Origin of the sequence: Clostridium sp. D46t1_190503_E9 (genome assembly GCF_015555225.1) — a bacterium.
In the GTDB taxonomy this organism is placed as follows: domain Bacteria; phylum Bacillota; class Clostridia; order Clostridiales; family Clostridiaceae; genus Clostridium.
Window position 1 is genome coordinate 1 of sequence record NZ_JADNKB010000001.1, and the last position, 115343, is coordinate 115343.

The 115343-nt window shown below is 26.7% G+C and carries 102 protein-coding genes, 1 pseudogene, 2 riboswitches and 1 other annotated feature (1 of these 106 running past the window's edge); of the genes and pseudogenes, 45 read left to right on the top strand and 58 right to left on the bottom strand.

Going from position 1 to position 115343, the window contains the following annotated elements:
• Positions 1-55 precede the first annotated feature (55 nt).
• Together I2E83_RS00005 and I2E83_RS00010 are read right to left on the bottom strand one after the other, a co-directional pair.
• Complete coding sequence (locus I2E83_RS00005; protein WP_195428087.1) at positions 56-652, bottom strand: Arm DNA-binding domain-containing protein; 597 nt, start codon at positions 650-652, stop codon at positions 56-58.
• 1 nt (position 653) lies between these two features.
• On the bottom strand, positions 654-866 hold the full coding sequence (locus tag I2E83_RS00010) for a helix-turn-helix domain-containing protein (protein WP_195428089.1): 213 nt from the start codon (positions 864-866) through the stop codon (positions 654-656).
• Positions 867-1393: 527 nt separating this feature from the next.
• Between I2E83_RS00010 and I2E83_RS00015 the strand changes: the two genes are divergently transcribed.
• From I2E83_RS00015 to I2E83_RS00030, 4 genes are all read left to right on the top strand, one after another.
• Positions 1394-3787 (top strand): DEAD/DEAH box helicase family protein, encoded by a 2394-nt coding sequence (locus I2E83_RS00015; RefSeq protein WP_195428091.1) that lies wholly within the window; start codon positions 1394-1396, stop codon positions 3785-3787.
• 24 nt (positions 3788-3811) lie between these two features.
• A complete protein-coding gene (locus I2E83_RS00020) occupies positions 3812-5251 on the top strand; it encodes a class I SAM-dependent DNA methyltransferase (protein ID WP_195428093.1) in 1440 nt (479 codons plus the stop codon).
• 1 nt (position 5252) lies between these two features.
• The gene (locus tag I2E83_RS00025) at positions 5253-6890 is read left to right on the top strand and encodes a restriction endonuclease subunit S (protein WP_195428096.1); all 1638 of its coding nucleotides are present in this window, start codon (positions 5253-5255) and stop codon (positions 6888-6890) included.
• 96 nt (positions 6891-6986) lie between these two features.
• Positions 6987-7832 (top strand): hypothetical protein, encoded by an 846-nt coding sequence (locus tag I2E83_RS00030; protein ID WP_195428098.1) that lies wholly within the window; start codon positions 6987-6989, stop codon positions 7830-7832.
• A gap of 77 nt (positions 7833-7909) precedes the next feature.
• Here the strand turns inward: I2E83_RS00030 and I2E83_RS00035 are convergent, their stop codons facing one another.
• The 3 genes from I2E83_RS00035 to I2E83_RS00045 all read right to left on the bottom strand — a co-directional run bounded on the left by I2E83_RS00035 (position 7910) and on the right by I2E83_RS00045 (position 10376).
• Positions 7910-8980 carry a hypothetical protein gene (locus tag I2E83_RS00035; protein ID WP_195428099.1) on the bottom strand — a complete coding sequence of 357 codons (1071 nt, stop codon included), beginning with the start codon at positions 8978-8980 and terminating at the stop codon, positions 7910-7912.
• 122 nt (positions 8981-9102) lie between these two features.
• Positions 9103-9834 (bottom strand): hypothetical protein, encoded by a 732-nt coding sequence (locus I2E83_RS00040; protein ID WP_195428102.1) that lies wholly within the window; start codon positions 9832-9834, stop codon positions 9103-9105.
• A gap of 86 nt (positions 9835-9920) precedes the next feature.
• Positions 9921-10376, bottom strand: a complete 456-nt coding sequence (locus tag I2E83_RS00045) for a hypothetical protein (RefSeq protein ID WP_195428103.1) — start codon at positions 10374-10376, stop codon at positions 9921-9923.
• Positions 10377-10756: 380 nt separating this feature from the next.
• Between I2E83_RS00045 and I2E83_RS00050 the strand changes: the two genes are divergently transcribed.
• Together I2E83_RS00050 and I2E83_RS00055 are read left to right on the top strand one after the other, a co-directional pair.
• The gene (locus tag I2E83_RS00050) at positions 10757-11947 is read left to right on the top strand and encodes a DUF262 domain-containing protein (protein WP_195428105.1); all 1191 of its coding nucleotides are present in this window, start codon (positions 10757-10759) and stop codon (positions 11945-11947) included.
• Positions 11948-11953: 6 nt separating this feature from the next.
• Complete coding sequence (locus I2E83_RS00055) at positions 11954-13030, top strand: MAE_28990/MAE_18760 family HEPN-like nuclease (protein WP_195428107.1); 1077 nt, start codon at positions 11954-11956, stop codon at positions 13028-13030.
• A gap of 336 nt (positions 13031-13366) precedes the next feature.
• Here the strand turns inward: I2E83_RS00055 and I2E83_RS00060 are convergent, their stop codons facing one another.
• Complete coding sequence (locus tag I2E83_RS00060; protein WP_195428109.1) at positions 13367-14110, bottom strand: phage antirepressor KilAC domain-containing protein; 744 nt, start codon at positions 14108-14110, stop codon at positions 13367-13369.
• A 315-nt stretch (positions 14111-14425) separates the two neighbouring features.
• Between I2E83_RS00060 and I2E83_RS00065 the strand changes: the two genes are divergently transcribed.
• The 6 genes from I2E83_RS00065 to I2E83_RS00090 all read left to right on the top strand — a co-directional run bounded on the left by I2E83_RS00065 (position 14426) and on the right by I2E83_RS00090 (position 22126).
• Complete coding sequence (locus I2E83_RS00065; RefSeq protein ID WP_195263178.1) at positions 14426-14617, top strand: hypothetical protein; 192 nt, start codon at positions 14426-14428, stop codon at positions 14615-14617.
• A gap of 266 nt (positions 14618-14883) precedes the next feature.
• Complete coding sequence (locus I2E83_RS00070; RefSeq protein WP_195428111.1) at positions 14884-15672, top strand: CsxC family protein; 789 nt, start codon at positions 14884-14886, stop codon at positions 15670-15672.
• 350 nt (positions 15673-16022) lie between these two features.
• Positions 16023-17429 (top strand): CsxC family protein, encoded by a 1407-nt coding sequence (locus I2E83_RS00075; RefSeq protein WP_195428112.1) that lies wholly within the window; start codon positions 16023-16025, stop codon positions 17427-17429.
• Between the two features lie 303 nt (positions 17430-17732).
• A complete protein-coding gene (locus I2E83_RS00080) occupies positions 17733-18209 on the top strand; it encodes a flavodoxin (RefSeq protein WP_195428113.1) in 477 nt (158 codons plus the stop codon).
• 377 nt (positions 18210-18586) lie between these two features.
• On the top strand, positions 18587-20008 hold the full coding sequence (locus I2E83_RS00085; protein ID WP_195263172.1) for a hypothetical protein: 1422 nt from the start codon (positions 18587-18589) through the stop codon (positions 20006-20008).
• 477 nt (positions 20009-20485) lie between these two features.
• Positions 20486-22126, top strand: coding sequence for a peptide ABC transporter substrate-binding protein (locus I2E83_RS00090; RefSeq protein WP_195428114.1), 1641 nt, complete (start codon positions 20486-20488; stop codon positions 22124-22126).
• Positions 22127-22321: 195 nt separating this feature from the next.
• On the opposite strand, the gene I2E83_RS00095 is transcribed toward I2E83_RS00090, so the two are convergent.
• The 4 genes from I2E83_RS00095 to I2E83_RS00110 form a co-directional block, all read right to left on the bottom strand.
• Entirely contained in the window at positions 22322-22684 is a 363-nt protein-coding gene (locus I2E83_RS00095; RefSeq protein ID WP_195428115.1) for a DUF2085 domain-containing protein, read from the bottom strand.
• A gap of 22 nt (positions 22685-22706) precedes the next feature.
• Positions 22707-23000 carry a zinc ribbon domain-containing protein gene (locus I2E83_RS00100; protein ID WP_195263169.1) on the bottom strand — a complete coding sequence of 98 codons (294 nt, stop codon included), beginning with the start codon at positions 22998-23000 and terminating at the stop codon, positions 22707-22709.
• A 277-nt stretch (positions 23001-23277) separates the two neighbouring features.
• Positions 23278-23598 carry a hypothetical protein gene (locus tag I2E83_RS00105; RefSeq protein ID WP_195263168.1) on the bottom strand — a complete coding sequence of 107 codons (321 nt, stop codon included), beginning with the start codon at positions 23596-23598 and terminating at the stop codon, positions 23278-23280.
• Positions 23599-23647: 49 nt separating this feature from the next.
• A complete protein-coding gene (locus tag I2E83_RS00110; RefSeq protein ID WP_243241990.1) occupies positions 23648-23971 on the bottom strand; it encodes a hypothetical protein in 324 nt (107 codons plus the stop codon).
• A 167-nt stretch (positions 23972-24138) separates the two neighbouring features.
• On the opposite strand from I2E83_RS00110, the gene I2E83_RS00115 reads away from it, so the two are divergent.
• From I2E83_RS00115 to I2E83_RS00140, 6 genes are all read left to right on the top strand, one after another.
• Positions 24139-24303 (top strand): hypothetical protein, encoded by a 165-nt coding sequence (locus I2E83_RS00115; RefSeq protein WP_195263167.1) that lies wholly within the window; start codon positions 24139-24141, stop codon positions 24301-24303.
• Between the two features lie 151 nt (positions 24304-24454).
• Positions 24455-24570, top strand: a riboswitch (FMN riboswitch).
• 216 nt (positions 24571-24786) lie between these two features.
• On the top strand, positions 24787-25875 hold the full coding sequence (gene ribD, locus I2E83_RS00120) for a bifunctional diaminohydroxyphosphoribosylaminopyrimidine deaminase/5-amino-6-(5-phosphoribosylamino)uracil reductase RibD (RefSeq protein ID WP_195428116.1): 1089 nt from the start codon (positions 24787-24789) through the stop codon (positions 25873-25875).
• Between the two features lie 4 nt (positions 25876-25879).
• Positions 25880-26545: a riboflavin synthase gene (locus I2E83_RS00125; protein WP_195263165.1), complete on the top strand. Its 666-nt coding sequence runs from the start codon at positions 25880-25882 to the stop codon at positions 26543-26545.
• A 12-nt stretch (positions 26546-26557) separates the two neighbouring features.
• Positions 26558-27754 (top strand): bifunctional 3,4-dihydroxy-2-butanone-4-phosphate synthase/GTP cyclohydrolase II, encoded by a 1197-nt coding sequence (locus I2E83_RS00130; RefSeq protein ID WP_195428117.1) that lies wholly within the window; start codon positions 26558-26560, stop codon positions 27752-27754.
• Between the two features lie 20 nt (positions 27755-27774).
• Positions 27775-28236, top strand: a complete 462-nt coding sequence (gene ribE, locus I2E83_RS00135; RefSeq protein WP_195428118.1) for a 6,7-dimethyl-8-ribityllumazine synthase — start codon at positions 27775-27777, stop codon at positions 28234-28236.
• Positions 28237-28325: 89 nt separating this feature from the next.
• Positions 28326-28700, top strand: coding sequence for a hypothetical protein (locus I2E83_RS00140; protein WP_195428120.1), 375 nt, complete (start codon positions 28326-28328; stop codon positions 28698-28700).
• Between the two features lie 93 nt (positions 28701-28793).
• Here the strand turns inward: I2E83_RS00140 and I2E83_RS00145 are convergent, their stop codons facing one another.
• Both I2E83_RS00145 and I2E83_RS00150 read right to left on the bottom strand, forming a co-directional pair.
• On the bottom strand, positions 28794-29579 hold the full coding sequence (locus I2E83_RS00145; RefSeq protein ID WP_195428121.1) for a hypothetical protein: 786 nt from the start codon (positions 29577-29579) through the stop codon (positions 28794-28796).
• Between the two features lie 234 nt (positions 29580-29813).
• Positions 29814-29900: riboswitch (cyclic di-GMP riboswitch) on the bottom strand.
• Between the two features lie 208 nt (positions 29901-30108).
• The gene (locus tag I2E83_RS00150) at positions 30109-30582 is read right to left on the bottom strand and encodes a MarR family winged helix-turn-helix transcriptional regulator (RefSeq protein WP_195263160.1); all 474 of its coding nucleotides are present in this window, start codon (positions 30580-30582) and stop codon (positions 30109-30111) included.
• A gap of 437 nt (positions 30583-31019) precedes the next feature.
• On the opposite strand from I2E83_RS00150, the gene I2E83_RS00155 reads away from it, so the two are divergent.
• From I2E83_RS00155 to I2E83_RS00205, 11 genes are all read left to right on the top strand, one after another.
• Positions 31020-31532, top strand: coding sequence for an AmiS/UreI family transporter (locus I2E83_RS00155; RefSeq protein ID WP_195263159.1), 513 nt, complete (start codon positions 31020-31022; stop codon positions 31530-31532).
• Positions 31533-31607: 75 nt separating this feature from the next.
• Positions 31608-31910, top strand: a complete 303-nt coding sequence (locus I2E83_RS00160) for an urease subunit gamma (protein WP_195263158.1) — start codon at positions 31608-31610, stop codon at positions 31908-31910.
• A gap of 17 nt (positions 31911-31927) precedes the next feature.
• A complete protein-coding gene (locus I2E83_RS00165; protein ID WP_195263157.1) occupies positions 31928-32236 on the top strand; it encodes an urease subunit beta in 309 nt (102 codons plus the stop codon).
• A gap of 15 nt (positions 32237-32251) precedes the next feature.
• Complete coding sequence (ureC, locus tag I2E83_RS00170) at positions 32252-33970, top strand: urease subunit alpha (protein WP_195263156.1); 1719 nt, start codon at positions 32252-32254, stop codon at positions 33968-33970.
• An 84-nt stretch (positions 33971-34054) separates the two neighbouring features.
• Entirely contained in the window at positions 34055-34510 is a 456-nt protein-coding gene (locus tag I2E83_RS00175) for an urease accessory protein UreE (RefSeq protein ID WP_195263155.1), read from the top strand.
• A complete protein-coding gene (locus I2E83_RS00180) occupies positions 34485-35195 on the top strand; it encodes an urease accessory protein UreF (RefSeq protein ID WP_195428123.1) in 711 nt (236 codons plus the stop codon). Before I2E83_RS00175 ends, I2E83_RS00180 begins: the two co-directional genes overlap by 26 nt.
• Before the next feature lie 82 nt (positions 35196-35277).
• Positions 35278-35889, top strand: a complete 612-nt coding sequence (ureG, locus tag I2E83_RS00185; RefSeq protein ID WP_195263153.1) for an urease accessory protein UreG — start codon at positions 35278-35280, stop codon at positions 35887-35889.
• A 2-nt stretch (positions 35890-35891) separates the two neighbouring features.
• The gene (locus I2E83_RS00190; protein ID WP_195428125.1) at positions 35892-36719 is read left to right on the top strand and encodes an urease accessory protein UreD; all 828 of its coding nucleotides are present in this window, start codon (positions 35892-35894) and stop codon (positions 36717-36719) included.
• Positions 36720-36781: 62 nt separating this feature from the next.
• Complete coding sequence (gene cbiM / locus I2E83_RS00195; RefSeq protein WP_195428127.1) at positions 36782-37756, top strand: cobalt transporter CbiM; 975 nt, start codon at positions 36782-36784, stop codon at positions 37754-37756.
• A gap of 59 nt (positions 37757-37815) precedes the next feature.
• Positions 37816-38610 carry an energy-coupling factor transporter transmembrane component T gene (locus I2E83_RS00200; protein WP_195428129.1) on the top strand — a complete coding sequence of 265 codons (795 nt, stop codon included), beginning with the start codon at positions 37816-37818 and terminating at the stop codon, positions 38608-38610.
• A gap of 20 nt (positions 38611-38630) precedes the next feature.
• Complete coding sequence (locus I2E83_RS00205) at positions 38631-39356, top strand: ABC transporter ATP-binding protein (protein WP_195428131.1); 726 nt, start codon at positions 38631-38633, stop codon at positions 39354-39356.
• 165 nt (positions 39357-39521) lie between these two features.
• Here I2E83_RS00205 and I2E83_RS00210 read toward each other — a convergent pair whose 3' ends face one another.
• Together I2E83_RS00210 and I2E83_RS00215 are read right to left on the bottom strand one after the other, a co-directional pair.
• A complete protein-coding gene (locus I2E83_RS00210) occupies positions 39522-41711 on the bottom strand; it encodes a C1 family peptidase (protein ID WP_195428134.1) in 2190 nt (729 codons plus the stop codon).
• Positions 41712-42230: 519 nt separating this feature from the next.
• Positions 42231-42425 carry a YvrJ family protein gene (locus I2E83_RS00215; protein ID WP_195263147.1) on the bottom strand — a complete coding sequence of 65 codons (195 nt, stop codon included), beginning with the start codon at positions 42423-42425 and terminating at the stop codon, positions 42231-42233.
• Positions 42426-42613: 188 nt separating this feature from the next.
• Between I2E83_RS00215 and I2E83_RS00220 the strand changes: the two genes are divergently transcribed.
• A complete protein-coding gene (locus I2E83_RS00220) occupies positions 42614-45196 on the top strand; it encodes a binary toxin-like calcium binding domain-containing protein (RefSeq protein ID WP_195428136.1) in 2583 nt (860 codons plus the stop codon).
• A gap of 34 nt (positions 45197-45230) precedes the next feature.
• Positions 45231-45782 carry a sigma-70 family RNA polymerase sigma factor gene (locus tag I2E83_RS00225; protein ID WP_195428138.1) on the top strand — a complete coding sequence of 184 codons (552 nt, stop codon included), beginning with the start codon at positions 45231-45233 and terminating at the stop codon, positions 45780-45782.
• 329 nt (positions 45783-46111) lie between these two features.
• On the opposite strand, the gene I2E83_RS00230 is transcribed toward I2E83_RS00225, so the two are convergent.
• Positions 46112-47368, bottom strand: a complete 1257-nt coding sequence (locus I2E83_RS00230) for a helix-turn-helix domain-containing protein (RefSeq protein ID WP_195428139.1) — start codon at positions 47366-47368, stop codon at positions 46112-46114.
• A 191-nt stretch (positions 47369-47559) separates the two neighbouring features.
• Between I2E83_RS00230 and I2E83_RS00235 the strand changes: the two genes are divergently transcribed.
• The 8 genes from I2E83_RS00235 to I2E83_RS00270 all read left to right on the top strand — a co-directional run bounded on the left by I2E83_RS00235 (position 47560) and on the right by I2E83_RS00270 (position 58401).
• Positions 47560-48297, top strand: coding sequence for an SDR family oxidoreductase (locus I2E83_RS00235; protein ID WP_195428141.1), 738 nt, complete (start codon positions 47560-47562; stop codon positions 48295-48297).
• Positions 48298-48603: 306 nt separating this feature from the next.
• The gene (gene fliB, locus I2E83_RS00240) at positions 48604-49761 is read left to right on the top strand and encodes a flagellin lysine-N-methylase (protein ID WP_195428143.1); all 1158 of its coding nucleotides are present in this window, start codon (positions 48604-48606) and stop codon (positions 49759-49761) included.
• 217 nt (positions 49762-49978) lie between these two features.
• On the top strand, positions 49979-50557 hold the full coding sequence (locus I2E83_RS00245) for a hypothetical protein (RefSeq protein WP_195428145.1): 579 nt from the start codon (positions 49979-49981) through the stop codon (positions 50555-50557).
• A gap of 187 nt (positions 50558-50744) precedes the next feature.
• Entirely contained in the window at positions 50745-53552 is a 2808-nt protein-coding gene (gene mutS, locus I2E83_RS00250; RefSeq protein WP_195428148.1) for a DNA mismatch repair protein MutS, read from the top strand.
• Between the two features lie 46 nt (positions 53553-53598).
• The gene (mutL, locus tag I2E83_RS00255; RefSeq protein ID WP_195428150.1) at positions 53599-55641 is read left to right on the top strand and encodes a DNA mismatch repair endonuclease MutL; all 2043 of its coding nucleotides are present in this window, start codon (positions 53599-53601) and stop codon (positions 55639-55641) included.
• Positions 55642-55652: 11 nt separating this feature from the next.
• A complete protein-coding gene (gene miaA / locus I2E83_RS00260) occupies positions 55653-56579 on the top strand; it encodes a tRNA (adenosine(37)-N6)-dimethylallyltransferase MiaA (RefSeq protein WP_195428151.1) in 927 nt (308 codons plus the stop codon).
• 39 nt (positions 56580-56618) lie between these two features.
• Positions 56619-56855, top strand: a complete 237-nt coding sequence (gene hfq / locus I2E83_RS00265) for an RNA chaperone Hfq (RefSeq protein ID WP_008678807.1) — start codon at positions 56619-56621, stop codon at positions 56853-56855.
• A 265-nt stretch (positions 56856-57120) separates the two neighbouring features.
• On the top strand, positions 57121-58401 hold the full coding sequence (locus I2E83_RS00270) for a methionine gamma-lyase family protein (RefSeq protein ID WP_195428329.1): 1281 nt from the start codon (positions 57121-57123) through the stop codon (positions 58399-58401).
• Positions 58402-58459: 58 nt separating this feature from the next.
• Here I2E83_RS00270 and I2E83_RS00275 read toward each other — a convergent pair whose 3' ends face one another.
• Entirely contained in the window at positions 58460-59224 is a 765-nt protein-coding gene (locus I2E83_RS00275) for a metalloprotease family protein (protein ID WP_195428153.1), read from the bottom strand.
• Between the two features lie 65 nt (positions 59225-59289).
• Positions 59290-59895, bottom strand: a complete 606-nt coding sequence (gene lexA / locus I2E83_RS00280) for a transcriptional repressor LexA (RefSeq protein ID WP_195263135.1) — start codon at positions 59893-59895, stop codon at positions 59290-59292.
• 268 nt (positions 59896-60163) lie between these two features.
• Here lexA and I2E83_RS00285 point away from each other — a divergent pair, with 268 nt between their 5' ends.
• On the top strand, positions 60164-60547 hold the full coding sequence (locus I2E83_RS00285) for a hypothetical protein (RefSeq protein ID WP_195263134.1): 384 nt from the start codon (positions 60164-60166) through the stop codon (positions 60545-60547).
• 70 nt (positions 60548-60617) lie between these two features.
• Here I2E83_RS00285 and I2E83_RS00290 read toward each other — a convergent pair whose 3' ends face one another.
• The 10 genes from I2E83_RS00290 to I2E83_RS00335 all read right to left on the bottom strand — a co-directional run bounded on the left by I2E83_RS00290 (position 60618) and on the right by I2E83_RS00335 (position 73283).
• Positions 60618-61613 (bottom strand): tyrosine recombinase XerC, encoded by a 996-nt coding sequence (locus I2E83_RS00290; RefSeq protein ID WP_195428330.1) that lies wholly within the window; start codon positions 61611-61613, stop codon positions 60618-60620.
• Between the two features lie 956 nt (positions 61614-62569).
• On the bottom strand, positions 62570-64021 hold the full coding sequence (locus tag I2E83_RS00295) for a DUF2828 family protein (protein ID WP_195428155.1): 1452 nt from the start codon (positions 64019-64021) through the stop codon (positions 62570-62572).
• Between the two features lie 259 nt (positions 64022-64280).
• On the bottom strand, positions 64281-64466 hold the full coding sequence (locus I2E83_RS00300; protein ID WP_195263132.1) for a hypothetical protein: 186 nt from the start codon (positions 64464-64466) through the stop codon (positions 64281-64283).
• Positions 64467-64603: 137 nt separating this feature from the next.
• A complete protein-coding gene (locus I2E83_RS00305) occupies positions 64604-65212 on the bottom strand; it encodes an acetate uptake transporter (RefSeq protein ID WP_195263131.1) in 609 nt (202 codons plus the stop codon).
• Positions 65213-65299: 87 nt separating this feature from the next.
• Positions 65300-66424, bottom strand: coding sequence for a DHHW family protein (locus tag I2E83_RS00310; protein WP_195428156.1), 1125 nt, complete (start codon positions 66422-66424; stop codon positions 65300-65302).
• A gap of 12 nt (positions 66425-66436) precedes the next feature.
• The gene (locus I2E83_RS00315) at positions 66437-67807 is read right to left on the bottom strand and encodes an MBOAT family protein (RefSeq protein ID WP_195428158.1); all 1371 of its coding nucleotides are present in this window, start codon (positions 67805-67807) and stop codon (positions 66437-66439) included.
• Positions 67808-67869: 62 nt separating this feature from the next.
• Entirely contained in the window at positions 67870-68340 is a 471-nt protein-coding gene (locus tag I2E83_RS00320; RefSeq protein WP_195428160.1) for a DUF4358 domain-containing protein, read from the bottom strand.
• A gap of 92 nt (positions 68341-68432) precedes the next feature.
• The gene (locus I2E83_RS00325; protein ID WP_195428161.1) at positions 68433-70340 is read right to left on the bottom strand and encodes an ABC-F family ATP-binding cassette domain-containing protein; all 1908 of its coding nucleotides are present in this window, start codon (positions 70338-70340) and stop codon (positions 68433-68435) included.
• 91 nt (positions 70341-70431) lie between these two features.
• Positions 70432-70932, bottom strand: a complete 501-nt coding sequence (locus I2E83_RS00330; RefSeq protein WP_195263126.1) for a QueT transporter family protein — start codon at positions 70930-70932, stop codon at positions 70432-70434.
• A 284-nt stretch (positions 70933-71216) separates the two neighbouring features.
• Positions 71217-73283, bottom strand: a complete 2067-nt coding sequence (locus I2E83_RS00335) for a hypothetical protein (protein ID WP_195428162.1) — start codon at positions 73281-73283, stop codon at positions 71217-71219.
• Positions 73284-73448: 165 nt separating this feature from the next.
• On the opposite strand from I2E83_RS00335, the gene I2E83_RS00340 reads away from it, so the two are divergent.
• A complete protein-coding gene (locus tag I2E83_RS00340) occupies positions 73449-74429 on the top strand; it encodes an alpha/beta hydrolase (RefSeq protein WP_195428163.1) in 981 nt (326 codons plus the stop codon).
• Between the two features lie 141 nt (positions 74430-74570).
• On the opposite strand, the gene pyrE is transcribed toward I2E83_RS00340, so the two are convergent.
• The 11 genes from pyrE to miaB form a co-directional block, all read right to left on the bottom strand.
• Positions 74571-75254, bottom strand: coding sequence for an orotate phosphoribosyltransferase (gene pyrE / locus I2E83_RS00345; RefSeq protein WP_195428164.1), 684 nt, complete (start codon positions 75252-75254; stop codon positions 74571-74573).
• Positions 75255-75543: 289 nt separating this feature from the next.
• Positions 75544-75978 (bottom strand): hypothetical protein, encoded by a 435-nt coding sequence (locus I2E83_RS00350; RefSeq protein WP_195428165.1) that lies wholly within the window; start codon positions 75976-75978, stop codon positions 75544-75546.
• Positions 75979-76053: 75 nt separating this feature from the next.
• Entirely contained in the window at positions 76054-77028 is a 975-nt protein-coding gene (asnA, locus tag I2E83_RS00355; protein ID WP_195428166.1) for an aspartate--ammonia ligase, read from the bottom strand.
• Positions 77029-77052: 24 nt separating this feature from the next.
• A complete protein-coding gene (locus I2E83_RS00360; protein ID WP_195428167.1) occupies positions 77053-78528 on the bottom strand; it encodes a glutamate synthase subunit beta in 1476 nt (491 codons plus the stop codon).
• Positions 78528-83069 (bottom strand): glutamate synthase large subunit, encoded by a 4542-nt coding sequence (gene gltB, locus I2E83_RS00365; RefSeq protein ID WP_195428168.1) that lies wholly within the window; start codon positions 83067-83069, stop codon positions 78528-78530. Before gltB ends, I2E83_RS00360 begins: the two co-directional genes overlap by 1 nt.
• Before the next feature lie 96 nt (positions 83070-83165).
• Positions 83166-83717 (bottom strand): ANTAR domain-containing protein, encoded by a 552-nt coding sequence (locus I2E83_RS00370; RefSeq protein WP_195428170.1) that lies wholly within the window; start codon positions 83715-83717, stop codon positions 83166-83168.
• A 25-nt stretch (positions 83718-83742) separates the two neighbouring features.
• Positions 83743-85074, bottom strand: coding sequence for a type I glutamate--ammonia ligase (gene glnA / locus I2E83_RS00375; protein WP_195428173.1), 1332 nt, complete (start codon positions 85072-85074; stop codon positions 83743-83745).
• Positions 85075-85293: 219 nt separating this feature from the next.
• Positions 85294-86460 carry an aminotransferase class I/II-fold pyridoxal phosphate-dependent enzyme gene (locus I2E83_RS00380; protein ID WP_195263116.1) on the bottom strand — a complete coding sequence of 389 codons (1167 nt, stop codon included), beginning with the start codon at positions 86458-86460 and terminating at the stop codon, positions 85294-85296.
• Positions 86457-86939 (bottom strand): Lrp/AsnC family transcriptional regulator, encoded by a 483-nt coding sequence (locus I2E83_RS00385; protein WP_195263115.1) that lies wholly within the window; start codon positions 86937-86939, stop codon positions 86457-86459. Before I2E83_RS00385 ends, I2E83_RS00380 begins: the two co-directional genes overlap by 4 nt.
• Positions 86940-86982: 43 nt before the next feature.
• Positions 86983-87239, bottom strand: a binding site (T-box leader).
• Positions 87240-87319: 80 nt separating this feature from the next.
• Entirely contained in the window at positions 87320-88165 is an 846-nt protein-coding gene (locus I2E83_RS00390; protein WP_195428175.1) for a TerC/Alx family metal homeostasis membrane protein, read from the bottom strand.
• 123 nt (positions 88166-88288) lie between these two features.
• A complete protein-coding gene (miaB, locus tag I2E83_RS00395) occupies positions 88289-89623 on the bottom strand; it encodes a tRNA (N6-isopentenyl adenosine(37)-C2)-methylthiotransferase MiaB (protein WP_195428177.1) in 1335 nt (444 codons plus the stop codon).
• Positions 89624-89848: 225 nt separating this feature from the next.
• Between miaB and I2E83_RS00400 the strand changes: the two genes are divergently transcribed.
• Complete coding sequence (locus tag I2E83_RS00400) at positions 89849-90568, top strand: ferritin-like domain-containing protein (RefSeq protein WP_195428179.1); 720 nt, start codon at positions 89849-89851, stop codon at positions 90566-90568.
• A 92-nt stretch (positions 90569-90660) separates the two neighbouring features.
• Here the strand turns inward: I2E83_RS00400 and I2E83_RS00405 are convergent, their stop codons facing one another.
• From I2E83_RS00405 to I2E83_RS00455, 11 genes are all read right to left on the bottom strand, one after another.
• Positions 90661-91572, bottom strand: coding sequence for a GNAT family N-acetyltransferase (locus I2E83_RS00405; protein ID WP_195263111.1), 912 nt, complete (start codon positions 91570-91572; stop codon positions 90661-90663).
• Between the two features lie 129 nt (positions 91573-91701).
• Positions 91702-93609 carry a bifunctional 4-hydroxy-3-methylbut-2-enyl diphosphate reductase/30S ribosomal protein S1 gene (locus I2E83_RS00410; protein WP_195428182.1) on the bottom strand — a complete coding sequence of 636 codons (1908 nt, stop codon included), beginning with the start codon at positions 93607-93609 and terminating at the stop codon, positions 91702-91704.
• A 78-nt stretch (positions 93610-93687) separates the two neighbouring features.
• Positions 93688-94341 carry a (d)CMP kinase gene (gene cmk / locus I2E83_RS00415; protein WP_195428184.1) on the bottom strand — a complete coding sequence of 218 codons (654 nt, stop codon included), beginning with the start codon at positions 94339-94341 and terminating at the stop codon, positions 93688-93690.
• A gap of 78 nt (positions 94342-94419) precedes the next feature.
• Positions 94420-95640, bottom strand: a complete 1221-nt coding sequence (locus tag I2E83_RS00420; protein ID WP_195428185.1) for an NAD(P)/FAD-dependent oxidoreductase — start codon at positions 95638-95640, stop codon at positions 94420-94422.
• A gap of 125 nt (positions 95641-95765) precedes the next feature.
• Positions 95766-96662, bottom strand: a complete 897-nt coding sequence (locus I2E83_RS00425) for a MurR/RpiR family transcriptional regulator (protein WP_195263107.1) — start codon at positions 96660-96662, stop codon at positions 95766-95768.
• A gap of 149 nt (positions 96663-96811) precedes the next feature.
• Positions 96812-97354 (bottom strand): class I SAM-dependent methyltransferase, encoded by a 543-nt coding sequence (locus I2E83_RS00430; RefSeq protein ID WP_195428187.1) that lies wholly within the window; start codon positions 97352-97354, stop codon positions 96812-96814.
• Positions 97355-97362: 8 nt separating this feature from the next.
• Positions 97363-98091, bottom strand: a complete 729-nt coding sequence (locus tag I2E83_RS00435; protein ID WP_195428189.1) for a pseudouridine synthase — start codon at positions 98089-98091, stop codon at positions 97363-97365.
• 128 nt (positions 98092-98219) lie between these two features.
• Positions 98220-98651 (bottom strand): MarR family transcriptional regulator, encoded by a 432-nt coding sequence (locus I2E83_RS00440; RefSeq protein ID WP_195263104.1) that lies wholly within the window; start codon positions 98649-98651, stop codon positions 98220-98222.
• Between the two features lie 105 nt (positions 98652-98756).
• The gene (locus I2E83_RS00445) at positions 98757-99230 is read right to left on the bottom strand and encodes a glutathione peroxidase (RefSeq protein ID WP_195263103.1); all 474 of its coding nucleotides are present in this window, start codon (positions 99228-99230) and stop codon (positions 98757-98759) included.
• A 17-nt stretch (positions 99231-99247) separates the two neighbouring features.
• Entirely contained in the window at positions 99248-99793 is a 546-nt protein-coding gene (locus tag I2E83_RS00450; RefSeq protein ID WP_195263102.1) for a glutathione peroxidase, read from the bottom strand.
• A 223-nt stretch (positions 99794-100016) separates the two neighbouring features.
• Positions 100017-100361, bottom strand: a complete 345-nt coding sequence (locus I2E83_RS00455) for a helix-turn-helix domain-containing protein (RefSeq protein ID WP_195263101.1) — start codon at positions 100359-100361, stop codon at positions 100017-100019.
• Between the two features lie 146 nt (positions 100362-100507).
• On the opposite strand from I2E83_RS00455, the gene I2E83_RS00460 reads away from it, so the two are divergent.
• On the top strand, positions 100508-101164 hold the full coding sequence (locus I2E83_RS00460; RefSeq protein ID WP_195263100.1) for an NAD(P)H-dependent oxidoreductase: 657 nt from the start codon (positions 100508-100510) through the stop codon (positions 101162-101164).
• An 80-nt stretch (positions 101165-101244) separates the two neighbouring features.
• Here I2E83_RS00460 and I2E83_RS00465 read toward each other — a convergent pair whose 3' ends face one another.
• The 3 genes from I2E83_RS00465 to I2E83_RS00475 form a co-directional block, all read right to left on the bottom strand.
• On the bottom strand, positions 101245-103584 hold the full coding sequence (locus I2E83_RS00465; protein ID WP_195428191.1) for a glycoside hydrolase family 31 protein: 2340 nt from the start codon (positions 103582-103584) through the stop codon (positions 101245-101247).
• A gap of 866 nt (positions 103585-104450) precedes the next feature.
• Positions 104451-104804, bottom strand: coding sequence for a PqqD family protein (locus I2E83_RS00470; RefSeq protein WP_195263098.1), 354 nt, complete (start codon positions 104802-104804; stop codon positions 104451-104453).
• 17 nt (positions 104805-104821) lie between these two features.
• Positions 104822-106780, bottom strand: coding sequence for an oligopeptide transporter, OPT family (locus tag I2E83_RS00475; RefSeq protein ID WP_195428193.1), 1959 nt, complete (start codon positions 106778-106780; stop codon positions 104822-104824).
• A gap of 339 nt (positions 106781-107119) precedes the next feature.
• Here I2E83_RS00475 and I2E83_RS00480 point away from each other — a divergent pair, with 339 nt between their 5' ends.
• Positions 107120-108940: an LTA synthase family protein gene (locus I2E83_RS00480; protein ID WP_195428194.1), complete on the top strand. Its 1821-nt coding sequence runs from the start codon at positions 107120-107122 to the stop codon at positions 108938-108940.
• A 51-nt stretch (positions 108941-108991) separates the two neighbouring features.
• Here the strand turns inward: I2E83_RS00480 and I2E83_RS00485 are convergent, their stop codons facing one another.
• Complete coding sequence (locus I2E83_RS00485; protein ID WP_195263095.1) at positions 108992-109150, bottom strand: hypothetical protein; 159 nt, start codon at positions 109148-109150, stop codon at positions 108992-108994.
• A gap of 1098 nt (positions 109151-110248) precedes the next feature.
• Positions 110249-110664 (bottom strand): annotated as a pseudogene (locus I2E83_RS00490) (NAD-dependent malic enzyme); the annotation flags it as partial.
• 252 nt (positions 110665-110916) lie between these two features.
• Here I2E83_RS00490 and I2E83_RS00495 point away from each other — a divergent pair.
• Positions 110917-111303 (top strand): VOC family protein, encoded by a 387-nt coding sequence (locus I2E83_RS00495; protein WP_195263199.1) that lies wholly within the window; start codon positions 110917-110919, stop codon positions 111301-111303.
• A gap of 538 nt (positions 111304-111841) precedes the next feature.
• On the opposite strand, the gene I2E83_RS00500 is transcribed toward I2E83_RS00495, so the two are convergent.
• From I2E83_RS00500 to I2E83_RS00515, 4 genes are all read right to left on the bottom strand, one after another.
• Complete coding sequence (locus tag I2E83_RS00500; RefSeq protein WP_195263094.1) at positions 111842-112357, bottom strand: hypothetical protein; 516 nt, start codon at positions 112355-112357, stop codon at positions 111842-111844.
• Between the two features lie 166 nt (positions 112358-112523).
• The gene (locus I2E83_RS00505; protein WP_195428195.1) at positions 112524-112871 is read right to left on the bottom strand and encodes a hypothetical protein; all 348 of its coding nucleotides are present in this window, start codon (positions 112869-112871) and stop codon (positions 112524-112526) included.
• Between the two features lie 331 nt (positions 112872-113202).
• Positions 113203-114708 carry a carboxypeptidase M32 gene (locus tag I2E83_RS00510; RefSeq protein ID WP_195428196.1) on the bottom strand — a complete coding sequence of 502 codons (1506 nt, stop codon included), beginning with the start codon at positions 114706-114708 and terminating at the stop codon, positions 113203-113205.
• 184 nt (positions 114709-114892) lie between these two features.
• Positions 114893-115343, bottom strand: the 3' portion of a protein-coding gene (locus I2E83_RS00515) for a spore coat protein (protein WP_195428197.1). 107 nt of this gene lie beyond the right edge of the window; 451 of the gene's 558 nt are visible here — the last part of the coding sequence; the start codon falls outside the window, past its right edge — the gene reads right to left on this strand; the stop codon is at positions 114893-114895.

The following is a 115343-nucleotide window of genomic DNA, read 5'->3' on the forward strand; positions in this document are numbered from 1 at the left end:
ATTTATTTAATTATATAAAAAATACCTATAGCCATAAACCCTTTTATTTAAGTGTCTAGTCTATAGGTATCAGTTTAGAATTTATAACCCTTTGAATATCTTCTAATTCTATTAGTTCTGGATTAAATTCATTTTTTTGAGGAATATTGTCCACCTTTGTTGCAGGATTACTTAACATATAATCTTTTCTTACAGCACTATTTAATATATTTACTATAAGTCTATGAAGATGTTTAATTGTAGTATTACTTATAATACCTTCGTTCTCTTTATAATTATAAAATTGCTCTATAACCCTTGGACTTAAATCTTTTAGTTTTTTTGCTCCTAAAAGAGGTATTATGTGTTTATCAAGTAAAAATGAATAATGTTCTATAGTTGTAGGAGAAAGATTTTTCTTATTATTTAGCCATTCGCTAGAATATTGTTTAAAAGTTAAATTATCTCCATCACGGAAAATCCCAGTAGCAACTTCACCTTTAATTTTGTCTAAATATGTTTGAGCCTCTCTCTTAGTCCTAAATCCACCTTTACGACATTGTTTTCTTTTACCAGTTAGAGTGTCTGTTACATACCAAAAGATATACCAACTTCCTCCTTGAACCTTCTGATAGGGATTGCCTTTTCCTAGTTCCTTCTTTTTCTTTTCCATTTTATATACATCCTTTCATAAGTGAATTTTCTAACCAAAGTTCAAAATCTGTCTTGGGGATTTTAATTAGTTTTTTACCTAATCTAAATTTAGGGAAATCTTCACCTGCAACAATGTTGTATGCAGTAGATCTACTTACATCTAATATTCTTTGTATATCTTTAACGTTATAAAACTTTGATATTTCCATATTTTTTTCTAATCCTTCCTTCATATAAATCATCCTCCTATGTTTTAATAATTTTTGTTGTAAAGTTTCAAATTTTTTATTAAAAAGTATGTTATATAATAACCAATAACCTTTATCTAAACATGTATCTTATTAATTATGATGTTGTAAAAGTAATTGGCATTAACATGATTTTTAATATAATATTTATCTATAACATCAAAAGTTTAAAATCAGCCATGAACATTAAAAAAAATTACAATAATTTATTTACTAATGATGCTTTTAATCAAACATCATATTAAAATAATTATGTTGTAAAAAAGTAATAGTAATTAATAACACAGGTTATTAAAAAATTACCATAAAATAAAAAACTAAATGGAATTTATTTATGTATATAGACTAATAACACAATTGATTTAAAATCAGACAAAATAAGTTAGAAGATTATATTATTTTTAATTGCGAAGAGTTTGAGGGAAATATGTAAAAATAACAAATAATACTAAAAAACAAGTGAATTATATGTTAAAATAGGGTTGGATAGAAGATGGTAGAGGGGGATTACGTTGAATAAGAAAAGCCTAAGTGAAGCAAGCATTATTTCAAAATATATTATGCCTGCTATAGAAAATGCAGGATGGGATAAACAAAAGCAAATAGCACAAGAGATAAGTTTTACAGATGGACGAATAATTGTTAGAAAAAAGGTTGTAACAAGAGGAAAAAGAAAAAGGGCAGACATAATCCTTTACTATAAAAATAATTTACCACTAGCCATAATTGAGGCTAAGGATAATAAACATACACTTGATGCAGGTATGCAGCAGGGATTAAATTATGGTGAAATTTTGGACATCCCATTTGTATATTCAAGTAATGGTGATGGCTTTATAGAGCATGACAGAACTAAAACAAATGGGACTATTGAAAGAGAATTGACTTTAGATGAGTTTCCAACTCCAGAAGAGTTGTGGAATAGATATAAAGACTATAAGGGAATAACAGAAGAAGTTGAAGATGTAGTAACTCATAGTTATTACTATGACCAAGATTGTTTTCCACCAAGGTATTATCAAAGAATTGCAATTAATAGAACTGTGGAGGCTATAGCAAAAGGACAAGATAGAGTATTACTTGTAATGGCGACAGGAACAGGGAAAACCTATACAGCCTTTCAAATAGTTTATAAGTTATTTAAGTCAGGGATGAAAAAGAGGATACTTTATTTAGCAGATAGAAATATATTAGTTGATCAAACTATAATTGGAGATTTTAAACCTCTTCAGGACAATATTAATAAGATAAAAAATAGAACTGCTGATAAGTCTAGGGAAATTCAATTCGCACTATATCAAAGTCTAACTGGTGAAACAGAAGAAAAGAAATTATATAAAAAATATAGTAAGGATTATTTTGATTTAATTATCATAGATGAGTGCCATAGAGGTTCAGCAAAGGATGATTCAGCATGGAGGGAGATTTTAGATCATTTTGATTCTGCTACAAAAGTAGGGTTAACTGCTACACCAAAAGAAACTAAAGATGTTTCTAATATAGATTACTTTGGGGATGCTTTATTTACTTATTCTTTAAAGCAAGGAATTGATGATGGATTCTTAGCACCTTATAAAGTAGTAAGAGTTGGATTAGATAGAGATTTAGAAGGTTATAGACCTGAAAAAGGTAAGAGAGATAAATATGGTGAAGAATTAGAGGATAGAATATATAATAAGAAGGATTTTGATAGAAATCTTGTATTAGAAAAGAGAACAGAAATAGTTGCTAAATATGTAAGTGATTATTTAAAGAAGAATAATAAGAGAATGGCTAAAACAATATTCTTCTGTACAGATATTGACCATGCAGATAGAATGAAAAGAGCACTTATTAATGAAAATAGTGATTTATATTCACAAAACTCCAAGTACGTAATGAAAATTACAGGGGATGATGAAGATGGTAAAGATGAATTAGAAAACTTTATCACTCCAAGTGAAAAATATCCTACATTAGTAACAACATCAAAGTTATTAACAACAGGAGTAGATTGTAAAACTTGTGAGTTCATAGTTATAGATTCAGAAATTAATTCTATGATTGAGTTTAAGCAAATCTTAGGAAGAGGAACAAGAATAAGAGAAGATTATGGAAAGATGTATTTTACTCTTATAGACTTTAGAGATGTTTCAAGGTTATTTGCAGATAAGGACTTTGATGGAGATCCTGTAAGAATAAAAGAGGTTTCAACAGAGGAAGTTCCAGATGAAAATGATGAAGTAATAGATGATACTCTATTAGATGAAGGAAATGAGGGAACAACATATGATGAACCAGGCGATGATAATCCAAGTGGTTCAGATTTTATTAACGATCCTTTTGAAGGTGGAGAAGGAAGAAAAAAGTATTATGTTAATGATGTAGCAGTAAGAGTTATTAATGATAGAGTTCAATATTATGGTGCTGATGGTAAGTTAATAACTGAATCATTAATAGATTATACTAAAAAGAATATAAAGAAGGAATTTTCAACTTTAGATGAGTTTTTAAGAAAATGGACTGAAACTGAAAAGAAAGAAGAATTAAGAAAACACTTTGAAGAGGAAGGTATTTTCTTAGAGGACTTATTAGAAGAAGTAGGAAAAGATATGGATGTTTTTGATTTAGTATGCCATGTTGCTTTTGATATGCCAGTATTAACAAGAAAAGAAAGAGCAAATAATGTTAAAAAGAGAAATTACTTTGGTAAGTATAATGAAAAGGCAAGAATAGTATTAGAAAAACTTCTTGATAAATATTCAAATGAAGGTATAGAAAACATTGAAGATATTAAGGTTTTAAAACTACCAGACTTTAAGGAAATTGGAACTCAACTTGAAATAGTAAAAAAGGTTTTTGGTGGAAAGAAAGAATATGAAAAGGCAGTTAAGGAATTAGTTAAAGAACTATATACTATTGCATAAACTAGAAAGAAGGAGACTAAAGATATGTCAGTTACAGGAGTAATAAAAGGTGTTCAAGATATTATGCGTCAAGACGCAGGGGTAGATGGAGATGCACAAAGAATATCACAATTAGTATGGATGATATTTTTAAAGGTATTTGATGCAAAGGAAGAGGAATGGGAATTAGAGTATGATGACTATGAACCAATAATTCCAGAGGATTTAAGGTGGAGTGCTTGGGCTGCTGATGACGAAGGAATGACAGGAGATGAACTTTTAGATTTTGTGAATAACAGACTATTTAAAGAACTAAAGGAATTAGAACTAGATGAAAATTCAGACCCAAAGAGTTTCTTAGTTAAGGCTATATTTGAAGATTCATATAACTACATGAAATCTGGTGCATTAATAAGACAGGTCATAAATAAATTAAATGAAATAGACTTTACAGCAAGTGAAGATAGGCATTTATTTAATGATATTTATGAAAATATATTAAAAGACTTACAAAGTGCAGGAAATTCAGGAGAATTCTATACTCCAAGACCTGTAACACAATTTATAATAGAAATGCTAAATCCACAATTAGGTGAAAAGGTAGCAGATTTTGCTTGTGGTACTGCTGGGTTCTTAACTTGTGCTATTGAGCATATGAAAAAGCAACAAAGTAAGGTTGAAGATTTAAAGGTGTTAGGAGAATCAATAATAGGGGTAGAAAAGAAACCACTACCACATCTATTAGCAACAACTAACTTAATTCTTCATGATATAGATGTGCCACAAATAAAGCATGATAACTCTCTTATGAAGAATGTAAGGGATTTAAAACCAACAGAAATGATAGATGTAATCGCAATGAATCCTCCTTTTGGTGGAATTGAAGAGGATACAGTATTAACGAACTTCCCAAGTCAATTCCAAACAAAAGAAACTGCTGATCTATTTATGACATTAATAATGTATAGATTAAGTGAAAATGGAAGAGCAGGGGTAGTTTTACCTGATGGATTCCTTTTTGGTGAAGGGGTTAAAACAAAAATAAAAGAAAAACTATTAAGTGAATTTAACCTTCATACAATAGTTAGAATGCCAAATGGTGTATTCGCTCCATATACAGGAATTAATACAAATCTTCTATTCTTTGAAAAAGGAAAAGCAACAGAGGAAGTTTGGTATTTTGAACATCCACTACCAGAAGGATATAAAAACTATACAAAAACTAAACCAATAAGAAGTGAAGAGTTTGAACTAGAAAAATCATGGTGGACTAATAGAGAAGAAAATGAAAATGCTTGGAAGGTATCTATTGAAGAAATAAAAAATAGAAATTATAATTTAGATTTCAAGAATCCAAATAAAGAAGAAGAGGACTTAGGAGATCCGGTTGCACTACTTGAAAAGTATAATAATGCTAAAGCAGAAGTAGATGAAATACAAAATCAACTTATAGAAGAATTAAAAAAGATTTTAGGTGGTAATTAATATGGATATGATGTTAGAGCAATTTAAAACCATCTTTGATAGACCAGAAAAGGTTAAGAAGTTAAGAGAAACCATACTTGATTTAGCGGTAAGAGGAAAATTAGTGGAGCAAGATCCTAATGATGAACCAACAAGTGTTTTACTGGATAGGATTAAAGAAGAAAAGGAAAGATTAATTAAAGAAAAGAAAATAAAAAAAGAAAAGTCTTTAGCAGAAATTAGTGAAGATGAAATTGAATATTTTATTCCTAAAAGTTGGAGATGGTGCAAACTTCCTAATGTATATTCTGTATATGGAAATTCTTCTTCTAAAATTAAGACTAACGAATTAGAAGAAAATGGTAAAATTCCGGTTGTTTCGCAAGGTAAAGAGTTAATAGTTGGTTATTCAAATCAAGTTGATAAAGTTGTAAAGTTAGAAGGAAATAGTGTTGTAATATTTGGTGATCACACAAAAGAAGTAAAATTAGTTGATTTTGATTTTATATGTGGTGCTGATGGTGTAAAAGTATTACTACCTATATGCTGTAATATCAAATATTTTTATTGGTTCTTAAAAAATGTAAAAATAGATAGTAGAGATTATGGGAGGAATTTTAAAAAGTTAAATGAAAAATTAATTCCTATTCCACCATTAGAAGAGCAAAAACGTATAGTAGAAAAAGTTGATTCATTAATGGTTTTTTGTGATAAATTAGAAAAAGCATTAGAGAAAAAAGTTCATTATGGAGAATTAGCCGCTAAATCTGTATTTAATGCTGTAGGCAATGTTTCTACTGTTGAAGAGTTAGAAGAAACATTAAGGTTTATATTATTAAATTTTAAAGATTTATCTTTAGGAGATAATGCAGTTAAGGAATTAAAAAATTGCATTATTCAATTGGCAGTACAAGGAAAATTAGTACCACAAGATTCAAATGATGAACCAGCAGAGGTTCTTTTGGAGAAGATAAGAGAAGAAAAAGAAAGATTAATTAAAGAAAAGAAGATAAAGAAAGAAAAGCCTTTAGCAGAAATAAGTGATAATCCTTACATCATTCCAAGTAGGTGGAGTTTAGTGAGGTTAGGAACTCTAGCAAAGGGAATTGAATATGGAACTTCTACAAAGGCGGATTTAGATCAAAGTAAAGTACCTGTTTTAAGGATGAATAATATAATTGATGGGAAGATAGACTACAAGAATTTAAAGTATGTTGATTCAGATATTAAAGATTTACCAAGATTGTATTTGAATAATAAAGATTTGCTTTTTAATAGAACTAATAGTTATGAGTTAGTTGGTAAAACAGCAGTATTCAAAGGATTAGATAATTCAATGACATTTGCATCATATTTGATAAGAATAGAATTATTTAATGAGATGGTAAATGCTGAATATATTAATATTGTAATGAACTCAAATTTATATAGGATTAGCCAGATTGAACCTGAAATAACTCAACAAAATGGGCAAGCAAATTTTAATGGAACAAAATTAAAATCAACCATAATACCATTGCCACCAATAGAAGAACAAAAACGTATAGTAGAAAAAGTTGATTCATTAATGATATTGTGTGATGAATTAGAAAAGAAAATTCAAAAACAAAAGGATTACAGTAATAGATTAATGGAATCTATTCTTAAAAGTTCACTTTAGCATAGAGCGTAGCTCTATGCTTTTTCTATATTAAAATTAATGGCAGACAAGTATATATACCTTACGTTAACATTAAAATGTAAGGAGGACTGGTTTATGTTAGATACAATAGAAATTAATGAGTTATTTGATCAATTAATAACCTTTGCTGATGAATTAATAGAAGAAAAGTTTCTTGCTGATATTTTAGTAAATGATCTAAATACAGAAGATTTTAATAGAAACTTTGATAAATTTATATTTACTAAAAGTACAAGTATTTTAAAATCTATTTCATTGCTATTAAAAAATAATGATTTTGATGGAAGTTTAATATTAACAAGAACGCTATTAGAAAGTTATGAAATAGGAAAGGCTTATAGAAGAGATACTAATATTAGTAAACAATTATACTACAATTCTCTGAAATGGAGATTTGAGCATTTATACATAGAAAATAATAAGATTAGATGGAATAAGAGTAAAAGTAAAGACTGTAGGAGTTTAAGTAGATTAAAAGAAGTAAATGAAGGGGATGAGTATTTAAGTATACTTTATAGTTATTTAAGTGCCCATGTTCATGTGGATCTGATTACGCAATGGGATTATGTTGATAGAGATGGTTTTTATAGTACAAATTGTTATGTAGATAATAATTTAGTTATTTCAATAGCATTATATGTATACTTGAAGTTATTTAATATGATTATTGTTTGGGGAAAATATTATTATGCTGGAGATAATTATATAGATATAGGTAAAAAATTATATTTTAAAGGATTATTAGTTGTAAAAAAAGTATTAGATATTCTTATTAATGAATATGAAAATATTGAAAAGTTATGTTATGATGGGATTCAGAATTATATAGAGACATTAACATTTGCATTGAAAGTAATGAAAAATAAAACAAACAGAGAAATTAGAAAACACAAAAAGAGTATAGTTAAAGCAACTTTTTAAAAGTAGCAAGTAAAAATACTCTAAATAGGGTTATTAAATTTTAAACTTAGAAGGAAGAAGAGGATGTTATTAGAGAATCAACTATCATCATAGAAAGCAATACTCATATAAGATTGATAGATATAGTAATTTTCTAAAATAATATTATAATTATTGGTTATTATAAATTCTTCTAATAATAATAGTAGCAGTCTTAAATATTTTAAAGTTAGTGTTTGTGATAATGAGTTAGTATATTCAGTAGTGAATAATTGGAAGTTATTAAAATCTATATATTTATCTATAGAACCATTAATAGTATTTATGTTTAGGTTATGAGTTTTAAGAATTTTTTTATATTGATAAATTGTGGCAGAGGAAATAGGCTCCTTTAAAGTTTTATTTAAAAAAGCCTTAATATTAGTGGCAAGTAATGAGGTTATTTTCTTAGATTTATTTAAGGTATCTAATGTGTTATTTAAAGCAGCAGTTGTTTGGGGGTTAATAGTTAATCCTAAACTACTAAGTTTTTCACTATAAAGATTATTCAATAATATTGGATTGTCTAGAATACTATCTACTGTTTTGATATCTTTAAATTTTCTATAAAGATATGGATTTTTAAACTGAAATTCTACTCTTAAGATATTATCATTAATATAAATATTGTTATTTTTAGCCTCTACATTTTTATCGTAAATGTTGTAGCAAATGCTTTTATTGTTGGCGTGTACACTAGTCTTATAATCGGTTTTATTTGCTCTTGAATATTTAAGAGATTTAAAGTATTCAATGTAAACAGACTTATCTTTGGCAGATGAACATATATAGTTTGATGCTAAATCTAGCCTTGTGATATTCCAATCTTTAAAGTTTTTAATGGGAAAGCCTTTAAATAGAAATCTAAGTGTTAAATTCATTTTTTTGTAAAAGAGTGATAAGTCATTGAAGTTAAAAATAACATGATTATTGTTATACATAAATTTTGTTATAGATGTAGTAACTTGCAAAAATCCTCTAGAAATAGAGTAGATAATATTAAGATTATCTATTTTAGCGTGATAGAAAAGCCCTAAAGACTTATTAGTGCATACTCTACCAAAATATGGATTATTATTAAAATAATCATTTGTGATATAAATATTAGTCATTGCCTTAAGTGTATCCATGTATAAAACCTCCTTTCTTTTTTGAATTTGAAACAATATAACCAGTTGAAAGAAGGTTTTCAAATTTTTAGATAACTTTTTAAATAAAAAATGCACCAGCTGACGCTGATGCAATTTTTTATTTAAAGTTTATTATTTTTGTATCTAAATGCAAAATCTAAATATTCAAATTCATCTCTATATTCCTTTATAATTTCATCATTGCTATTTAATCCAATCTCAATTATCCTTTTAATACTATTCTTAAATTTACTTTCTAGATGTACATATAATTCATTTATAAGCCTTAATCTATAGTGATAAGTAGCATCTGAAAGAAAATGATTAAAGAATCCTGTAATTAAATTATTTATATTTAATGTTTTCAAATATTCTAATTCTTCTCTATATTTTTCAATATATTTTGCAGCAACATGATTAATTTCTAATGCTTTTAAGTTAGAATAATAGTTCATAGCAACTAATTTGTTATTGTAAAAAGTATCTTTGTCATTAATTTTACAAACATCGTGTAAGTTACAATCAGTAACAGCATCAAATAATTGATCAGTATTATGATAAACCATTTTATTTATTAGAAATGCTAATAGTTTCTTTTTGATACTGGCATCTAAATTAGAAAAATGTTCATAGAACTCTTCCTTATAAAGTTTAGAGCAATGTATAAAGACAGGGTAAGATTCCATTGTGAAAATAACATCTTTCACCTCTAAAAAGTTTTCTTTAACTTCTAGTAGTTGTTCTAAATCAAATGCAATATCATCTAGATCTCTAGTGTTTGTTGATGGATACCCAACATTATTTTCGTAATCTAGGTAGTTTTTGTACTCCATTAATACCTTTTTAATATTCAATTTAAACTCCTCCTTAAATAAATTTCTAGCATTATAAAAACTCTTATAACTAAAAATCAAATAAAAAACTCCAAAAGTTGGAGTTTTTAAAGAAATTTTTTATATTCTTCTAATGCTTTAATGACTAAATCCTTTAAGGTGCAATTATTGTCTATTGCAGCATGTTGATAAGTTCTTTTAAGGGATAAAGGTATGTTAAGGTTTAAAGATTCTTCGGATGTAGGATAAGTATCTTTTTTAGGAGTAGAAGGTCTAACTTGACCTTTACATTTATTACAAGCACTTGCAAAACCAGATTTTTGGCTATGCAAATGAATTTCTTCTTCCTTATGGATATCAGTAAATTCATTATCAGTTGACTTCAAAACATCATAAAATGTTAAACATTTACTACATTGTTTCTCTATCACGTTATTTGTAGTGTTAAAGCGATATCTACTTCTAGCATTATTAATATAAGTAGGTATAGTAATCTTCTTATCATTAACTACAATTTTGTTATCCCCTTTATTGAAATATATATAGTTTTCTTCAATTCTCATAATCATCATTCCTTTCGATCTGTATGTAGGTAAATGTAGTTAGCAACATGGGTTGTAATTGATATTTACCTTTAATGCAATATAAATAATAATTGATGCAAAATCAAATTATTATTTGGAATTTCTATAAAGGTTAATATAAAAGTGGGTTCAGATAATAAAGTCGTTTCAGTAATCACTTTCCTTATAGAGGGGCATTACCTTAAAGATACCCAGTAGAATACTTAAATTATACTTGAAACCATTTTGTATTGATAATAAACCACTTAATAAGATTTAATTGCATTAGAAAGTGTATAATCTTCTATAAAAGAAGATTTTAGATTAATGTTTAATATGATTGGTTAATATTGTATAATTGATTATTAGGAGGGGATTAAATGGATTTAAAGTTATTTGATGGAGAAGTTTATGAGAATAGGGAAGAAGAAATAGAGGAATTAAGGAAGTATAATGATGAAGAAATCAATATGAAATACATATCAGGAGATATAAGGATAGTAACTGAACAAGCAAGATATCCATTATCAACAATTTTAGAAATGATAACAGAGGAAAATAGTAAGTATAAACTTAATCCTGATTATCAAAGAAGAAGAAGATGGGATGATACTAAGAAGTCTAGATTAATAGAATCAATTATAATTAATGTACCTATACCTCCTATTTTCTTATATGAGTATGAATTTGCTAAATTTGAAGTAATGGATGGATTACAAAGGTTAACAACTATTTGCGATTTTTATAGTGATAAGTTTAAGTTAGAAGGTTTAGAACAATGGTCAGAATTAAATGGAAAAACATATAGTGAATTGCCAACAAAAATTAGAGAAGGAATCGATAGAAGGTATTTATCATCTATCATTTTATTATATGAAACAGGTAATAATAATGAACAAAAAGCAAACTTCTTGAAAAAATTAGTATTTGAAAGACTAAATAGTGGTGGAGTTAAATTAAGTTATCAAGAGTCGAGAAATGCTTTGTATAATGGACCATTTAATGAATTGTGTATTAAGTTATCAAGAAATAAATATTTTTGTATAATGTGGAATATTCCAACTGATGAAGAAGATAGTAAATTAACAGATAATGATATGTTTAAGTGTATGGATGATGTTGAGTTGGTATTAAGATTCTTTGCACTAAGATTACTTGAAACAAGAAATGATGTAAACTCATGGAAAAATTATTTTGATAGTATTCTTAGGGAAGGAAATAAATTAAATAGTGAAATTTTAACTAAGTACAATATACTTTTTAATGATACCATGAAACTAATATATGATGTTTTGGGAGAAAATGCTTTTTATTTATTTAGGTTAAGAAACGGTAAATGGTATTGGCTAGAGAGACCTACTAAAGTAGTGTATGATCCAATTGTAAGGGTGTTTAGTCAACTCATTGATAAGAAGGATATTTTAATGCAAAAGAAAGTAGAAATACAGAGTAAGATAGAAAAATTTTATATGGATAACTATGATGATTTTGAAGGTAGGAATAATAATAAAGTAAATATTATTAAAAGAACAAATTTAATATATGATTTTATTAGTGAATTCTTAGAGTAATATATTATGAAAGTTGTATATAGAGAATATTTAAATAAGATAAAAAATATAGAAGCATATATAAAATTTCTAGAAGAAGAGAAGAAAATTAGAAATATGTTAGTCCACAACAAAAATGAAATATGTTGTTCAGGAGAAAGTTGTTCATTAAAAATGCATCATATTGAGAAGAATACAAGAATTGATTCTAGAATATTTAACTTTAATTCTATAATTATTGGATTATATGGAGCATATGAGAATTATATTGAAAATATTATAGTTACCTATTTGATTGAGTTAAATAAATTAATCACTAATTATAATGAACTACCAAATATAATAATAAAAAGTAATTTAAATTTATCTTCTGAATTATTATTAGAAACTAAAAAAGCAAAATATAGTGATATAGATATTGAAGACTTGATAATAAATTTAAGCGGTTGCATTAAGAATGAATCAAACTATAAATTGAATTATAAAGCATTTACAAAACATGATACTAATCTAAGGTGCGATGCATTAAATCAGATGTTTAGTAGAATTGATATAAATGGTATTTGTAAAAGTATTATAAATTCTAAAGTGTTCAAAGAATATTATGCTGAGGAAAAAATGATTGGAATAGAAGAAGTTGCTTCAATTGTAAGTAGAAGGTCAGATAAAGAAAATCTAAATACATTAGAGATGCTAATTGAATATAGAAATAAGGTAGCACATGGGTCAGTTGATGAAACAATTGAGTTAAATGAACTTGAAAATACTTATGTGAAGTTTATGAATGTTATAGGAAAGTCTATATATGAAATTTTAAATGAGTCAATATTAAAGTATATGGTTAAGGTTAATGGAGTGAAGATACAAAGAATTTATCACGCAAGTGGAAATATTCTATGCTTCAATTCCCAGAATGAAGAAGTAGTTAAAGGTAAAAGTATAGTAGTAAAAAGAAGTGACAATAGTTTTAAACGGTGTAAAATAAAGTCAATAGAAATAGATCATAAAGAAATTGATTGTGTAGATAGTTCAAAGTCTGAAGATATTGGAGTTTCTTTAGATGAAAAAGTGAAGTCAAGTTATGAGTATTATTTTGTTGATTAAATTTATATAGACTCATCAAAAGGCTCATCAACGAGTCATCACTAAATAAATTTATTGGACGAAATAGACTAAAACAACAAAACTAAATGGACGAAATAACACTAAAAATACCCTTTGGACATAATGGACAAGGGGTATTTTCTTATATTTTTATCTCGAAAACAAGTTAATTATTAAAAATTCAAATAAAATATTTGAATTTCTATAAGTTAATTTAATAACACATAATAAATAAAATGAATCTTTATAAAATTACCTGATATCAATATAATACTATATTTAAAGATTAAATAAAAAGTTGTATCAGATTATTCATTCAATCTGATACAACTTCCTCTATTTCTCAATCAAAGGAACAATCCCAAGCTTGTCCTTCAACAATTCATATATAAAAACTCGTCCTTTTTCAGTCCAGTGGGTCACTATTATATATTTCCCCTCAGAGATATTTAATGTTTTAGAACTTGTATATCCCTGTGGTGCGTATTCTTGATATAAAACCCATTTATCTGAAATTTTGTATTGTACTCTTAATGAATTAAGTATCTTATTCATTTGAATTCCAGACATTCCATAGTCCTTTGCAATAATTGTTATAGGTATTAATAATTTACTATTTAGAACTTTATCGTGATAATTTACCTTTTCTTTAGATTCTTCAAGTTCGAACATTAATTGTTCTCTTTCTTCTTTTAATTCAGTAAGTATCCCTTTAATACTTGTTGAATCCTTTAGTCCCTCTTCTATTACTTTATCTGTAGCATACATTCCTTTAGATCTTATGGTTGGAAGAACTTCATCAAAAACCCAACTTTCAAATTTTTTAGCATAAGGTAATTTAGAATGAATGATAAGTCTAAATAAATCATTTTCTGGTATAAAAATGGCTTCTTGAACTCCTCCTGAAGTTTTTACTTTATGTTTAAATGCATATTTCGTATGTCTCTTTAGTGCTGCTCGTGGATTTGAATAGCCAAGTATTAAAGCACATTGAACAGCCTGAAAATAATCCTTCTCATCAATTTCTAGTAGTCTTATTTCTCCAAAGACATCATTTTTAAATATTTCTAATTTCTCCATTTTATCAAACCTCTCTTTATATAAAATTTATTTTTTTAGGGGAGTCGCGTTACGCGACGTCCTTTAGAAGTATTGTTTTATAGATTAATAGATATGTAGATAAAATTTTATCTACTTATTAAATATGCAGAAGTTAGAAAATTTTAGAGAAACTTATAAATTTATTTTTTCACTATGTATTATCTCATCAAATCAATTTGTAAGTTATCACAATAAACATATAGTAACTTATTATACATAACGCAGTATAATAAATTAGCAGTCATAAAAATGTACCTATGTTTAATACACCCTATATTTATATGTAGGGTTTTTATGAATTCATTATCAAGAATTCAGTTTAAAGATGATTTGAATTATAAATGTACAAGATATGCTAAAAATGATATAAATTCAATAATAATATCTAATGATACTATAGCCGAAACATCTTATATTATTTCTTCTATTAATGCAAATAGCATAAAAAGTAAGATATTAGAATTTACTTATTTATTTTATAGGTAAAAATAACCTTCTTAATGTCAGTGGCAGCATAAATATAATAGGAGTATTTGTTGCTATATCTCAATTAGTAAAAACTGTCTTTATAATAATTTTACGAATAATATGGTGAAAGAATTAGAAAATCAGAAATTAGGAAAGGTCTTATTTGCTCATTATATAGATATTTTAAAATTAGAAATACGCACCAAAATGTGCATTTTATATATTATATAATATAAGGTTTAACTAACGATATTAACGAGATATAAAATGGAGGAAGTGTTATTATGAATGATAACAAAATAAATACAAATGAAATTGCACCTGAAAATACAGCTGTAGTACAGCACTGTGCGGAAGTTAAAACTCTACAACAATCTTTAACTGAACAAGTTCCTGTAACTCCTGCTGTTATTGCACCAGGACCAGTAGTTGTTAAGGTTCCAGTTGTAATAGCTGAAACTAATATAACAATACCAGTTGAAGCTACTATTAAATTAGATCATCCAGCAATAGAAATTAAGAGAATTAGAAAGAATGTATTTTTAAATCAATCTAGAGTTATTCCATTTTCTCAAGATGGTCTTTTTGGTACTGGAATATTATTTATAGCTGGTTTTATAAGAAAGAATATCGAATATGCAACTAAAACTTGTAATAGACCAGGATCTACTAGTATTTGTGGCGATATAAGACATTGTACAGTTGAAGTACCTTTTAACTTTACAACAAGGATTACTTTCCGTAGACCACCAATATTTATTACAAATTTTGCTCCACTAGAAGTAGAGTTCTTCACAGATAAGAATAAGAGTTGCGATAATTGTGCAGATCCAGTTATTGGACGTAATGTTTGTGATCAAAGCTTTTTCAATGTAGAATTCTTTAATGAGAAACCATTTACTGAATTAGTAAGAGCAGATATTGCTGAAGTTGATATTCACACAGATCCATATAAGGACTGCGATATCCCTACAGAACAACTTTTCACTAAGCTTACAGAAAAAGTTGTAGTTAATCTAACATTGAAAGTATTACAAAATCAACAAGTAAATGTTACAGCATTAGGACTATAAAAACTATATATCTATAAAGTAAATTAAGAAATTAATCTTATAAAATTTAATTTATTCAAGATAAAAGTCATATTTATTAAGCATATTCCTGACAATACTTAATATAAGTTTTGTCAGGAATTTTTTTAGTTATAAGAGGATTATATTAAGAGTAATTAATTTAATTAATTTATTAAAAGAAGAAAAGCTTTTGTTTATTTATGTACAATAAATTAGAAATTTGTATATTATACATTAGATATCTAATTAATTAATTTAAACTGCACATTTTTTTCAAAACAAAGCATTACAAAACAACAATTAAGGATAATTGCATTGTAATTATTAATTTCTTAAGTGGAGGAGATATTATGGAAAGGAGATACTATTCAAGGCAAAATTATAATCAACTTAAGATAAGACAATATGAAGAATATATTAAAAAACTGAATAAGTATTATTTATATATGAAAAGGAATTATGAGGATTATATAAAAAAGCAAAATCAGCAATATATTAATACAAAAAAGTACTATGAAGAATATATTAAAATGCAGAAAAAACAGTATTTATATATGCAAAATAATTATGAAGAATATATTAAAAAGCAAAATAGCTATTATTTATATAATAAAAAATATGATGAAGAAAATTATAAAATAAATAATGATATTGTTGATACTACACAAAATGAATTTTTTGACTTTTTTAAAACTCTTAACATAGAAGATAATAATATAAATGATGATAGAATAAAAAGAAGTATCTCCGAAATTTCAGAAGTTAATAATAAAGAGATTAATTTAGAATATAAAGATGATGATTTATCTACGAATGAGTACTTAGATAATAAAAGTAATAATATTAATACTAATATTACAGATTCACCTAAGGGAAAATTATTAGAAGAAATTTATGATGAATTATGTGAAGAAAATGATAAAAAATTCATAGAAGAAGGTTATAAAGTAAAAGAAGGTTATAAAGAAGACGATAAAAAATACTCAAATGAAAGTTATGAAAAGTTATTAAAAGTGGATGATAAAAAACTTATAAATGAAAACTATAATAATGTTGTAAAAAATGAGATATCTAAAAAAAATAACATTCAACCAGAACCTTTATATGCTAATTTACCTGTCCTATTAGCAGAAACAAATATAACAATTTCCGTAGAAGATACTATTTCATTAGATGAAGAAGTTAGTGAAATTAAGCGAATTAAAATGAATGTACTTTTAACTAAATCCAACCTTATTCCATTTCAATCAAATACTCACGATACTAATTCTGGAGTATTATTTGTTACAGGTTTTATAAGAAATAACATTGAATATCTAGCTAAAACTTCTAATGAAGAGAAGGCAGAGGGTAGGGTAGAAAATAGCTATGGAAATATAAAATACTGTATAGTTGAAGTACCTTTTAATTTTACTACTAGAATTACTTACATTAGGAAACCAATTTTTACTGAAAAAGCTAATATAAATGATTTTGAATTTTTTAATAATCACCCTAAAGAAGGTGATGTTTACGAAAATTCAATTATTAAATATGATACCTATGAACAAAGTATTGGATTTACAGAAGTATTTAATGAAAAACCTTTTGCTGAACTAATAAAAGCAACATTTATTGATGTTAATATTAATAAAAAACAAAGTTTAGTTAATGATGCTAAAGAAGAGCAAGAGTTTACTAAAATTGAAGAAAGAATAATTGTAAATTTAGTTCTAAGAGTGTTACAAAAACAGCAGTTAAAAGTAGGAGCAGAATAGTATGCATTTTAAAGATATTTATCAAGAAATCTCAAGTTTCCGTGATTATACCTATATAAATTCCATTTTAAGTAGCAAAATTATAAATGAAACAACAAATTCATCTTATGAGTCATATATAAATTACTTAAAAATTATTGAGCCTAGGAAATAGGCTCTTTCTTTTTGTATTCAATACATCTTTCTGTTATGATTTTTATATAGTAACCATAAAAATCATGTGGTATAATATGGATTAATTATATATATTTTTGTTTTATATAAGCAGTTAAGAAGAAATTTTATCGAAAGGATGTAATATAAATGAATAATACACTAATTGTTTATTATTCTCTTTTTAAAAATACTGAGAATTTAGCATTGGAAATAGCAATTCAAACAAATGGAACATTAAGAGAATTGATTCCTGATAAGAATTATTCCTTTAATTATAATACTGCTTCTAAGGAAGTAAGAAATCAAATTTCTCGAGGATTTTGTCCTAACCTAATATCAGGAAATGAGTCTGTAGATGATTATCAAACAATATTTATAGGTACACCTAACTGGTTTAAAACATTAGCTCCACCAGTTATGAGTTTTCTTAAACTACATAATTTTGAAGGTAAAACAGTAATTCCTTTTTGCACTCATGGAGGCGGTGGATTTGGGCAGATTGAAAAAGATATAGCTAAAGAGTGCTCAAAGTCCATACTTCTGCCTGGTATTGCTGTAAACGGCACAGCAACATCAGAAGAGGTCTCAAATTGGCTTAGGACAATTGGATGCAACCTTAAATAAAATTCTACGTATTTTTGTACAAGTTCTTTATTTTTACACAAAACTAATGACCGGTCCCCTCAACCATTATTTCTATCTTAACACAGTACTTACTTTCATCTTTAGTTGAAAGCTCATTTAATTGGTATTCCTCATAAGCATCACTACAAATACGTAAATTATTTTCTTTTATATAATCATATAATTTTTTATAAAAATCATCAGATTCTCCATAAGCACATCTTCCATAAAAAATGGTACACTAGCTAAAAAATTAATTATTTAATATAAAAAGTAGTTTAATATAGAAAGATGTATTTTTTTGACTCTTACTCTGTAACTAAGCAAGCTTAATTATCATAATTTATACTATAGTAATTAATAGAGTGGAGAAATACATGATAAACGTAACTCTAACACCACTACACTACATTTATCTTCTTTTTATAGTAGTTATTATAGTTGCTATGGTAAAAAAGAAAGATATATCTCTAATTTGTATATTAGGTATATTCATTTTAGGGCTTATGGGGACAGATTCACTTTATAAAGCAGCTATGGGTATATTTAATAGTTTTGTTTATGCTACAAAAGAGCTAATGCCGACGATATTTATCATTTCTGTTATAACGGCTATGAGTAGTATTTTAATTGATTCTGGTATAAATGATGAAATGGTTTCCCCATTTAAAGGAGTAATTAAAAATTACTGGATTGCTTATTGGGTCATTGGTATAGTCATGATGATTTTATCTTGGTTCTTTTGGCCATCACCAGCAGTGGCACTTGTAGGTGCTTTATTTTTACCACTTGCTAAGAAAGCAGGACTTCCAGCTATAGGAGTAGCAATGGCTATGAATTTATTTGGACATGGTATTGCTTTATCAAGTGATTATATTATTCAAGCAGCACCAAAGCTTACTGCAGATGCAGCTGGTATCCCTATATCAAGTGTTATGTCAGCTAGTGTTCCTCTTACAATAACAATGGGTGTTGTAACAACTGTTGCTGGATTCTATTTTCTTAGAAAAGATATTAAATCTGGAGCAACAACACTAGAATATAAGGTTGAGGATGAAGTAAGCAATAAAGAAGGAAATAAAGAGAGCAATAAGGAAAGTACAAAGCTGATATCATCTAAGAAATTAAGAAGAGCTTTAGCTTTGTTAATTGTAGTGTTATTTGCTTTAGATATAGTTATAATGATTAAGGCAAACCTTCAAGGAAATGATGCAACAGCTCTTATTGGTGGTACTGCAGTATTTATATTATGCTTAATTTCTGTAATATCATATAGAAAACAATCACTTGAAAAAGTAACAAATGATTTGGTAAAGGGTTTGCAATTTGGTTTTAAAATATTTGGTGTTGTAATACCTGTTGCTGCATTTTTCTATTTAGGCGATTCAGCCTTTAATGAAATTTTTGGTAAGATACTTCCTGAAGCATCACATGGAATAGTAAATGATTTAGGCCTTGCCCTTGCTAATATAGTACCTATAAATTCTGTTGTTTCAGCAAGTACACTTTCAATCGTAGGTGCAATAACAGGGTTAGATGGTTCTGGTTTTTCAGGGATATCTTTAGTTGGGTCAGTTTCACAAATATTCTCAACTGCACTAGGTGGAGGAATAGCAACCCTTACAGCTTTAGGACAATTAACAGGAATATGGGTTGGTGGAGGAACTTTAGTTCCTTGGGCAGTAATACCAGTAGCTGCAATATGTGGAGTAGATCCTTTTGAACTTACTAAAAAAAATTTCAAACCTGTTATAATTGGACTGGTTGTTACTACTTTGGTAGCTATATTCTTAATTTAGATTAAGGCAAATCATGATATTGTAATTAAATAAACTACAATATCATGGTTTTCTTTTTATATGTAAATTTCTAAAGAATATTGGATTAAGAATTATGAAATTGTGTTCATGGGGTATTTTTAATATGTTTTAAATTTAAAAAGGTGATTAATTTTAGCTTATAATTATAAAAAAATATAATGAAATACAGAAAAAAATTGAAATTAAGCATAATTGATAATTTGTATACTGAAATAAGCTTTTTATTAATAAATTAATTATAAAAACTACTTACAATTTAAAAATTTTATATAAATTATTATTTTTTTTGAAAAATACATATTGACATTTTATGTATTAAAGAGTATTATTTGTATAAATAAGAAGAATAAATAAACATTAAATTGTATTTAAATTCTTTTATTTTTAGAAAAGAAATCATTGGGGTTTAATTTATTATTAAATTAAGAAAATAAATATTAAGGGGGATTCAATTTTATGAAGGCAAAGAAATTAAGAAGAATTTGTGCAGTAGCACTAACTTTTGCTCTTGGAATGTCTGTATTTGCAGGATGCCAAAGCAAACAAGAGGATTCAAGAAAATTAATTTATAATTTAGGAGAGGATCCAGAAACGCTTGACCCTACATTAAACACTTCATCAGGAGCAGGTTCAGTAATAGATAATGCTTTTGAAGGTTTAATGAAACTTGATGAAAATGAAAAAGCAGTTCCTGGAGTTGCTGAAAGCTATGAAGTTTCAGACGACAATTTAGTTTATACTTTTAAATTAAGAAAGGATGCTAAATGGTCAGATGGGGAGCCAGTAACAGCAAAGGATTTCGAATATTCTTGGATAAGAGCTATATCTAAGGAAACAGCAGCAGAATACAATTATCAATTATTTTATATAAAGAATGCACAAAAATTTAATGAAGGTACAGCATCTAGAGAAGACGTTGGAATTGAAGTTGTAGACGAGCATACTTTAAAAGTGACTTTAGAAGCACCAACAGCTTACTTCTTAGAACTTACTTCATTTACAACTTATATGCCATTAAGAGAAGATATAGTTAGTAGTGATTCAGAAGGTTGGGCACTAGATCCAGAAACTTATGTTTCAAATGGACCTTTCAAATTGACTCAATGGGATATGAAAGATCAATTAATATTTGAAAAGAATGAAAACTACTGGAATAAAAATTCAATAAAACTTCCAGGAGTAGTTTATAAATTAGTTACTGATCAAAATACTGCTTATGCTTCATTGAAATCTGGAGAATTTGATATGGTTGATATAGTTCCACCAGCAGAAATTGAAAGTGGTCAAGCAGAAGGATTAGTTACAATTCATCCAAACCTTGGAAATTACATGTTGGTATTTAATGTTGGTAAACAATCAACTTTAACTGAAGATGTTAAAAAGGTTTTAAGTAATGCAAAAGTAAGAAAAGCTTTATCTATTGCAATTGATAGAGAAGGTATAGTTAATGAAGTTACAAAGGCAAAACAAACTACGGCATATGCTTTTGTTCCTGAAGGAATCTTAAATGCTAAAGGAGAAGAATTTGCTGATAGAAAGTACTATGATGCAACAAAACCTAATATAGAAGAAGCTAAAAAATTACTAGCTGAAGCTGGATATCCAAATGGAGAAGGAATGCCAACTTTAGAATTTATGTATAATTCAGAAGGATCTCACAATTTAGTAGCACAAGTAATTCAACAAGACTGGGCTAAGATTGGAGTAAATGTAGAGTTAGCAAACCAAGAGTGGAAAGTATTCTTAAATACTAGACAACAAGGTGGATATCAAATTGCAAGACATGGTTGGCTTGGAGATTATGTTGATCCTATGACATTCTTAGATTTATGGGTAACAGGTGGAGGAAACAACGATGCTGGTTATTCAAATCCTAAGTATGATGAATTAGTTAATGCTGCTAAGGTTGAAGCTGATGCAGATAAAAGATGGGATATGATGAAACAAGCAGAAGATATTTTAATGGAGGATATGCCAATAATTCCACTTTACTTCTATAATAAAACAACTGGGGCTAAACCTGAAGTTAAGGGAGTTAGAGTTTCAATGCTTGGACATGTGTACTTTGATAAGGCATATATAGAGGAATCCAAGTAAAATAATAATTAAAACTAACTATTATTAAACTCAATGATAAGTAATTAAAAAAGTTGTATAAGATTAAGTATTAACATTTAATCTTATGCAACTTTTATTTTATCATTAATCATTTAATCTTTTAATAATACTTATGAATCTTATGTATTTTAAATAATTTAAAATATAAAAGAATAGGTAATCTTTTATTATTTTCTAAATGTTTCTTCCAAAATTATAACCACATTTCCATGTAAAAATTATTGATATTATAAATATATTACTTAAAGCATAGCCAAAAAGTAATCCTGTTAAAACTCTTTTTAAATTGTTACTTTCGTAATGAGTCAATAATTGTATAAAGCCATCTAAAAGCATTGGAATCATTAAAATTAGATTTAAAAGTATATTTGGATGATAAAAAGAAAATAGAACTGGCGAACAAATCATGCCAATTAGCTCGCCAGTACATCTAGCACATATAGGAAATTTTTTATTCTTAAAATAAAAAGATCTATCATCTCTACAATGACATCCAAATATAATTGGTAACCATTTAGAGAAAAATTTTTTAATCATTTATTAATAACCATGAAAATTATTAGTAACCATATGGAGCTGAAGCAGCACCTATGATAAAAATTAATAAGTATAATAATATATAAATAGCAACTGAAACTAAAGCACCTATACCAGCAGCTTTAGATGTTTTAGGTTTAGTATCTTTCCAAACTAAAAATAAAATTAAACCTACAATCGGAATACAGCATCCTAATAATCCCCATCCAAATCCACCATTATCTACAACAGTAGGTGTAGGATTTGTTGCCACACCACAATGTATACATACTGCTGCATTATCATCTATTTCCTTTCCACAATTCTTACAGAACATTACTTTTCCCCCTTTTATAATTTTATGTAGTTATAAGCATTTGATTAATATAAATTAGTGATATTGCAAAATTATCACTTGCTTTATAAAGATGATTGCATTTAACAATACATTCTATGCTTAAAATTAAAATAAAATCACTTGAAATGTGTATATTTATTGTGGTTTTATTAGATTTTATTAGATGGTGGAGAATTAGGTTGTGAAATTGCAATTTGATATTGAGAATTAAACGTTTTATTAAAAATCATTTTAACCTTATATACCTAAATTGAATTTAAGATAAAGCTATAGAACCGTCACCAACTACAATTATTTTGTAGCTAGGATCTAGCTGAGGATATAATTTAACCTTAGGTGAACTAGGAATTAGTTTTATTGATTGAACTATAGTATCAGCTTCATCATAAATAATGATATAAGTAATACCTTTCTCTGATACATTTTGAGCATAATTTATCTCATTTAATGGAATCCCAAGGTCATTTGCATTATAAACACCTTCGGTAAGTGTCTTAGAAGGTGCTTGATATACAGCATAAACAGTATTAAAAGATAATGATAAACTAATTAATATCATAAAAATAAATTTTTTCATAAATTAAACCGCCTTTCAGGTAATTTTACATTATTTAAAGTTAAAATTTTTAAGATAAAAATGCTGATCCTTCACCAATTAATATTATCTTATAATTAGGCTTAAGCTTATGTAATTCATATTTAGCAGAATTAGGTTCTATTTTTAGTGCTTGTATTACTGATTGATTTTCATCCACTAATAGAAAATAAATACTTTTATCACTAGAGATGTTTTGTATAGATGATAAATCTCCACCTAAGACTTTAATAATGTTCTCCACTTTATAAACACCTTGATTAAAAATATTAGTTTGTATTTGAGGCTCAGCTTTAACAATGTTAAAGTTTAAGCATAAAAATATTAAAAGAGTATAAATAAATTTTTTCATCATAATAACCACCTTTCATGGTTAGTTTGGCTATAGAATAATTTAAATATACAAATCACAGTCTATTGTTATAAAATTATATAATTATAGTAATATAATAAGGTAATATCAGTTTAATATTGTTTGAAAATAAAATAAATAATGTAAGATTTATTGGTAGGGTGATAAAAATGAAAGAATGTAAGTATTGCAAAAATAAATTAATTGAAAGCTCATTTGAAAATAAAATAGGAATTTTTTGTAGTGAAGATCATTTTATAAGGTATTTAAATAGTTTAAGTGATGAAGAGTACATAAATTTACAAAATAAGTTTTGTGTTTGTAGTGATGACTAGTGAAATATCGAGGCTAAGTACTTTTAAAGCTAATTTAATAGCAACATTATATAAGGTAATGGGGTATAATTTCACATTGAAGTTGAAATTTCTAGAAAATTTACCCTTGACAAATAATAGAATTGATAATAAAATAACAATATAAAATTTAATAAATCTTCAGGGCAGGGTGAAATTCCCTACCGGCGGTAAAGCCCGCGAGCTATTTTAGCATGATTCGGTGAAACTCCGAAGCCGACAGTACAGTCTGGATGGAAGAAGATAATACATTTAAGTGATTTTTATTTATAATTACTTTTATTTGTTATATTGTTAATTTAGCTCTGAAATATCTTTATATTTCAGAGCTTTTTTAATACTATCTTTGATATAAAAATAACAAGTTTTTATTTATATAATTATTTTTATTATTGTATTTTAATGCTCTGAGTTCTAAGTTACTCAGAGCATTTTTGTTTTATAAATAAAAATGGGGGTTAAAAGATGGATAAAAAATATATGCAATTAGCTATTGACTTAGCTAAGAATGGAAAAGGTAAAGTCAATCCTAATCCATTAGTAGGAGCAGTTATTGTAAAGAATGGAAAAGTAATTGGACAAGGATATCATAAAAAGTATGGCGGAAATCATGCTGAAATAGAAGCAATTAACAATTCGACTGAAAGTGTTGAAGGTGCAACTATATATGTAACATTAGAGCCTTGCTATCATTATGGTAAAACTCCACCTTGTGTAGATAAATTAATTTCTTCTAAAATTTCTAGAGTTGTAATAGGTAGTTTAGATCCAAATCCATTAGTTTCTGGAAAGAGCATTGATAAACTAAAACAAGTTGGAATTGAAGTTAATGTTGGAGTATTAGAAGAAGAATGTTTTAGATTGAATGAAGTTTTTATGAAGTATATAAAAACTAAAAAGCCTTATGTTGTTTTAAAATCTGCTGTTTCTTTAGACGGCAAGATAGCAACTAAAACTGGTGAATCTAAGTGGATTACTGGAGAAATTTCAAGATTAAAAGTACATGAATTAAGAAATGAGTTAAGTGCAATTATGGTAGGAATAAATACAGTGCTTCAAGATGATCCAAGTTTAACTTGTAACATTAATAATGGAAGAAATCCTATAAGAATTATAGTTGATAGTAATCTTAGAATTCCATTAGATTCAAAAATATTAAAAAACTCACATAATTATAAAACAATAATAGCAACTACTAAAGATGCAGATTTAAAAAAGAAAAAATTAATAGAAGAACTTGGTGCAGAAGTTTTAATTATAAAATCATTAAATAATAAGGTTGATTTAAATGATTTAATGATAAAACTAGGTGAACTAAAAATAGATGGCATTCTTTTAGAAGGTGGCGGGGAATTAAATTTTTCTGCTTTAAAAGCTGAAATAGTAGATAAAGTAATGATATTTATTGCTCCTAGAATAATAGGTGGTAGAAATTCTAAAACCTCTATTGAGGGGGAAGGAATAAACTTATTGAGTGAATCTTATAAAATCTATAATTTAAAAACTGAAAATTTAGGGGAAGATATATTATTAACTGGATATATAAAGAGGTGATAATTTGTTTACAGGTATAGTTGAGGAAGTTGGAATTATAAAGGAAATTAAAAAAGGACTTAAGTATTGCAAGATAAAGGTACAAGCTAAGAAGGTATTGGAAAATACAAATATAGGAGATAGTATTTCTGTAAATGGTGTTTGTTTAACGGTAATTAGTATGACTACTACTGAGTTTACAGCTGATATTGTCTTAGAATCATTAAAAAGAAGTAATTTAGGAAGTCTTAAAATAGGATCAAAAATTAATTTAGAAAGAGCATTAAGTGCAAATAGTAGATTTGGAGGACATATTGTAAGTGGACATATAGATTGTATAGGTCAAATAACATCTATAGCTAAAGATGAAATGGCTATACTCATAACAATTAAGCCCTCATCGTCTGTTATTAAATATATAGTTGAAAAAGGCTCAATTGCCATCGATGGAATAAGCTTAACGGTAGCATATGTAGATGATGAAAAGTTTTTACTTTCTATAATACCTCATACAAGTAGCGAAACTACTTTAGCTTATAAAAAAGTTGGAGACTTTGTAAATATTGAATGCGACATAGTAGGTAAATATATCGAAAGCTTTATGAAGTTTAATGAAAAAGTTAATGAGAAAGTGATTAAAAAAGAATATAAAATAAATGAAAGTTTCTTAAAGGAAAATGGCTTTATGTAGGAGGGAATTTCAATGTATAAATTTAATTCAATAGAAGAAGCAATTAATGAAATCAAAGAAGGTAAAATGATTATTGTAATTGATGATGAAGGAAGAGAAAATGAGGGCGACCTATTAATGGCAGCAGAAAAGGTTACAGGTGAAGCTATAAACTTTATGGCTACCTATGGAAAAGGCTTAATATGTATGCCAATAAAGAAAGAAACAGCAGATAAGTTAAATATAGGAAGCATGGTAAGTGTAAATACAGATAATCATGAAACAGCCTTCACAGTATCTGTAGATCATATAGACACTACAACTGGTATTTCTGCCTATGAAAGATCTTTAACAATTAAAAAGCTATTAGATGAAAATAGTACACCTATTGATTTTAGAAGACCAGGTCATATGTTTCCGTTAATAGCTAAAGAAAATGGTGTCTTAGAAAGAAGAGGACATACTGAAGCAGCTGTTGATTTAGCAAAATTAGCAGGTTTGAAAGAAGCAGGAGTGATTTGTGAAATCATTAAAGAAGATGGAACCATGGCAAGGACAAATGATTTATTTAAATTTGCTAAGGAACATAATTTAAAGATTATAACTATAGATGATTTAGTTAGCTATAGGCAAAAGGAGGAATTGTTAATTCAAACAGAAGAAGAAATTGAAATGCCAACTAAATATGGAAATTTTAAAATGTATGGATTTACTGAAAAAGTGTCTGGCAAAGAACATGTTGCTTTAGTCCTTGGAGATATTGAAAATGCTGATTCAGTATTAGTTAGAGTACATTCAGAATGTTTAACAGGTGATATATTTGGATCAAAAAGATGCGATTGTGGTGAACAATTAGATTTTGCACTAAAAGCTATAAGAGAAGAAGGTACTGGAATTTTATTATATATGAGACAAGAAGGAAGAGGCATTGGGTTAATAAATAAACTTAAAGCCTATAAACTTCAAGAAGAAGGATATGATACTGTAGAAGCTAATTTAAAACTTGGTTTTCAACCTGATTTAAGAAATTATGATATAGCAGCTTCTATATTAAAATCTTTAAAAGTTTCTAATGTGAAACTTATGACTAATAATCCTGAAAAAGTCAAAGGATTAGAAGGTTATGGAATAAGTGTTTCAGAAAGAGTTCCAGTCATAATTAAAGCTAATAATGTGAATGATTTTTATTTAAAAACTAAAAAGGAAAAAATGAATCACATTTTATATTAATAAATTTTGGAGGTATAAAAATGAAAGTATTTGAAGGGAATTTAGTAGGAAAAGATTTAAAAGTTGGAATAGTAGCAGGAAGATTTAATGATTTTATTGTTTCTAAGTTAGTTGATGGAGCATTAGATGGATTAAAAAGACATGGAGTTAATGAAGAAGATATAGAATTATCTTTAGTACCAGGTGCATTTGAAATACCATTTATAGCAAAGAAAATGGCAAAAAGCAAAAAATATGATGCTATTATATGTTTAGGAGCAGTTATAAAAGGATCAACACCTCATTTTGACTATGTATGTGCTGAAGCTTCAAAAGGAATTGCATCAGTTTCTTTAGATAGTGAAATGCCAGTTATTTTTGGAATTTTAACTACAGACTCAATTGAACAAGCTATTGAAAGAGCAGGAACTAAAGCAGGAAACAAAGGTTACGATGCAGCAGTAACAGCTATTGAAATGGCAAATTTATTAAGAGAAATATAGTATATTAATAAAGGGCAATCTATTGAAAATTATCCTCAATAACATTAAAATTATATTAAGTTAATTTTAATAATTTTGAGGAGGATATTTTGGATAGAAAGTTAATAGAAAAGATAATCGGGAAGAAGAATTATGTTGATTTAAATGATGAAATATATATGCTAAGAGAAATTACAAGTATTATGAGACAAAATATTCAAAATAACTTATCTTTTGCAGATGAGTTTATAAGTGAAATAAATACTAAGGCTTCAAGGGCTAAAGTAATAATAGATGATATAGTAAAAAGTCTAGAAAATGATTCATTTATTGTAGGATATACTAATAGTAAAAATTATTTACTAAAGTATTTGAAGGATTTTAATATTAATCTAGAAGGAATTATAAAAAATACTAATGCTTTTAATTATGATGAATTAATTAAATATACTAATAGTCTTATAGATCTTATATTACTTTTCTAAAAATATTTATTTAATGACTTATTAGCTAAATGAATTAAATATATTTAAATGAGAAAAACACTAGGTTAATTCCTAGTGTTTTTCTTATTTTATTTATCTTACGATAGGAATTTTTACTATTAGTGGTACTGGTGAAAGAACAGCATTTCTTTCTTGCTCTAATCTAAATGTAAACTCAGTAGCAGATTCAGGTATATCATTTAAAGCCTTTATAAAGAAAGAAGCATTTGTTAGATTTATGTCACAGAATGTATATGCCATTACAGGAATATTAGCAGTTTGCATTAAGCTTATACGTACATTATTACCTATACAATCTGTATTAAATACTGCTCCTCCAATAGCTGTAAGAGGTAATTCAAAACCATTTTTTAATTCGCTTACTGTTACACTTTTTTTACTTGTAATAACTTTTGGTGTAGTAGATGTATTCATATCATAATTTACTGGAATCTTAATTGATGCATCAGTATCTGAAGTTAACACTGAAGAGCTGATTGTAATTTCCCAGTTGTCTAAATATTCGATACCAGCATTAGGTTCAAAGACACCAAGTTCAATCGATTTGCCATCATTACCAAGAAGAAGAGTAGTTTTTACATCATAATTTTGAGTAATAGCTTTTAGAATTTTATTAGGGTCGTTAGTATTAAACTTTGCACCCTCAAGAGTGAGTTTAACCCATTGCTCTCCACCGTCATTTTTTATAAAATTTGTGTAATCAACTGATGCTTGATCTGATTTAAGCGTAACCTTTGATGATATTTGTTGCTCTAAGGAATTTAGATTTTGCGGTAGTGTAGCTGCAAACACTGTTGATGAGTTCACAGCTAGAACTCCTGCAACTAGTAGAGATGTGATGATTTTGTTTTTTTTCATTTTTATTTCCTCCATTTATTTATTGATTTTTAACAGAGAAATGACTAAAAATACAAGTACACCATAATTTAGGTATTGCTTAAGAATTTTTGTCACCTTAATTAAAAATATTTTAAATATTTTATTATAGAGGCTTTTATACAGTAAAACAAAATAGAATATCATTGATATAAAAAAATACCCTCAAAGAGGGTATGTCTATCTTATCAATGACAACAAAAAGTTTACTAACTCTTTGGCAACTGGCAAGTATAGTCTTATAAGACCTTAACCCCTATAGCTTTGCGTCCTTAGATTTCCCTAAGTTTGCCTATTAAATTTTGTATCTGTATTTTTAATATCCAATCCTTCTGTTATTTACATAATATAGCAATTTCAAAATAAATACAAGAATAAAATGAATAGTTAACAAATAGTTAACAAATAGTTAACTGTTTTTAACATTTTTAAATAAAATCAAATTATCAAATTCAAGAAAATAATTAAAGCCATATGTATTGCATATACATATGGCTTTAATTATTTGATATTAGCTTTCACTATTAATTTTATCGCTAACTTTATTAAGCAACTTTTTTAATACAAGAATTTCTTCTTCTTCTAAATCATCCTTAAAAACAGTTTCAAAATGAGGAATTAAATCTTTTAAAATAGTAAAAGTAAATTTTTCCAATTCAATAAGCATCATATCAATCAAAGATTTACCTTTAGGGCTTAGGCTTACTAACCTAACTCTACTATCTGTCTTTGATTTCTCAACAATAATAATATTTTTATTTTCTAAACCTTTAACAATATAATTTGTAGTACTAAGTGGAAAATTAAAAGAAGCAGTAATATCTCCCATATTACATTGACCATATTTATATAAATAATATAATACTAATTTTTCCTCTCTTTTAAGATTTAGATACTTATCCTCAACATTAATGGGAGAATTAAATATACTTTTATATTGTCGCTTTTCATCAAAATATAAATCAAATAAACCTTCTATAAACATAAAATTAGCCTTTCACTTAATAAATTTAATCTTTTATATAATAAATTTAACCAATGATATTATAACATTTATTATGTTTTTTTTAAAGAACATAGTTGCAAATAAAAAATATTTCAATATTTGAAATATTTTTTATTTCAAATATTGAAATATTATTTTTTATTTGATATTATATTTACACACCGGTTAAATGTTAAAAAGTATATATATATGAATTTAAAGTAATATAAAACAATATAAGGTAATAGGCATTGATTTCAAATCCTTTCACTTTATTTTATCAAGTATTGAAAGCTATAACTTATTGTATGGTATTAGATCTAAGGTGTTAGATAAATAAATTGAGATTTAGCCGGTGTAGTTGTTAAAGAAAAAAGAAACTAAATTTAAATTAACTAGTTTCAAATAACTTAAAATTTTAATAGGAGTGATGTTAAATGTTGGGAGTGATTTTATTATATGTAGGGATAGTTTTAATAAATAATGGTGTAGCAAGACTATTTAACATAAAGGATAAATCAGTTGCCATTATGAATATTTTTGTAGGATGCCTATCATTGATATGTAATATTATAATTCTTGTTCAGGGGCAATTTGCTGGGAAAATGATAAATTTCTATTTAGCAGGAACAGGACTATTATTTGCTTTTACATATCTTTATGCAGCATTTAATACAATTTTCAAATTAGATACAAAACTTTATGGATGGTATAGCTTATTTGTAGCTATAAATTCTATACCAGCTGGGATTTTATGTTTTATTCAATTTGGTGGAGACTGGAAAATGGGAGTTATTTGGCTATTATGGGGTATATTATGGCTAACTGCTTTTATAGAATGTGGACTTGAAAAAACCTTAGGAAAATTTGTTGGGTATTTAAGTATCTTTGAAGGCATATTTACTGCTTGGATTCCAGGATTATTAATGCTTATCGGTCTATGGAATTAACCTTTACCAAGAGGTCATGATTCTGTTATATATGATTTATTTTAATACATTAAATATTTTAAAGGAGAGATGTATATGTATTTGACAACAAAGGAAAGAGAAAAACTTCTGATTTTTCTTGCAGCAGAGGTAGCAAGAAAAAGAAAAGATAGGGGATTAAAATTAAATCATCCTGAATGTATTGCTTATATAACAAATTCAATATTAGAAGGCGCTCGTGATGGAAAGAGCGTTGATGAATTAATGTCTTATGGAAGAACATTACTTAAGAGAGAAGATGTTATGGATGGAGTATCTGAAATGATAGATATGATTCAAGTCGAAGCTACATTTCTAGATGGAACCAAGTTAGTAACAATTCATAATCCAATTCAATAATAAAGTGGAGGTTAGTTATGATACCAGGAGAATATATATTAGCAAAAGATTCTATAAAATGTAATTCAAAATATGAGCCAATAGAAATAGTTGTAATAAATAAAGGTGATAGAGCAATCCAAGTAGGATCTCATTTTCATTTTTATGAAGTAAATACAAAATTAGAATTTGATAGAGAAAAGGCTTATGGCAAGAGATTAGATATTCCATCAGGAACTGGAGTTCGATTTGAGCCTGGAGATAGAAAAAAAGTTAAATTAATAGATTTTGGTGGAGAAAGAAAAGTATTTGGTTTTGATAATAAAGTTGATGGATATTTAGAATAAAGGAGGCACTAACAAATGAGTTTTAAAATGAGTAGAAAACAATATTCAGATATGTTTGGACCTACAGTTGGAGATAGTATAAGACTTGGTGATACAAACTTATTTGCAAAAATAGAAAAAGACATGACTGTGTATGGAGAAGAAAGTAAATTTGGTGGAGGAAAAACACTTAGAGATGGTATGGGTGTTAGTGCCACTGAGACAAGAAAAGGTAATAAATCAGTGGTAGATACAATAATAACCAGTGTTATAATTATTGACTATACTGGTGTCTACAAAGCCGATATAGGAATAAGAGATGGAAAAATAGTTGCTATAGGTAAAGGTGGAAATCCTGCAATAATGGATTCAGTAGATTTTATTGTTGGAGCAAGTACAGAAGCTATATCAGGTGAAGGTCTTATAGTTACAGCAGGAGCTATTGATACACATATACATATGATTACACCTGGAATAGTCGAAGCAGGATTAGATAATGGTGTAACTACAATTATTGGTGGCGGAACAGGACCAGCAGATGGAACTAACTCAGCTACTACAACACCTGGCTCTTGGCATATTCACAAAATGTTAAAAGCAGCAGAACAATACCCTATTAACATAGGATTATTAGCTAAAGGTATGGGAGCAACAGAAGAAGTTATTGGAGAACAAATTGAAGCAGGAGCTATGGGAATAAAAATACATGAAGATTGGGGTGCAACCGGCTCAGGTATAGACTATACATTAAGAGCAGCTGATAAATACGATGTACAGGTTGCTATTCACACAGATACATTAAATGAAAGTGGATTTGTAGAATATACAATTAATAGATTTGATGGTAGGACAATACATACATTCCATACAGAGGGCGCAGGAGGTGGACATGCTCCTGATATTATAAAGGCAGCAGGTCTAAATAATGTATTACCATCATCAACAAGTCCAACAATTCCATATACTAAAAACACTATTACAGAACATTTAGACATGTTAATGGTTTGTCATCATTTAGATCCAAAAATACCAGAAGATGTAGCATTTGCAGATTCAAGAATAAGAAAACAATCAATTGCAGCAGAAGATGTACTTCAAGATATGGGTGTCATAAGTATAATGAGTTCTGATTGTATGGCTATGGGAAGAATCGGAGAAGTTGTTATGAAAACATGGCAATTAGCTGATAAGATGAAAATTCAGCGTGGCCTATTTGATGGAGATTCAGAATATTCCGATAATAATAGAATTAAGAGGTATATTGCTAAATATACAATAAACCCTGCAATTACTGTTGGAATATCAAATTATATTGGATCAATTGAAGTTGGAAAATATGCTGATTTAGTATTCTGGGAACCAAAGATGTTTGGAGCTAAACCAAAAATGATTATGAAAAGTGGAATGCTTAGTTATGGGGTGATGGGAGATGCAAGTGCAAGTATAATTACTCCAGAACCAAGAATGTTAAGACATTTTTGGGGTGCTGCAGGAAGCGCTAAGAGTGACATCAATATGACATTTGTATCAAAATATGCATATGAAAATGGAATCAAAGAGGAACTTAAGCTAGAAAAGAATGTATTACCAGTGGGCGGAGTTAGAAAATTAACTAAGAAAGATTTAATTTTTAATACAGAGACTCCAGAAATCGATGTAGATCCACAAACATATGACGTTACAATTAATGGAGAAGTTATCAGTTGCGAGCCATCTACAGAATTACCATTAACACAAAGATATTTCTTATATTAATTTATTTTATTATTCTTCTCTCTTAATGTTTAACTAAAGAGAGAAGAACTTTATTAATTAAAGATAGCAAAGGTGGGAGAGAATATGATTTTTGAAAATATACTTGGAAATATAAATGATTTAGAAAATATAGATGATTTTCATCTGGAAGTTATATATTTAGATAGCGATGATTTGGTTAAGAAAATAATAAGAGTTAGATCGGATCACAATAAAGAATACGGAATAGCCTTAAAAAATACAAATGAACAACTAGAAGATGGATCTATTTTATTTAAAGAAAATAATAATATCATTGTTATAAAAACAAATAATGAAGATGCAATTATTATACAACCGAAAGATATAAATGAAATGGGAGAAATTGCGCATTTACTTGGAAATACACATATACCTATAGATATTAAAAATGGAGAGATAATTCTTAAGTACGATCATGTTATTGAAAAAATTATTAAGTACAAAAATATTAAATATTCTATTGAGAGTATTAAACTAGGAAAGGCTTTAAGACATGTCGACTATTCCCATCACCACTAATTTTAATGAGATACTTAAGGTATTACAGGTATGTGATTCTGCATTTCCAGTTGGGTCATTTAATCATTCCTATGGAATGGAAACTTATTTGAGAAACTCTGTAATAAGCAATACAGAGTCCTTTAAAAAATGGCTCGATACATTTTTACTTAATCAATTTGTATATGGAGAAGGTCTATCAGTTAGATTAACTTATAAATATTTAAAAGAAAACAATATAGAGAATATATGGAATTTGGATACAAGTATTACAGTTCAAAATGTAGCTAAAGAAAGCAGAAATGGAGGAAAGCTTGTTGCATATAGAATGAGTGATCTTATATTAGATATTTATGAGATAAATTTATTAAAAGAATATAAACAAAGAATTACGGATAAGAAGTCATACGGAAATCCAGCAATAGTTTTTGCTATTGTAATGAATGAATTTGGTATTTCTGTAAGTGATGCTATTGTTTACTATGGATACAGCATTATTGTTACATTAATACAAAATGCTGTGAGAACTATACCTTTAGGACAAAAAGATGGCCAACTCTTACTGAATAAATCATTTGATATATTGGAAGAAGTTTGTAAAAAAATATTGACTCTAGATGAAGATGATATAGGTGCAAATATTCCAGGACTTGAAATATCACAAATTAATCATGAAAACTTATCATTCAGATTATTTATGTCTTAAGTTATAGTATTAATTTAATTAAAATCTTTTAAAAGGAATATAAAATATAGAAATAAATAGTTTAATTTTGGAGGGAGAAATTATGAAACCAGTTGTAATTGGAGTTGGAGGACCTGTTGGAGCCGGAAAAACTTTATTAATAGAAAGATTAACAAGATTGATGAATGATGATTATAATTTAGCAGTAATAACAAATGATATTTATACAAAAGAAGATGCTAAATTTATGGTTAAAAATTCTGTATTAGATGAAGAAAGGATAATTGGAGTTGAAACTGGCGGATGTCCGCATACTGCTATAAGAGAAGATGCATCAATGAACTTTTCAGCTTTAGATAATCTTAAAAATAAATTTACTGATTTAGATATAATATTTTTAGAAAGTGGCGGAGATAATTTAGCAGCTACTTTTAGCCCAGATTTAGTGAATTTCTCAATATACATAATAGATGTTGCACAGGGGGAAAAAATACCAAGAAAAGCTGGACAAGGAATGATAAAGAGTGATTTATTTATAATAAACAAAATAGACTTAGCTCCTTATGTTGGTGCAAATTTAGAGATAATGAGAGAAGATACATTGGCATTTAGAAATGAAAATACGTTTATTTTTACAAATTTAAAAACGGACTTAGGTGTAAGAGATGTTATGTATTGGATAAAAGCAAATTGTTTATTAGAAGGAATTGAATAGTTATGAATGATTTAGATGGTGAAATAAAAGTAATACTTGAAAAAAAGGATGGAAAAACAATAATTAACGATATATTTCATAAAGGTGTGCTAAAAGTATCTCCTACTATTTATTTGGATAAAGAAAAGATACCTTGTTATTTTTTTATGCATATGGGAGGTGGTTATATAGAAGGTGAATCATGTAGTAATTATATAGAGCTAAAAAAAGGAAGTAGATGTGTAATTACAACTCAAGCACCTACTATTATATACCAAAGCCGAAATGAAAAAATTTGCAAGCAATATTCAATGATAAATTTAGAAGAAGATAGTGTATTAGAATATATACTAGATAATACAATTCTTTTTAAAGATGCTAGATATGAACAAAATACTGAAATACATCTACATAAAAGTTCTTCGCTTATATATGCAGATGGAATTACAGCAGGATGGTCTCCTGATAATAAAAAGTTTCAATATTACATTGCTCATATGAAAAGTAAAATATATATGGATGGTAATCTTATATTTTTAGATAATTTATTATTAGAGCCTAAAAACCAAGACCTTGAAGGGCTTGGTTTTTTAGAGGGATATTCTAATTATGGTACAGCTACTGTTATAGATAGAAGAATAGACGATATTTTCGTTGAAAACTTGAGGGAATACATAGAATCATTTAACTTAGATATAAAGTTTGGTATATCAATGCTAGAGGTAAATGGATTTGTTATAAGAATCATAGGCAATCTTACACAAGATATACAAAAAGCATTATATATATGTATAAATCATGTTCGAAAAAAATTATTTAATTCTTGTGATTTGAATTTACGTAAGTATTAATTGCAAAAAGAAATTAATTAATATTTAATACGTTTTACAAAATGAAAAATGGAGGTGGTATTATGCATATACCAGAAAATTATTTAAGCCCAGGGACTTGTACTGTTATGGGAGCTGCTATGATACCAATATGGAAATATTCTATTAGCAAAGTAAAGAGTACAATAGATAAAAAGAAAATGCCTATTTTAGGAGTTTGTGCGGCATTTTCATTTTTAATTATGATGTTTAATATTCCAGCACCTGGAGGAACAAGTGCTCATGCAGTTGGCTCTGTATTAATAGCAATAATTTTAGGACCAGCATCAGCTACGATAGCTGTTAGTGTAGCCTTATTAATACAATCTTTATTTTTTGGTGATGGTGGAATACTTGCCTACGGGGCAAATGCATTTAATATGGCATTTATTATGCCTATTGTAGGGTATTATAGCTATTCATTTTTAAAATCAAAATTTAAAAGTACTAGAGGAGAGTACTTAGCCGTGTTTATTTCAGGTTATTTAGGACTAAATTTAGCAGCTTTATGTGCAGCAATAGAATTTGGAATACAGCCCTTACTATTTAAAAATCATTTAGGACAACCACTGTATTGTCCATATCCTTTAAGCGTATCTGTTCCAGCTATGGTATTTATACATCTTTTGATTGGATTACTTGAAGGAGCTGTTACTGTTGGAGTATATGCTTATATAAAAAAAATATCACCATCAATAATTAGCAATAAAGGGAAAGAAAATATCAATTCACTATTGAAATCTTCTATTATTGCTATAACTGTAATGATAATTTTAACACCACTCGGATTAATAACATCAAATACAGCCTGGGGAGAATGGGGAACTGATGAAATAAAAACATTAGTTGGATATATCCCTAGCGGAATGGAGTCAGGTTTTTCCTATAATGCTTTTGCAAGTGACTATGGATTTAGTGGATTAAGACCTATTACAGGATATATACTATCTGCAATAATAGGAATTACAGCAATAATAATAATATTTAAAGTTATAGGAAGTCTTAAGAAAGAAGTATAATTGATAATACTAAAATCATACAAGTACTAATAAAAAAGAGGTGATTTGATATATTAAATATGGAACAAAGAGATTGGTTATTAAAAAAAGATAATTATGAGCCAGTTGAAGATAATGAGAATTTTTTAGATAAGACTATAGTTGGAATTATGACAATGCTTTCTAAAATTAAAAGAGAAAACCCCATAGATGGTTTTATATATAGAATAAATCCAATTGTACAGCTAATATCTATGATAGTGCTAATTTTATTTTTAGCACTATCTAATGATATATTTTTTGTATACTGCATTCTAGCGTATTCATTAATGTATATATGTATTTTAGATGGATATGTAATAAAAAAAATATTATCGATAAGTATAATACCTCCAATATTTACTTTAATAATATTATTACCATCTATTGTCTTTATGGGCAATTATCAAGCTAGTATGTTATTAGTTTTAAAAATTTTCATAAATGTTTTGCTCATTAATATATTCTCATATACAACAAAGTGGAGTAATATAACTAAATCACTTAAAGTACTTTTTATTCCAGATATAGTTATATTAATATTTGATATAACTATAAAATATATATATGTGTTAGGAAATCTCTCGCTTAAAATGTTATATGCATTAAAACTAAAAACTATTGGAAAAAGTCTTGAAAAAAGAAATTCCTTATTAAGAATTATAGGGAATTTATTTTTAAAATCAAAAACAATGGGAGATCAATTATATTTAGCTATGGAATGCAGAGGCTTTACTGGAGAATATATAGTATATTCAAAATTTAAATTTACATTAGCAGATGCAATATATACATTTATTACTATAATTATGATAGTAATATTTTTTGTAGTATAAGAAAAAAAGGATGAGGTCTTATGATAAAGTTAGAGAATATACAATTTTCATATAAAGATAAAATAGTTCTTGAAAATATAAATATCAAGATAAAAGAAGGAGAATCAGTAGCAATAATTGGTCCTAATGGATGTGGAAAATCCACATTATTAAAACTTCTTAATGGGCTTTTAATTCCTAAAGAAGGTAAATATATATTTTGTGGTGATGAAATTACAAATAAAAAATTAAATAATAATATATTTTCAAAAAAATTTCATAAAAAAATTGGCTTTGTTTTTCAAGATTATAATACTCAACTATTTTGCCAAACTGTATATGACGATGTTGCTTTTGGTCCTAGACAAATGGGATTAACCGAAGATGAAATAAGAAATAGAGTAAATGATTGCTTAGAATTGTTAGGAATAAAACACATTGCAGATAGAGTGCCTTATAACTTAAGTGGAGGAGAGAAAAAGAAAGTCGTAATTGCTAGTGTACTTTCGTTAAATCCAGAAGTTCTAGTTCTAGATGAGCCATTAAATGAGATAGACCCTAGAGGAAAGAAATTTTTAAAAGAATTATTAATAAAGCTTAATGAAATTGGAAAAACAATAATATGTTCTACACATGAATTTGAATATATTAATGGAGTGTTTAAAAGAGGCATAGTATTTTCAGAGGATCACTCTATAATTAGAGATGATGATTTTGAAAAAATACTTGAGGATAAAGAATTCTTAGAGAAAAATAATATTATCTAACCATACTTTATCAAAATTTGTATTAATAGTTTAATTCATTTTTATTATTCTAAAAAGTAGGAATTATTGAATAAGATTAGAAAAAGGTAAGTATTGTATTGAACAATACTTACCTTTTTCATAATGAATAATATTCGCTTCTATTAACTAAATCAATAGAAGTATCTAATATACTGTAACAGTTACTTTTTTAGATGGAACTGCTGTATTTTCATCTTCAACTTCAGCCCAAAAAGTATGAACACCTTCTATTATTGAATAAAGTTCAAAAGATTCATTTGCCTCATAAGGATTTCTAAACGTAAGTGGAGTAGTCGCAATCTTTTGTCCATCCATATATAAATTTAAGGTTTTTGCATTATTTAAAGGTGGAATCGTTATTTCAATACCTAATTGACCATTTTTAACCTCTTCAGATGATACTTTAATTGTCGGTGGTATTATATTATCTACTAATATATCAATTTTTTTAGATTCTAAGGTTTCTCCATTATCATCCTCAAGAACTGCAAAATATGTATAAGATCCTTCTTCTCTATTATCTATATTAAAACTAATATTTTGTAATTCTGAATTTGATACTAAGTTCCTTGTTTCTAATAGAACATTATTTTCAAATAATTTTAATTTAGTGGCAGAATTATCGCTAGGCACTGAAACATTAATATTAAAATTGCCATCATTACTTAACAATTCATCTGTTGATATATCTGGGGCTCTTAAATACAAATCTGATGAAGTATTAACTTGTCTTAAATCAAACATTTTTGAGTCACCATCAATTAAAACCTCTTCTTGAATTAAATCAGAAGATAACTTATTTCCGTCAACATCTACCAAGTTAAGTGATTTTATTATGGCTGATTTACCATCTTTTAAATTATCTTTAACTTGCAAGTAAACCTTATCAGCATCAGATAAACTAATATTAAATTTTTCCTCCAGATGCGATAAATCTATTGCAAAAGTAATTTCTGAACCTTTATTAACACCATCTAAAGGAAAATCACCACCACTATAAGATAATAGTGGACTGTATGATGTTGCTTTTCTTTCACCATCTTTTTCATATACTAAGCTTACTTCCAATTGCTTTCTGCTATCATGTTGCATAGTAAATTGCGCTAATACTGGTGGGTCCTCTTCTTTAAGTACTGTTACATATTCAGCTTCGTTATTTAAGAATGCACCATTTCTTGAGGTGCTATTTGTAAAATTCAGGACTGTGGATTTTTCATTTAATGCATCATAAGCCATCCAAACAAATCCATTATTTGCATAATTAGCTCCATGAGAATTAGCAATTTTAAAGGCACCTTTTTCACCATTATCAACTATCCCATTGCTATTAATATCAACCCATATATCATCATTATATCCTACAATAGTCATTTCATGTGCACCTTGGTTATTAACCTGGTAAATTGCTTTCTGATTTACATAACTATCATCTGCTGTTGTTGAAGGATCGTCAGAAACTTCTTTTGTATTAGCATTTGAAAACCAAGTATAAAAGTTCAAGATATATCCATTTAATAATAACCTCTTTGCATCATCTAAATCTTTATCTTTATTTGATGTAATAAAAGCATTAGGTTTATTGTTTTTATTAAAGCTAACCCTTAATATGTCATTGACTTGATATTTAGATGCTTGTCTCCAAATCTCTTCATCTTTAGCCCATTCCCTATAGTTCTTAGGATCTCTACCTGAACCTATATAAGGAAAATCAGCTAAAGTAGCACATCCATGGGTTTTAAAAACATTATAATTTTGATAAGCAAATGCTCCTATATCTTGTCCATCATTAACAAAATTATAAGACCATTTTGGTGAAAATATTTTGGAGTTTATATTATTTCCATTCTCATCTTTTACACTCCAATCGTTTGCAAGTGCGGTCATATAAGTCATAGTATAGTATGCTGTTGCAAAGGATGCACAGCTTGATAAACCACCTTGATTTCCTATGTTAGGAAAATACTTAGTTTGACTATTATCAATACTTGATGGAAGCACTATATTATTTGAAGTTTCTTCTTGCGAAATAATAGAAGGATCACCATCATCAATTATTTCTTCTCCTATTTTTGGAGGAGATATATTCTCAAGAATCTCCTCTGAATTAAGATCTTTAATCCTTTCTAATGCAATACTATTTAAGTTAACTTTTTCAGTCAAGTTAGAAATTTTTAATTGTTCGGCTCTATCCTTATCTGTAAAAACTGGTAACCACATTGTTTCTTCTGAAGGCTTATCTGTTTCAAATGCATGCACCAAAGTTCCTTGATTTAATAAGGATACTAAAATTGTTACTAACGATAAAGCTGTTATTCTTTTTTTAAATTTACACAAATTAACCCCTCCTATTTATTATAATTATGTTAACAATTAACATAATACCATTATTTTTACAATATTTCAATATTTGAAATAAATTTAATGTAATTTTATTTCGAATGTTGAAATATTATATAAAATTAGTGATAATTTTAATATATAGTATGCATGTGTAAATGTTAGCTAGTTGCCAAAGAGTACATTATACTTTTTTAATACTTCTTCTGGTAAAGAAAGAAAAAGGGGGAGGGGTATGAATAATAGAAAATAGCAAATAAACCCGCTATTTATGCAATCTACGAAAATCTGGAAGATAATCATGAAGTTAGAATACTTTATCTATTTAATATAAGTTAAATTAATAAAATAACAAATTCAAAGTTAAATTAGAAACATACACATAGGAATATTTAGTATAGGAATCTTTCTAAAAAAATTATTATTTAATTATTTTTTAACTGGTATACTTTATGAGAGAAAGAAAACGCACCCATATTTTAAAAATGGGTGCTTTTTTTACTCGTAAATTTAATTTTAATTTGAAATGTTTTCTTCAGTGCTTTTTATATTTTCTTCTACATGGATTTTATCATTAATAAGATCATTCAAAGATAAAATTGTGTTAGATAATGTAGTTAATTGTTTTTCTACTCTTAATAATAAATAAAAAGTAACTACTATTGGAAATCCTATGTTTTTAATTAAATTAGAAATATTATCAATATCCATATGCATGTCCTCCTTTCTTTTTTTAAAATTATAGAGTTCAAATATAAAATATTAGAAATATCAATATTTTTTCACAATTTTAGCATCATAAAAAAATATTTCAAAATTTGAAGAAAAATGAAATTATATAATATTTTATTTATGTAACGTTACTAATAAAAATTAAAAAATAAGGAAGGTGTTTAATTATGAATGAAAATTTGAAAGGACTTACAGGATACTATTTTAAAGATAGCCAATTTAGTGACTTATCAATAATAGCCCCTACAATAGGATCTACATTATTATTCTCAAAAGATTCTCTTAAAGGAATGAAATGTTTAGAAAATGAAATACAATCAATAAGATGGATTGGTTTTATTAAAGCAAATCAAACAGGAAAATATGTAATATCATCAGATAACAAAAATTGCATGATCGAAATAAACGGTAATATGTTAGATAGTACTTCAAGCATTAACTTAACCACTGGAAAGTTTTACAGAATTAGAATAGAACAATTACTTGATACTCCTATAATTCTAAAAGATTACCTTGGAATAAAATTATATTGGAAGATAGATGATAATGATAAAACTTTAATACCTTTAACTAATATGTTTGAGCCAGAATATTCAGATATGAGTGATGAATACAGATTTATTCCTAATGACAATATGTTTAATAGTAGTAGTATTCTGAGTAGAGCTTCTGCAGCTATTATAGATTCTGATAATGATGGGATACCAGATTCTCAAGAAATTAATGGCTATACAGCTAAAGACAAAATTATTGTTGATTGGGATGAAAGCTATAGTGAATTAGGGTTAAAAAAATATGTATCTAATCCATATAAAGCAAGAACCGCAAATGATCCATATACTGATAAGGAAAAGGTGCTTGGTAATATAGATCCATCAGTTAATCTTATAGCTAGGGATCCATTAATAGCTGCATATCCTATTATTAGAGTCACAATGGAGGATTTACTCGTAACAAAAAATTCTACTATTACTAGTGGTTCAGGTGGTAGTATGTCAAAAGCCGTTACTACAGGTTATACGCAATCTGATACTGCTGGAACACAGATTTCAGGTGAAATTGGATATCAAGGATTTCCTACTTTTAAAATATCTGCTTCTGCAAATTATTCTCATACATGGCAAACAAATAACTCAGTTGCAGATACAACTGGTACAAGCTTCACAAATGGATTAAGTATAAATTCTGGCCAAGCTGCTTATATAAATCCAAATGTTAGATATTATAATACTGGAACAGCCCCTATATATAATCTTAGCCCAAATATAACACTAACTTTAGATGGAAAAGCTATTGCATCTTTTAAGGCACAAGAAAATCAAATTGGTGGATACCTTAATCCAGATCAAAGCTATCCTGCTAAAAACCTACCACCATTATCATTTAATACTATAAATCCAACAGGTACTCAATTAATTGCTATTAACTATGATCAATTACAGGAAATAGATAGGGGAACTAGTATAGATATATCAGTACCACAATTTACTGGTAATTTTGCTAAATATGATTCAGATGGAAATATAGTAACTTCAAATAATAGTTGGACTCCTTATTTAGGACAAATGGAATCTTCTACAGCTACAATGATACTTGAAACAAAATATGCTACAAAAGAAGTTAAAATTGCTGCACGTAACTCTAAAGATAGCACAGATAATACACCTGAGATTACTGTATTAGAAGCTTTACAAAAAGCGTTTAATATACAATTAAAAGGAGAAGATTTCTACTTTGAAGGAATAACTCTTCCTGCTGGTGCTAAAATATCTGTATTTATGGATGATTACACTAAGAATGAACTAGATGAACAATTAAAAACTATGCAAATAAAGAATTTCTTATATTGTAAAATAAGGCCTAGAATGAATCTTACAATAACTGCTAAAGAAGCATCATCATTAATAGCAGAAAATAAAACTTACAGAATTTTATCTTATTTAGATAATAGAAAATGTATGAAAGTAGATACAACTAATGGTGTTAATAAGGTAGTTATAAATGAATTAACTAATGAGTCTAATGAAAAATGGACAGTAAAATTTAATCCGTCAACTAACTTATATACAATAAATAATCTTGCTACTAATGCTCCTTTATGTTTCGATTCTGCCTCTGGAGATAACATTCTTAGGAGTAAAAATATAAATAGTATTAATGATAAGTCTTGGAGCTTAGAAGATGCTGGCTACAATTCATATTATTTTAAGATTAAATCTAATTTATCAAAAGTAGCAGATTTAACAAATGAAAATACAACAAATAACACACCAATAATGCTTTTTGATAAAAATGGCGGAAGAAATCAAAAATGGGTATTCCAAGAATGGTCACACATGAAAATTAAGGAATGTATCGATGTAACACAAAATTATACTTCTAGTAAAATATCAGATATAAAAGGTATAGTACGCACAGATAATCATGGGAATATACCAAGCTACGTAGTTGGTGATTTTTCTTTTAAAGTTAAAAATGTTGATTCAAGAAAGTATACTGTAAAGCTATTATCACAAACTTTAGCAGTTCCTCCTTACTATATCAAATGTGTTGCAACCTTAGGATCTGTTTCAAAAACAGCAAAGCAAAGTGCAGGAGGATATTGGAACACTAATGTATTTGAATTTGATTTTCCTGTAAATGAAAATGTAAATGAAGATTTACTTATAAATATAACTTCATATATAAATTCTGATTATGTTACTGACCCATATTTTATATATATGTATTCCGTATATGTAGAAGACTAAAAATAAAAAATCTATATATTAGGAGGCGATTGCTTTGAGTAACTATAAAAAAAACATGCTTGAATTAGAAGAAAATGTAATTAGAGCAAAAAATGGGGATATGGATGCAAAAAAATATATAATTGATTTTTTTGAGCCCTTTATAAAAGGTAACTCAAATAAAATATTCATAAAAAATATGGATAAAAATGATATTGAGCAAAGTTTAGAGTTATATTTACTTATTGCAATAGATAAGTATCACGGAAAAAATACATTCTTTTGGTATGCAATTAAAACTATGCAAAATAATATATTTTGTGATTTAAGGAAAAGTAAAAAAGAATTTAACTGTATAGATATAGAAAAAATAAATATTAATGATACTCAAAATATTGATGATAATATAATAAATAAAGAAGACAAAGAAGAGCTAATGAATGGATTAAAAAAGTTGGATGATAGTGAATTTGATTTATTATATAAAATATATTTTGAGAATTATGGATATGATGTTTTATGTAATGAGTATAAAAAATCATATAAAGCATTAACTTCAAAAAAGAATAGAGCAATAAAGAAATTAAAATTATTAGTTTCTTTATAGTATAGTAAATTTTATTAAAGTTATGAGGTCCTAGAGTTAACTAGGATCTCATTCTTATATTGCAATGAAGTCTTATAATTACTTATAATACAAAACATTAGAAATTAAATATTAATAAAGTGCTCTAATTAACAATCTATAACCCTTTATTAATATAACAAATAGAACTATTAATTAGCTGCAATTATCACATCTTTAATAGCTTCTATTGCAATTAATCTTGGTAAAAAAACAATTTTCTGCAGTTACTTTAAATAATGTCCTCAAATCTTATATTTTCTTGATTCCCAGTAATCATATTTTTAATATTTATAGTCTTATTTGTCTCTTTAATCTGAATAATATAACGTTTTATATTCCTTAGGTGTTATTCCAACAAATTTTTTAAATGTCTTTGAAAAATGACTTTGGTCAATAAAGCCTAAAGGTGAATAAATATCTACGAGAGATTTTTTACCAGATATAATTAACTTTTTAGATTCTTCAATTCTTTCTTTTTGCATGTAATCACTAATAGATACTCCAACTTCTTTTTTAAATAAATGTGAGAGATAACATGGATTCATAGATGTATAGTCTGCTAATTGAGTAAGTGATATTTTCTCATATAAATGTTCAAAAATATACTTCTGACATTTAAGTATAGCAGAAGAGTAGTTATACATTTTAACTTTGTTTAAATGCTCTGTATAATCTAAAATCATTTTTAAAAATAAATCATTTATATCTTTTATAGTATTAGTATCTTCCACAGCTTCAAAATAAAAATCTGCGAGGGTTAATGATACTTCCCAAACAAGTCCACTTTCTATAGCTGCACGAGATACTATTGATGTATAACTAATAAAAATATTCTTTAGATTTCTTAAAGGGTTTTTAGAGTTTATTCCCATATCACCGTCAAATGTATTGTCTCTAAAAAACTTTATTACTTCTTCTAAATTTCCTTCGGTTATATATTTTAATAATTCTTTTTCAAATTCTTTAGAATGGTGCAATCTACTATTTCTTCTTTTCTTTGAGCTAGAAATATAAAAAGCTTTGCTATCCTTTAAGCTAATATCAATAAGCATTTCATCTACATTTACTACATTAGTCAAATTTAATTTATCATGATAAATAGAATGATAAAGAAGTAATCCTGCATCTATAAAGCTATTAAAATCCATTATAACAATATTATTATAGTAATTAATTAAGCTTTCTCTGTATTTCATTAAGATATCAAACTTTTTCATAATAGAATTAATGGATTTTTTATCAATTTCAGAAGGAATAGTTGGTCCCATTAAAAGAGTTCCACTAATATTATCACTAGTATTTACTTTAATAATAAAATAATTTTCATAATACATTGTTGATTTAATGTTTATAGGAGTATTTTCATCGTTAATAGTTAAAAAATCACTTAAGAATTGCTTATTATTGTTATATAAAGGGTTAGTGCTATATTTATAAGAATATTTAAATAGAATTGCATCATTTGAATTAAAAAAGAATATTGGTATTTTTAACATTCCAAAAGTTTTTTTACAGACATATTTAATATCATCTAAAGACAAAAAACTATTTTTATTAGAAAACACTTACACCACTCCTAAAAGAAGAATAATCAAGATTTAATAACGTAAATATTATATCATACATAATATTCACAAAGTAAAATAATTTTGATATATTATGTAAAACTGATACAAAATTCCAATAATAATACAATAATAAATTTATAAAAGTATTTAATATTAAAGTATCATCAAATGAAAGGAATGATTAATTTATGGGGAAAAAAGTTGCTCTTATAACAGGCTCATCAAGGGGAATAGGTGCAGCATGTGCTAAGGAATTTGCAGCAGCAGGATATAATGTTATTATTCACTGTAATAGCAATGTAGAACGTGCTAAAGAGGTTGCTGATGCTTGCATAGCATTGGGATCTGAAGTTTTAATATGTCAAGCAGATGTATCTAAATATGATGAATGTGAAAGAATGGTTCAAGAGTCAATAAGTAAATTTGGATTTATTGATGTACTTGTTAACAATGCAGGAATTGAATTTAATGGTTCAATTATGGATACTTCAATAGAAAAATTTGACCAAGTTATGAAAACTAATGCGTATGGACCTTTTTATATGTCAAAATTAGTAGTTCCATATATGATAGAAGAAAAATCAGGTAGTCTTATTTTTATATCCTCTACAAGTGCTTCAATCGGTGCAATGGGAAGTTCAGCATATGCTTCTTCAAAATCAGCTCTTCTTGGATTAACAAAGACTCTTGCAAGAGATCTAGCTCCTATAGGTATTAATGTAAATGCTATTTCTCCTGGAGCTATAGAAACAGATATGGTATCAGTTCTTCCAGAGGAATTAAAGAATTGGATAAAGAGTAGTGTATATGCAGCAAGACTTGGAAAGCCAGAAGAAATTGGTGCAACAGCTGTATTTTTAGCATCAGAAAAAGCAAATTATTTAACTGGACAAAATATAACAGTTGATGGTATTTTCCGCACATGATTGTAGTATAATTAACAAACTATATATTCTTTAAAGTTAAATCAAGAACATATTAAGGAATAAGATTATATTAACTAGTTTTAATTAAAATGATAAAAGTCTTTAAATTGCTTATTTAAGTAATTTAAAGACTTTTTTTATATACATTAACAAATAATTTTAAATCCATTGATATATCCTTAAAGAATTTACAAACTTATTAAAGATAAATTCTATTCATAAAATATTAAAGCTTGAAGTCATTATTAATGAGTATTAAAATTAGTTTGTTATAGAAATATAAATACATATGATGTGAGGTTAAAAATGAAAATACGAAAGCCAGATTACTTTGATAAATTTGAATGTATAGCTTCTGAATGTGAAGATACTTGTTGTGCTGGATGGGGAATAGTTATAGATGAAGAAAGTCATAAAAAGTATTTGTCTGTGGATGGTACATTTGGAGATGAATTAAGAAGCAAGATAATTAATGAAGATGAAGAAAATGTTTTTGTCTTAAATGGAGATAGATGTTCTTTTTTAAACGAAAATAATTTATGTGATATATATAATAATTTAGGAGCAGAAAGTCTTTGTTATACATGTAAGCAATATCCTCGTTACTTAGAGGAGTTTGGAAATACTCGTGAAATTGGTATATCCTTATCATGTCCTGAAGCTGCAAGAATAATACTAAGAAAATCTAATAAGGTAGAATTTGAATTAAGTGAAATTGATGAAGAAATCACTAGCTACAATGATATTAATCCAATGCTATATATTAATCTTATGCAATGTAGAAAAATAGTTTTTGATATCATGCAAAATAGAGAAATAGATTTAAAAATAAGATGTGCTTTAGTTCTTATTTTTATTAATGAAGTACAAGAAAAAATAGATTCTAATGATATTCAATCAATTAAGTCAGTTAAAGACAAGTATTTAGATAAGAGTTTTATTGAATCAACTATTAATGATATTAAAGAATATAAGGGAAAAACAACTGAAAAATATCTTAATATAAAAGAAGTTATAAAAGTATTTAGAGATTTAAAACATATTAAGCCTAATGATATTTTAGGTTTAGAAGATGCTTTAAGATATTTTTGGCAAAGTAAAGAAGATAAAGATATTTATCTAGATATCAACGAAAAGTTTAATGAATACTACAAAGAAAAAAACTATGAATTTGAACAAATTTTAGTTTACTTTGTATTTAGATACTTTATGAAGGCTGTTTTTGACTATGATGCTTTAGCTAAGGTAAAAATAGCATTAATAAGCTATATAATGATAAAAGAACTATGTGTAGTTAGATATTTAGAAAATAAAGAATTTACAAATGCAGATATGGTAGACATAGCTCATACATATTCTAAAGATGTAGAACACTTAGAAGAAAATATTGAAACCTTAGAAGAATTATTTGAAACTAATGATGTATTTAGCATTGAAGAATTATTAGTTATTCTATTAAACTAAGAAAAATATATGAAAATATTCTATATTATTAAAAAGAATAATAATTCTATCTGTTTTTAATTTATAATATTATTTTTCTTTTTATTTTTATCTCTTATATAAAGAATTATACTGATATTAAATTTATTATAATTTTACAGATAATATATTAATTAATTTAATTGCTTTATCTTGGAAATATAGTAAAATATAGATGAGTTAAATAGGGAGTAAATATATGAAACTATTAAAAAAAATATCAATAATAATGATCTTAGTACTATCAGTTACTGCTATTTATGGTTGTAAAAGCAAAGAACCATCTCCATCAGATACAGTAAAAACTTATTTTGATGAAATTAAGGGTTCTGATGAAGCAATGATTTCTACATTATTAAGTACTGTTAAAGAAAATAATACTAATTCTTCTAAAAAGATGGTTACTGAAATACAAAAACTTACTTATACTATAAATTCAGAAGCTATTGAAGGTGAAGATAATGCAACAGTTAATGTTACAGTTAATGGACCAGATATTGCTGCCGTAATTGCAAAAGGAATCCAAGAGGTGTTTACAAGTGCTTTATCACAAGCTTTCTCTGGTACAGAAATGACTGAAGAAGAACAAAATAAATTATATGATGATATTCTTATAAAAGCTTTAGATGAAGTTACATTTACAGATAGAACTGGAGATATAACTTTAGAAAAATCAGAAAATGGTTGGAAAGTTACTGACGAAAATGAAGTTACTAAATTAATCATGAATATAGATCCAACTACATTTGATCCAACCAATATTGAAACTGAAAACTAGAAATTAAATTATAATAAGCTCTTTAGATCATTATATATAAAATGACCTTATCAATTTAAAATTTGATAGGGTCATTTTCCTTTTTAAGTTATTACTTTTTATTGTAGCAACTTTATAGTATAATAGTCATAAAACCTTATGTTTACAAGGTTTGTACTTAAATTTAGGGATGTGAGGTAATAAAAATATGTTAACTCCAATGATGAGACAATATTTTGAAATAAAAGAAAATTATAAGGATTGTATCTTATTTTTTAGATTAGGTGACTTTTATGAAATGTTCTTTGAAGATGCTAAAATAGCTTCTAGAGAATTAGAACTTGTTTTAACAGGAAGAGATTGTGGTCTTGAAGAAAGAGCTCCTATGTGTGGAATCCCATTTCATGCAGCTTCATCTTATATAGCAAGACTTGTTAATAAAGGTTATAAAGTAGCAATTGGGGAACAAGTTGAAGATGTTTCTGTTGCTAAAGGTATAGTTAAGAGAGATGTTATTAAAGTTATAACTCCTGGTACATATATAGAAAATACTGAAGATAGCGAATATAAAAATACATATTTAATGTGTATAGTTGAAGATAATGGCTATTACGGGTTAGCCTCTTCTGATATATCTACTGGAGAATTTAAAGTGACGAGTTTTACAGCAATAAAAGCCAGTTTATTAGATGAAATAACTAAAATTGCTCCAAAGGAAATAATTGTAGATATTAATATAAGTGATGAATTATTATCAGAAATTACTTCTATTTCTTCAGCACTAATTACTAAGAGAGATTTAAGTAAGAGTATTTGTACTGAAGAAGAACTTCTAGAACAATTTTCAGAAGTATGCATTACTAATTTAAATGATTTATCTAAGACTGTATCTAAAGCCTTATTAAAGTATATTTATGATACTCAAAAGATGACTTTAACTAATATAAACCTTTTAGAGTATTATGACATAATTAATTATATGACTATAGATGGTAACTCAAGAAGAAATTTAGAGCTTACTGAAAATCTAAAAGAAAAATCTAAAAAAGGTAGTTTGATTTGGGTTTTAGATAAGACTGCTACTTCTATGGGAGGAAGAGCAATTAGAAAATGGATTGAAGAGCCTCTTATAATAAAATCTGAAATTCAAAAAAGATTAGAAGGTGTAGAAGAACTATATAATAATGCTTACTTCAATGAAGATTTAAGAAGTTTACTTAAGGAAATTTATGATATAGAAAGAATTGTAGGTAAAATTTCTAATAAAAATGCTAATGCGAAGGATTTAATATCACTTAAGTGCTCCTTAGAAAAGCTACCAGGTATAAAGAGTCATTTATCAGAAGCAACTTCTAACTTATTAAAAGAATGGTATAAAGACTTAGATGAACTTACTGATATTAAAGAACTTTTATCTAATGCAATTTTAGATGATCCATCTATTGCTTTAAAGGAAGGTAACATAATTAAGGACGGCTACAATGAAGAGGTAGATAGTTTAAGAACAGCTAAACTTCATGGTAAGGAATGGATTGCAGCTTTAGAAAATAGAGAAAGAGATTTTACAGGAATTAGATCATTAAAGGTTGGATACAACAAGGTATTTGGCTACTATATAGAAATATCAAAGGCTAATTATAGCTCAATTCCTGAAGGTAGATATATAAGAAAGCAAACACTAGCAAATGCTGAAAGGTTTATAACTCAAGAATTAAAAGAAATGGAAGATAAAATCTTAGGTGCAGAAGAAAAGTTAGTAGCTTTAGAATATGACTTATTTATAGAAGTAAGAGAAGCAATAGAAAAGGAAATTGCAAGACTTAAACAAAGTGCTAGAATCATTGGTAACTTAGATGCTTTATCAACATTATCTTTAATAGCTGTAGAAAATGATTATGTTAAACCTAGTATAAATGAAGATGGAATTATAGAAATAAATGAAGGAAGACATCCAGTTGTAGAAAAAGTAATTGGTAAAGGTGAATTTGTTTCTAATGATACTACATTAAATTCAAATGATAATAGACTTTTACTTATTACTGGTCCTAATATGGCAGGTAAGTCTACATATATGAGACAAGTGGCACTTATAACTCTTATGGCTCAAATAGGATCCTTTGTTCCAGTTAAATCTGCTAATATTTCTATATGTGATAAGATATTTACAAGAATAGGTGCTTCTGATGATTTAGCAGGGGGAAAATCTACCTTTATGGTTGAGATGTGGGAAGTATCTAACATCTTAAAGAATGCTACATCTAAAAGCTTGGTTTTATTAGATGAAGTTGGAAGAGGAACATCAACATATGATGGACTTAGTATAGCTTGGTCTGTAATAGAATATATATCTAAAAATAATGATCTTAAGTGTAAAACACTTTTTGCTACCCATTATCATGAATTAACTAAACTAGAAGGCGTTATAGAAGGTGTTAAAAACTACTCTGTTGCTGTAAGTGAAGTTGATGATAATATAATCTTCTTAAGAAAGATAGTAGAAGGTGGCGCAGATCAATCTTATGGTATAGAAGTTGCAAAGCTAGCTGGATTACCAACAGAAGTTATTGATAGAGCTAAAGAAATATTATCTTCACTAGAAAGTACATCAAGTAGTAATTCATTAGATGTTACTTCAATTAAAGAAGTTGCAACTGATAAGTTTGAGAAAGATGGAGTAAATAAATCTGCTAGTGTTAATGAAGCTATAGAAGCATCAGTTACATCTTCAGATAGTAACTCATTAGATAGTGCTAAAGAGAAATCTAATGAAAGCTATATAGCTAAAGAAAGTGAGCCTATAAACAATACAGTATTAGAAGATACTAATATAAAGAAAGACCCTAAAAAGAAAAAGAATTCAAAAGATGAAATAAACGATTATCAAATAAATTTTACAATGATAGAAAAAGAAAATTTAATAAGTTCAATTGCTGATATAGATGTTATGGCATTAACTCCTATGGATGCAATGAATACCTTATACAAGTTAATTCTTGAAGCTAAAAGGGTTAAGTAGATAATAGGATAAGGTAATTAATAGGGTACGTAATTGAGGTGATTATATGAAAAGAATAAATCTATTAGATGAACATACCTCTAATAAAATAGCAGCTGGAGAAGTGGTTGAACGCCCTTCTTCAGTTGTAAAAGAATTAGTAGAAAATTCAATAGATGCAGAAGCAAAAAATATCACCATCGAAATAGAAGAAGGTGGTATTTCTTTAATAAGAATTATAGATGATGGTAATGGAATACACAAAGATGATATTAAAAAGGCTTTTATGCCTCATGCAACATCTAAGATCCAAAATGTAGAGGATATATATTCTATTATGACATTAGGCTTTAGAGGGGAAGCATTGGCATCTATAGCATCTATAGCAAAGGTATTATTAAGAAGTAAAATAGATGGAGAAGACTTTGGTTCTGAAATTTCAATAGAAGGTGGAGAAATACTTTCAAAATCTGAAACAGGAACTAATAAAGGAACAATAATAGAAGTTAGAGATTTATTTTACAATGTCCCTGCTAGAAGAAAGTTTTTAAAATCTACTTCAAGAGAAGGTGCATTAATAAGTGATATAGTTTCAAGGATAGCCTTATCTAATCCAGATGTATCTATAAAGTTCTATAATAACGGTAAGAAGGTATTACATACTTATGGTACTGGCAATCTTAAAGATGTTATTAGAACTGTATATGGAAAATCTATAAGTGAAAACTTAATATACTTTGAAAGTGCAGAAGATGCAATTCATTTATATGGATATATAGGTAAAGAAGAAATAGCTAGAGGATCTAGAAATAATCAAAGTATTTTTGTTAATGGTAGATATATAAAGAATAAAACTATAGTAGCAGCAATAGAAAATGCTTTTAAGTCATTTGCTACAGTAAATAAGTTTCCTTTCTTTGTTTTATTCCTTGAAGTGTATCCAGAGTTTGTAGATGTTAATATACATCCAACAAAAGCTGAAATTAAGTTTAAGGAAGATAGAGGGATATTTAAGAAGGTATTTGATGCAGTTCATAAGGCTTTTAAAAGTGAAGTCTTTAATGATTTCTATATCCCTGAAGAGGAAAAAGAAGAAAAGAATGAAGTTCCAACTGAAGTTGTTGAGGAAATATCTTTTAATATAAATTTAAATGATACTTATTCAAATAATTTACCTTTATCTCAATATGATGATAGTAATAATAAAGAAAATGAAATAAAGTCTATACCAGGAGTTTCTTATGAGGATTTAAGAAGAGAAGAAGAACTTTATAATAATCTTAAGAACTTAAAAGAACTTGGTAAACTAGATATTAAAACACATAATAATACCAATAGTATGAATAATGGCAATGATATTGAGTATAAGCCTGTAAACTATGATTCAAATTCTGTAGTTTATGAAGATAAAAGAGAAACTTATAACAATGAAATAAACAGAGATATATCAAGTAACAATGATGTGGTAAATAATGAAGATGTAGTAAGAAATAAAGAAACTTCAAATAATATAGAAAATAGAAACGCAAAGTTTCCTAATTTAAGAATAATAGGGCAGTTTAATAAAACATATATACTAGCTGAATATGATGAAGTATTATACATGATAGATCAGCATGCTGCTCATGAAAAGATTCTTTTTGAAAAATACTTAAAGAGTATAGAAGATGGGGATATAGTAGTACAACAATTATTAGTACCTACTTTAATTGATTTAACTACAGATGACTTCTGCTACTATGAGGAAAATTCAAATGTATTTACTATGGCAGGTTTTTCTATTGAAAACTTTGGTGGAAATACTATAGCAATAAAAGAAGTACCTTATTTCTTAGGTAAGCTAGATCCAAGGAATTTATTTATTAATATATTAGATAATATCAAATCATTAGGTAGCGGAAAGACAACAGAAGTAAAGTACAACAGAATTGCAACACTTGCATGCAAAGCTGCTGTTAAGGCTAATGATTATTTAAATCAAATGGAAATGGAAAAACTAATAAATGATTTAAGATATATAGATGATCCATTCCATTGTCCTCATGGTAGACCTGTAATCATAAAGTTTACAAACTATGAATTAGATAAAAAGTTTAGAAGAATAGTATAAAAGGAGTAACAATGAAAGAAAAAGTTTTAGTTATAGCAGGTCCAACAGCAGTTGGTAAAACAGATTTATCTATAAAATTAGCAAAAGAATTAAATGGTGAAATAATTTCAACTGATTCAATGCAAATTTATAAGTATATGGATATAGGATCTGCTAAAATTACTAAAGAAGAAATGTGTGGCGTTCCACATCATATGATAGACGTAGTAGATCCTAGCACTCCATTTTCTGTTGCTGACTATAAGGAAATGGCGCAAAAATGTATAGATGATATTATATCAAGAGGAAAGCTTCCAATACTAACTGGTGGTACAGGGTTATATATAAATGCATTAACTTGTAATATGAACTTTACAGAAGCAGAAAATGATTTAGATTATAGAAATGAATTAGAAGAGCTTGCAGAAGAGCATGGTAATGAATATATCCATAATATGCTTAAAGAAATTGATCCTATAAGTTATAAGGAAATTCATTATAATAACAGAAAAAGGGTTATTAGAGCTTTAGAAGTGTATAAGTTAACTAAAAAGCCTTTTAGTTCATTTAATGCAGGAGAAGAATTTTATAATGGACCATATGATGTAAGTTATTATGTACTCAATATGGATAGAGAAAAGCTTTATAATAGAATAAACTTAAGAGTAGATATAATGATGGATAAAGGGTTACTTGAGGAATGTATAAAATTAAAAGAAATGGGGTATAATTCATCTGTACAGTCAATGCAGGGAATAGGGTATAAAGAAATCTTTTATTATTTAGAAGGTAAAATATCCATAGATGAAGCTGTAGAAATGATTAAACAGGGTTCAAGGAATTATGCCAAAAGACAATTAACTTGGTTTAGAAGAGACCCAAGAGCTATTTTTTTAGATAAAGATTTATTTAGTGAAGAAGAGATCTTTAAAAGAATAGTTGGTGAATTACTACCATAAATTGTATAATAGGATTGTAAGAATTATGCGGAGGTGAATATGGTGAATAAACAACCAAACAATTTACAAGATATATTTTTAAATGGAGCAAGAAAAAATAAGATTTCAGTTATAATATACTTAACTAATGGATTTCAACTAAAAGGGTATGTAAAAGGATTTGATAGCTTTACAGTAGTTCTTGATAGCGATGGTAAGCAAATGTTAGTTTATAAACACGCAATAACAACTATAACACCAGCAAAACCAATTTTATTTAATAATGATGAAGAGTAGGCTTAATTAGCCTACTTTTTATTTATATAATGACTGTACTTAAATTGTATTTTATTTTTATCTTGAATTAAGAAAACTTTATTTACTTATATTTAACCTTATAATTTACTTTTAGCTAATCTTAAACCTTTGTCTTTATTGCAACATATATACTATGAAATTATGCTAAAATATGATAATATTTTATTTATGTTATATAATAGCTTATTTAATTACTTAGAAGGGAGAAATTACATATTATTAAATGATATGTAATAATAAGGTTATGCTAAGAGAAACAGAAGAATTAATGATGAAAAACTTCAATTTTAAGCCTCAAACATTTGAGCTATATAAGAAAGCTTTAAAAGATGTAGAAGAGGTTTTTGAATCTTATGATGAAATAAGAGAATATAATCAACTGAAAGTATTAAAGGCTTTCCAAGATGAGAGGATAAGTGAATCTCATTTTACTAATTCATCTGGTTATGGATATGATGATATAGGTAGAGATTCATTAGATAAAGTTTATGCTAGAATATTTAATACTGAAAGTGCTTTAGTTAGACCTCATTTTGTTAATGGTACACATGCAATAGGTTGTGCTTTAATGGGTAATTTAAGAACAGGAGATACAATGGTATGTATTTCAGGAGCACCTTATGATACATTACATAACATAATAGGAATAAGTGGAAAAGAAAATATAGGTTCACTAAGAGAATATGGAGTTAATTACAAGCAAGTTGACCTAAAAGATGGTAAATTTGATTTAGATAAAATAAAAGAAACTTTAGAATCAGATAAAACTATAAAGCTTGTACATATTCAAAGAAGTACAGGTTACGGATGGAGAAATTCATTCTTAGTTAAAGAGCTTGGTGAAGTAATAAAGTTTGTAAAAAACATAAGAGAAGATGTAGTTGTTTTTGTTGATAACTGCTATGGCGAATTTATTGATGTTATAGAGCCTACAGACGTTGGAGCTGATTTGATTGCAGGTTCTCTTATAAAGAATATAGGTGGTGGGATTGCACCAACTGGTGGATATATAGCTGGTAAAAAGGAATGTGTAGAGCAAGCAAGCTTTAGATTAACAACTCCAGGAATCGGAGGAGAGTGTGGCTCAACATTTGGCGTTATGAGACAATTATATCAAGGATTATTTTTAGCTCCACATATAGCTATGGAAGCTGTAAAGGGTGCTGTATTTTGTTCAAGAATAATGGAACTTGCAGGCTTTGATGTTCTTCCTAAATATAATGAAAAAAGAAGTGATATTATTCAAGCTATTAAGTTTGGTGATAAAGAAAAGCTTATACAATTCTGTAAGGGGATTCAAAAAGGTTCTCCAATAGACTCATTTGTTGAATGTGAACCTTGGGCTATGCCTGGATATAATGATGAAGTTATAATGGCTGCTGGAGCATTTATTCAAGGATCTTCAATTGAATTATCAGCTGATGCACCAATTAGAGAGCCTTACATAGCTTATTTACAAGGTGGTCTTACTTTTGATCATGCTAAGATAGGTATATTAATTTCATTAAATAATATAATTGAATAATCTAAAATTGCTTTATATTTAACAAAAACACTAGCTATGCAATTAGCTAGTGTTTTTGTTATTCATCAGCATTATCAACGTTAAGAATCATTTCTTTAATATAATCAGGATTTTCATTTTTTTCAATCAACTCATCTTCAATCTTGTTTTTATCTATATTTTCTAATAACTGACAACAAAATTCATCTTTGCATTCTACAGCATCATCTTTCTCTAAATCAATTGAAGTTTCGTTTAGTCCTATATTTGAATTAATATATTCGTAAGGAGTAATTATTAAACTTTCTCCAACAGATTCATCTCTAATTAAAACTATTAAAAATACTAAGTCTGGCATAGAAATTATTGCTGAAGCTGAAGCAATAGCATACAAATACATATTAAATTCTAATATATAACTAATTATAGTTGGTGCTAAAGCTAATATTATAAAAGGAACTATTGATGCTATCAACACTCTATCTTTAGATATAGCCTTCTTAGAAGATATTGATATACTCATATTATACGGATTTAAATTTAAATTGATTATATCTTTTTTAAAAGCATTGGGTAATAAGGATGCCTTTATAAGTGCATAAGGAAATTCCATTAAGAAATATAAAACAATGAGTATAAGTAAAAATTTGATTCCTACTTTAATAAAATCATCACCACTAAAAAATAAGCTATATCCAAGCCCAAAGGCATAAACAGATGCTACAATGACTTTAATAAGTAATATTAGGGTAGAAAAGTCCTTTTTTATAATATGACCTTTATTATGTTGATCTATGGAGTCATTATTTTTATTATTACCACTTTTTAAAATAGAAATTTTCAAAGTCTGCACCTCCTTGATTTGTAGTAAAAAATAAGATTCATACAATATTGTATGAATCTTATTTTCTAATATGCTCTAAACAAACCAACTAATTTACCTAAAATAATGCAGTCTTCAACAATAATAGGAGATAGTGCATCATTTTCTGGTTGAAGTCTTATATGATCTTTTTCTTTAAAAAATCTTTTTATAGTGGCATCATTTTCAATTAGTGCTACAACTATATCTCCATTTTTAGCTGTTGGAGCTTTTTCTATAATGGCATAATCTCCATCATGTATTCCTGCATTAATCATACTATTACCTGTTACTTTTAACATAAATAATTCCTCATTATGTTTTATGTAATCCATAGGAATAGGGAATGTGTCTTCTATATTTTCCGTTGCTAAAATAGGTGTTCCTGCTGTAACTCTTCCAACTAAAGGTATATTCAACATTTCCTTCTTTGAATTTGATGTTTCCATGATTTCTAACGCTCTAGGTTTAGTTGGATCTCTTCTTATTAATCCTTTTTTCTCTAATCTTTTTAAATGACCATGAACAGTCGATGTAGATCTTAAATTAACAGCATCACAGATTTCTCTTACTGAAGGCGGATAACCTTTGTTTTCTGTATATATCTTTAAGAACTCATAAATTTCTAATTGTTTATCTTTTACTTCGTTCATTATAACACCTCTCTTTATTTCTATTATTATAGCATAAAAGTATGATAATATCAAACTTATGTTCTCAAAACGAACGTTCTTAAAACTTATGTTCTTATAGCAAATTATAAAATCACTAATGAAATTTAGTAGGATAATTTGATCTATTCCAATTAAATAAATAGTAGAAATTAAAGCATAAAGTATTTATTTTTTATATAATTTGATTATTTAATATTTATTTGGTATAATTAAGTTTAGTTTAACTTTAAACAAAGGTGGTGTATTTATGGATTTCAAGAAATTCACAGAAGACGATTATTGTGACATATATCCTAATAGGATTTGTGATAACTGTGGCGACTGTTTAGAAGAAGAAGGTATAGATGTAAGAGCTATAAAAATTGAAGATATAGCTAAAACAGTTGAAGAAAATGAATTTTTAGAAAATGAATATAAAAAGATGTTAGAAGCTTTAAAAGAAGAAAAGCTATCAACTGAAGAATTTGATGAAGTAGGAGAGTATACTTTAGAAAATGAATCAAGTGATTATGTTGATGCTTTTGATCATATTGAATACATAGATGATTTAGATATATTAGGTGATGATTCACTAGAAGAAGCTACAGAAGAAATCTTCCCTGGAGTTAGAAAGTTAAAAGGGAAGTACTAATTAAATAAAAAAGGTTAAGATGTTTTTTCTCTTAACCTTTTTTATTTATACATTTTATTTTTTTAACATTTTACAATTTTGATAATGGATTTGAATTTACAGCATCTCTTAAAATCTCTTCATCAACGTGAGTGTATATTTGTGTAGTTGATATATTTTCATGACCTAATATACTTTGCAAACTTCTTATATCAACATTACCATGCTTGTACATCAAAGTAGCAGCAGTATGCCTCAATTTATGTGGCGTATATTTTGCATTACTTAATCCTGAATTAAATATATGCTTCTTTACTAACAATTCAACCGTTCTTTTATTAATAGGTTTAAAACGGGAGGAGAGTAGTAAATATTCTTTATCTTCAGGTGTGCATTTTGAAGTATCTCTAACAGATAGATAATTATCAATAGCTTTTAAGCAAGCTTCATTTAAATAAACCGTTCTTTCTTTATCTCCCTTACCGATTATAGTTAAAGTATCACCTTTAATTTTATCTAATTTAATACTGCAAAGTTCTGATAAACGCATTCCACAATTTAAAAACAAAGTTAAAATACAATAATCCCTATAATAATTCTTATTATCTTTATCTAAAGAGCTTAATAAATTAACACTTTCATCTAAAGTTAAATAAACTGGATGCCTTTTATTTATCTTTGGTGATTCTAATTCAAGAGTAGGATTATCATCAATAATTTTTGCTTTTCCATTAAGAAACTTAAAATAAGATTTAAGTGAAGCAACTTTTCTTGCTCTTGCATAATTTCCATTATCTCTTTGTTTTTCTGCAAATGATAGGAAAGCATAAAGATCTGTTAATTTAATTTTTCTAACAAATGAATTATCTATATCTCTAATATCTATTTCAGAAAACTCCAAAGAATCATCAGTAACAAGTCCTTTGTATACTTTTAAAAATTTAAAGAATAAAGTTAAATCTAATTCATAACCTTTAATAGTATTCGGAGATTTCCCCTTAATTGTTTCTAAGTAATTTAAAAAATCAGTAACCGATTCTGGCAAATTTTTAATTTGAACTTGTTCAATACCATATTTATTTCTGATTGGATTTGTATTTGAATTTAAATTTTCAACAGAATTCAATTCTAAATCCACCTTAGAATTTTTCTTAGTAATTTTTTGAGCTTTTTTAATAGTACGATTTATTCCAAGTTCTTTAAGCCAAATTTGAACATTTCTAATTCCTGTATCATAAATTTGTGCAATTTGAGAAGTTGATAACTTATTTATTTCAGCAAGTTTAAATAGATCTTCAATTATAAATTCATATCCTCGCTGAACACCTAAATCATGATAATTACTATAAACTGCATCAAGTTTTTTCTTATCTTTATTAGATAATTCGATATTTAAAAGTCTTTTTACGTCATCAGTATAAGAAAAATCTTTATATTTGTATGTTTTCGTTCGTCCTGTAGACATTTTTTCACCCCCGAAATCTCTCTAAAGCCTTGATTTTATTATATCACAGAGATTTTCGCATTACAATAGTACGAAATATAATAAATGTATATTTAGCGAAATAAAATTTAAGGTTTTTTATAATAATTTGGTATATTTTGGTGATTTATATTCTTCATTTTCTATATTAATTAGTATTAATTTGATTATAAACATCTTTATTTATAAAACCTTATTATTTTCAAATGTAACAAATTTTATAATTTAAATTGTCTTTATATCATATAAATATATAAATTTAAGAGCTTTTGAAATTTATTTTTTATACAGCTTAATTTATATAGATTCATAATTAATATAAATTTGTTATTTCTATAATTATATTTTTTAGTTTCATTACTTTTATAGCTTAATTCATTAAAGGTATTTCAAAATAATCTTATTTATAATGATTTATATAATTATATTCATATTATATATAACATATGCTTTTAAATTTCAATTTCTTAAATCAATCATAAAATTCTACTTTACATAATAAACATATTAAACATTATGTAAAGTTATATTTCATTAAACAATGCTTAGCATTGTTTAATTTAAATAATTAAATCTTTATATTCAATATTATTAAATTTATCTATAATAATATTACTATTACTTATCTCTTTGCTTTCAAGTAAATACTTCCATATAGAATTGTTATATCCATTAATAATCGTAATACTATCTTTATATTTTATCGAAAACTTTGGAGATAAATTATTTAAATTCCAAAACTTTATTCTAGGAATTTTAAATCCCGAATTTCCCCACTTTTCATTCATCTCATTAATATCTATAAAGTCAATATCTTCAGATTTATTATATATAAACATTATAGATTTGGGAATTGCTTCAGATTTTAAATTCTTTTTTATACTAGTAAATAATAATAAGTCTAACGCAGAATTTAAATCGATATTATAATTGACTTTGTTTTTAGAAATTATTTGGATATCTTCTATATAATTCGATCCTGTTAATTTATTAAATTTAGAATTCTTCTTAAAGGACATATAATAGTTTTTGAAGCTGTTTGAATTCATTTTATTATATAAAAGGATCGTTGCAATTAATACATCAAAGTATTTATTTTGATCTTTTGTAAACTCTCCTTCAATTCCATTAACTATCAAAGTATCTTCAAAAGAATTTAAATTCCTTATATTTATATCTATTAAATATTCTAAATTCTTAATATACATATCTTCTATACTGTTTATATTATAATTATTCAAATCATTTCTAATAATTGAAATCATCTTCTCAATGGATTCAAATATAAAGGTATTTTTATTATTTTCCATTTTAAACTTCTCATAATTCACTCTATCATTTCTTAAAAATGCTTTTTTATACTTCTTTATATTTAGTTTTGTAAGATTCTTATAATTTATTTTAGAATACTCTCTCCTACTTATATTAGTTTCTACTATATCTATCTTTTTTCTTAAACTAGATAACAACCGTCTATATTCCTTAGGCGAATACCCAAGCAATCTTCTTGTTTTATTACCAAGCCTTTTAGATTCTTTAGAAGAAGTATTTTCTGACTTTAACCATTTAGCTAATGTAGATGGTTTATTAGAGTTAAGATCTATTTGTAATTGATTCTTAAATAAATCTATAACATCATCTTCAAGCTTCGTATCAAATAAAGAATATAAATCATCCCATCTACCATACTTAGGAATTAGAGATAAGTTATCTTTTATATACTTTGGGTGCTCGTTTGCTAGATATCTTAAAATAACCCTAAATAATCTTCTCTCCCCTAATCCATTTATTTTATCTCTAATAAAGAATAATAACTTAATGCTGCAAGCAGTTCCTGAGTAAAAAATTCTTCTGAAATTTTCTATTATTTCTCCTTCAGAAGCATTTCTAAAATATGCTATATTATCTATAAACTCTTCTATTGCATTTATATTAACTATTTCTTCTTCTTCCATATCTATTTCAGAGACTTTATATAATTCTTCTCGTATTTTACTTAAAACACTAGACATCTTTTTCCTCCTAAAAATTAATACAAGACACGTTTATATAATGATTATATCATACATTGCATATGCATAATATTAATTAGCTGTTAGTGTCTTTTCAAGATACATATTTTATTATGCTGTTAGTATCTTTTCATTATTATAATATTGTAAACACTATAAATTTAGAACTAATTTTAATAAAAATACAACTTATATAAATTTGATATAATGTTTAATTCAAATTTCTAGATAAATAAAAAAAGTGCTGTTATAGCACCTTTTATGACTCAATAATTTTATTTATCAAATTATTTACAATCAACTCCGATTTAGAGCTTCCTTTTTTATTGAAACATCTAACTTGCTTATAATCAATACCATTTAAATTTAAATCTATTATATCTATTCTCTCTCCTTCATATACAACTGGATCCTTTTTACCTTTTAAAAATATAGATACTTTCATAAAATTTCTCCTTATATCAAATAAATTAACTATTGTATGTGGAATAAAATTATACTAAATCTCGATAAAATAAAAAAATATAGTGTTAATCATATTTTAATACAATAACACTATATTTATAATATCACATTTATTCTTTATTTAAAAATATTAAATGGCTTACCTATTGGTAAAAATACCTTACCAAAATGCTTGTTTAGTACAGCTGCACCACTTCCATAGAATGAAAAAATTGCAATTCCAAGTTCTGAATACGCAGCTAAACTATGAGCAAAATGTGGTACAATTCCAAATGAATTTAACATTAATCCTATGAATAGAAAATCAATTAAAACAAAAATTATAAATAATACCTTATTAGTTTCCATTGCTCCAATAGTCATAAATAATGTAAATATTAAATATGCTAAAAAGGCAAATCCTAATTGTTTTGTATCAGCTGCAGATGCAAGCTTTTCTCCAAATACTCCATTTTGTATTAACCATGTCATACCCATTGCATACCAAAAGAACGCGTATGCTCCAAAAGCTGTAGCTCCAAATGTATTGTTGTGTTTAAAATCATTTATAGACGCTAATAATTGAGCTGTAGCTCCTAAGAAGATAGCCCAAGGTAATACTAGAGATACCCCATCTGTAAGTCCTAGTTTTTGTGATGATGCAACTAATGTTATAACAGCTAGTCCAAATAATCCTAATGCTGATGGATCAGCAACTAAAATTTTTACTTCTTTTGTTCCTTCCATAATTTCCTCCTATTTTTATATAAATCAACCTTTAAAAGAGTATCAAATATTTATAGCATTGTCAATAAAGTTGTGTTATTAAATGTATTAATATTTAATTTTAGATATATTTACGTCTTCAACAAGATTTATAAAATTATACATTATTAATATATCATCAAATTTATTACTTTCAAAAAACTCATTAAAGCTACCAATAAAACTTCTTAAATCAACAACATATACTTCTTTATAATTATTAACTAGATATTGAATAAAAGAATTAGCAAATGAATCTTTCAACACTAATATTTTATTATTATTATAAATATCATTGTTTTGAATTATTGTTAATCCATTATTCCCCCTTAAAAAAGCTGAATATTTATCGCTACTGCTCCACCTTGAGTCATCATTTATATTATCAACAGGCACTCCATCTATAGATACACTTAAATTGGGTAAATCATAATAAGTTATTACATCACTTTCTGCGTTAAAGTTTTTACTTTTAGAAAAGTAAGTTCCATAAAAATTATCAACTTCATTCTTATTAAAATGACTCATATCAACTAAAGTTAAATTATTATTTTTAACAAATTCACTATATGCTAAATATGCTCCAAATGAGGTCCAATGGTGATCTGTTTTATAATATATATACTTATCTTTATTCTCCTTCAAGCTATCCATTATTGATATTATATTTATATTATTATAATTATTTAAATAATTATATATATCTTTTATATACGTTTCTTGATCTACTAACTCTACTCCATAAGGCAAATAATCCTTATATATAGTATATGAACTTGGAATAATCATAAAATTCACCTTATCTTTAGGTGTTTTGTTTATAAAAGATAAAAGAAATTCAATATTTTTAGTTAAACTTTTTTCATCTATTTTCTGATATTTTTCAAACAAAAAATTATTTTCCCCGTAAATTATATTATTATTTTCTATCTTACCTAATAGAAACTCACTTCTAGATTTTAAATCTATCCACTTATCCCTAAAAACAAATTGGTCATTAATGTATCTTTCATAATCTTTAGTAAATCTTCCTTTAAGAAAATCGTCAAAATAGAATACAGGCTTTTGAGCTAAGGATCTATTTTCAAAGTTGGAAAAGTCTTTATCTCTATTGATTATATCTAATATTGTAATAATTATAATTATCATTAAGACAAATATACTTATTGGATACTTTACTATCTTTTTAATCATACTCTCCTCCTACTAAAACCTAAAATACAAAAAGGGATTGTAACTACTATCTACTAAATATGCTACAGACATTATAAAAAGCAATACAATAATTATTGATTTAATCACCTTATTCAGCTTACTATATATTTTTAGTACTATTGGAGTTGAAAAAATAATACATAATATAATGACTATAAAATAGTTTCTAGTATAGTAAATCCAATCACTTCTAAAATCCATAGCAAACATCTTTTTTATATAAATACTTAAAGTAGTAATATCAGTTATAGCAAATAAACACCATCCTATTATTAAAAAGAATATGGTATATAAATGCGAGAAAATTACATATTTTTTTAGAACTTTTTCTAAAAATATTTTCTCTATATAAAGTAATACAAAGAAATATAATCCCCACAAAATAAATGTATATTCAGCACCATGCCAGAATCCAGTTAAAAACCAGACTATCAATAAATTAAAAAATACCCTTCTTTTGTTCACTCTATTTCCTCCTAAAGGAATATATACATATTCTTTAAACCAGGAACCTAAAGTTATATGCCACCTTCTCCAAAATTCAGTTATACTCCTAGATATGTATGGGAAATTAAAATTATTCGGGAAGTTAAACCCTATCATTTTTCCAAGGCCTATAGCCATTGATGAATATCCACTAAAGTCAAAATATATCTGAAATGAAAAAGATATTATACCAAGCCAAGCTAGAGGTGTTGATATATTAACTAATTCCTTACTAGATATTTCAGACCAAAGCATACCTATATTATTAGCTATTAATACCTTTTTTGATAATCCTATTATAAATTCCTCTAATCCTAACTCAAAATTACTCATAGTTATAGAACGATTTTTTATTTCTTTGTTTATATCACTATATTTTACTATTGGACCTGCTATTAGCTGTGGAAACAAAGAAACGAAAGCTCCAAAATCTATTAGATTTCTCTCAGCTTCAACCTTTCCTTTATACACATCAATAGTATAAGATAACGTCTGAAAGGTATAAAAACTTATTCCTAGTGGTAATGTTAAGTTAATTTTTCTTATTGAAGAATTAAACAATAAATTTATATTTTCTATAAAGAAATTTGAATATTTAAAACAAATTAAAATCCCTATATTAAATACTATAGATATTAATAATAAAACTTTGCATTTACTTCTATTTTTAAAATTCTTTTGAATTAATAATGATATTGTATAATCAACAATAATTGATGAAACCATTATAGGAAAGTACTTAGGTTCTCCAAATGAATAAAAAAATAAACTAAATATAAGTATACAAAGATTCTTATATTTATATGGAGTTATATAATATACTCCTACAAATATAGGTAAAAATCTAAATATAAAAATTAGACTACTGAAAACCATACTAAATCCTTTCTAAAAAAGCTAGATAAGAAAATTTTCTCATCTAGCTTTTGATTTTAATCTTATTTAAAACATTCATTTACAGCTTTCTCCGCTGCTTTAATATCCTCATTAACTAATAATATAACATAGTTACCTTTTACAGTAAGTATAGCTTTTTCTAACTTTTCTTTTTGATCTGGTAAATATGCATTATTTTTTTCTGTATCAAGTACATCTTGTAAAACAGCTTTAACGGATTCAACCTTTCCTTCTTTAGCCTTTACAACAGCTGCTACATCCGCAGAGTTAATAACCATTGCTTTAATAATACCATAATCTTCAACATCATCTAAGTTTAATTTAGCTATATCAGTAGCCATTTGTTCATCGAATTCTTGAGGCATTTGCAGAGGTGCTTCTTCTCCAACCTTTGCTACTACATCTTTAGCAGTTAATCCTTCTTTTAATTCTACATTAGCACTTTTACTACCACAACCAACTAAAACAAAAGATACTAATAAAACACTTAAACTTTTAATAAGTTTCTTCATAGTTTTTCTCCTTTTCACATTATATTTGTGAGTCTTGTTACACAAATATTATACTATAATAATGCAAAATGAGAAAGCTATTACTTCTAAATTTATCTGTTTTTATATTCTTCAATTTTATTAGCAATATCTTCTAAATATTCTAATCTCTCATATTTAAATAAAAGTTCCTCTTCTATAGATTCCTTTTCTTTCATAAGTTCATTTAGAGCTCCATAATTTGAAGCATTTTTTGCCATTTTATCTTCTATCACAGTAAGTTCATTTTCTAAAGAATCTATAACAGAATAAATTTCTTCAAATTCCTTTTGTTCTTTAAAAGTAAATTTAGGTTTAGAAGAAACATTTTTATTTTCTTTTTGATTAGACTTCTTTTCCTTTACTTCAGTTTGAGATTTCTCAGGCTTTATCTCATATTCCTTATGTATTAAATAATCACTATAATTACCTACATATTGTTTAACTATTCCATTACCTTCATATGAAAAGATTTTATTACATAATCTATCTAAGAAATATCTATCATGTGATACTATAATTACTACCCCTAAGAACTCATCTAAAAAGTCTTCTAATATCTTAAGAGTTTCAATATCTAAATCATTTGTAGGCTCATCTAGAATAAGTACATTGGGAGATTCCATTAACACTCTTAGTAAATGTAACCTTCTTCTTTCTCCACCTGATAGTTTTTCAATTGGAGTATATTGAAGCGTACCATCAAAAAGGAATCTTTCAGCTAATTGAGATGCTGTTATATTGTACCCATCTTCAGTTGGTATATTTTCCCCGCCTTCTTTTATATAATCTATAGCTCTTTGATTTAAATCCATATGAGTATTATCTTGTGAGAAAGCTCCTATACTTACAGTATCTCCAATTTCTATCTCTCCACTATCAGGTCTTAACGCACCAATTATCATATTTATTAAAGTAGTTTTTCCAGCACCATTTTTTCCTATTACACCTATTCTATCGTCTTTAGAAAAAATATAATTAAAATCTTTAATTAGAACTTTATTATCAAATGCTTTAGATATATTATTTATTTCTATTATCTTTTTACCTAATCTTCTTCCTATAAAAGGCATTTCTATATCAGTATTTACTGTTATATATTCAGTATTAACTAATTCATCAAATCTTTGGAGCCTTGCTTTTTGTTTAGTAGTCCTAGCCTTCGCACCTCTTCTTACCCATTTTAACTCTTTTAAAATAAGCTTTTGTCTTTTTTCTTCTTTAGCCGCTTCCACTTGTAATCTTTCAGCTTTTTTCTCTAGAAAGTCACTATAATTTCCATTATATAAATAAAGGTTTCCTCTATCTAGTTCTAGTATCTTATTTGTTACCCTATCTAAGAAGTACCTATCATGAGTAATCATTATTAAAGCGCCTTTTCTTGAATTTAAGTACTCCTCTAACCACTCTATTGACTCAGAATCAAGATGGTTAGTAGGCTCATCTAATACTAGTAGCTCACAAGGGGTTATTAATGAAGAAGCTAAAAATACTCTTTTTCTTTGACCTCCAGATAACTCTGACATTTTTTTATTAAAATCACTTATTCCAAGTTTAGTCAAAATAGTTTTAGCATCACTTTCTAAATCCCATAAATTCATAGTATCTATTTTACTTTGAAGTGCTATTAATTTATCATTAAGAGATACATCACTATTAACCTTTTCTAGTAACTCTTCATACTCCATTAAAAGTTTCATTTCAGGAGTATCTCCTCTAAATATCTGTTCTAATATAGTAGAATTATCATCATATTTTGTATCTTGTGCTAAATATTCTATTCTTATATTTTTCCCTTTTACTATCTTCCCATCAAAGAATTCATCTCTTCCTGTTAATATTTTAAGTAATGTTGATTTTCCTGCTCCATTTAAACCTATTAAACCAATTTTATCTCCATCATTTATATTCAATGTTACGTTGTTTAATAAGATTTTCTCACTATAAGTCTTAGTTATATTTTCTAATGTAATTAAATTCATACATATCTCCTTAACTATTTATCTATTAGTATATAACTATTGTAAATAAAAAAGTAAGCTTAGACAACTATAAAGTATCTAAGCTTATCATTTATTGTAGAGCTATTTTGCCCTTATATTTATTTTCTATTAATTTAAATACTGGTATACCTACTACAGTAACAACTACAAACTCACCAATTCCAACTTGTAGCATAGTTATTACCATTGGTAATTCAGAAACAACACTTATCATCCACCCTACTATAATACCATTAAAAATAGTTGGCCATAATGAACCGATAATTAAACTTAAGTTTTTTGATTTAATATATTTAGCTGTAAGTGATATTGCAGATACACTTAAAAATGTTGCTAGTGTTCCAAATACTATATCCATAATACCTAATCCACCTAGTATATTTGCTAAAAGACATCCGAAAGTTAATCCACCTATGTAAAAAGGATCTATAAACGCTAATAAGACTAAAATCTCTGATAATCTAAATTGTATTGGTCCATAGCTTATAGGTGCCAACACGATTGTAAGTGCTGCATAAATTGCTGCAACTAATGCTGCTTTGACTAATTTTTTAGTTACGTTTTCTCTCAATGTAATCTCCTCCAAAATATTATTTATACACTACTAAAAAAATAATAAAAAAAGTGCCTAAAATAGACACCTCCAAAATAAAAACATACGAAATAAAATTACGATAATAATAGATGTAAAAATAAAATAGAGAGCTCACATAAATGAACCCTCTACGAATAAAATCACACTTAATATAAATTGCAATTAATAACCGTAGTTTTGTTTATAGACAGGAGGCTTCCGAACTGTCTTATTTAATTTTCTATAATATTATATTGTATAAACTTTATGAAGTCAATATTTTATTTCATTTGTAAAAATTCCTCTAATTTAGATAACTCTTTTGACTTATTTATCCACCAATCTCTACTCCATACTCTATATAATTTGATATTTTTATCATTTAGTACTTTATTTAAATAGAGATCTTTTAATTTATAAGTTGAATCAATATTTATAATTTCAGAGTCTATTTCTAATGCTGCAATTGTATTTAGATTATTATCTTTTATTAATAATTTGATGTCAAATTTATCTATGCATACGTTCTTTTCGCTTATATATCCTAATCCTTCTAAGTATTTTTGTATTTCATTAATAATAATATTTTCACTTGAATTTTCAGAGATTAATGATTCATTTATATTTGATATATCTAAATTCGTATAACTTTTAAGATTTATAGAATCATCTATTTTATCTTCACAGAATATTATAATATTTTCACTTAATTTTTTTATTATTTCTAATGTTTGATTATCTAGTTTGTTCTTTTCACTTATATAAATTACTTTATTAAATCTTATATTGTTTTCACCTATATTCTTTAATTGTAACTCATCTACTTTGGAAATTATACATGGAAATAAACCTTCAATCATTTCTTTATTTGAAAAATCAAATTTCTCAATATTATTTTTTACCATTTGAAGTCTTTCTCTTAATTTATTGTCCCATTTATAATTTATAGATTTAGGTATTAAACTATTTCTAATTGTTATATCTTCATTTAATTCATTTAATATTTTTTCAAAATCATTATATTTATCTAAAGTATCAGCGGATTTCAATTCCTCTTCTTCAATTTCCAAATATAGTTTTAATTTAGGGATATTTATAATAATATCCTCCATATACTTTTTGTCTTCAGTATTATTATAAGCATAGCTTAATAATTCAATTTCAATTTCACTTAGAGCATTTATTAGATTTAACAGACTTCTTATCTCATAAGATAAATTAAATATCTTTCTATATAGTAATAAATCATCCTTTAAATCTTCGCCCTTGATAAGATCAGTCAATAAGCTATTAAATTCTTTCTTATTTAATATATCCTTCAAAAAGCTTAATTTATTGATATATGAATTCATATTATTTAAATTATCTTCATACTCTCTTGTGATATCAGCTTCAATGCTAGAGTATTTATTTATATTATTTTCATAATCTATATTATCTTTTCTTTTAGTAAATAAACTTAATAACTTATTTTTCTTTTGATGATTTAATAAATTATAATTATATTTTAAGTTAACTATATTAACTAAGTTCTTCAAATCTTCACTTTGCATCTTAGGGTTTACAGAGAAAGTTTCTATAAAGTCATCTGTATATTGAGTGTACTTTAAAGGCACTTTGAAATTCGCATCTTTATTTAACTCATCAATTTTATAAATTGCTAAATTTAACATTTCATAATTAATTGGTTCTTTAATGATTTTAAATTTATTATTATCGATAAATCTTCTATATTTTATATATTTTTTTATTATATCAGAATTAATAATTTTATTAACACAACTAGTTATTTCAAAGTAACTATATTTTTCAAAAGGCTTCTTTATTCTATATATACTATAATATTTATATAAGGAATCATACTTGCTTAATTTCTTTTTAGTTGTCTTGTATTTTTCTATTAGCGATAATGATTTATTCTTTTCTAATGTAAAGAACTTAATTAAATCTACTAATTGGTTACTCTTTTTATCAATACTTCTAGACAACACTTCTACTTTACTTATAATTGTTTTCCCAGTAGTTTCTGGTAAACTTAACAATTGTTCTTTTAAATTATTTTCAAAGTCAGTTGAACTATTTAAATAAATAGCTTTTTTATCTAAGTCTTTTATGAATTTTGTATCTGTAATTTTATTAATATAATCATCGTATAAAATTAATACTTGTTCTTCATTAAATGAAAGCTTATATAAAATTCCTTGGAAAATATTTATTAGGTATTCTTCACTACAATTGTTAATTATTAAATCTTTATCATCCTTCAAATATTCTATAATACTTTCAAATATATAATCAAAGCTTAATGTATTTAAAATATCTTCTTCTTTAACTAAATCACTTACCATTTATTAAATCCGCTGCTAATGTAAAGCAACTCCCCCCTGTTTTAATTTAAGTTAATAGTACTAATACAATATATTCATAAAAATGATAATTTATAACTAAATTTAAATTATTATTTTCATTTATTGTCTATAATACTAATAGCTTAAAAATAAGGAGTTGATCTTTTGAAGAAAATATATAAATTAATAGTATTATTTGTAGTATCATTTATGACAACATCCCTAATTATTGCTTTTTACTTCAAAGGTGCAATTTTAATAACATTTGATATTATTAAAGATTTAAAAGATTCAAATAAAAGTGTAGCAACCTTAAGTGAATTAACTGATTACTATTGTTCTACATCTATGGATGTAAGAGGATTAAAATATAAAGAAAGTTTATCTGAGGATGTGTTTTTAGACATATATAAATCTAATATTACTAATAAGCCTTCTCCTGTTATTATATACGTACATGGCGGTAGTTGGATATATGGCGATAATGGAATTCCAATAGGATTAGACCCTATAATAAATGCATTCAATAAAAGAGGATTTAGTATAATAAGTGTATCCTATGAATTATTAAAGGAAGATACCCCTATCTCAAACCCTGTAAGTGATGTAAAAGATGCCATAAGATGGGTATATAAAAACAAGGATGAATATAATTTTGACACTAATGACATTGGACTTCTTGGAATATCATCTGGGGCACATTTATCCTTACTATCTGCTTATACAAGTGATGATGAATTCATTGGAGATAAAGATTTAGCAAGTTATCCATCTAAAGTTAATTATCTAATTGATATATTTGGTCCTACAGAATTATCTACATTAGATTTTTCGGTGGCTGATAAAGAATTTAAGGATGAAATAGAAAGGTTAAAGGAAAAATCATTTTTAGGTGATATATATAGCCCAATCAATTATGTGGATGAGTCATCTCCAAGCACTTTAATAATACATAGCAAAAATGATGAATTAGTTCCATATACAAATTCTGTAGATTTATATAATAAGCTCAAAAATCAAGATGTTAATACAAAGCTACTTAGCTTAAATTCTGGTGGTCATAATTTTTATGGTTTTGAAAATAAAGAAATAGTAGCTCTAATTTTTGAAGTTTTTAAATTTCTTACAGAAAATACTTCATTATAAAAGGCCAGCATGTTATGCTAGCCTTTTTTTATCTTATTAAATTATAAATACAAATTATATATTCATAAAAGTATTTCATAATCTTTCTCATTCATTTGACATACTCATGTCTCTATATAATACTTTAATTTTAACACTTTATTAATTATTATAAGAAACTCCATATTTACTATAATAGTCTTCAATAGAATTTTTCATAGTATCATCTATATATACTTTACCGTTTACTTCTCTATTATATAAGTAATTCACAACTTCTTTCATCGTAACTATAGGATATGTAGTTATTCCAAAAACTTCTTTAATTTCTTCTTGTGCAGATTTTTCTGATTTCCCTTTTTCCATTCTATCTACTGATATAATAAGACCCTTTATATCAACATCTCCTTGAGATTTTAAAATAGGAGTAGTTTCATATATTGATGTCCCTGCAGTCATAACATCTTCAACAATAACAACTCTTTTTCCATCACTTAAAGATCCACCTAATAGAATTCCACCTTCACCATGATCCTTTACTTCTTTTCTATTAGAGCAATACTCAACATTTATATTATATAATTCACTTAAAGAAATTGCTGTGGTTACTGTAAGTGGGATTCCTTTATATGCAGGTCCAAATAAAACATCAAAATTATCTCCAAAATGCTTATTTATAGCTTTTGCATAAAATTCACCAAGCTTTTTTAATTGTTTTCCAGTAGTATAATTACCTGTGTTAATAAAGAACGGTGTCTTTCTTCCACTTTTAGTAACAAACTCTCCAAATTTTAATACATTACTTTCAACCATAAATTCAATAAACTCTTCTTTATATTTTTCCATAATAACCATTCCTTCCAATACAGATATTAAACTTATAATTTTTAAAAATATACGTTTTTATAATTTTATCATCTTTTTATACATAATCCTAATATTTTTTATAAAAAATTGTATATATTTAAATTTACTTGCTTTGTAATTACTAAAAATCAAATCATTTTAAATATGCTTCTTGATTCTTAAGAAATAAACTTAAGCCTTTATCAATAAAGTAACATGACTATTACTTTACAAAAATAAGAAAAGCATTAAATTTATCTTTAATGCTTTTCCACTTTGTGAATATCTTTTATTTTACGCTCTTGGCTTCTTTATTTAATTCATATAATCTCTGTCTTTCTGGTAGCGTAAGTTCAGTTGAACCTTCTCTTTTTTCAATAAGTTTTTGTAACTCTTGAAATTTTGCATCACCTAATTTAACTTTTATTACTTCTGCTTTCATGTTTTTTAATTCATTTCTTTCAGTAGTAGTTAACATATCACCATTATTTACTTTTTCTCTTAATTCATTTAATTTTTCTTTTTGTGATGCACTAAGATAACCTTCATTTTCTGGAGTCCAAAAGTCATCAAATTTTTCTTTACCTAAATCAACTATAGCATCGCTAGATACTCTAAAAGCATTTGATTTATTCTTTACGTCATCAGCTTGTACGTATTTCAAATTTGAGAAATTCATTACAGTAGCTGTTAAAATAAAAAACATAGCAAATTTTTTAATCATCTTTTGTACCTCCTTTTCAGATATTCACATTATTAGTATGTGAAAAATCTAAAATTTTAAATGAAGAAATTTTTACTATAATAAGTCTATTTCACTTTTTCTGCAAAAATCTTTATTTTTTTCATCCCAAATAGAACATTGAACTTCTCCTATATGACGTTTATTTAAAAAGAACATACATATACGAGATTGACCTATTCCTCCACCTATTGTATAAGGCAACTCTTTTTGCAAAATTCCTTTATGAAATTGCAATTTTTTTCTATCTTCACAATTACTTTTAATTAATTGACTTTCTAAAGCCTCTTCATCAACTCTTATTCCCATAGATGAAAGTTCATATGCCATATTTAAAACAGGATACCATACTAAAATATCTCCATTTAAAGTCCAATCATCATAATCTGGGCTTCTTCCATCATGCTTTATTCCAGAATTCAATAAATCCCCAATTTCCATTAAAAAAACTGCACCTTTATCCTTACAAATTTCATTTTCTCTTTCTTTCGGAGATAACTCTGGGTATAAATCTTCTAATTCTTGGGTTGTTATAAAATAGATATCTTCCGGTAGTTGAAAAGACATAGTTTGTAAATTCTCATTCACATATTTTTCTATTTCTTTAAAAACAGTATATATATCTTTTACAGTTTTCTTTAAGTATTCTTTATTCCTATCTGCTTTAAGAATTATTTTTTCCCAGTCCCATTGATCTACATAAATTGAATGAAGATTATCTAATTCTTCATCTCTTCTAATTGCATTCATATCGGTATATAATCCTGAATACGGCTGAAAGCCATACCTCTTTAAACTAAGTCTTTTCCACTTTGCTAAAGAATGTACTACTTCAACTTCCTTTTTATCTGCAAGCATATCAAAGGAAACAGGTCTTTCTATACCATTTAAATTGTCATTGATCCCTGTATTTGCTTCAACAAATAAAGGAGCTGAAACTCTAGTTAAGTTTAATTTATCTGATAGAGTCTTTTCAAAAAAATCTTTAATTGCTTTTATTTGGATTTCTGTTTTGATTAATGAATTTGTCATATAAATGCCCCCTATTTATAATAATTATTCTTTCAAATCTAAATACCCATTAACTGCGATTGCTGCTTCTATGCCTTCTCTTATTGCCCAAACTACCAAAGATTGACCTCTTCTAGCATCCCCACAAGTAAATACTTTTTCTTTATTAGTTATAAAACTTCCATAGTCAGCTTTAATATTTCCCCTATTATCTGATTTCAAATTAAAGCCTCTTATTATATACTCTTCTGTTCCCACAAAACCCATTGCTAGTAATACAATATCTACATCAATCAGTTCTTCACTATTAGGTATTTCTTTAAAAGTAGTTTTACCCGTTTCATCTTTTATACATTCAACTTTTATTGTAATAGCTGATTTAACATTACCTTCTTCATCACCTATAAATTCTTTTACACTAGTACAATATCTTCTAGGATCTTTTCCAAATAACTCTATAGATTCTTCTTGACCATAATCAACTTTAAGTGTTTTACTCCACTCTGGCCATGGATTATTACTCTGTCTATCTTTAGGAAGAGGATTAGTTATTTCTAATTGTATTACTGATTTACAACCTTGTCTTATAGCAGTAGCAACACAATCTGTTCCTGTATCGCCACCACCAATTATTAAAACATTTTTATTTTTACAAGAAATAAAATTGTCAGTATTTTTTTTATTTAATAAGCTTCTAGTATTTTCTTTTAAATAATTAACTGCAAATTCTATACCTTTAAAGTTTCTTCCAGGTACATTTAAATCTCTTGGCTTTGTAGCTCCAGTTGCTAAAACTACAGCATCGTAGTCTTTCAATACCTTTTCTATTAATTGACTATCTTTGCATATATCTGTGTTAGTAAAGAAATTAATCCCCTCATCTTTTAAGATAGTAACTCTCCTATTTACAACTTCTTTATCTAACTTCATATTAGGTATGCCATACATTAACAATCCACCAACTCTATCTTCTCTTTCGTATACATCTACGTAGTATCCTAATTTATTTAAAAGGTAACTACATGCAAGTCCTGATGGGCCTGATCCAATAACAGCAACTTTTTTGTTATTTCTATATTTAGGTTCTATTGCTTTAATTTTACCTTCTTTAAATGCTCTATCAATTATATATCTTTCATTTTCCTTTATACTTACAGCAGGAGAATTTATAGAAACTGTACAAGCTGATTCACATGGAGCTGGACAGACTCTTCCTGTAAACTCAGGAAATGGGTTTGTTTTTAATAGCCTTTGTAATGCTAAATCCCAGTTTTCTTTATATATTAAATCATTAAATTCTGGTATTAAGTTATTTAGAGGACATCCTGATGCCATTCCATTTATAAGGAGTCCTGATTGACAAAAAGGTATACCACAATCCATACATCTAGCACCTTGTTTTATTTGCTCACTTTCTGAAAGTAAGTTATGAAATTCTTTATAATGAGTTGTTCTTTCTTTTACAGAATCATTTATACCTACTTTTCTTTCAAACTCTAAAAATCCAGTTGGTTTTCCCATTATATTGCACTCCTTTCATAAAAGGCTGCTAATACAGCATCTTCATGATTTAATCCTTCTGCTTTCTTTTCATCTATTAAAGTAATAATCTTTTTGTAGTCATTTGGAACTACTTTTAAGAATTTATTACTTTCAATACTCCAATTTAATAATAATTGCATTCCAAGATTAGAATCAGTAGCTTCAACATGTTCTTCTATTAAAGATTTTACCTTATCTATATCTGAATCATCTAATTTTTCAATTTCAACCATTTCTTTATTTAAATTGCTATTAAAATTGTTGTTTTTATTATATATATAAGCAATTCCACCACTCATTCCAGCTGCAAAGTTAATTCCACACTCCCCAAGTAGAACAACCGTTCCACCAGTCATATATTCACAACCATGAGCTCCAACACCTTCTACAACTGCTATAGCCCCAGAATTTCTAACACAAAATCTTTCTCCAGCAACTCCATTTATAAATGCTTTTCCTGAAGTAGCACCATATAATGCTACATTACCTATAATTATATTTTCTTCAGGCTTTATATTGCAGTCCTTAGGATTTTTTACTACTATCTTTCCACCTGATAAGCCTTTACCTAAATAATCATTGCAATCGCCATTAACTTTAATTGTTATTCCTTTAGGTATAAAAGCACCTATACTTTGTCCGCCTGATCCAGTACAGTTTAATGTAATAGCATCATCCTTTAAAGTGTTATATCCATATTTCCTTGTAATTTCTGAACCAAGCAATGTTCCAAGTGTTCTATCAGTATTCATTATATCTATATCAAGATTTAAAGTATTTTCTCCATTGAAGTATTTCTCTATCATAGGAATTAATAGACTTCTATCTAAAGTTTTAGCAAGTTCTATTTTATGATTTTTATTGAATTTATTTTTTAAGCTCAGGAACTTCTTATCCTGAACAAAGATAGATGATAAATTTACTTTGCTCCTTTTATAGCCTTTGATATTTTCTTTTTGTTTTAATCTATCAAATCTACCTATCATTTCTTCAACAGTTCTAAAGCCCAATTTTGCCATATATTCTCTTAATTCTTCTGCAATAAAATACATAAAATTAATTACATATTCAGGCTTACCCTTGAATCTATTTCTAAGTTCTTTATTTTGAGTAGCAATACCTACAGGACAACTATCCAAATTACAAACTCTCATCATAACACAACCTAAAGAAATTAATGGAGCAGTGGCAAAGCCAAATTCTTCTGCACCTAATAATGCAGCTATAGCTACATCTCTTCCTGTCATAAGCTTACCATCAGTTTCTAATCTAACTCTATCTCTTAAACCATTTAAAATTAATGTTTGATGAGTTTCTGCAAGTCCTAATTCCCAAGGTAATCCTGCATTTTGAATTGAAGTCTTAGGTGAAGCACCAGTACCTCCATCATGTCCAGAAATTAATATCACATTTGCACCAGCTTTTGCAACTCCAGTTGCTACTGTACCAACTCCAGCCTCTGCAACAAGCTTTACAGATATGTCTGCTCTATCATTAGCTTGTTTTAAATCATATATAAGTTGAGCTAAGTCTTCAATTGAATATATATCATGATGTGGAGGAGGCGATATAAGGCCAACACCTGTAGTAGCTCCTCTAGTTTTAGCTATCCAAGGATATACTTTATTACCTGGAAGTTGCCCACCTTCTCCAGGTTTTGCCCCTTGAGCCATCTTAATTTGCAATTCATTTGCATTAATTAAATATTCAGAAGTAACTCCAAATCTACCTGATGCAATTTGTTTTATTGAGGATTTTCTTGAATCACCATTTGCATCTTGTGTAAATCTATCACTATCTTCTCCACCTTCTCCAGTATTAGATTTTCCACCTATCCTATTCATTGCTATGGCTAAAGCTTCATGAGCTTCCTTAGAAATAGACCCATATGACATAGCTCCAGTTTTAAACCTCTTCACAATTGATTCTATAGGCTCTACTTCGTCTATAGGTATTGGATTACTTAAAAATTTAAAATCCATTAAATTTCTTAATGTAAAAAATCTTTCATCACTATTTACTAGATTTGAATATTCTTTGAATGTTTCATAACTACCTGTCTTTGTAGCTTGTTGCAATTTATGAATAGTTAGTGGATTATATAAGTGTTCTTCTTTTCCAGAACGTAATTTATCTCTTCCTTTCGAATCCAAAACAAAGTCGAAATTCACATTACTTTTCCTAAATGCATTTTTATGCCTTATTAAAACTTCTTCTTGTATTTCCTTTAATGATATTCCTTCAATTCTACTAACAGTATTAGTAAAATATTTATTTATGACTTCACTGTTAATTCCAACAGCTTCAAAGATTTGTGCTCCTCTATAAGATTGAATAGTTGAAATACCCATTTTAGATATAATCTTAACTAATCCTTTTAGTATAGCTTTATTATATTTTTTAACTGATATATCATAATCTTCTTTTAATAAATTATCATCTTCTAATTGTCTTATAGATTCATAAGCTAAATAAGGATTTATTGCAGATGCTCCAAATGATATGAGTGTTGCAAAATGATGTATTTCTCTCGGTTCAGCACTTTCAATTACAATATCTATTTTGCTTCTTAAACCTTTTTTAATAAGATAATTATGAACTGAAGAAAGAGCTAGTAACGAAGGAATTGGTATTAGCTTATTATTTAATCCTCTATCACTTAAAATTAAAATATTATAATCTTCATAACAAGCTTTTTCTACTTCCAAAGATAAGTTGTCTAGTGCTTTTTCTAAATCGTACTCTCCATTTTCCTTACCATATAAAATACTTATTGTTTTTGTTTTAAAATCTTTATTGTCTATATTTATTATTTTTAACAAATCTTCATTTGATAATATTGGAGATGATAATTTAATTTGTTTACAGTTATCTTCTGAATCTTCTAGTATATTTCCTTGTGAACCTATATATACTGTAGTAGAAGTAATAACTTCTTCTCTTATAGCATCTATTGGAGGATTTGTTACTTGAGCAAATAACTGTTTAAAATAATTAAACAGCAATTGTGGTGAGTTTGATAAAACTGCAAGTGGTGTATCTATCCCCATTGAGCTTAAGGGTTCTTGTCCATTTTCACTCATAGGTAATATAGTATTTTTTAAGTCATCATAACTATAATCAAAAGCTTTCATTAAAACATGCCTATCATCCTTTGAAATTACAGTAGTATTATCTTGATAAACTTTAATTTTATCAAGAGTAATTATATTATTTTCTATCCAATTTAAATAAGGTAATCTTGAATAATACTTTTCTTTAAGTTCTGAATCGTTTAAAAGTTTTCTATTTTTAGTATCAACTAAAAGCATTTTCCCTGGTGTTAATCTACCTTTAGAAATTATTTCTTCATTTTTTATATCAAGTGCACCAACTTCTGAAGATAGTACTAACCTATTATCTTTAGTTATATAATATCTAGCAGGCCTTAATCCATTTCTATCTAAAGTTGCTCCCATTACATCTCCATCAGTAAATACTATAGCTGCTGGCCCATCCCATGGCTCCATCAAAGTTGCATTATATTCAAAAAATGCTCTTTCTTCTTTAGAAATAGATTGATTTTTATCCCATGGTTCTGGAATTAACATCATTATAGCCTCTTCAATACTTCTTCCATTCATAATCAAAAATTCTAGGGTATTATCTAGTATAGCTGAATCTGATCCTTCTGCATTTATAATAGGTAGAACTTTATTTAAGTTTTCTTTGAGCACTTTTGATTTTAAATTACCTTCCCTAGCAAGTAAGCTATTGATATTTCCTCTAAGAGTATTAATTTCTCCATTATGAATTATATATCTATTAGGATGTGCTCTTTTCCAACTAGGAACAGTATTAGTACTATATCTTGAGTGAACCATTACAATTGAAGATTCAACTTTTGCACTAGATAAATCTTTATAAAAGTTTTTAAGTTGTCCAGCTAAAAGTAATCCCTTATAAACAATTGTTTTACATGAAAGAGACGAAATATAAGCATTTTCAGTTACTAATTCTTTTTCAAATCTTCTTCTTAATATATATAATTTTCTTTCAAATTCTTTAACATCTTTAATATAATAAGGTCTCTCTATTATAACTTGTTTAATACATGGCATTGATGAAATTGCAAAATCTCCAAGCTCTGCTGGATTTACTGGAACTTCTCTCCATGCTAATATTTTAAGACTTTCTTCATTGCAAAGTTTTTCAAATATATTTATACAATTTACTTTGTCAAATTCATCTACTGGTAAAAAGAACATTCCAACTGCATATTCTTCTTCATCTGGCAGTATAACTCCGAGTCTCTGGACTTCCTCTTTAAAAAATCTGTGAGGAATTTGAAATAATATGCCTGACCCATCTCCAGTTTTACCGTCAGCTCCTGTTCCACCTCTATGTTCTAAGTTAATTAAAATATTTAAAGCATCTTCTACTGCCGTATGAGTCTTTTTACCATCAATATTTACTACTGCACCTATTCCACATGCATCATGCTCAAAAGAGCTTCTATATAAGCCTATATCATTATGCATTTTTATCCTCCTTTCACTTTTCCTATATTTAAATTTAGTTTTATGGAGCTGCCGTAGGCAGCTCCTATTATGGTGAATTAGCAACCTAAATTTTATCTATTTTTCTAATAGAATTTTCTTTGAAAAGTCTATCATTTTTACTCCTAGGTCCATGCTATTTTTTTGAATATATCTAAAAGCTTCATTTTCAGTCATACCTTTTTGTTGCATAAGTATACCTTTGGCTTTTTCTATAACTTTTCGCTCATTTATTTTTGTTTCTAATACATTTACCTTTTCTTTTAGCTTTTTAACTTTTCGATTACTTTGATAAATCATATCTAATGAAGTTAATAATATTGAATTATTTATAGGGCTAGATACACAAAATATATCAGTTTCTTCTTGAACAATGGATTTATATGGTTCATTAACTACTGCAAGAAAACTACATACTTCACCGACATTATTATATATATCTATTAATGTCATATCTTTAAATTTATAACCACTAATAACTATAGATGGTGAAAGTTGCCTTATAGCACGTATAAGTTCATTTCCATAGGTGCATAATGCTAAAACATTATAACCACTTCCAATTAAAATAGTTTTTATCTTTTGTCCTATTTCTTCATTATTCACTGCAACTATTACATCTATTGCCATCTACATTGCTCCCTTACAAGTAAATTTAATATTGTTTCAAATAGTTATCTAGCTCCCATTTATGAACTTTACTTCTATAATCATCCCATTCATTCTTTTTAGCCTTTATATAATTATTAAATGTATGATCACCCAAAGTTTCTTTTACTAATTCACTTTCTTCCATATACTTAATTGCTTCTTCTAAGCTACCTGGTAAGCTATCAATTCCATCTAGATCTCTTTCTTCTAAAGTCATTTTGAATATATTTTTCTCTACTCTTTCAGGTGGAACTAAATTATTCTTTATACCATCAAGTCCAGCAGCTAAAAGGCAAGCTAGTACTAAATACGGATTTGCACTTGGATCTGGACATCTAAGCTCAATTCTAGTTCCATTTCCTCTTGAAGCAGGAACTCTTATTAAAGGACTTCTATTCTTTGCTGACCAAGCAATATAAACAGGAGCTTCATATCCAGGAACTAATCTTTTATATGAATTTACTAATGGATTAGTTATTGCAGATATACCTTTAATGTTCTTTATTAATCCTGCTATAAAACTATATGCTGTTTTACTTAATCCTAATTCATCATTTTCATCAACAAAAGCATTTTTCCCATCTTTATTTAATGACATATTAACATGCATTCCTGATCCATTTATTCCAAAGAAAGGTTTTGGCATAAAGGTAGCATGTACACCATGTCTTTGGGCAATTGTTTTTACTACTAACTTAAATGTCATGATATTGTCTGCAGTTGTAAGTGCATCTTCATATTTAAAATCTATTTCATTTTGACCAGCTGCAACTTCATGATGTGATGCCTCTATTTCAAATCCCATATCTTCTAAAACTAAGCTTATATCTCTTCTAACATTTTCACCTGAATCTAAAGGACTTAAATCGAAATATCCTGCATCATCTTGAGTTTTTAATTTTGGATTTCCATATTCATCAGTATCTAATAAGAAAAATTCACACTCAGGTCCAACATTCATAGAATAACCTAAATCAGCAGCTTCTTTTAAAACTTTCTTTAATATATTTCTTGGATCTCCTTCAAATGGTGTTCCGTCCGGTCTATATACATCGCATATTAATCTTGCAACTTTACCTTGTTGTGGTCTCCATGGAAAAATTACAAAACTATCTAAGTTTGGTCTTAAATACATATCTGATTCTTCTATTCTAACAAATCCAGATATAGAAGACCCATCAAACATAATTTCATTATTTAAAGCTTTTTCTAATTGCCTATCAGTAATTGCTACATTTTTAAGAGACCCAAATATATCAGTAAATTGCAATCTTATAAATTTAACCCCATTTTCTTCTACTAATTTTTTTATATCCTCTTTTGAATATTTTGCCATAAAGCATTCCCCCTTAAAATCTTTTATAAAAAAAAGCGCACAATAGAAAGACTTCTGTAAGACTTCTATTGAACGCCATTGTTCAAAGTTATTTTTTACCATTATATTATTATTTTTTTAATTTTGCAACTATTTTTATGAAAATTATTTGAATTTTTTAATTTTTCATAATAATCATTCATTATCTATATAATTTCTTTAACATTATAGTAAAATATGTTATGAAATTCTTTGAACAAAACTCTTTATTCTTTTCACTGCTTCTATTAAATCTTCAGTTGAAGAGGCGTAACATGCTCTGATAAAACCTTCTCCACATTCGCCAAAAGCATTACCTGGTACAGCAAGAACTTTTTCTTCCATCAATAGCTTTTCACAAAATTCATCTGAGCTCATTCCAGTTGACTTAATACAAGGAAAGACATATAAAGCTCCCATTGGTTCAAAACATTCCAGTCCCATTTTCCTAAATCCTTCAACAAGGATTCGTCTTCTTCTATTATATTCTCTAGCCATTTCTCTTACACTATCATCACCGTTTTTTAGAGCTTCAATTGCAGCATATTGTGCAGTTGTTGGAGAACACATTATTGCATATTGATGTATCTTTTTTAAAGCTTCAATTAATACTTTATGCCCACAAACATATCCTAATCTCCATCCAGTCATTGCATAAGCTTTTGAGAATCCATTTATAACTAAAGTTTTATCTCTTACTTCACTAAAACTAGCAATTGAAAAATGATCTTTATCATAAGATAATTCGGCATAAATTTCATCAGATAAAATTATAATATCCTTGTCCTTTAAAACATCAACAATTTCTTTTAACTCTTCTTTTGTCATAATAGCTCCAGTTGGATTATTAGGAAATGGAATTATTACAACCTTTGTTTTAGGAGTAATAGCATCTTCTAAAAGCTTAGCTGTAAGTTTAAATTCATCTTCTGCCCTTAAGTTTATTATTTTAGGAGTAGCTCCACAAAATGTTGCACATCCTTTATAAGCAACAAAGCTAGGCTCTGGAATTATAACTTCATCTCCTGGCCCAACAAGAGCTCTCAATGCTAAATCTATTCCTTCACTTCCACCAACTGTTACTAATATCTCATCTGTTGCATTATATTTTAAATTAAATCTTCTATTTAAATACTTTGATATTTCTTCTCTTAGCTCAACAAACCCAGAATTAGATGAGTAATGAGTTTGTCCTTTTTCTAATGAATAAATTCCTGCTTCTATAACATTCCAAGGAGTAACAAAGTCAGGTTCACCTACTCCTAATGATATAACATCATCCATTTCATTTATTAAATCAAAATATTTTCTTATGCCTGAGGGAGGCATATTCCTAACATTATCTAATATCATATTTTCTAAAATCATATAAAAATAGCCTCCCTATCTTCTGTTTTTCTTTCTTTGAATATAGTTCCATGATCTTTATATTTTTTTAATACAAAGTGTGTAGCAGTACCTGTTACATATTCTTGAACTGCAAGTTTTTCTGAAACAAATAAAGCAACTTCTTTCATTGTTTTACCTTCTACAATTACAGTTAAATCAAAACCACCTGAAGACATTAAGTAACAAGCCTTAACTTGTTTAAATTTATATATTCTTTCTGCTACTTTATCAAATCCCACACCTCTTTGTGGAGTAATTTTTACTTCAATTAAAGCTGTTACTGTTTCCTTACCTGTATTTTCCCAATTAATAAGAGTTGTGTATCCTGCAATTATGTTTTTTTCTTCATAATCCATTATAACTTTTCTAACTTCTTCAACAGTTTTACCAGTCATTAAAGCAATTTCTTCATCACTGTACCTACTATTTTTTTCTAAGACTTCTAAAATTTCATCCATTTTAACTACCTCCATATAAAAAAATAAACCCTCCATCCCTAAAACAAGGGACGAAGGATATAGCTTCCGCGGTACCACCCTAATAAGTAAAATTTAATTTACTCACTCAACTTGAATATATAAAATATTCAATTCTCTATAACGTGAGAACAACGTCAATACCTAATTAAGAATTTGTATTCTTATTTTTCAATACGAGATTCAAAGGCTGCTTCATTTAACATATCATACTAAACTTTCACCATTCTTTAGCTCTCTTTAATGCTTAGTTAAACTACTCTTCCTTATCATTATCTTTCTTATATGTTTTTTATTATTATAATAATAAAAGTAAAATAATTCAATACATTTTATCATTAAATACTATATAATTTTATTAATTACCTAATTCTCAAATTTTTATTTTCATTATCATTAGAAAAAATAAGTGAAAATAAAATACTACATAATAGAATTATTAATATTATTAAAATTGATATAGATACAGATATCTCTATATTAAAATATAAAACTAGCAATTTTATTCCAGTAAACATTAATATAAGAGCTACCCCATATTTCATAAATTTAAACATACTATTTAATCTATTAAGTATATAATACATACTTCTCAAACATATTATAGCAAAAATATTAGATGTATAAACTATAAATGGATCTTGAGTTATCGAAAAAATAGCTGGTATCGAATCTAAAGCAAATAATACATCTGAACTTTCTATTATTATTAAAATTATAAATAAAGGAGTTGCATAAAGCTTTCTATTTATTCTTATAAAGAAATTATGACCTGCTAATTTGTCATGTACAGGCATAATTTTTTTAAATATCTTAATAACTGGATTTTTATTAAAATCTATATTATTATCATCATGAAATATCATTTTAAGACCGCTGAACATTAAAATTATTCCAAATATATATACTATAAAATGAAATTTATTTATAATTCCTATACCAAGTAATATAAAAATGAGCCTCAATATCATTGCCCCAATTATTCCATACTTTAGTACTCTTTCTTGATACTCTAATGAGATGTTAAAAGTCGAAAAGACCATTAAAAATAGAAATAAATTATCTAAGCTAAGAGACATTTCTATTATATAGCCACCTAAAAACTCTATAGCAGGTTTAGCTCCCATTGAAAAATATATGTATATATTAAATAGTATGGCTAGTCCAATCCAAAATATTAAATTGAAAAAAGATTTTTTTACCCTCATATAATCTCCACTTTCTAAATCATTATTCTTGGTATTATATGAAAATAAATTTAAATTTATTTCAATAAAATAAAAAAGAAGTTATGTGCAAATACATAACTTCTTTGACATTAATATTTCTAATTATTCAACTTCTCCAATAAGAGAAAATGGTTGTGCTCTAACTATCTTAACATTTACTAAATCTCCAGCCTTAACATTTTCACCTGAGAAGTTAACTAACTTTCCATTTCTTGTTCTTCCAGTTAACTTAGTTTCATCATTCTTACTAGGGCCTTCAACTAATACCTCTACTGTTTTCCCTTCATAAACCTTATTACTCTTTATAACACCTTCATTAACAACTTTAATAAGTCTATCAAATCTATTATGTTTATCAGCATCTGGTACTTGATTTAACATCATATCAGCAGGTGTATTATTTCTTCTTGAATATATAAATGTAAACGCTGAATCATATCCAACTCTTTCAACTAAATCTAATGTATCTAAGAAATCTTCTTCTGTTTCTCCTGGGAAACCAACGATAATATCAGTTGTTAATGATACATCAGGTATTTCTCTCTTTATCATATCTATTAATTCTAAATAGTATTCTTTAGTATAATGTCTATTCATCTTCTTAAGAATTCTATCAGAACCACTTTGTACTGGTAAGTGAATTTGTTCACATAACTTATCACATTCTTTTATTGCTAAAATAACATCTTTATTTAAATCCTTAGGATGAGATGTCATAAATCTAACTCTTTCTAATCCATCAACTTCATTAATTTTTCTTAAAAGCTTAGCAAAGTCTATGTCTTCTTCTAGCCCTTTTCCGTAAGAATTAACATTTTGGCCTAAAAGAGTTATTTCTTTATATCCTTTTGATACTAAATCTTTTATTTCATTTATTATATCTTCAGATTTTCTACTTCTTTCTCTCCCTCTAACATAAGGAACTACACAATAAGTGCAGAAATTGTTACAACCATACATTATAGTAACAAATGCTTTTACATCACTTTCTCTATCTATTGGAAGGCCTTCCACTATTTCAGATTCTTTATTAAATATTTCTTTAACTTGAACACCTTCTGTTCTAACTCTGTTTAAATATTCTGGGAATTTATATGCATTATGTGTCCCGAATATTATGTTAACATGAGGGAACTTTTGAAGTATTTTATCTGCCATTCCTTCTTGTTGCATCATACAACCACATACTGCAACTATTAAATCTGGATTTTTCTTTTTTAAGTGCTTTAATTCTCCTAAATTACCAAAAACCTTATTTTCTGCATTTTCTCTTACGCAGCAAGTATTATATATTATTATGCCAGCTTCCTCTATTGATTCAGTTTTAGTGTATCCTACACTTTTAAGCATACCTGATAGCTTTTCCGAATCTTCTTCATTCATTTGGCATCCCCATGTCTCTATGTAATATTTTAATTCTTTAATTTCTTCTTTCATAAGTATTCTCCTTTTTAGAAATATATTTTCCCCAATAACATTATAATAAATATTTAATTATTTTTAAATAGCTAAATATTTATTATTATTAAATATTTATTCACTATATTTTAATTTATTTTTTAATAATAATTTTAAAAATAATAAGCATTAAGTATATCCATTTTATCTCATATTAATATAATATATAAAACATATTTAATCGTAGGAGGATTATTAATATTTATGGATGAATTACAAAATAATCAAAAACCTCATCCGCAATTATCTTTAGCTCTTGATGAAATAAGAAAAGCTGTTCAAGGCGAAAGAGAAGATGAGTTGTTTTATGACTTTTTAATTAGTTTAGCTCCTACAAAAGAAGAGAAAGAAATAATTGAGTCAATTAGAAATGATGAACGTAAGCATAATCAACTTTTCAGAAAAATTTATAAAGACTTTACTGGTAATGAAATTAATACGATGAATGAAGAAAACTTAAAAAAACCATCATTTTTTATAGATGGAATAAGAACAGCTTTGTTTGGTGAATTAAAAGCTGTAGATAAATATAAAGCAATTAGAAGAGCACTTCCAATTGGAGCATATAAAGATATGTTATTTGATATTATTATGGATGAATTAAAACATGCTTCAAAATATAACTATTTATTTTCATTAAATAATACTAATAAGTCATCAAAAAGTAGGGATTCTCTTCAACAGGATACATCTAAATTTACTCCAGACGACTGGGTTAAATATATTACCCCATTAGTTGATCGTGCTTTAATGGAATCAAAAGAAGGTATAAATCCTGAACATTTATATCAAGAATTTATCTTATCAGGTGTACTTGTTGGTTTGGGAAAAGCGCCTGAAGAAGCTATTAATCAAGTTGAAAAATGGGAAAAAACAGGAGAGTCTACACTATTAGCTAAGAGTAAAATGTCAAGATTTTATTAATTAATTTATTAATAGTATATTATGAATCTTTAAGACAAAAATAAAAACTGGATTATTAGCTTATATAATGATCCAGTTTTTATTTATTGATATCATTCTCTTTCCCAAATAACTATTTTATATTTTTCCTTAAATCCTATCCATTTATATAAATTTATAGCATTTATGTTATTACAATCTACTCTAATAGCTAAATCTTTAATCCCTGACTTTTTAGCATATAAGATTATTTCATGCAATAATAATTTTCCTAAACCAATCCCTCTAAAGTCATTAACTATACCAAAATTAACTATTGTAAACATTTCTCTATTAAATATTATTTGACCATACCCAATATATGAGTTATTAATCATTCCAAATATACATAAGTCTTTTAGAAAATAGTCTTGTGTCATATCGTTATATATATCTTCTACAGTTAATGGTCTTCTATTCCATTCGCCAAATATTTCATTTTGAATATTACACCTTAGCTCCTCATCTTTTCCTACTAGTAATTTTCTTGTGGAAAATAAGGTGCTAGAATTAATATTCTTCTTCCAGTTTAATTTCTTGGTCATTTTATTATAGACTTCATAAATTCTCTCAGTATTATTATAGTCCTCTATATTCATTTCCATTAATGAAGTATATTTAAATTTTTTAAACCCTAATTTTTCTAAAATAACTGAGTTTTCTATATTATCTATTGCTTCATAAGAAAGTGTATTATTATCAAAATAAGATAATGTAGATTTGTTTATTAGATTTATATAATTTGAATCTATATATAATGCCCAAATTCTAATATATTTATCTATTGGTGTTTCGTACCATATATATCCGATATCAGTATTATTCAATTTTATAATTCTCATAAATTTTCTATATAAAAATTTTATTAAGAAATTTTGATTATTATAGCACTTAAAGAAATCTTTATCATAATTTTCATGTTGCATACTTTTAGAATAAAGTCCTTTAAAAGATTCCATATTATTTAATGTCAATTTCTCTAACATTATTGTAAACCCCTTTTATTCTCTATATAAATTAGTATACTTCTTCCATAATATTCTGGTCAAGATAATAAATATTAAAATCTAAAAGACACACATAAAATTATATGTGTGTCTTAATATATATATTACTTATTCAGCATCCTTTATACTTAATGCTATTTTTTTATTTTCTGCGTCTACTGAAAGAATTATTGCTTTTACTTCGTCTCCAATTTTTAAAACATCTCCAGGATTATTGATTCTATCATGAGTTATTTTAGAAATATGAACTAATCCATCTACTCCTGGTTCTAATTCAACAAAAGCACCAAAATCACTAATTCTTACTACTTTTCCTAGAACTGCAGAACCTTCTGGATATTTTTCTTCTATATTGCTCCATGGTTCTGGAGTTAATGCTTTTATGCTAAGAGAAAGTCTATTATTTTCTCTATCTGCTTCTATTATCTTAACATCAACTATTTGTCCTTTTTTAAGAACACTTTCTGCTGACTTTACATGACTCCATGATATTTGAGATAAATGTATTAATCCATCTACTCCATTTATATCTGCAAATGCTCCAAAGTTTGTAAATCTCTTAATTTCAGCTTTTACAACATCACCAACATTTATATTTTCCCATGCAGCATCTTCTTTTACCTTTTTCTCTTCTTCTAATATAACTCTTCTTGATGCAACTATCTTTGAAGGATTTTCTAATGAAAAGTCTATTAGTCTTACTTCTAATTCTTGGCCTATTAAATTACTTCTATCGTTTGAAAATCTTATATCAACTTGAGATGCTGGTATAAATATTCTAACACCCTTATAATATCCTATTACACCTTTTTCTTTTGCGTCTTTTATTACAACTGAAAATACTTCTTTATTATTAAATAAGTTCTCAAGTTCACTTAATGTAGCTTTCTTTTCATATTCTAATCTTGAAAGTACCACATTACCATCTTCATTTTTAAGCTTTATAACCTTTGCTGTTATTTCATCTCCAACTTTTACTGAAGAAAGATATGATTCTAAATTTGCTTCAGAAGTAAGTTCTTTAAATGGAATAACTCCATCTGATTTATATCCAATAAGAGAAATAACTAGTTCTTCTCTTCCAATGGATAAAATTTCACCTTTTATTTCGTCTCCAATTCTAAATCTTCTATCCATTTCTTCCATTAGCTTTAATTGATCTTCCATATTAATCTTTCCCTCCATAATATCAATTACTTCTTTTATTATCCAGTCAGGAGTAGATGCACCAGCAGTAACCCCAACAACTTTACCCTTATTTTCTTCTATAAACTCTTTAGTAAGTTCTTTAGCATTTTCAACATGAATTGTATTTGGACAATTAGATTTTGCTATTTGATAAAGTTTAGTCGTATTAGAACTATTTCTTCCTCCAATTACAATCATAGTATCTACATTTTGAGATAATTCATTAGCACTTTTTTGTCTTACTTCTGTAGCAGAACAAATTGTGTTAAATGCTAATAATTCCTTAGAATTAGAAGATAAATTGTTTAATGTTTTTTTCCATGTTTCTTCCTTTTCAGTAGTTTGTGATACAACACAAATCTTTTTAGGAAGTTCTTCTTCGAAACTACCATCTTTTGTTATTATAGCACTATCATTACACCATCCATTTATTCCAATAACCTCTGGATGCTTGTCATCGCCTAATATAACAATATTATATCCTAAATCTGAATATTTATTAACCTTCTTATGAATATTAGTTACATATGGACATGTTGCGTTTACTACTACTAGACCTTTTTCTTCTAAAGTATTTACAACTTGTTTTGTTACTCCATGAGATCTAATTACTATTACATCTCCCTTTTCTAACTTGTCAATTTCACTAAAGTCAATTGAATATATATCATTTTTTTCTAAATATCTAACTACATCATTATTATGTATTAATGGCCCTAATGTATATATCTTTTTATCATATTGTTTTTTTACTTTAAGTGCTTCTTCTACGGCTCTTTGTACTCCAAAGCAAAATCCAGCACTTTCAGCTAATACCACTTTACTCATATTAATTCTCCTAAGTTTAATTACATATTATATTTTAAGTATATTATAATTTTAAATGTTTAGACTATAATATTTTTATTAAATATTATTTTTTATATTTACGCATATTTTTTCTGTTACTTCTGAAATTGATAATCCTGTTGTATCAATTTCAATAGCATCATCTGCTTTTCTTAAAGGATCAACTTCTCTATTACTATCCATATAATCTCTTTTTATTATATCTTCAAGTATATTTGAGTAATCAACAGTTAAACCTCTATCTTTTAATTCTTTATATCTTCTTTCTGCTCTAGCTTCTGGTGTTGCAGTTAAAAAGAATTTAAATTTAGAATCTTTTAGTACCACTGTACCAATATCTCTCCCATCCATTATAACATCAAATTTATTTGACATATCTCTTTGTAATTTAACTAATCTTGATCTTACCTCTTGGATAGACGCATATTTAGATACTATTGCACTTATTTCTGGCATTGTTATTTGTTCTTGAACATTAACTCCATTTAAAATCAAATCATCATTTTCAAATTTCATTTCAAGTGTATCAATTAAATCACATAAACCTTCAATATCTGTATCTTTTATATTATTTTCTCTTGCAACTAAAGCTACAGCTCTATACATCGCTCCTGTATTTATGTACATTAAGTTAAATTCTTTGGCAACTAATTTAGCGATTGTACTTTTTCCAGCTCCTGCTGGTCCATCTATAGCAACTGATATTCTCAAAATAATATTCCACCTTTCGTATTTGAAAAACATTTTCATATAAATTATATTATTATTATCTATTTTTAACAAGTAATTTTATATATTGCTTCCAGCTAAAAATCCTGTTGATAATGCAATTTGAACATTATATCCTCCAGTAAAAGCATCAACATCTATAACTTCCCCTGCAAATGATAAATTAGATATTATCTTAGATCTCATAGTAGAAGGATCAATTTCCAAAGTATCTACTCCACCCGATGTTACTATTGCTTCTTCTATAGGTCTGAGCCCCTTTATTTTCAATTTGATTTCCTTTATTAAATTCACAAGATTTCTTCTTTCTTCTTTTGTTATTTCATTTACTTTCTTATTTTCTGGTATTTTAGAAAGTCCAATAATAATTGGTATAAGTTTTTTAGGAAGTAATTCATCTAGCGAATTTCTAAAATCTTTATTAATAAATTTTTTAAAATCCTTTTGAATCCTCTTATCTAGCTCTTCATTTGATAAAGCAGGCTTTAAATCTAAATTAATATTGTAATTACCTTGATTTTTTATGTATCTTGATCCTTTAAGAACAAGAGGTCCTGATACTCCGTAGCTTGTAAATAGCATTTCTCCTTGATCTTTATATAAAGGTTTTTTTACATTTTCATCAAAAATTGATATTTCTATATTTTTAAGAGTTAATCCTGTTAACTCCTTAACCCAGCCATTTGTTAACTCTATTGGAACCAATGATGGTTTTAATTCTGTTATATTATGGCCTAGCTTTCTTGAAAATCTTAATCCATCTCCTTTAGAACCTGTTAATGGATAAGAAACGCCACCTGTTGCAATAATAAAATAATCAGCTTTTATAAAATACTCATTATTTACTTTTACAGATACTATTTTACCTTCTTTTAAAATTATATCAGTGACTTTACTATTCAATTTTACTTCAACATTATTTTTAAGAAGTTCATTTGATAAACCTTTTATTATATCAGATGATTTATCTGAAAATGGAAAAACGCGACCTCCACGTTCTGCTTTTAATTTTATTCCTTGAGATTCAAAAAAATTAATTGTATCTTCATTTGTATATGTATATAATGCACTATATAAAAAATGAGGATTACCTGGTATATAATCAAAGAATTCTGATATATCCTTAATATTTGTAACATTACATCTTCCTTTACCTGTAATGAATAACTTTTTACCCAACTTTTCGTTACCTTCTAATAAGATAACATTATTATTTTTAGATGCTGTTATAGCTGCCATCATTCCTGCTGGTCCTGCTCCTATAACTATTACTTTTTTCATTATAATCCTCCTAATGCATTATTTTGTCATAATAAATATATCATCTTAACATCTTTAATTCAATATAACAAGTAATTAAAAAGTGCTAAGAAATGTTTAATAAACATAACTTAACACTTTTATTATTAATCGTCTCCAACATTTCTATTGTTATAAGAATATACATTATAATCCTTCCAAATTAACTCAAGGTTGTTAAATGTATCTGTAATACTTTGCTTTTCCCTCATACCTACAGCAATTATTAATGCATTAATTACAGATAAAGGTGCTACAAGTGAATCAACAAATGATGCCATATTACTTTGAGCTATTAATGCATAATCAGCTTTAGAAGCTAATGGAGATAAAAGACTATCTGTAATTGCTACAACATCCGCCCCTCTATCTTGTGCAAATGCAAGCGCATCTATAGTTCTAGAAGCATATCTAGGAAAACCTATTCCTATTACCAAGTCTCCTTCTTCCACATTAATCATTTGTTCAAATATATCAGAAATTCCATAGCCCACTGTCTTAACATTTTGCAAAATAATATTTAAGTAAAAACCTAAAAACTCAGCTAAAGCTGTTGAACTTCTAAGCCCTATAATATATATTCTCTTAGCTTCAAATATCTTATTAACAACTTCTTCAAATGTGTTATAATTTATCTTTTCAAGAGTTGCTCTTATATTTTCCATATCTGCTTTAAGTACGCCTTTAAGAGCATATCCCTCACTAACATAATCATTAGAAAGTTCCAATCTTTGAACTGTTGTCAGTTTATTCTTTATTAATTCTTGTAATGCTTTTTGAAGCTTAGGATAGCCAGAAAAACCTAATTCATTAGCAAATCTAACTACTGTTGACTCTGAAACCCCAACAGAGACCCCTAATTTTGCTGCAGTCATAAATGCAGCCTTATCATAATTTTTTAAGATATATTCTGCAATTAACTTTTGGCCTTTACTTAACCTTGGGAACCTCGCTTGTATTAATCGCATCAAATCTTTTGAGTTTTCATTAAGATTATTATCCATCTGTATCCCTTCTTTTCGTTAAACTTAACAACTTTTACTTATAAATTTATATTTATATATTATCATTTTTTGAATAATTCATCAATAATTATTTCATTTTATTATATATTCATTATAAAAACTTATAACAAATTGTAAAGTTGTCAATTTTATTTTTTCTCTATAACTACAAGTAAAGGCGAGATATTTTCTCTGTTTAGGTATGATTGAACCATAACTCCAAACTTATTTTTAGGTAAATTTTTTAAATACTCTAAAATGCAAGTTTCTTCTATTTTACCTTCATAATGACCTCTATATATACATATAGTCATTATTCCACCACTATTTAAAATATTAAGACCTTCTTTAATACTCTCTAAGGAAGTATTATGCAACGTAGTAATTTCTTTGTCTCCTCCTGGTAAAAATCCTAAATTATACATTATGCAATCAACATTTTCATCAATGTATTTTTTTAATAAGTGATGAGAATCATTTATAATTTCTACATTCTCAATTTCTTTTAATTTATAGTTATCACAAGCTTGCTTTTGGATATCAAATGAATAAACTTTTTCGAATATGCTAGATAAAAAATCTGTATCATGTCCGTTACCTAATGTTGCATCTATAGCTACTCTTTTACTTAATACAAAATCTTTTATTATGTAATGTGATAAATCACTAATATTTCCTACGTATCTGTACATATTTCCCCCTATAATGAATTTATATAATTTAATTCTTCTTTAGTTAAATTTCTCCACTCACCTCTTTTTAAATAACCTAATTTTATATCTCCAATAGCTACTCTTTTTAGTGTTATAACTTCATGACCTAATGCTGAACACATTTTTCTTATTTGTCTATTTTTCCCTTCATGAATTATAATTTCAACTAAAGAATTAATTGTATTAGTTTTTTTATCTTTTTCCGTGTCAATTAGTCTAATTTCTGCATCAGCGGTTATGTATCCACCTATATCAATTCCATTTTCAAACTTTTTAATTTCATCATCAGAAAACATACCTTTGCATAAGGCAATGTATTTCTTTTCAACTTCAACTCTTGGATGTATTATTTTATTATATATATCACCATCATTAGTTAATAAAATTAATCCTGAACTATCATAATCTAATCTTCCGATAGGATATATTCTTTCATTAACTTTTACTAAATCTAATATAGTTTTTCTACCTTTTTCATCTTTTACAGAAGTAATATACCCTTCAGGCTTATTTAACATTATGTATAGTTTATTTTCTTCAGGAAGTATTCGTTTCCCGTTATAAAATACTTTATCTTTAGAAGGATCAATTTTTACTCCTAACTCATTTATAATCTTATCATTTATTTTTACCTTACCACTTAATATGATTTCTTCACATTTTCTTCTTGATGCTACACCGCATCTTGCCATATATTTTTGTAATCTTTCTTCCATTATTAATCACTCCGTTTTTTTAATAAACACCTAATATAGTACTCTAGTATAAAGTTTTATGCAATAAATTTGTTTATATATAAAAATAGAGTATATTTAATTAAAAACTAAACATACTCTATTTAAAATTATTCTAAACTTTTAAGTAATTCATCTAGATTTTTTTTTAAATCAATAGCTTTTTCCTTTGAAATATTAATATTACACATCATCTTACTTGGAATATCTTTTGCTTTTTCTTGAAGACTAGAACCTTTTTCAGTTAATTCAGCTATTACAACCCTATCATCATTTTCATCTCTATATCTAGTTATAAGCTCCATTCCTTCCAACTTTTTTAGTAATGGTGTTAAGGTTCCAGAATCTAAATGTAGCCTATTACCAAGATGTTTTACAGTTGCTTTTCTTTCTTCCCACAATACAAGCATAACTATATATTGAGTATATGTAAGATTAAATTCATCTAATATTGGTTTATACAGTTTTATTATCTCCCGTGATACAGCATAAAGAGAAAAGCATATTTGATTATCTAACTTTAGATTATTATAATCATTCATTGTTATTCACCTACAATATAAATATCAAATTCAATTTTATTAAATTAAATTGATTTTACATTTTTAAAGCTTTTATGTCAATATCTATTATATAGATGTTTTATTTTATAATATCTTTTCTATATCATTTTTTATTTTTAAAGGAGATGTTGTTGGTGAATATCTTTTTATAACATTCCCCTCTTTATCAATTAGAAATTTAGTAAAATTCCATTTAATATCTTTTGTTAAGAGTCCCTTTTCTTGTTCTTTTAAATATTTATATATAGGATGAGTATTGCTTCCATTCACATCTACTTTTTCAAACATGTTAAATGTAACTCCATAATTTAGTTGACAAAAGTTTTTAACTTCTTCATTATCTCCAGGTTCTTGATTTAAGAATTGATTACATGGAAAACCTAGTATTTCTACTCCTAAACCTTTATAATCTTTATAAATTTCTTCAAGATCTTTTAATTGAGGGGTAAAGCCACATTTACTTGCTGTGTTAACTACTAAAACTATTTTCCCCTTATAATCGCTCATATTTATTTCTTTTCCATCTATATTTTTTGCAGAATAATCATAAAAACTCATGAATTTATCTCCTTTAATTATAGTAATTTTCTTATATCTTCAATCATATCAAGAGGATCTACTGTTGGTTCAAATCTTCCTACAACATTACCTTCTGTATCTATAAGGAATTTTGTAAAATTCCACTTTATTGAATCATCAATTAAATATTCTGGGAATTTTTCATTTAATATACTATTTAATAATTTTCCATTAGGTTTAGTTAAATCAAACCCTTTAAAAGACTCTTTTTCACATAAAAATTTAAATATTGGATGTGCAGAAAGTCCTCTTACATCTATCTTTTCAAATAATTTAAAGGTTACCCCATAGTTTATTTCACAAAAACTTTTAACTTCTTTATTATTTCCAGGTTCTTGTTCTAAGAATTGATTACAAGGGAATCCTAAGATTTCTAATCCTTTTTCATTAAATTCTTTGTGTAATTTTTCTAAATCTGCATATTGAGGAGTAAAGCCACATTTACTTGCAGTATTAACTACTAAAACTACTTTGCCTTTATATTCACTCATGTTTATTTCTTTTCCATCAATATCTTTAGCATTAAAATCGTAAAAATTCATTTATTATTCCTCCATTTATTTCATATTGCTTAAAATTTAATTTTATACAATTAATATTTTTGTATTTATATTATCTCTTTTTATTTTAAAAGTCAACTGTATCCATAATAAAAAATATTTTAATATATTTTATTAGATAGTATATATAGTAAAACTCTAATAAAGTATAGTTTTTAAAAAATTGTATAAAATAAAAATAATGTATATCATCGATGGATATACATTATTTTTTATTACTTTCACTATTAACCTTATTTCCCCACTCTTCTAATGAATGTATTATTGGACAAATAGATTTTCCAATATCTGTTAAAGAGTATTCTACATGTGGAGGTATTTCGTTAAATTGCTTTCTTTCTACTATTTTATATTCACCAAGCTCACGAAGGCACCTTGTTAGCATTAAACTAGATATACCATCTATATTTTTTTCTAACTGGTTAAAACGTATGCTTTCATTTTTCCAAATTTCTATCATTATTTTTAGCTTCCACTTGCCTGATAATATATCTAAAGCATATTTAACAACTTCTTCATTTATTTCCTTTTTCCCAATATAATTACTCATATTTATCCTCCATTACTTACTTTTTTGTAACTAACTAAAGAAAATTTGCCTACTTGTTTTCATATATCTTATTCACTATACTAGTTTATATATTATGATTTAAATTGTAAAGTTTATAACAATTAATTTATAAAGGAGAGTTTAATATGAACAATACTGAAATTTTAAATGCTTTAAATAATAGATTTGCTTGTAAAGAATTTGATAAAAACAAAAAAATTAAGGATGAGGACTTAAATTTAATTCTTGAAAGTGGTAGATTATCTCCAAGTTCAATTGGTATTGAACCTTGGAAATTCTTAGTTATATCTAATGAAGAACTTAAAAACGAATTAGCTACTGTTGCTTTAGGTGGAAAAAAGCAAATTCCTTCTTGTAGCCATTTAGTAATACTTTTAAATAGAACTGCAAATGATTTGAAAGCAGATTCTGAATATTTAACTAAGTTATTTAATGAAGATAAACATTTACCAAAAGAAGTTGCAGATATAATGTTAAAGATGATAAAAGATGTAAATGATAATAGATTTAAAAATAATGAAAAAGAAATAAACCATTATTCTAGAGAACAAGCATATATTGCACTTGGTACAATGTTAACTACTTCAGCTTTAATTGGAGTTGACTCTTGTACTATAGGTGGATATGATGCTGAAGCTGTTACTAAAATATTAAATGGTAGAAATCTTATGGATTCAAATCACTTTAACATTTCATGTATGTTAGCATTAGGATATAGAAACGAAAATCCTACAGCAAAAACTAGAAGAGCTTTTGAAGATGTAGTTGAGTTCGTTAAATAATAGAATATCTATCATATATAAATAAAAAAATACTTAAATAAATGCTAGTAGATATTTCTAAGTCTACTAGCATTTAGTTCTTATATATTCATTTCTACAAAATTATTATTTAAACTAACTTCTTTACCATTTAATGTTACTTTCTTATTTAATTTTAAACTATTAATTATAAACTTAACTTTAGAATACTTATTAACATAATTATTCTTCTTTATTATAAATTTTATATCTATGCTTTCATTGTTAGATACAATTATTTCATACTCATTATATATTCCATTTCTATAGTCAAAACTTTCCCCATCATCATTATAATGAATATATTTAAACTCATTTTTATCCTCATTTAAATATATATTTAAAATTAACTCATTACTTTCTTTTTCACCAACATAATTTTGTTCTATACTCATTGGAATAATTGAATTTGCTTTTATAAATATAGGGCAAATATTCAAAGGAGATTCTTTTATTATATACTGCCCTCCATTATAATTTTCACCAGTCCAAAAATCTATCCATGTACTTCCTTTTGGTAAGTAGACAAGTTTTTGTCTCATACCTTGTTCAACTACTGGGGATACTAAAATACTATCTCCACAAAGGAATTCGTCATTTACTTCATAAGTATTTTTATCACTTTGATATTCAAATAGAAGAGGTCTAATAATTGGTGCCCCAGTATCTTCACACTTCCACATTAAATCATATAGATAAGGAAGAAACTTATAACGAAGATTTATATACTTCTTATTAATTGCCTCTGTTTCTTTATCAAATGCCCATGGCTCTTGATCTCTAGTTCCCATTGCTGAATGATTTCTAAATAATGGTGTAAATGCTCCTATTTGTACCCATCTACTTAATAACTCACCAGTACAATCATGTCCAAAGCCACCAACATCTGTTCCACAAAAACTCATTCCACTTAAACCTAAATTCATTAACATAGGAATAGACATTCTTAAATGTTCCCATGTACTTTGATTATCTCCAGTCCAAATAGTTGAGTATTTTTGAGTACCAGCATAACATGCTCTTGTAACTACAAAAGGTCTCTTATTTGTAGTTTCTTTTAATCCTTCATAAGTAGCTTTACTCATCATGTGTCCATATATATTATGTATTTCTTTATGAGTAACTTCTAATCCATCTTCATTAAAAACAACATCATCTGGTAATGGTCCATTAAAACTAGCTGGTTCATTCATATCATTCCATATTCCTGAAACACCTAGATCCATCATAATTTTTTGATTTTTTGCCCACCATTTTCTAACATCTGTACTCATAAAGTTTGGATAAACTGAATCGCCTGGCCAAACTTTATTTTTATATACTATTCCATCTTTGTCTTTTGCAAAATAGTCATTTTTCATTCCTTCATCATATATATTATACTTTTTATCTATTTTTACACCAGGATCTATAATTGTAACAACTTTGAATCCCATATTCTTAAGTTCATCCGTAAATTCCTTTGGATTTTCAAATTTTTTATTGTCCCAAGTAAATACCCTAAAGCCATCCATATAATCTATATCTAAATAAATAGTATCACAAGGAATGCCTTTATCTCTAAAAGCTTTTGCTATTTCTAATGCTCTTTCTTTTGGAGCATATGACCATCTACATTGTTGATATCCTAATGTCCATAATTGTGGAAGCGGAGTCTTTCCTGTAAGTTTTGTATATTCATTTACTACGTTTCTCACTTCTGGTCCATACATGAAGTAATAATCTAAGTTACCTTCTACAGCGCCAAAATAATAGTATTCTGAATTTTCTTTTCCCATATCAAAGTGACTTTCAAAATGATTGTCAAAGAATATTCCAAATGCATCCTTATCTTTTATTGATATTAGAAATGGTATTGATTTATATAATTGCTCAAACGTTTCTCCATGAGGACTTGGATTATCAGTATTCCAATTTCTATAATGATACCCTTTCTTATTTAAAGATCCTGTTCTTTCTCCTAAGCCGTAGAAATACATATCATCTTCCATTGTCTTTGCTACATAAACCTTAAGATCTTGATGTCCATTTAAACTATGTCCTTCTTCAGCTGCAAGTTCAAGATCATTTCCTCTTCTTTTAAATGGACTTCTTTCACCTCTGTAATCCCTACATAAAACCTTTTCATTTTTATCATAAATATCTATCTTAAAATCATCGTTAACAACAATTTTTAATTTTTCTGTTACTATATTTAAAGTATCTTTAATTTTTTCTACTGAAAGGCTAGAACTTTCTAAATTTAAATTTTCAACGGCCTTAGAATTTCTTTCTTTTCTATAAAATGGAACAAAAAAATTAACAACTCCATCATTAATAATTGTTATAATAGCTTCATTTTTTTCATACTTTAATATAATTTCTTTATTATTCACTTCATAATCTAGTAGTTTACCCAACATTAAATCACCCTCTATTCTAAATAATTATATTTTCTATAGTATATATGTTTCAATTAATAGTTTACATAATTAAATCTAACTGTATTTTTTAGTTAATATTCTTAATTTAAAGTAAAATAACAAAATTGAATTCATATATAATATTTAATTTTTCTACCTACAATCATATTATAAATTAAATTACTAGTTATTTCTTGTATAATAACATCAAAAAGTATAACAAAATTGCTATTTTTATATAATTGTTACTTTGCACATTTTATAGATATTAATTTTGTCTGTTTTTTCTTGTTTTCTATTGAGATAATAGAAAAAGTCTTAAGGGATCTATTATCCTTAAGACTTTTTAGATTTATTTAAATAAATCTTTTAAAACTTCTTTTATATTTTTATTTACTTTAATAATTTTTTCATTGTTATTTATGTTTTCTAATCCCTTCCTATATCTATTATACAAATAATCAATATAGTTTAAATTTTCATTTATAGCAGAACAAAATATAAAAACTATCAAAGGTGTTAACTTAGGGACTTTCCATAATAAAACTCCTTATAATTAATGATAGTATATTATATTTAATTGTTAATGCTATTGTTATAAAATAATTTATAAAACCTTCATTAATCCTTTAATTTAAACGCCTATAGCCTCTATCCATAATGAATGCCTTATCATTTTATCAGTTGCAGTTAATTCTTATTCTACTCTATTTAATCATTTAAGCATGACTCATTTTTATAATGTAAAAGCCTATAATAAATACTTGTCTATTATGAATTTCTTTATGCCTATTACTTTTAGACCATGGTAGCAATGGAAATATAATTTAAAAAAGCTAGAAGTATTTAACTCTAGCTTTTTTAAATTATATGCTTTTCTTAAAATTTATCCAGTTTCTTTTATTCAAATAGCGAATAAATAAAATTAATCTTTCATTAATAGGTTCACACTTTTGTCCAAATTTTTCTTTCATTTTTTCAATTATTTGAAGAATATTTTTATTTCCATCAATTAATCTCCAGACTTCGCTTCCTAATTCATCTAATTCTATATCGGTAATAGCTGGCTTTTTAAATAGCTTTCTAGCTATTCTTTCTGCTAATTTATCATGATGAAATATTAAATATACTCTATTGTTTTTTTCTTCAAAAGTTTTATGGTTTTTTACTGGTATATAAAGTAAGAAGTTTTCTTGTTTTTTACTTTTATTATTAAACATTATTATTCTCCAATAATTTAATTAGCTTTACTTTCCTTTTTCTTATTGCTTATAATATATCTATATACTAAATAAATTAGAATTAAAAACATAACTAATGCAAACTCTTTACTTTCAGCTAATGCAGGTAAGAACTTAGGTCCTATACCAACAACTTCATTAAGTCCAAAGCCTGTTAATGCTGCTACTAAAATACCAATTAAAGCATCCCCTGCAACTAGACCTGAAGATATTAATATACCTTTTTCAACTTTTTCTTTCTTTACTTCTTCATCATGTTTAAATTTCTTATCTACTATAACTCTAACTATACCACCAGCTAAAATTCCAATACTTAAATTTATCGGTAAGTATATTCCTAATGCAACTGGTAATACAGGTAGTCCTAATATTTCAATTGCAATACCTATTGCAGCTCCTACTAAAACTAAAGTCCATGGTAATTGTGCATCCATAACACCTTGAACAACCATTGACATAAGAGTTGCTTGTGGTGCTTGAAGACCAGTTTCCCCTCCAATACCATAAATATTGATTAATAACAACATTGCAGCACCTCCTGCAACTGCTGAAACTATTAATCCAACAATTAATCCAAGTTCAATATTTTTAGGAGTTCCTCCTAATATAAATGTAGTTTTTAAAGCTTGAGAAGTTCCCCCTGCAACAGCAGTTGCAACACAAGCTATAGCTCCAGCAAGTAAAGCCATTATCATACCTCTATTACCAACAACTCCTATAGCTTTTAAAATTCCAGTTATAAACAATAAAGTTGCTATTGTCATACCAGATACTGGATTGTTAGATGCTCCAATAATTCCGCATATTCTTGCAGATACAACAGAAAATAAAAATGAAAATAATACTGCTAATAAAGCTCCTACCGGATGAATTCCTGTAATCGGTAACAACCAAGATAATAAAAATACTAATGCTGCTCCGCCAATTACCCAAGTCATTGGCAAGTCTTTGTCAGTTCTTTTTACATTTTCTCCTGAAGATTTCATACCTGAGAAAGCAGCTTTCATGGATCTAAATATTATAGGAATTGATTTTCCAAGGCTTATAAATCCTCCTGCTGCAACAGCTCCAGCACCAATATATCTTATATATTCACCTCTAATAGCGCTAGCAGTCATTTCTGCAATTGGAACAGTTGCTGGGAAAACTGCTGCTGCAGCTCCAGAACCAAAGAATTTAATTAATGGTATAAGTCCGAAATAAGCTATTGCACCACCTGCAAACATATAAAGTGCAGCTTCTGTTCCAACTATAAAACCTACTCCTAGGAGAGAAGCTAAGGCATCAACACCAACCATACTTTGAAATATAGATTTACCGCTTTGTGAGATATTAATCATCCATGTTGGGCTTTCAGACCATAATAATAGTCCACCTGACAAAAATTTATATATCCCACCACCAGCTAAACCAGTTATAACACTTTTAAGGCCAGTCCCACCTACAGTTGAATTAACAAGAACTTCAGATGCAGCCATGCTTTCTGGAAAGGCTAACTTTCCATGTTCTTCAACCATAAGATATTTTCTTAAAGGAATAACAAACAAAATACCTAAAATTCCACCTAAAATTGTTATTGTAACTATTTGTAAAAGAGAAATTTCTCCATTCCATATTACAATGGCAGGTAATGTGAATACAATACCACCTGCTAGAGATTCTCCTATACCAGCTATTCCTGCTACCATATTAGATTCCAAAATACTTTTTCGTCCAAATAAATATAGTAGAGCTGTTCCAAGTATCGAAGTAGGGATTATAGCTGCAATAGTCATACCTACCTTTAATGCTAAATATACATTGGCTGCTGCAAATACTGCAGCAAAGAAACATCCAACTAATATAGATGCTATAGTTAATTCTGGTAACGCATCCTTAACTGAAACATAAGGACTGTAATTTTCCCCGTTTATTCCACCATAAGCTTCATGAGAAAGCTTATTTTTTTGAGACATAATGATTCCTCCCTAAATTAAATAATTGTAAGTTTTATAAATCATCGTATATCTTATAGCAACATTTTTATATATTTTCCGTCAAATATTCTATTTACATTTCTTTTTTCTAACTCTACTAACAATCACCTCATTGTATAACTATTACATTTCTTTTATAACTTTAAATTTATCCTCCCTTCAAGTATAATTATACATTTATTGTTAAAAAGTGTAAACATAATACTTGTTTAAAGTTAATTATTACTTTTCTTTGACATAATAATTTTTATATGGCGTTAATTCTATATTTAAGATAAAATAAATTGAGTAGAAATAGTTTATTTCGGAGGAAAGTATATGAAAGATAAAATTAAAAAAATAGCATTAAATAATTGGCTATTTATACTTATGGTATTTATAATTCAAGTAAAATCTATGCTTTTATTATCAATGCTTAGAACTACAAATTCATCTAGTATAAATTTTGCCACTATGTATTTTGGAGTTCCTGCTATAGGAGCACATTTACTTATAATAACATTAATATTGAGTATTATGTTCTTATTTAAATATAAAGGTAAAATGTGGACAGCATTAATAATTGATGTAATCATTACATTATTATTTATTGCAGATATATGGTACTACAGAAATAATGGAACATTCTTATCAATTAGACATTTAATTCATCCAGAAATATTTAATCCTATTGGAAAGAGTTTAATAAACTTTAGGGCTGTAGATTTATTATTTGTTGTTGATTTTATAGCTTTCTTTATATTATTTAAATTTGACAAATTAAGAAAGTATAATGATAATTCAAGACTATCATTAAGAATCGTGAAAACTGCTATAGTATTTTCATTAAGTGCATTAATCATTTTTATTTCTCACTATATAATTGATATAAAAGGTAAAATACCCGGACAATCATTTTTAAGATTATCTTGGGCTCCTTTTCAAACATTTAGTGATATGAGTCCTTTAGGATATCATGGATTCGACTTAAAATACTTTATGGGAAGAAATAAAGAGTTATCAAATTCAGATATTAATGATGTACAAACTTGGTTTGATAATAATAAAGAAGATCTCCCAGATAATGAATATTTCGGGATGCTTAAGGATAAAAACTTAATTGCTATTCAAGTTGAGTCCTTAGAAAACTTTGTTATAAATCAAAAGGTTTATGGACAAGAAATTACACCTACTTTAAATAAATTACTTTCAGAAAGCTTATATTTTGATAATATTTATGAGCAAAATAATTCTGGAACTAGTTCTGATTGCGATTTGATGGTTAATACATCCGTTTTCCCTATTAGAGAAACTAGTACATTCCCAACATATCCTTGGACAAAGTATAATAGTTTACAAAATATACTAAACAACGAGGGGTATACAACAATTTCAACTCATGCAGAATTACCTGGAAGTTGGAACTGGGCTGAGCCTCATAAATCTTTTGGCGCAGATAAACTTTGGGATATAAATGAGTTTAATGTTGACGAAGTTATTGGACCTGGGTTATCTGATGAATCATACTTAAAACAAATTGCAGATAAGATAAAATCAGAAAATCAACCATTTTATACTTTCATTGCTACTTTAACAAGTCATGGGCCATTTGAAATGCCAGAAGATAAAAAGTTATTAGATCTACCTAAAGAATTGGACGATAATATGTTAGGTGGATATTTCCAAAGTGTAAGATATGCAGATGAAGCAATAAAACTATTTATTGATGAACTTGAAAAGAATGGGCAATTAGATAATACAGTTATAATGATATATGGAGATCATGGTGGTGTTCATAAATTCTATGAAGAAGAAATTAAAGATGCTCCATTAAATGAAGATTGGTGGCAAGAAAATGATAAGAAAATACCTTTTATAATTTATAATAAAGATATAAAAGCTAACACTATTTCAAAAGCAGGTGGACAAGTTGACTTCTTACCTACAATTTCTTATCTTTTAGGTGTTGAAAGGTCTAAATTTGATAATACATCTATGGGTAGGGTTTTAGTTAATACAGATAGAAATGCAACTATATTAAATAATGGAGATATTATGGGTACTCCAAAAGATGCATATGAAGAAAAACATTTAAAAGATGTGTTTAAAATTGCAGATAATATCATTGAAGGTAATTACTTTGATGTAATAAGTAAATAAAATTAGTATAATTAAGATACTGCCGATATTTTAATAACCGGCAGTATTTTTTTATTTCGCAACTGAAATCTTATAATCACCTTTATTAGTCTTTATCATAAAGATAGTATTTCTTATGATTTTTATAAATCTAATAACTTCTTTATAATTTATAACTTTAAACTTACTATTTTCAACAAAGTCATTTTCAAATTTGTAATTAAAAATCATAATTTTTTCCCTTAACAATTTCTAAATATATTACATATTTATCAATCTATGATATAATGTATATTACTTACTAATTATACATTATTTTGTTATAGAAGGTGATTATTATTAGGAAAATTTATATTTTATCTATACTTAATGTTTTATCTTTTTTTATAACTAAAAGAGTAATTTACATTTATCTTATCAATTTATTGTATATTCCATTTTTACATGATGACTTTTTAGTGAATATAAATAAATACTCCTTATCAAAAGTCAAATCATTTAAAGAAATTCTAGTTTCATATTTTAAACATTTTAAACTTAATCCTATCGAACTAGAAATTGTATTTGAAAATTCTCTAGGATTTTCACTATTAATTGAGTTTATAAAAAATTTAATTAATAATAATATAAAAGAATATGCTTTTACAACAGTATTTTTAACTATAGCTTTATTTTTAATATATTATGCAAATAGAAATATTAAAAAATTTTTTATTACATCTTAATATGTTCTAGTAATTAATGTATTATGAAAATTTATAATACTATATAAAAACTATAGTTTTTGTATTCACGTATAGGAGGATTAATATTGTACAATTTAATTCATATTCTAAAATTAATTTTATTAGTATTATTCTTATTATTCGAATTTTTTGCTTTTAAAAAGTACAAATCATTAAAATATAAGTTATTTCCACTAATAGTAACTATAATCTTAAGTTTATCTATAATTCTCTTTGCATCTTTTTTTAAGTTTACAAGTTATTTTTTATTATTTCCTTTGTTATTTTTTGAATTATGTTTAAAAGGAATTATGCTAGTCCTTGTGCTTGAAATTGTTATAATGCTTTTAAAGCATAAATTAAGTTTGAAAAAATTTATACTTTTGGTTTTAATTTTTGTTATACTTATACTAATATATTTCATATGGCAAAAAGCCTTTTAATTATTTATTGATATTATAGAAGATATTAATTTAATAGAAATTTTATATTGATATTTTTATTGATTTTATAAGAATATTATCAAGTTAAAAACCTATGTTAAGTTACTTAGAATGGGTTTTCTATAAAGTAATTAAAAATTTTAGTGTTTACGTACTATTTAGAAACAACGTGGTGCACTTATATCTTCTAAATTTATTGCTCCAAAACTACCTTCTATTAGTTTTATAGTATTTACTAATACATCAACATCATTATTGTTAATACAAATAGGAAAAGCATCTACACCAGCAAATTCTTTAAATAATACACATTTTCCTTCCATAACAGGCATTGCAGCTAAAGATCCAATATTACCTAGTCCTAATACAGCACTTCCATCAGTAATTACACCAACTAAATTAGATCTTCTCGTGTATTTATATGAAGCATCTTTATCCTTTTCAATTTCTAGACACGGATATGATACACCTGAGTATATGCAATTGTTAAATCTTCATTATTTTTTACAGGACACCTACTTATAACTTCTATTTTTCCTTTCCACATTTCGTGTGCTTGCAAACTTTTTTCTTTCATAAAATATCCACTCCTTCCTATGTATAATAGATTTTTTTTATGTTTCATTCAATAGAATTGTCTTATTTAAGACCTAAGTAATTTTTAAATTAATCTTGTTATTAATTACGCTTATAGAAATTAATAACATTTTTTATAAATTTTCATTTTTTAATTTACATTTTTTACTATTTATGTATAATTATCTTATGTAGTAATAAACTTAGACTCTCTTTACATTATATAGAGACTTTAAGATTGGAGGGTATAATGATAAAAACAAAACTTAATCTAATTACAATTTGGACAAATAATGTAAACTTAATGAAGGATTTTTATAATAGTGCTCTTGGATTTACTATTAAAAGTGATCTTGGAAATTATGTAGAATTTGAAAATGAAGGAGTTAAATTTGCTCTTTGCTCACGTGAAGTTATGTACGATTACAATAATGAATATAAGGATAAAGCTTGTGGTCAATCTTTTGAGTTGTCTTTTTCATGTAAAACTCCTGATGAAGTAGATGAGACTTTTAATAAATTAATTTCTAAAGGGGCAACTCCAATTCATAAACCTAAAACAATGGCTTTAAATCAAAGAACTGCGCTATTTGCAGATCCTGATGGAAATATACATGAACTCTTTTCGGAAATAAAGTAACTGTTCAAAAGATATGTACTATATTAGCAATATTAATTATGATTTAAGTATTTTAATCTATATTGATACTACATAAATTGCTAGTATATATTATGCTAGAGGCTCAACCTCTAGCTTTTTTACTCATATTTTATTTTAATTCAGTAAATACGCCTTCCTTAAAATAGATATTATTAAAATATATAAAGTAACTTTTAATATGTTATTCCATTAATGCAATATCCGTTAATTTATTAGATTTTATACTAACTTTAAAAATTTGGTAATTTTCTAATAGATTTTCATTTCTCCATCTCATCATACTTAAATTCAATAATAGATACTGTTGTTCTAAATTCTATATGTTTTAAATTGCTATATAATACTTACTTTAGGATATTATTCAATAAATCCTATCATTAATTACAATATTTTCCAGGAAATAATTTTATTTAATGCATTTATATTTATGAAGTTCATCAATAATTCAATTGCAATTAATTTTTTCCATATCATAATTATATTAATAAAATAAAAAGAATTTACATTAAATCTTACTTTAACATAAATTCTTTTTTATGGCATTTAAGAATTTGTTTTTTTCACAATCGTTGGAAAATGATTTTATAGGTACTATTGCGAAAATATTAAAATTTTCCTCAAATATTAAAATTCTTTTTTTGTAAATTATTACATTTGATATATCTTGAAAACTTAATTCAGATTTATTATCATTTTTAAACATAACAATTTTATCATTTTTTATCTTTAATACTCTTTTACTATATAAATATTCATTAGTTATATAATTTTTTTCTAATTTATGCTTTAATTCAACTTTAATAATAATAGGTACAAAAGTTAACCATAATATGCTTAAAATTATTGCAAAAATCGAAAATATATATAAATTTTCATAGTTATAATTAAAATACCACAAGAAAGCAGGTAATATTATTAATATATATCCATATTTGAAAAAATAATTTTTTAACCTTCTATCCTTTAACTTCATATTTAGATAAAAATTCAACTCTATTAAATCCTCTACTGTATTTTTGTATTTTACTTCCACATAATCACCTAATTAATAATTTTTTTCATTTGCATATATAATTATATCAATTTATTCTAAATTAATCTATGCCAATATATTACAATTAGGGTGTTTATCCTAAGAGTGTTTTAATTCAACAATTTATGGTCTATTACTTTAAAAATTTATTGTATTCCTAATAAATTCAATTTATCCTTTTAATTATTTCTAAACCATATTTATTTAGTAAATCTATATCTATATCAGTATAAAACTCAAGAAGTTGACTTAATACTATGTTAGATTCAGTTTTATAGCTAAGCACTCTTCCTTTTGATTCCCTCCTAAAATCACTCCATGTCCAAAGATGTGCAGTCCCATTAATTGCTTTAAGCTCGTATATATATTTGTTAGACTTTAGAATATATTCTAATAATGATACTCTTATATTGTTTCTATCTGAAATAAACTCTTGAGGATAAGAATTTATAATTTTTTTTGTTTCTTCATCTAAATTTGAATATTTAATATATAACTCTTTAAATTTTCCCATTGAAATACTCCATTTTTAATTCTATTTATAATGTTATAGTATATATTATACCATCTTATTTATGAAATTAACTTTATTCTAATATGTTTCTATTAATATTACTTAGCTTAATATTACTTTTTCTTATAACTTATAAAATATAAATTCATTTAAAAAGTGGATATATAAAAAAATCTTTAAGTAAGCAAAATCAATGGTTTAAAAGGGGCTCGCGAAACGCGAGCCCCTTTATAAAAATAAGATATTAACTTTTTTAAGACAATAAAGCTTACTTTAAATTGAATGAATTTTATATTAAATAGAGTTCTAAGGCTGCTCCTTAATTAAAATATTATCTTACATCATATATTCTATAATACTTATTTTTCAAATAATCTATAAAATATTTTGAATTAAGTTCTTCTCCAGTTATATTCTTTATAAGTTCTTCAGGAGTATATAATGAACCATGTACATGAACTTTTTCTTTTAACCAATTAAATATTTCAGTAAAATTACCATTTTTAACTTCTTCCATTATATTTGGATTTTCTTCTAAAAGTTTATGGAACATTTGAGCTCCGTATAAATTTCCTAATGCATAACTTGGAAAATATCCAAAAGACCCATCTGACCAATGCATATCTTGAAGTATTCCTTCACTATCATTTTTAGGTTCAATTCCTAAATATTCCTTATATTTTTTATTCCATAACTCTTTAAGGTCATCTACGCCTATTCTTCCATTAATTAATTCTTTTTCTATTTCATATCTTATTATAATATGAAGTCCATATGTTAATTCATCTGCTTCAGTTCTAATTAGTGAAGGTTCAACATAATTCATAGCTTCATAAAACTCATCTAAAGTAACATTTTTAAAATCTTCAAAATATTCTTTAGCTATAGGTAACAAATATGAACAAAACTCCTTACTTCTACCTAATATATTTTCGTAAAATCTTGATTGCGATTCATGTATTGCCATAGAAGCTCCAGATTGAAGTCCAGTAGATTCTAGGTCATCACTTATATTTTGTTCATAAATACCATGACCACCTTCATGAATAGTACTAAATAAAGCTGATGCAAATTCATCTTCATGATAATTAGTAGTCAATCTTACATCTCTATTTCCAAAGTTTGTTGTAAACGGATGAACACTTTCGTCTAATCTACCAGCTTTTAAATCAAATCCCAATTTATTTAAAATATATAATGATAGATCTTTTTGTTTATTTGTATCAAATTTACCATATAAAAAATCACGATTTATCTTTTTATTGCTAGCTTTAATACTGTTTAATACCTCTATTATTCCATCTCTTAGTTCAGCAAATATTTTATCTAATTTTTCAGTAGTTAATCCTAATTCATATTTATCCAAAAGGGTGTCATACTTATCATGCTTAAATCCCCAATAATTAATAAATTCTTTTTGAAACTCAACAACTTTCTCTAAATGAGGTTTGAATATTTCAAAATTATTAACATCTTTAGCTTTTTCCCAAGCTAATTCTGAATTGCTGCAGATACCAACATAAGCTACATATCTATCTTGAGGTATTTTTTTAGTTTCATTATAATTTCTTTCAAGCTCTTCTAGCATTCTAACTTCAGTATGATTCATTTCATTTTTATATTGTGATAAATCCTTTATAAATTCCTCTACTTTAGGACTAGTAATCGTATTAAAGCTTTCCCCTGACAAATACTCTAAAACTTTTGATCTAGACTCTCCTGCCTTAATTGGCATGTTAGTTCTCATATCCCAGTAAACTAAATTCATTGCTTGTACTAATTTTTCATATTTACTTAAATAATCTTTAAGTTCTTCAACTTTTTCCTTTAATGGCATATTACTTCCTCCTTTTATAAATTTTACTTATATATAAATATATCATATATTTATCATCAAAATAAGTATATTTAAAATTTATAGCTAAAATCAAAATACTCTATATATAAGCGAAACTTTATTATTTATGTAATAAAAAAGAATATGACTTGAAGCCATATTCTTTTTATATTGATCAATTAATCTATTGCTGATTGGTAACTTCATTATAAGTATTACCTATTTTGGTTATTTCATCTTGTGGCGCTGGACATAGTGGATAATAACCTTTTTTCACCATCCATTGCCATACTTCATAAGCATGATTACAACTCATAGTAAATGCATCTTTTAAAAATTCTCTTAAATCTGGATTACTTGCTTCCATAGCACTCCATGCATATTCTCTACCTGCTCTTTTTAATGTTAAAAGATATGATGTTGCAATTTCTCTATCATTTAATGTTGTAGCATTTGTATTAGGAGTTGTAGGTTGAGTCATATTTACAGGCGCCTTCGTAAAGTCTTGTAGAGTTTTCTTCAATGCTGGTACATTTAATTTTTGTGTAGGTGTAATTGCATTTTTAACATATTCCACCTTTATATTATAATCTTGAATATGGACTGGTAAATGAGTTTCTAATATACTCTTAAGT

Coding starts and splice junctions, on each gene's coding strand:
- miaB (WP_195428177.1), bottom strand. CDS start 89,623: ATGAAAGAAGAAATTAAAGAATTAAAATATTACATAGAGACATGGGGA.
- I2E83_RS00215 (WP_195263147.1), bottom strand. CDS start 42,425: ATGGATATTGATAATATTTCTAATTTAATTAAAAACATAGGATTTCCA.
- I2E83_RS00045 (WP_195428103.1), bottom strand. CDS start 10,376: ATGAGAATTGAAGAAAACTATATATATTTCAATAAAGGGGATAACAAA.
- I2E83_RS00115 (WP_195263167.1), top strand. CDS start 24,139: ATGAAAGAATGTAAGTATTGCAAAAATAAATTAATTGAAAGCTCATTT.
- I2E83_RS00370 (WP_195428170.1), bottom strand. CDS start 83,717: ATGGCAATAGATGTAATAGTTGCAGTGAATAATGAAGAAATAGGACAA.
- I2E83_RS00380 (WP_195263116.1), bottom strand. CDS start 86,460: ATGATTTTAGAAAATATGATATTAGATAATGTTAGGAATATGCCTCCC.
- I2E83_RS00465 (WP_195428191.1), bottom strand. CDS start 103,584: ATGTTGGGTAAACTACTAGATTATGAAGTGAATAATAAAGAAATTATA.
- I2E83_RS00030 (WP_195428098.1), top strand. CDS start 6,987: ATGTTAGATACAATAGAAATTAATGAGTTATTTGATCAATTAATAACC.
- I2E83_RS00020 (WP_195428093.1), top strand. CDS start 3,812: ATGTCAGTTACAGGAGTAATAAAAGGTGTTCAAGATATTATGCGTCAA.
- I2E83_RS00390 (WP_195428175.1), bottom strand. CDS start 88,165: ATGAGGGTAAAAAAATCTTTTTTCAATTTAATATTTTGGATTGGACTA.
- I2E83_RS00450 (WP_195263102.1), bottom strand. CDS start 99,793: ATGAATTTTTACGATTTTAATGCTAAAGATATTGATGGAAAAGAAATA.
- I2E83_RS00070 (WP_195428111.1), top strand. CDS start 14,884: ATGAATGATAACAAAATAAATACAAATGAAATTGCACCTGAAAATACA.
- ureC (WP_195263156.1), top strand. CDS start 32,252: ATGAGTTTTAAAATGAGTAGAAAACAATATTCAGATATGTTTGGACCT.
- I2E83_RS00470 (WP_195263098.1), bottom strand. CDS start 104,804: ATGTTTAATAATAAAAGTAAAAAACAAGAAAACTTCTTACTTTATATA.
- I2E83_RS00335 (WP_195428162.1), bottom strand. CDS start 73,283: ATGGTAAGTGATTTAGTTAAAGAAGAAGATATTTTAAATACATTAAGC.
- I2E83_RS00200 (WP_195428129.1), top strand. CDS start 37,816: ATGGAACAAAGAGATTGGTTATTAAAAAAAGATAATTATGAGCCAGTT.
- I2E83_RS00455 (WP_195263101.1), bottom strand. CDS start 100,361: ATGAGTAATTATATTGGGAAAAAGGAAATAAATGAAGAAGTTGTTAAA.
- I2E83_RS00440 (WP_195263104.1), bottom strand. CDS start 98,651: ATGAATGATTATAATAATCTAAAGTTAGATAATCAAATATGCTTTTCT.
- I2E83_RS00435 (WP_195428189.1), bottom strand. CDS start 98,091: ATGGAAGAAAGATTACAAAAATATATGGCAAGATGCGGTGTAGCATCA.
- I2E83_RS00060 (WP_195428109.1), bottom strand. CDS start 14,110: ATGGAGAAATTAGAAATATTTAAAAATGATGTCTTTGGAGAAATAAGA.
- I2E83_RS00080 (WP_195428113.1), top strand. CDS start 17,733: ATGAATAATACACTAATTGTTTATTATTCTCTTTTTAAAAATACTGAG.
- fliB (WP_195428143.1), top strand. CDS start 48,604: ATGAAAATACGAAAGCCAGATTACTTTGATAAATTTGAATGTATAGCT.
- I2E83_RS00245 (WP_195428145.1), top strand. CDS start 49,979: ATGAAACTATTAAAAAAAATATCAATAATAATGATCTTAGTACTATCA.
- I2E83_RS00510 (WP_195428196.1), bottom strand. CDS start 114,708: ATGCCATTAAAGGAAAAAGTTGAAGAACTTAAAGATTATTTAAGTAAA.
- I2E83_RS00480 (WP_195428194.1), top strand. CDS start 107,120: ATGAAAGATAAAATTAAAAAAATAGCATTAAATAATTGGCTATTTATA.
- I2E83_RS00105 (WP_195263168.1), bottom strand. CDS start 23,598: ATGAAAAAATTTATTTTTATGATATTAATTAGTTTATCATTATCTTTT.
- I2E83_RS00150 (WP_195263160.1), bottom strand. CDS start 30,582: ATGTTTATAGAAGGTTTATTTGATTTATATTTTGATGAAAAGCGACAA.
- I2E83_RS00445 (WP_195263103.1), bottom strand. CDS start 99,230: ATGAGTTTTTATGATTATTCTGCAAAAAATATAGATGGAAAAGAAATA.
- mutS (WP_195428148.1), top strand. CDS start 50,745: ATGTTAACTCCAATGATGAGACAATATTTTGAAATAAAAGAAAATTAT.
- I2E83_RS00175 (WP_195263155.1), top strand. CDS start 34,055: ATGATTTTTGAAAATATACTTGGAAATATAAATGATTTAGAAAATATA.
- I2E83_RS00425 (WP_195263107.1), bottom strand. CDS start 96,662: ATGGATAATAATCTTAATGAAAACTCAAAAGATTTGATGCGATTAATA.
- I2E83_RS00050 (WP_195428105.1), top strand. CDS start 10,757: ATGGATTTAAAGTTATTTGATGGAGAAGTTTATGAGAATAGGGAAGAA.
- I2E83_RS00085 (WP_195263172.1), top strand. CDS start 18,587: ATGATAAACGTAACTCTAACACCACTACACTACATTTATCTTCTTTTT.
- I2E83_RS00035 (WP_195428099.1), bottom strand. CDS start 8,980: ATGGATACACTTAAGGCAATGACTAATATTTATATCACAAATGATTAT.
- I2E83_RS00385 (WP_195263115.1), bottom strand. CDS start 86,939: ATGGATGAAATTTTAGAAGTCTTAGAAAAAAATAGTAGGTACAGTGAT.
- I2E83_RS00025 (WP_195428096.1), top strand. CDS start 5,253: ATGGATATGATGTTAGAGCAATTTAAAACCATCTTTGATAGACCAGAA.
- I2E83_RS00295 (WP_195428155.1), bottom strand. CDS start 64,021: ATGTCTAGTGTTTTAAGTAAAATACGAGAAGAATTATATAAAGTCTCT.
- I2E83_RS00315 (WP_195428158.1), bottom strand. CDS start 67,807: ATGGTTTTCAGTAGTCTAATTTTTATATTTAGATTTTTACCTATATTT.
- I2E83_RS00350 (WP_195428165.1), bottom strand. CDS start 75,978: ATGATTAAAAAATTTGCTATGTTTTTTATTTTAACAGCTACTGTAATG.
- I2E83_RS00220 (WP_195428136.1), top strand. CDS start 42,614: ATGAATGAAAATTTGAAAGGACTTACAGGATACTATTTTAAAGATAGC.
- pyrE (WP_195428164.1), bottom strand. CDS start 75,254: ATGGAAAAATATAAAGAAGAGTTTATTGAATTTATGGTTGAAAGTAAT.
- miaA (WP_195428151.1), top strand. CDS start 55,653: ATGAAAGAAAAAGTTTTAGTTATAGCAGGTCCAACAGCAGTTGGTAAA.
- I2E83_RS00310 (WP_195428156.1), bottom strand. CDS start 66,424: ATGATTAAAAAGATAGTAAAGTATCCAATAAGTATATTTGTCTTAATG.
- cbiM (WP_195428127.1), top strand. CDS start 36,782: ATGCATATACCAGAAAATTATTTAAGCCCAGGGACTTGTACTGTTATG.
- ribD (WP_195428116.1), top strand. CDS start 24,787: ATGGATAAAAAATATATGCAATTAGCTATTGACTTAGCTAAGAATGGA.
- ribE (WP_195428118.1), top strand. CDS start 27,775: ATGAAAGTATTTGAAGGGAATTTAGTAGGAAAAGATTTAAAAGTTGGA.
- I2E83_RS00160 (WP_195263158.1), top strand. CDS start 31,608: ATGTATTTGACAACAAAGGAAAGAGAAAAACTTCTGATTTTTCTTGCA.
- I2E83_RS00405 (WP_195263111.1), bottom strand. CDS start 91,572: ATGTTAGAGAAATTGACATTAAATAATATGGAATCTTTTAAAGGACTT.
- I2E83_RS00360 (WP_195428167.1), bottom strand. CDS start 78,528: ATGGGAAAACCAACTGGATTTTTAGAGTTTGAAAGAAAAGTAGGTATA.
- I2E83_RS00145 (WP_195428121.1), bottom strand. CDS start 29,579: ATGAAAAAAAACAAAATCATCACATCTCTACTAGTTGCAGGAGTTCTA.
- ureG (WP_195263153.1), top strand. CDS start 35,278: ATGAAACCAGTTGTAATTGGAGTTGGAGGACCTGTTGGAGCCGGAAAA.
- I2E83_RS00130 (WP_195428117.1), top strand. CDS start 26,558: ATGTATAAATTTAATTCAATAGAAGAAGCAATTAATGAAATCAAAGAA.
- I2E83_RS00110 (WP_243241990.1), bottom strand. CDS start 23,971: ATGATGAAAAAATTTATTTATACTCTTTTAATATTTTTATGCTTAAAC.
- I2E83_RS00420 (WP_195428185.1), bottom strand. CDS start 95,640: ATGAAAAAAGTAATAGTTATAGGAGCAGGACCAGCAGGAATGATGGCA.
- hfq (WP_008678807.1), top strand. CDS start 56,619: ATGGTGAATAAACAACCAAACAATTTACAAGATATATTTTTAAATGGA.
- I2E83_RS00410 (WP_195428182.1), bottom strand. CDS start 93,609: ATGAGTAAAGTGGTATTAGCTGAAAGTGCTGGATTTTGCTTTGGAGTA.
- I2E83_RS00305 (WP_195263131.1), bottom strand. CDS start 65,212: ATGGAAGGAACAAAAGAAGTAAAAATTTTAGTTGCTGATCCATCAGCA.
- mutL (WP_195428150.1), top strand. CDS start 53,599: ATGAAAAGAATAAATCTATTAGATGAACATACCTCTAATAAAATAGCA.
- I2E83_RS00010 (WP_195428089.1), bottom strand. CDS start 866: ATGAAGGAAGGATTAGAAAAAAATATGGAAATATCAAAGTTTTATAAC.
- I2E83_RS00005 (WP_195428087.1), bottom strand. CDS start 652: ATGGAAAAGAAAAAGAAGGAACTAGGAAAAGGCAATCCCTATCAGAAG.
- gltB (WP_195428168.1), bottom strand. CDS start 83,069: ATGCATAATGATATAGGCTTATATAGAAGCTCTTTTGAGCATGATGCA.
- I2E83_RS00485 (WP_195263095.1), bottom strand. CDS start 109,150: ATGATTTTTAATTACAAATTTGAAAATGACTTTGTTGAAAATAGTAAG.
- I2E83_RS00400 (WP_195428179.1), top strand. CDS start 89,849: ATGGATGAATTACAAAATAATCAAAAACCTCATCCGCAATTATCTTTA.
- I2E83_RS00235 (WP_195428141.1), top strand. CDS start 47,560: ATGGGGAAAAAAGTTGCTCTTATAACAGGCTCATCAAGGGGAATAGGT.
- I2E83_RS00270 (WP_195428329.1), top strand. CDS start 57,121: ATGCTAAGAGAAACAGAAGAATTAATGATGAAAAACTTCAATTTTAAG.
- I2E83_RS00430 (WP_195428187.1), bottom strand. CDS start 97,354: ATGTACAGATACGTAGGAAATATTAGTGATTTATCACATTACATAATA.
- I2E83_RS00475 (WP_195428193.1), bottom strand. CDS start 106,780: ATGTCTCAAAAAAATAAGCTTTCTCATGAAGCTTATGGTGGAATAAAC.
- I2E83_RS00460 (WP_195263100.1), top strand. CDS start 100,508: ATGAACAATACTGAAATTTTAAATGCTTTAAATAATAGATTTGCTTGT.
- I2E83_RS00180 (WP_195428123.1), top strand. CDS start 34,485: ATGTCGACTATTCCCATCACCACTAATTTTAATGAGATACTTAAGGTA.
- I2E83_RS00285 (WP_195263134.1), top strand. CDS start 60,164: ATGGATTTCAAGAAATTCACAGAAGACGATTATTGTGACATATATCCT.
- asnA (WP_195428166.1), bottom strand. CDS start 77,028: ATGACAAATTCATTAATCAAAACAGAAATCCAAATAAAAGCAATTAAA.
- I2E83_RS00300 (WP_195263132.1), bottom strand. CDS start 64,466: ATGAAAGTATCTATATTTTTAAAAGGTAAAAAGGATCCAGTTGTATAT.
- I2E83_RS00095 (WP_195428115.1), bottom strand. CDS start 22,684: ATGATTAAAAAATTTTTCTCTAAATGGTTACCAATTATATTTGGATGT.
- I2E83_RS00165 (WP_195263157.1), top strand. CDS start 31,928: ATGATACCAGGAGAATATATATTAGCAAAAGATTCTATAAAATGTAAT.
- I2E83_RS00325 (WP_195428161.1), bottom strand. CDS start 70,340: ATGAATTTAATTACATTAGAAAATATAACTAAGACTTATAGTGAGAAA.
- I2E83_RS00065 (WP_195263178.1), top strand. CDS start 14,426: ATGAATTCATTATCAAGAATTCAGTTTAAAGATGATTTGAATTATAAA.
- I2E83_RS00190 (WP_195428125.1), top strand. CDS start 35,892: ATGAATGATTTAGATGGTGAAATAAAAGTAATACTTGAAAAAAAGGAT.
- lexA (WP_195263135.1), bottom strand. CDS start 59,895: ATGAACGAAGTAAAAGATAAACAATTAGAAATTTATGAGTTCTTAAAG.
- I2E83_RS00090 (WP_195428114.1), top strand. CDS start 20,486: ATGAAGGCAAAGAAATTAAGAAGAATTTGTGCAGTAGCACTAACTTTT.
- I2E83_RS00075 (WP_195428112.1), top strand. CDS start 16,023: ATGGAAAGGAGATACTATTCAAGGCAAAATTATAATCAACTTAAGATA.
- I2E83_RS00505 (WP_195428195.1), bottom strand. CDS start 112,871: ATGGGAAAATTTAAAGAGTTATATATTAAATATTCAAATTTAGATGAA.
- I2E83_RS00320 (WP_195428160.1), bottom strand. CDS start 68,340: ATGAAGAAACTTATTAAAAGTTTAAGTGTTTTATTAGTATCTTTTGTT.
- I2E83_RS00155 (WP_195263159.1), top strand. CDS start 31,020: ATGTTGGGAGTGATTTTATTATATGTAGGGATAGTTTTAATAAATAAT.
- I2E83_RS00205 (WP_195428131.1), top strand. CDS start 38,631: ATGATAAAGTTAGAGAATATACAATTTTCATATAAAGATAAAATAGTT.
- glnA (WP_195428173.1), bottom strand. CDS start 85,074: ATGGCAAAATATTCAAAAGAGGATATAAAAAAATTAGTAGAAGAAAAT.
- I2E83_RS00055 (WP_195428107.1), top strand. CDS start 11,954: ATGAAAGTTGTATATAGAGAATATTTAAATAAGATAAAAAATATAGAA.
- I2E83_RS00100 (WP_195263169.1), bottom strand. CDS start 23,000: ATGTTCTGTAAGAATTGTGGAAAGGAAATAGATGATAATGCAGCAGTA.